The following is a 115,343-nucleotide window of genomic DNA, read 5'->3' as shown; positions in this document are numbered from 1 at the left end:
ATAAGACAATTATTGCAGAACGTTTCTCAAAAGCCATCTCCACCTATCCCCGTGAGGCAAATGTACAACGGCAGATAGCAAATAAAATGATCCGCCTGCTCCAGAAACATATTCCCTCTCCCTGTCCGAAAGTGATTGAGTTCGGATGCGGAACGGGCATTTACTCCCGAATGTTGCTCCACACCCTTCGTCCGGAAGAGTTGCTTCTGAATGACTTATGTCCGGAGATGAGGTATTGCTGCGAAGATTTATTAAGAGAGAAACAAGTCTCTTTTCTTTCCGGAGATGCGGAGACGATTTCTTTTCCGGATAAAAGTACGTTGATTACTTCCTGTTCCGCTTTGCAATGGTTCGACTCGCCGGAGGAGTTCTTCAAAAGGTGTAATACATTGCTTCACAGTCAGGGATACTTTGCTTTCAGTACTTTTGGGAAAAAGAATATGAAGGAGATACGTGAGCTTACCGGAAAGGGACTGCCCTATCGTTCAAAGAAAGAGCTTGAAGCAGCCTTGTCGTTCCACTTTGATATACTGTACTCAGAAGAAGAACTGATCCCCCTTTCTTTCGAAGATCCGATGAAAGTGCTGTATCATCTGAAGCAGACGGGGGTGAATGGTTTGTCAGCGCAATCATCCCTCTATCCGAAGCATGAGAAACAGACTTGGACCCGTCGTGATTTGCAGCATTTTTGCGAACGTTACACACAAGAATTTACACAGGGCACTTCAGTGTCCCTGACATATCACCCTATTTATATCATAGCAAAAAAGAAAAAAGTATGAAACAGAATGTATATTTTGTAAGCGGTATCGATACCGATGCCGGCAAAAGTTACGCGACCGGCTACCTGGCACGCGAATGGAATAAAAACGGCAAAAGAACCATTACGCAGAAGTTTATCCAAACAGGAAATGTGGGGCATTCCGAAGATATAGACCTGCATCGGCGCATTATGGAAATCCCTTTCACCCAAGAAGATCAGGAAGGGCTGACCATGCCGGAGATCTTTTCTTATCCCGCCTCCCCCCATCTGGCTTCCCGACTGGATCATCGTCCCATTGATTTCGACAAGATCAAGCATGCTACCGAAGTATTAAGCGAACGGTATGACTGTGTTCTGCTTGAAGGCGCGGGCGGTCTGATGGTTCCTCTGACTACGGAGCTCCTGACAATTGAATATATCGCACAGGAGAAATATCCGCTTATCTTCGTGACTTCCGGAAAGCTGGGCAGCATCAATCATACTCTCCTGAGTCTTGAAGCCATACAGAAACGAGGCATTGTGCTGGATACAGTACTTTATAATCTCTATCCAACGGTAGAGGATAAAACGATTCAGGATGATACGATGGAGTTTATACGGACATGGCTCGAAAAGTACTTTCCGGAAACAAAGTTCTTATTAGTTCCCGAGATAGGAAAGTGAGTATAATATAATCACTTGTAGTTGCTACCCCGAACACTTCCCCAACGCCTCTTCCAATGCTGCTTTTGAAACCGGCTTCGTGACAAAGTCATTGCAGCCGGCTTCCAAAGCCTGCTCCTTGTCCGCTTCGAAAGCATAGGCGGTCAAGGCTATGACAGGAATCTCCTTCGAATAGGAACGAATGATGCGGGTAGCCTCCAGTCCACCCATACGAGGCATCTTGATATCCATCAGAATCAAATCCGGCTGGAACTGTTTATACATCTCCACCGCCTCAAAGCCATCTTTCGCCCATAGCAGGGTGTAATCTTTGCCGATCATATTCTTGATCAGTACAAAGTTGCTGTCCACATCTTCAGCCACCAGAATCTTCTTGATCTTCTGCATCCTCTTGATGGTGTGGCTGATGTATTTCGTTTCCGAAACCTCGGAAAATGCAATACGGTCATCCGAGCGTTCTTTATAAGGTATCGTAAAGAAGAAAGTCGATCCTTTGCCTACTTCCGAAGTGGCTCCGATCTCCCCTCCTATCTTCTCTATGATCATCCGGCAGATGGCAAGTCCGAGACCTGTCCCCTGCGCAAACGAGTTCAACTTGACAAAACGGTCGAAAATATGTCCCACCTTGTCGGGAGCTATTCCGATGCCTGTATCCTTCACATAAAAACGGATACATTGATTATCGACTTTAAAGCCAAAGCGGATTTCACCGGAAAGCGTGAATTTACCGGCATTGGTGAGGAAGTTGGTGATAACCTGCGCAATGCGATTCCGGTCTTCTTCAATAATCAGGTCATCGTCTTCATTGTCCAAGATAAGGGTCACTCCTTCCTGCACACGATCCTTATGAATCTGATAGATATTCCGGCATACTTCACCCAGGTTCATCGGCTGTCTGACGTATTCCAATGTACCGGCTTCTATCTTCGACAAGTCCAAGATGTCATTAATCAGCTGCAACAGGATCTCTGAGTTCTGATTGATAATGCTCGAATAGAGTTTTTCTTCTTCAAGGGTTTCGGCAGAAGGCAACAGATTGGAAAAACCGACAATCGCATTCAGCGGCGTCCGGATTTCATGGCTCATATTGGCAAGAAAGGCGGTTTTTAATCTGTCGGATTGCTCTGCCTTGATGCGTGCCTTAATCAGTTCCTGTTCGATATTCTGAAAGTTAGTGATATCCCAGGAGATGCCGATCAGAAGCGGTTCGCGCCCTTCCATCGGGACAAGCGCTTTCAGTGTCTGCACAATACGGGTCTCACCGGTGGCCGCCACGTAGGTCTCCTGCATATCGATCCGTTCATGCGTCCGGATCAATTCCAGATCATCCCTGCGGAACCTTTCAGCATCCGCACGCTCCGGAAAGATCTCAAAGTCCGTGCGGCCGATTGCCCGGGAGGCGGGAATCTTGGAATGTTCGGCAAATGCCTTGTTCCAATACAGGTATCTGAAATCGTCTTCGGGATCTTTCACATACAGATAGACGGGGACATTATTCAGAATGCCGTCCAGCAGGAGATTCAATTCACGAAGTTCATCCCGCTTCTTGATCACATCGGTAATGTCCTGCGTAAAAAACCAGATAAGTTCCGTATCATCTTCCTGTGTAAGGTAGGTAGAGACTTGGTGTACTCTGTTTTTCTCCTCACCTTTGCGCACATACGCTGCACGGTATGAAAAGCTGCCGCCATTATCGCGTATATCTTTCAGTTTGGCTTCCCATAACTCCGGTGTGCGCATAGAGACGGGCAGGTCGTATATTTTCTGGGTACCCATCTGCTGGGTGACACCGTACTCTTCCATAAATTGCTTGTTGGCATATACCAGCGTTCCGTCACTGGAAACGGCAAGAATGCTGTCACTGACTTTGTCGAGTACGCTTTTAAATATCTCCAGCTGTTGCTGGGTGGCCACTCTCTCCGTGATGTCACGACACATGATCAGAACGTATTCTTCATCCAACGGAAAAATCCGGTTCTCGTAGTAATGGTGAGAGCCATTGAAATCCATGTCGTGATGCGCTGCCGAAACAGTCCGCGTGGCGATCACTTTCTGCATATTGGCATGGATGTTCTGATAGGCTTCGGGAGGCACCATCTGGCGCATGTGCATTCCTTCAAAATCTTTGTTGGATATCCCGACATGATTGGTTTCTTCATTGGATACGACTTCAATTCCCACTTCGTCGTGGTTGAACACAGTCAGCATATCCGGTAAGGAATTTAATATTTTAACGGCATACCTTTCCTGAAAGCTGGTGGAGCTTTCTTCAGGTTGTTTATTCTGTTCCAGAGATCGAAGTTGTCGCTTCAGTTGCTCATTTTCTTTTCTAAGCAACTCCAATTCCTCTTTCAGTGCTTCTTTTGTTTGTTCGTTGTTCATAAGACATCCGGATATAAATACGTACTTATCTGCCAAAAGTAAAGAAAACTTTTGAGATAAGTACGTAAAACACCTTTATTTTTTCAAGAATCATTCAATCACCATAATCCGGTCGTTCAAACCGACCTTCATACCGTCTTCGACAAAGACTTCTTTCACTACTCCGTCGGTAACAGAACGAATCTCGTTTTCCATTTTCATGGCCACCAATACGCAAAGCGGGTCTCCACGCTTGACTTCATCTCCCTTCTTCACGTATATTTTCAGGATCACCCCCGGCATCGGCGCCTGTACCACCTGACGCCCTACGGCTTCCGTACCGGCACGGGCATTATGTATCTTTTCCATCTCTCCCTGTAGCTCTATCTGATAAAGCTCACCCTTATTCATGATGGTATAAGAATTATTGGAAGAAGGGGAAATCTGCACTCCATGCGAGTGATGATCGATGATGATCGAATGAATGGAGTCGCCTCCCATATTGTAATCGACCTCATATATTTTACCGTTGACCGCTATCTTCTTGATCGGTCCGTCTTCCAGAATCTCTACCTTATATTCACTGTCCGGCATATCCAGAAGCTTGGCATAATAAGTCGCTAACGATGTACCCATATCTTTCTAATTTTAATAAATGACCAACTTAACTTTCAACTCTCAACTTATTCAATAATTATTGGCAGTCATCTGCAACTTGCCATAATACTTCCAGAGAGATTCGCCCACTACAGGGAGCGTGGTGGCACGGGATGCAGCTTCTTTCTCCCGCTCGTAATGCCTGACGGCGGCAGCGATCACGGCAACAGTCGGGTCGGTATTCTGCCGACGCTTCAAGTCTTCCTTGTCAAAACGGGTGTCGATGAAAGTCGTATCATATTTTCCTTCGAGGAAAGCGGCATTCTTCAACACACGCTGATGGAAAGGAATCGTCGTCTTGATGCCCAGAATCTTATACTCACGCAAGGCACGTGCCATGTTGGAGATGGCGGATTCGCGGGTACGCCCCCAGCAGCAGAGCTTGGCAATCATCGGGTCATAGTGCAGGGAAACTTCGAATCCGGCATAGGCGGCACTGTCCAGACGGAGATTACGGCCTTCGGGAGCTTCACGAACGGTTATCACTCCGGGAGATGGCATAAAGTTATTCTCCGGATCTTCGGCATAGATACGGCATTCGATGGCAGCTCCGCTGAATTTTATATCTTCCTGCTTATACGGCAACGGATTGCCCGCAGCCACCGTGATCATGTCACGCACCAGATCGACGCCGGTACATTCCTCCGTCACCGGATGCTCTACCTGCAAACGGGTATTCATTTCAAGGAAATAGAAGTTCTGGTCTTTATCCATCATGAACTCCAGCGTGCCGGCACTGTAATAACCGATCCGCTTGCAAGCCTCTACGGCTACTTTCAGCATCTTCTTACGGGTTTCGTCTTTCACAAACGGTGACGGAGACTCCTCGATCACCTTCTGATTACGTCGCTGAATGGAACATTCACGCTCGCCCAGATGAACCACATTGCCATATTTATCTCCCATAATCTGCACCTCGATATGGTGCGGATTCTCGATATATTTCTCTATATAGACCGCATCATTACCAAAAGAAGTACCCGCCTCGGACTGAGACAAACGAAGAGCCGTTTCCGCTTCTTCTTCGGAACGGACCAGACGCATCCCCTTTCCGCCTCCTCCGGCAAGCGCTTTCAACATAATAGGATAACCTACTTCCTTAGCAACCTTCTTCACTTCTTCGATCCCCTGCACGGGAGTTTCCGTTCCGGGAACGATGGGCAGCCCCGCTTCACGCATGATTTTGCGTGCTTCAGTCTTGATCCCCATCTTAGCAATAATATCGGCACCGGGACCGATAAAGATCACTCCTTCTTCTTCGCAACGACGGGCAAAGTCGGCATTCTCCGACAAGAACCCATATCCCGGATGAATGGCGGCTCCGGTCTTTTTGGCAATGGCCAGTATCAACTCCGGCTTCAAATAAGAAGTATCCTCCGGCGAATTGGAGATGCAATAAGCCTCCTCCGCATAGCGAACGTGCAAAGCCCCCCTGTCTACATGCGTATAAACAGCCACCGTCGAAATATTCATCACCCGGCAAGTACGGAAGATGCGCATGGCTATCTCTCCACGATTAGCAACTAATATTTTCTTTATCATAATCTGTTTCTTTTAATTGATCACTCTCCATTTTCAACTTTCAACTTTCCATTTTCCATTTATTAAAGTGGAATGTTCGAGTGTTTCTTAGGCGGATTGGACTGACGTTTGTTGGCCAGCATTTCGAAACTGCGTATCAAGCGTAGACGGGTAACGGCCGGATCGATCACTTCATCCACATAGCCCAGTTCCGCTGCGCGGTAAGGATTGGCAAACTTTTCACGATAATCGCTCTGAAGTTCCTTTCGCCTTTCTTCGGGAGTCTGTGACTTTTCGATCTCTTTCTTGAACAGGATATTTACGGCCCCGTCCGGTCCCATCACAGCGATTTCGGCAGTGGGAAAAGCCAGATTGACATCGCCACGGATATGCTTGGAACTCATCACATCATAAGCGCCTCCGTAAGCCTTACGGGTGATAACGGTCACTTTCGGCACGGTAGCTTCGCAGTAAGCATAAAGCAGTTTCGCACCATTACGGATGATTCCGCCATATTCCTGATCTACTCCCGGAAGGAATCCCGGAACATCGACCAGAGTCAGCAAAGGTATATTGAAAGCATCGCAGAAGCGAACGAAACGGGCAGCCTTTATAGAAGCATTGATGTCCAGTGTTCCTGCCAGCACCAGTGGCTGATTGGCTACCACCCCAATCGTCTTTCCGTTCAGACGGATATATCCGGTGACGATATTCGCGGCAAATTCTGCCTGAAGTTCAAAGAAGTTATTATCGTCGGCCACCGCTTCTATCATCTCCTTTATATTATAAGGTTGATTCGGATTGGTGGGCACCAAGTCGGACAGTTCGGGTGTCAGGCGGGTCGGCGAGTCGTTGGTGACAACGAAAGGAGGCTCTTCCATATTGTTGCCCGGCAGATAAGAAATAAGTTCGCGGATGTAATTGATACATTCAATATCATTTTCGGCCGACAGATGCGCCACGCCGGACTTTGTCATGTGGATGCCCACTCCACCCAGATCTTCCTTGCTTACTTCTTCCTGTGTCACACTCTTGACTACGTCCGGTCCGGTGATAAACATATAGCCGGAGTTCTTGACCATCAGAATAAAATCGGTCAGTGCAGGAGAATAAACGGCACCACCGGCACACGGGCCCATGATGGCACTGATCTGCGGAATGACTCCCGAAGCCATGGAATTACGAAGGAAAATCTCCGCATATCCTGCCAAAGAACGGACGCCTTCCTGAATGCGCGCACCACCGGAATCGTTGAGTCCGATAATAGGTGCTCCCATCTGCATCGCCATGTCCATCACTTTGCAAATCTTCTTGGCGTGTGTCTCCGAAAGAGCCCCTCCGAATACGGTGAAGTCCTGTGCAAAAACATAGACCAGCCGTTTGCCGATCATTCCGTAACCAGTCACTACCCCGTCACCGGAGAATTTCTGTTTTTCCATACCGAAGTCGGTACATCGGTGGGTCACCAGTTTATCAAGTTCGATAAACGACCCCTTTTCCAGAAGTAAGTCAATGCGTTCACGGGCGGTCAGCTTGCCCACAGAGTGCTGTTTCTCAATACGGGCATCCCCGCCACCTTTTTCTGCTTTCCTGTTCAGTTCTTCCAGATTCTTGATAAGCTCTTTCATAGGCTGTTTGTATTAATGTTATGTGTAAAAATAGTCAGTAATAAATTAATTAGTTGTCATATTGATTACACAAAGGTATTTTTATATAGTAAACGTATCATTTGCCGAATTTGTTAGCATTTATGCCCTTAAACATCTTTATGGCGGATACGGGCTGGGAATCTTTTCTACGGGTTTACACAACAAAGTCACACAATCATGTGTTTATCGCATATCATTTTAATAAAACCTAGACCCTAACAAAAATGAGAACAATTAAACTTTTATTAGCAGCCGGTTTCCTGCTCGTATTGGGTACAAGCGTGTATGCGCAAGTACAACGGAATGAAACCTATCTACCCAAATTCGCCATCAAGACCAATGCCCTCTACTGGGCTACGAGCACTCCCAACCTGGGATTCGAAGTCGGACTGGCAAAGAAAATCACCCTCGATGTATCCGGCAACTACAATCCGTGGAAGTTTGGCGACGACCGCCAGATCAAGCACTGGCTCGTACAACCGGAATTGCGCTACTGGCTCTGCGAACGTTTCAACGGAAGTTTCTTCGGTCTGCACGGACACTACGGAGAAATGAATGTCAGCAACCTGAATATATTCGGAATGGGGCACGACCGCTATGACGGCAGTCTGTACGGAGCCGGCATCTCTTACGGATACCAGTGGATCATCAGCAAACGCTGGAGCATGGAAGCAACCATCGGAGTCGGTTACGCCCGTCTGAAATATGATAAATATGCCCGCGGTGACGGAGGCGAAAAACTCGGGCACAACACCCGCAACTATTTCGGCCCGACCAAAATCGGGCTCAGCTTCATTTATGTCATCAAATAATCGAACTTTCTAAAACTTACAATGATGAAAAGAAAACTTATCTATCTATTTATAGCTCTTGCAGCCACCATACTTCCGGCTCATGCACAGAAATTTCTGAATGATGCGCTCACGCTCTCGAATGTATCCTTATGGCAACAAGGAAACTCGCTTTATATCGGCATGACGGTCGACATGGCAAACCTGACCATCGGCTCGGCACGCAGCCTCAGCCTGATCCCTCTGCTGACGGACGGACAACATAATGTCCCGCTACAGGAGATTATCGTCAACGGCAAAAGACGCGAGAAAGCCTATCTACGTGGACTGGCGATCAGCAAACAGGAACCCACGGCTATCATCGTACCTTATAATAAAAGAGAAACGTTTAATTATACGCAGGTCATTCCTTATCAGCCATGGATGGCAAACGCATCCCTGCAACTGGTAGAGAACCTGTGCGGATGCGGCAACTATCAGGAAATGAACGCGCAGGAACTGATAACGAACGATGTATCTACCGAAGCCAAACGACTGAGTGCCATGTCTCCTATCGTAGCCTACATCCAGCCTACGGTGGAAGTGGTGAAAAACCGCAGTGAGCAATACGAAGCTCATCTGGACTTCCCCGTCAACAAGTCTGTCATCCTTACCGACTTCATGAACAATCACTCCGAACTGGTGAATATTCATTCTATGTTTGATAAAATTCAGAATGACAAAAATCTGACCGTACAAAGCATCAGCATCGAAGGATTCGCTTCTCCCGAAGGGCCGCTGGCTTTCAACGAGCAACTCTCTAAAAAAACGTGCGGAAGCTCTAAAAGATTATCTGGTCAAGAACGAAAAGGCATCTGCCAAACTGTATAAAGTGACTTTCGGTGGAGAGAACTGGGACGGACTGGTGAAAGCTCTCGAATCCTCTTCGATGAAGGATAAGGAAACCTTCCTGAATATCATCAAAAATACAACGAATGACGTGAAACGTAAACAGGAAATCATGAAAGTCGGCGGCGGCGCTCCTTATCGCACTATGCTGAAAGAGATTTATCCGGGACTGCGTAAAGTAAACTGCAAAATCGACTACACAGTGGTCAACTTCGATGTGGAACAAGGACGTATCATCATCCGTGAGAATCCGAAATATCTGAGTCTGAACGAGATGTATCAGGTAGCCAATAGTTATCCGAAAGGCAGCAAGGACTTTGTTGATGTATTTGATATTGCCGTACGTATGTATCCGGCCGATGCCGTAGCCAATCTGAATGCAGCGGCTGTCGCCCTGTCACAGAAGGATATCAATACCGCACTGAAATATATGGAAAAAGCGGATCATACCACTGCCGAATTTCTGAATAATACAGGCGTGTATAACTTCTTAAACGGAGATATTCAACGTGCTACAGCAGCCTTTGAACAAGCTGCCAAATTAGGAAATGAAGCTGCTCAGGCAAACTTGAAACAGTTGCAACAGATCATGAATATGAAAATGAGCAAGTAATAGCAGAAGGGACGGAAGTCACTTAAAACGATTTTTCAGGCACGGATTACACGGATTTCACGGTTTGGGGTTACCTAACTCTTAAAACCGTGTTAATCTGTGAAATCCGTGCCTAAATATATTTTTGACACATTCACAAAAAGAAGTTGGATAAAATTAGAGTCACATATCCATCAAAACTACCTTTTGTTTTGTTATATTAAGTATTCACCAAAAGTTGACTATTTAAAATTTAGAATTATGACACTAATCCTTGCTATTATTCCGGTATTGCTATTAATTGTATTGATGGCGTTTTTCAAGATGTCCGGCGACAAGAGCAGTATTATCTCGTTGATTGTAACCATGCTGATCGCTCTTTTCGGTTTTGCCTTTTCTGTAGACAATCTGTTTTATTCCTTTTTATATGGAGCGCTGAAAGCGGTCTCTCCTATTTTAATCATCATTCTGATGGCTATTTTCAGTTATAACGTATTACTGAAAACGGAAAAGATGGAGATTATCAAACAACAGTTCGCTTCCATCTCTACGGATAAAAGTATTCAGGTATTGCTGCTGACTTGGGGATTCGGAGGATTACTGGAAGCGATGGCAGGATTCGGAACGGCGGTTGCTATTCCGGCGGCGATTCTTATCAGTCTGGGATTCAAGCCGATATTTTCGGCGACTGTCAGTCTGATAGCCAACAGTGTCGCTACGGCTTTCGGTGCTATCGGAACTCCGGTATTGGTATTGGCAAAGGAAACGAATCTGGATGTGCTACAACTCAGCACGAACGTTGTATTGCAATTATCGGTACTCATGTTTCTGATTCCGCTGGTTTTGCTTTTCCTCACCAATCCTAAACTGAAAGCGCTCCCGAAGAATATATTTCTGGCCCTGCTGGTCGGAGGTGTTTCTTTGGTCGGACAATATCTGGCTGCCAGATATATGGGGGCAGAATCGCCTGCCATTATCGGAAGTATTCTTTCTATCATTGTCATCGTTCTCTATGGAAAACTGACCGCATCGAAAGAAGAAAAGGCTCGGAAAAGTACGCTGAAAACCAAAGATATACTGAATGCGTGGAGCATCTATTTACTGATTTTGTTCCTGATCATCCTCACCAGTCCGCTTTTCCCGAGTTTGAGAAGTACATTGGAGAATAACTGGATTACAAGAATCAGTCTGCCCGTCAATGCATCTACTGTGAACTATACGATCTCGTGGCTGACTCATGCAGGTGTACTACTCTTCCTCGGCACTTTTATCGGTGGGTTGATACAAGGTGCCAAAGTCAAAGAGCTGTTTATCGTTCTTTGGAATACGGTGAAGCAATTAAAGAAAACCTTTATTACCGTGATCTGTCTCGTGGGGTTATCTACCATTATGGATACTTCGGGAATGATTGCTGTCATCGCTACGGCACTGGCTACTGCTACCGGAAGCTTGTATCCGCTGTTTGCTCCGGTCATCGGCTGCCTGGGGACATTTATTACAGGAAGTGATACCTCCTCCAACATCCTTTTCGGAAAGTTACAGGCAAGTGTGGCAGGACAGATTCATGTCAGTCCGGATTGGCTGTCAGCAGCAAATACGGTAGGTGCGACAGGCGGTAAGATTATTTCTCCGCAAAGTATCGCCATTGCGACTTCTGCCGGAAACCAGCAGGGAAAGGAAGGGGAAATACTGAAAGCTGCCATCCCGTACGCATTGGCTTATGTGGTGATTACCGGAATTATCGTTTATATTTTCAGTTAATCATCCGAAAAGTATATCTTTGCCGAAACACTTTTATTCCATGAAGAATTTTAAAATCAGACAAGAAACAAAGGAAGACCTTGACGAGGTATACCAACTTATCAAAACCGCTTTTGAAACAGCAAAAGTGAAGGACGGAGACGAACAGGATTTCGCAGTAAAACTGCGGGAAGGGAAGAATTTCATTCCGGAGCTTTCGATGGTTGCCGAAACGGACGGAAAGCTGATCGGTCATATAATGATGACCCAAACTCCGGTTTTACAAAGCAATGGCGAACGATATACAGCATTATTGGTAGCTCCATTATCCGTACTATTAGAGTATAGAGATCTGGGAGTTGGCTCTGCTCTTATGAAAGAAGGGTTGAGACTGGCTGCCGAGATGGGTTATCAAGCTGTTTTCCTTACGGGTGACCCCAATTATTACAGCCGGTTCGGATATCAGTCCAGTAGCAGATTCGGGATTACCTGTCCGGGAATCCCCGACCAGTATGTATTGGCTTATGAATTAGTGCCTCACGCATTAGACAAAGTAGAAGGAACCATCGGCGAATGGTGATAAAACGATGAGGGTGTGTCTTCACTGCAGACACATCCCCATGTTTTTCATCCCTGATACTTAAATCAACGGTTCCCGAATCACCTTCACGGGATTCCCCCGTTGAAGATGATTATGATTACTCCAGTTTTCCTGTGCCTGAATCATCGCTTGTTCCATCGTCCATGACGAAAGTTTCACCAACAGGCGTTCCGTTGCCAGCTTCTTGTTCTGCCATTGCGAACGTTGGTCGGAAGCTACCACACTCATCCCGGACGGGATGTGAACGGCACGGACCGCGGACTCTGTCTTGTTGACATGCTGCCCGCCCGGACCGGAAGCCCGTAAGGTTTCATAGCGGAAATCTCTTTCCGTAGCCTCCTGACTCTCCGACAACACAAACGAATGCACACCGACAAACCAGTTTTTCCGCTTGTGATAAATGCGATACGGGCTTTGGGCAATCCATTGCACCGTTCCCTCCCATTCATCCGCCAGTTCTCCGCTCGCTGTGCCTTGAAGAGCAATGGTAGCCGAAAGCAGTGTCCGGTTGACCGGTCCCACTTCACGTTCTATCATTTCCACTTTCAGTCCGCTTGCCTGCGCCTGTCTTACTATTCTTTCGAGTACCAATGCCACCACCCGGCAACATTCTGCAGGTCCCCTGCCGGAAGTTATCTGTAAATAGACTTTCTCCTTCATCGCCTTATTCTTTATTCATTCGTACGATGCGAGGCATAAATCTACCCTGCACTTCCACCAAAGTCTCCTGCGTGTACATCACGCGGTCGATGTCTTTATATGCCAGAGGCATTTCCTCGATACTTCCGCCTATCAATGTCACGTCTGCCTGCGACAGCATCTTTTTCAAAGCCGACTGAGTGAAACTCTCCTTTGCTTTCTGACGGGACATCGCTCTTCCGGCTCCGTGAGAAGCAGAGCACAAGGATTCTTCCACCCCTTTGCCACAAACCAGATAATCTGCCGTAGCCATACTTCCGGGAATCAGCCCCGCCTGTCCCTTTTGTGCAGGAGTTGCCCCTTTGCGATGCACAATCGCCATACGTCCCGGAGCTATCTCCTCTTTCCACGCAAAGTTGTGATGGTTGTTGACATTCGCAACAGGTTTCAGTCCCAATGCTTTAGACAGATTCAAGTGAATACGCTCGTGACAGGCACGGGCATAGTCTCCTGCCAGATTCATACTCATCCAGTACTCCTGCCCTTCTTCGGAGTCCAGACTCAGCCATGCAAAATGCTGCGCCTCCCGAGGAAGTTTGCAGACTTCACGGGCCAACAGACTGTAATGTTTGGCAATAGCAGCACCCAAGCCACGTGAACCGGAATGTGACAACAAAGCAACATAACTCCCTTCTGGAAGATTCAGCACATTATTCGCCTGCAAAGCAATTTCACCGAACTCCACAAAGTGATTCCCACCTCCGGAGCTTCCGAGTTGCCGCACGGCCTTTCCTTGCAAATCCTTTAATAAAGGAGTCGACCGAAATTCTTCCCGATCCAGCACTTCATGCTCCTGTTCAAAGCCCAGGCCGCCATCCATTCCGAAATGTGTAAAGTCTTTCAAAGCCTCCTTTATCTGATAAGAATATCGTTTCAGGAAGTCTGCTTTCGCATCAAATACCGTCAGACTCATCCGGCAACCGATATCAACCCCGACAGCATACGGTATCACGGCATTATCAGTAGCCAGTACCCCACCGATAGGCAATCCATAACCGGCGTGCGCATCGGGCATCAACGCTCCGCCGACCGTTACAGGCAGGCGCATAGCCAAATTCATCTGTTGTTTGGCAAGAGTCTCGATAAACTTACCTCCATAGGTTTTATACATCAACGGATCTTCCCGTAAGTCGTAAGCTACGAACTCTTTCGCAAGTATAGTAGGCGACAGGCGTTCCGCCAGCTTACTCCATATTTCATTGTTTTTATAAGATTCGGGATGTTCGAGTATATTGCTCAAAGTCATTGCAATCTGTTCCTTCGTGTCATGTTTGCTATATTTGCCTACAATGTCTACTACCAGACTACGGGCTACATTATCCCGATATCCCAGTTTACTTAAATCTTTTAATCGTATTCCCATACTTTTTTTCTGTTCGCATACCACACCCCGTCCGCCTCAACAGCGGAAAGTAAGGTTATACACGGTATGCCAATGCTTCGGATACGGATACAAAACATCCATCCACAGCATTGAAGTGAATAATTTGAAAAATAAAAATGTGATTGCAGGACTAATCAACTATTACCGCCAGCAGCAGAGTTGCGGTAAACGTAAAAAACAAAATGTCGCAAAGCCCCGCCTTCCCGACGAGACAACTTAGTCCTAATTTGAAAATATTATAGCTCCAACATAATTAATACCCTTTCCATCATTTTAAAGGGTGAATACTCATTTTATCGCGACAAAAGTAGCGCATATTTTTATTACTTCCAAAGATAAAAAGACATTTTTTAGCGTTAAAGGAGCAGTGATGGGAAATTTTGCCAAGTGTTTCAGTCAAATCGCTATTTCACGGGAAGCTATTTCGCCTTACCTTTGCAACATAGAAAACAAATAAACCGAAAAGATTTATGAAACTGATTAAAAGCATTATGAGCGCCTTCGCTATCGTACTGGCCACCACAGCCTGTGCGGGAAATGGCGGAGAAAATAAAAAGAGTAATGAACCAACAAAGGAGGACAATAAAATGGAAGTAGTATCATTAAATAAAGCAGAGTTTTTAAAGAAGGTATATGATTTTGAAGCCAATCCGAATGATTGGAAATTTGAAGGCAAACGTCCGGCAATCGTCGATTTCTATGCAACATGGTGCGGACCGTGTAAAGCGCTGCATCCTGTTTTGGAAGAACTGAGCAAAGAATACAGTGGTAAGGTAGACATCTATCAGATTGATGTGGACCAAGAAAAGGAACTGGCTGCCGCCTTCGGTATCCGCAGTATCCCCACCCTGTTACTGATTCCGATGAAAGAAGAACCGAGAATCACGCAAGGGGCTTTGCCCAAAGACCAGTTGAAGAAAGCAATCGACGAATTTCTTTTGAAACAGAATAACGAAGCTAAATAAACTAATTTCGATTTTTTCTTGATATGCAACTACCCTCTATCAGCATTCTAATGACTGACAGAGGGCAGATTCTTTTATAAACTTTCCTTTATCTACCAATATTGCATCAGATTAAAGACTAACGGATATATATGACATAAAAAACATCGCAAGACCTGTCACCATCTTTGTTGTTTCATCACGAATCCTTCAAAGAAGTCATCCCGATAACTATTCCCGATAGCAATCTCATACGACTTGATAAATATATCATTATTGTCGAACGAATCGATATGGGCTGTATTGACTATATACGATTTATTGACCCGTAAAAAAGAGTCCTTCGGCAACAAGTCAAAGACCGCTTTCAGACTCATACGGGTGATGATGCGTTGTTCGCCCAACTGTAGAATTACATAATCTTTCAAGCCTTCTACAAAAAGGATATCAGAGAAGTTGACCTTGAAGTATCTGCGTTCCGCCTTTACAAAGAAATACTCGGCAGCCACAATCGTCTCAATGGCTTCCTTTTCTTCCTGTAATAATAAAGAATGATAAGACTGCGCCTTCTCAACCGCCTTCTGAAAGCGCTCCGCCTCCACCGGCTTTATCAGATAATCAATTGCGTCCACTTCGTAGCTATCCAGTGCATACTCCGTATAGGCAGTGGTAAAGATTACCAATGTCCGTTTGGAAATGGTACGGGCAAACTCAATTCCCGTAATGCCGGGCATTTGAATATCCAGAAAGACAAGGTCTACTACGTGCTGCTCCATAAAGTCGGAAGCCGTGGCGGCACTGTTAAAACTTCCCACCAGCTGAAGACATTCCGCCTCCTCTATCAGCAATTTCATAGCCTCCCGTGCCAATGGTTCATCGTCTACAATAATACAATTCATAACGTTATACATAAAGTTACCATATACCGATTTTCATTCTCTATCTGCTCCAATTCATAACGGTCGGGATATAACAATCCTAATCTACGCTGAATATTCGCAAGTCCGATTCCTCCTACCTTGTTGCTGACAGCAACCGCCGGCATCGTATTTTCACAACGGAACTCCAACCGATTCTCTTCTATCTTAAAAGAAAGATGTACATACGAAGGATGCTCGCTATCAAAACTATGCTTTACCGCATTCTCCACAAACGGGATAAACAATAACGGCTGAATCCAGATGGAGTCAATGTCCCCTTCCTGCTCCATTGTAAACTGAAAATGATCCCGGCGTATCTTTTCCAGATTCAGATAGTCGTTCAGAAAACGGATATCCGAGGCTAAAGCAACCCTTTCGCGCGAACTGTCATTAATCTGATACCGCAGCAAATCTTCCAGTTTGAAAAGAACTTTGGAAGCCTCTTCCGGATTCCGCTTTATCAGTACATTGGCGTTATTCAGCATATTGAACAGAAAGTGCGGGTTAATCTGACTCTTAAGGAACTTCAGTTCCGATTGCAAAGTGGTAGATTCCAGCTGATCAATGCGCAGATTATAACGCAGCCAATGAGTGAACAATGAAATAGCTGCCGAACCTGCGGTGACAAAGCCCATAGTGAGTATCCCCGAAAAGGTGTTGATGAAAGTGGCAAATCCATCGGGATTCCTGACAGGCAAAATAACTTCAAAAAGCATTCCCTGCGTAACTGAAAGGAAGAAAATGACCACTAAGTTGGTAACTATCGCAGCCAGAACATAACCACCCAAACGGTTCTTTAGCAGAAAAGAAGGAACCAGGACATACAGATTGGTATATATCACCGCATTCATAGACAAGAAATAGACCAGACAGCCTCCAAAGCGTTTCAAGAGAGAGACCACCTGCAAAGGCTCGTACCAAAAAACATTGATTGTAATCAGCAGAACAGCCACCTGCAAGAGGATATGTCTGTATATCCTGCAATGAGGACTCAGCAGAAAAGCGGTGACACTGCTGCTGTTCATGGTTCCGTCACCGGGATTCCTGTCGAGCGTATTTTTATCGTTTGTACTTATTCTCATTATTCCCCTCCATTCAGTTCCAGTCTTATACATTCCATGGTAAAAGATAGTCCGTAGCGGTCGCCATACAATAAGTCCAGCCTTTGTCTGATCCGTTCCAGTCCCCTGTTTACGGAGAGATTAAGTTGCGGACACATACAAGTGAATACAATCGTACCCTTCTCCGCTTTCAGATGGATGTCCAAAGAGACAGGAATCGATATCTGCTGTTCGTGCGTCAACTCCATGATATGCTGCACAAAAGGAATGAAGAGCAGAGGAGGAACCAGCACCCTGTTTACCTCCCCTTCCGAAGTAAACTGATAGCGGAATTGCGGAAGGGAGCTTTGCTCCAATGTCAGATAGTTGGTAAGGAAGACGATTTCACTGCTGAGCAATACTTTTTGCCGGCTGCAATCATATAACTGATAGCGCAGCAACTGGCTCAGCTTCATCAACATCTTCGAAGCCTTTTCCGGCTCGGTCAATGTCAGTTCACCCGAATGATGCAACGTTTTGAAAAGAAGTTCGGGGCTGACCTGCTCTTTGAGCTGTTCCACTTCGGACAGTACGTGCGCCTTTTCCATCTGTGAAACACGCTGATTCTCAATCATCCATTCTTTCAGAAGCAAAGTCATCGTTCCTCCTATCATGCAAAGCGTTGACAGCATAAAAGAAGAAATGTAGTCCATCAGCATGGGAACCGAGAAATACGATCCCCGCGCATGAAGCTGCGGCCAATGGGAGTAAGCAAGGTATTCTATGACCATCTGTATCAGCAGTGCAATGACCATTGCCACAGACAGCACCGACAGATAGGTCATATAATGCCTTTTCAACAAATATTTCGGGAATAACCAGAAAAGGTTCAGACAAATAACGCCAACGTATGTGAGCATATATATAAACGTGAACACATAAATCCATACGCCCAGTATATCCCGATAGTCCATAAAAATGATGAATACCTGATTGAAGGAGATAGTACCCAACACCATGACAAGTATCAGATACCGCATCCATCGGAATGCCGGACTTACGAGCAATCTATATAAAAAGGCCGATTCGTTGCCTGCTGCAGTTGTTTCAGTTGCCATATGCTTCATTGGGTACGAAGATAAAACATTTTCCGTTAAGGTCTCTATACCGGATATCTAAAATTCAAGCTTATAACTCACATTAGTCAGAACGGTAGAGCCGTCGGTTGCGTCTATCTTTCCGGTTTTCACGTTATACTCATGTCCGTAGTGCTCTTTCGTGCCCATAAAGTTCAGGCCCTTCACAGCAAATTCATGAGATACTTTTTTCTTGTTGATGCGGTAGCTGACGGTATAATTGCCGATAAACATGGGCGAATACTGTTTGGAGAATGCCTTCCTTTCGTCATACTGCACTTCCTTGTCCGGATGCTTCATGGTTGCTTCCATGTCAATCGGAGAATAGCGGTCGCCGCCCTGCAAGGTCAGTTTCAGGTTGATGCTAAGAATATTCTGTTTGTTGCGTCCCAGCATCCATTCTTTGCCGATCAGTCCGTTGATGACATAGTTGCGGTTGAACTTCGTGTTGTACCATACACCGTCTCCGCCACGGTAACGGGAGTCGAACAACGAACCGGAGATCATGTAATAAAGTCCTTTTTCCAGGAAGCGTTCGAGGGTTATGTCAATCCCGATATTCCGGCCTCTTCCTTTGTTGACAAGCGCATCTTCTACATAAAAGTCGGAGCGGTTGAGTACGGAATAGGAACTATCCGCCATTACCGGTACATCGTGCAGGAACTGTACATAAGGTTCTATTTTCAGATTCATGCGGTCCGAAATCTTGTAGCCGAAAGACAGCATGATGTGCTGCGCCTTGGTGAAGTCGAGGTTCTTGTTGACGGACTGATTTCCCGTACTCTTCGTTTTCACAAAGTAGACGTCCATTTTCTCCATCCGGCTGTATATGCCGTAAGCTAAAGCAAAGGTCGCTTTCGGGGTAGCCTGCCATTTCAGTCCGGCACGGGGTTCGACAGACCATTTATTATTCAGCGTCAGGTATTGTCCGTAGATACCGGCGTTGAGAGTCCAACGGTCGCTCAGTCCGACAGAAGAACTATTGTAAGCAGAAATCAGACTCGTATTACCATCTCCCTTCGATACCGTTTCCAGCGGCTGAGCTTCGTATGGAGCTATGGCAAGGTTCATGTCATAAAACATGGCAGTATAAGTGAATCCTGTCTTATTGGTAAAGCGGTTGCTGAATTTACGGTTGAAGGTGCTGGTCAGTATCAGGTTGGTATGCCTTGATTCAAGGTCCATATAAGGAGTCGATTCCAACGCATGATTGAACATGGAAGCGCCTCCGTCCAACTGCGAGTAGGTAGCGGCAACGGTTGTTTTCAGTGATGCGTCACTATTGAAAAAGTAACGGTGACTGATACCTCCAGCGGCCATATACTGCTTGTCACGTGATTCGCTGCGGTCGCCCAGATATTCCCATTTCTCAGGATTCCTCTCCATGTCACTCTTAAATTTGTCAATCAGGCTGGTTCCCCATACCGAGAAAGTCCCGGCCATCTTTGTGGGAAAGTTTAGTTTGAAGTTCAGGTCCTGATAGTCCATCGTTCCGCCGTCAAGATTCAGTAGTCCTGTGGTAGAGTAACGATAATTGAAGATATACGAGGCTTTATGCTTCTTGCTCAAAGGACCTTCGGAAGCAACGTCAATTCCCATGATTCCCACTTGGATCGTGTTTTCGTTCTTTTGATTGTTACCGTTGCGCAGCTTCATGTCGAACACGCCGGACACTGCATTTCCATATTCAGCCGGAAAAGCTCCGGTGAAGAAATCGGAATTTCCGAGTACCTGTGAGCTAAGGGAAGAAAGGATTCCTCCACCCAATGTGGCAATATCCGCAAAGTGATTCGGGTTCGGGATTTCTACATCCTCCAGCCTCCATTGCAACAGATGGGGTGCATTGCCATGAATCGAAATGCCATTCGAAGAGACGCTGGGCGCCACTCCGGCAAAAGCGGAAACCAGACGTGCAGGGTCGTCGAATCCGCCTGCATAACGGCTCGCTTCCTCCACGCTCAGCATACGTGCTCCGGTAGTTGCCATCTTATTCATCGCTTCTTCTTTGTTCGTCCGCGCACGGACCACTACTTCACTTAGTTCGTTGACGCTTTCTTTCAAAGGTATTTCCAAATAGACTTCTTTGGCGGAAGTCACCAGTATTTCTCTGAAAATGCCGGGTTCATATCCCATGAACGCTGCCTCTACCGTATGTCTCCCGACGGGAACCTGCGGAATGGTGAAACGTCCCAGGCTGTCGGTTGTCGCCCCCATCCCCTCTTTATCTGACAATCTTACTGTCGCATACGGTATAGGATATTTGGAATCTCCGTCAACAACCATCCCACGAATGGTCTGGACCGGACGCCCTTTCCGCTCCGATGTTTGCCCGAAAGCAAAGGCTGATACAAACAAACCGATCAACAGCAATATCCATCCTCCATAACGATACAGTTTCCGTGTGAGTTCTTCGCAAAGGACTCTTTCAAAAGTTTTAAGTACTACTCCGCATTCATCTGCCGGAATCCCCGAACGGTTTGCTACTTCCCCTAACAACATAGTTTTATTCATCTTCATGACTTATTCTGTTTTTTATTTCGACACGAAGATAAGGGATACTGCATTGCCGGTTTTTCAAATGAGACGAACACGCCTCATTTGTAGACAAGATGTGGAATTGGTAAGATAAATGTCCTTTCAGTCTAAATGTTCCAAATTTAATATTATATCAATAGGAATTTGCTCAAAAAGTCATGAACGACAGCATATCCTGCATAAATTAGTGCAATAATATGCAGGAATACGGGTTCATCCTGCATAATACTGCGTGAAATATGCATCTTTTTTTAGTCATTCAGTACTCTTTGGTTTTAAAGGAACGGGTGTTCCTTTAAAACCAACGCTCCGTCCCTTACTAATGAACTTGTTTTTCATCAGTGAGGAAGTTATAAAAAGGCTGTTTTTGCTCGTTTTTGCTCTAGTTCATCATAAATACCGATAAAATAGAAAATGACAGAACGGAGTACCTTCCTTAATTAATCCATCTAAATGATAAGTATTAATAGGAAATGGTTACCATTTTACTCTAAGAACACTTCCAATTACATAAAGATAGAATTTCGTATTTACAAATGACGGAGATATTCTATTCTCCTTGATAAGTGATATGTAATTACGGTCTTTAGTGCCTGTGTAAATATCCTCTTTTTAAGAAAAGGTCATTTTTTCAGTGAATGGCTAATATATACATATTATCACAATGTCTGTCATGTAAATAAAATAAAATGGACGCTAGATTGTTTTTCATTAATAGTTTCATAACTTTGTCAGTAGCATATATCGAATTAGAAAATAGAATTCAGTAACCTCGCCTTATAGTATCGGTTACTGAAATAACCTCTACTCGTCGAGTGTGATTATTTATTCATTAGTAACAACATTGTTATGAGAAAAGAAGTTGAACAATTAGCTTTAATGGGTGCAATGCCCGATGAAGCAGATGAACGAATAACGGCTGCATTAGTTGATGAATATGCAGACTTATTAGGCAAGATAGTTAAACCTGTCACTTTGGATGAAGCACATATTTTAATCAAGCTCTTTCCGCCGACTGCTTTATATGGGATAGAATGGACATTACTACATTTAATAGAGTCTGTGTATTCAGAAATAAAATCTCTTGAATATAGAGAACTTATAAATGAATGTAATTGTACAGAGTTCAAGAAGATGTTAGTTCAACGTCTTAATAATTCACAACAGAAAAAAATTACTAACGAAGCAGGATAACGCTTATAGCGTTCCCCGCTTAGCCATTATCAGTGATCCAAAACAAACAAATGTATGGAAAAGTATGATATAAATAAGGTATACACCCCATAATAATAAATGCTCATCAATCGGGAATGATGAGTGTCTCCAATAAGGTATATATCCTGACTCTTGGAAAACCTGCATTAAAAAAAGATATCGCAACGATATTTGATTATGCAGAGATTCAAGAATTTCCGAATACTCGTGAGCAAGAAGAATTCTCTCAAAAATGGCTCAATTCTTTTTTAAACAGAGAGACTTACTAAATACGTCGAGTAAGTTGTAATATGTAATTCCTATTAATCAATTAAATGAAAAAAGGTACGAATAAAACAGATAATTATTTCGAACGCGTAAAACAAAGATTACATCCTCCCAAATACAGATATTATTTCTTCGATTATCTGTATTTTAAGGGTGAACAATGGAGCAAGAAAGCCTTCAGATGCTCCGGTGCATTCATTTTACTGGAGTATTGGATAATGATCGTAGCTTTTCCGGCATTTGGATTCACGAGTGTAACCCATCACTTTGGAGACAATGCGGTCATATTTTATCAAGTACTGATTCTTTTATTGCCTTACATTTTCATATTTTTCCGTTACCGTAAAGACAGAAAAAAAGCTATTATCAATCATTACCGACACTCGAAAAGTAGTGGAGTGACTATGACCTTCATCATTATCCTCCCATTTATCTTGTTCTTTTTTGAATTATGGCTATTCGATAAACTGGAATGGATAGATTGCAAATTATGGTAATCAGCAATAAACAAAAGGAATATAGTTAGGACAAAATCAAGGAAACTTATGGACGACTTTGCTAAACTCTAGCATTGAAATTACATAAAAGTATTCATCTGACAGTTGTTGAACTTTCGTCTGACAGCTGTTTCTTTTTCGTCTAACAACTGTCAGACGAAAGTTCAACAACTGTCAGACGAATAATCTTTCGCATATTGCGGGACAAAGGATTGTGAAACGATCCTTAAATTTCAGTAAGTAGCGAGCTAGTTCATCCGTAAAACACTAAGGCAGAAAACCGGTCTTGTCTTCATCGGTTATTTCCCGAATAACTTTACAGGGAACACCTGCGGCAATTACATTCTCCGGAATGCTCTTTGTCACCACACTGCCCGCACCGATTACTGAATTTCTCCCGACAGTGACACCACCCATTATATGAACGCCGGCACCTACCCATACATTATCTTCAATGACAATCGGATGGGCATAGCACCCGCCCATAAGACGTTCCTGCGGATCGAGCGCATGATTGGCCGTATATAAACCGACACGGGGCCCTAATAATACATTGTCGCCTATCGTAATGAGATTTCCGTCCAACATGATGCAATCAAAATTGGCGAAGAAATTATTGCCAATACTGATATTGAATCCAAACTCACACCGGAAATTCGGTTCAAAATGAACACTACTGCCAATACACCTCAATAGTTTACGTAACAATGCCTCCCGAACTTCTTTAGGCTTTCCATAAGTGGAATTATAATCATTGGTCAGGAAAACAGCCTGTTCTCTTCTTTGAACCAGTTCTACAGACAAGTCATTATACATTTTTCCCGAAAGCATTCTTTCACGCAATTCTTTATTCTCCATATATATATTATGATGTTATTTAATAAGCAGGACATACTTGCAAATATACAGAATTAGTCAGATAAAACAGGCAACCTATTGGTTTTCAAAAATACTTTTATAACTTTGGCAATATTAAATATAAACAATACAATAAACGTATGAATCTAGTTTCACTCAGAGACTCACCTCAGTATCTGGAAAGAGCTATCGCCTATTTCCAAAGCAAGTGGGGTAACGAAAACACGAAAATGGTGTATGACAATTGTTTCAGACATTCTCTGAATGCCGAAAATCCCATTCCTCAATGGTACCTTTTAATGAATGGTGATGAAATAATAGGATGTGCGGGACTTACCAGCAACGATTTTAACTCTCGCGCGGATTTATATCCTTGGTTAGTTGCCTTATTCATTGAAGAAAAGTATAGGGGAAATCATTACGCCAATCTTTTAATAGAACAAGCCAAGAAGGATACACTGAAATTCGGATTCTCGAAATTATATTTAAGCACCAGTCATACTTCGTATTATGAACGCTTGGGCTTCACATATATCGGAGATTGCTGGCATCCTTGGGGAGAAAGCTCCCGTGTATATGAGATTATTTTAAAATTCTGACTTGTACATTCCCGATAAGTATTTGTCTGGGCAAATGACGATATTGCCGCAACAGAAAGTAACAGAATTAACAAGATTGTTCTCATAATATTCATTCTGGTTTTATGTCCCTCAAATATACGAAAAAAAGGGCATAAAAAAAGGCTATCTATCCCAGACAGCCAATCTTTTGTTAACCTTAAATCTAATACTATGAAAAACACACTACAAAGATACGGACTTTCTGCATATCTCCAAATTTCCGGAGCAAAGCGGAGCATCTTATAACATGGTTTAATAGAAGTAGCAGACTCGTTAACATTTAACATAATTCCTCCGGATATTAACGAATACCCGAAGGAGTGATCTAAAAACTATTCATATCTTAACGAACGAGCAGGTTTGCTCATTATTATTTTCATTGTCTGAAAGGCCACCGTCACGAAGGAAATGAACAACATCAACAATACGGGCACAATAAAGAACCAGGCTTCTAAATCCGTCCGGAAAGCATAATGACTCAACCAGGCGTTCATACTGAACCAGGCTACCGGAAGAGCAATCACAACCGCTATCAGAATCAGCAGGAAAAATCCTTTGACCAACTGATAGAAAAGATTCCAGCGGGAAGCTCCCAAGACTTTACGTATACCCATCTCTTTCGTACGGGTGGAACAGGAAAACATCACCAATACCCAAAGTCCCAGACAGGATATGAATATCGCTAATCCGGTGAAAGAACCTATCATCACCCCGAATACTTCATCCTGACGATACTGATGGTCGAAGAACTGATCGAGGAAAAAATAATCGAAACTGGAATCAGCAAAGTACCGATTCCATATTTCCTGTACCTGCGATACCAGTTCGCGGGGATTGCCGGAAGTCATTACGATAGAAATATAGCGTTGTGGCAACCAGTCTATCTTATCTTTATGAATCAGCATAATAGGAGTATAATTCTTACTCAACGCCTGCTGATGATAATCTTTGACCACTCCGATAATCTGCATCGGAGCATCGGTACATTCTACTGTTACCAACTCTCCTATCGCCTCATCATTGGAAGCAAAGCCCAGATTGCGTACGGCCGTCTCATTAATCACCAGTTTATCTACATCGTCTCCGTACTCTTCTGAAAACGCCCCGTCCGGCTATCACTTGCAAACCATATGCCTCTATATAATCCGGATCGCAGGCCAGCATCTCATAAAGCCGGTTCTGCTTCAAAGCGTCATTGGTACGGCGATTGGAAAGGAAAGTAGCCACCTCCTCGCCCGGCACAGCACCGGAAGCTGCGACACTATGCACCAGTGGCAACCGCATTATCGCTTTCTTCATCGCTTCCAGTTTCACATTCAGACCGTCTGTACGTCCGGGAAATTTAATGACTAATGTCTGGTCGGTTTTCACCCCTAATGATTGGCTGCGCATAAAATTCAGCTGTGCAAACACGATCAATGTTCCACAAAGCAGTATCATAGAGGCCGTATATTGAATGATAACCAACACCTGACGAGTCCGTTCTCCGGACTTGCTATGCAAAAACTTTCCTTTCAACAGGGTAATCGGTTTACGGTTCAGCAAAGCCAATGCCGGATAATATCCGGAAAGGAATATCCCTGCGATAAAAACAAGAACCAGCAGCACCCACCAATAATCCATCAGCCAAACGGAGAAAGTGACCGTACGTCCCACCAGTTGATTAAAGTACGGAAGAATCAGCTCTATCAGCCCTACCGCCAATATAAAAGCAATCAGATTCATAACCAGCGCTTCGAACAGGAACTGATGAATCAACTGCTTGCGGAAAGCACCCACTACCCGACGCACTCCGACTTCCCTGGCACGCTCCATCGAACGGGCTACTGTCAGATTGATATAGTTTATCCAGGCAATAGCCAGAATGGCAATGGCTGCAAAGACAAGTGCAATCATAGCAGAACGATTTCCTTTTGTCTCCATTTCATAACCCAATTGCGGAGTGAGATGTATATCTGCCAGAGGAACCAAATCGACTCCCCATGTTTTGTTTTTCAACGCTTCCTCCGTCTTGTACTTTTCCGCCATGACGGGAAACTCTCTTTCTATTTCCGCTTCCCTCTCCGGCGAATCGAGCAGAACATACGTATATGCTTCGTGCTTATACCAGTATTCATGTATAAACTTGGGCAAAGATGTATACGAAATCAGGAAGTTATAATGTATGTGGGAATTGGAAGGCATTTCCTCCATGACTCCGGTCACTTCACACGATATCTTATAATAGGGACCGGTAAAGATAAGAATCTTTCCGATAGGGTCTTCCTCTTTGAAATATTTGCGAGCAATGCGCTCGGTGATTACAACTTGTCCCGGCATCGAAAGGCTGGTCTTTTTATCACCTTTCAGAAGCTCGAAATCGAAAAGACGGAAAAAGCCCGGATCGGCATAAGCTATCTGGTTTTCCCGCAGTGTCAACTCACCATACTTCACAATCTGTTCAGGTTGGAGCAGAGAGCCGATTCGGGTATAATCTTCAATTCCCGCAAGATTCTCTTTCATTGCCGAACCGTATCCGAAGGAGCTGCTTGCCCAGTTATCGGTCAGCACCTCCCCTTCGCGGAATGTACTTTGCACACGGTAAATATGGGGATATTTCGTGTGCATCTTGTCAAAACTGAACTCAAAAGTTACATACGTCAGAATCAGTAACGCCGATGCCATGCCGATCGCCAGTCCAAACACATTAATGAAGCTGAACTTCTTCCGCTTCATCAGATTCCGATAGGCACTATTCCAATAATTTCCTATCATACAGCTTCGTTTTTAGAGGACGTACTTTTTTCTAACGGACGGTTGATGTTTTCGGATACAATCTGTCCGTCCAACAACCGGATAATCCGATGCGCATACGTCGCATCCCTTTGAGAGTGGGTGACAATGATAATCGTAGTCCCCTGGCGGTTCAGTTCGCTCAACAGCTCCATCACTTCCACGCCATTCACCGAATCCAGATTTCCGGTCGGTTCGTCAGCCAGCAACAACTTACAGTCCGTCACTACCGCACGGGCGATGGCCACACGTTGCTGTTGTCCGCCCGACAACTGTTGAGGATAATGGTTGGCACGATGTAGCAGATTTACTTTCTCCAGCACTTTGTTCACTTTCTCTTTGCGTTGGGCAGTCTTAATCCCCATATAGACAAGCGGGAGTTCCACATTTTCGTATACCGTCAGTTCGTCAATCAGGTTGAAACTCTGGAAGATAAAGCCCAGATTATTCTTCCGAAGGGCAGTCAGCTGGTTCTCGTTCATTTTATCCACCTGTTTCCCTTCAAAGAAATAAGAGCCGGAAGTGGGAGAATCCAACGTGCCCAGAATATTCAGCAACGTTGACTTGCCGCATCCGGAAGGTCCCATTATAGCGACAAATTCTCCTTGTTCTACGTGTAAGGTGACTTCGTTCAATGCTTTCGTCTGCACCTCTTCCGTAGTGAAAAGCATAGACAGTTTTTCTGTTTTAATCATGGTGATTCTTTTTATTTATTTTAGTATTAGTTTCTCATTGTCTCCGAACAACTCATAACCGGATATGATTACTTTCTCACCCGAAGACAAACCTTCCGTCACCTCATAATACTGTGGATTCTGGCGCCCGATCTTCACAGGACGCCGCGTGGCAAATTTACCACTTTCATCGACAATATACATCCACCGCCCTCCGGTAATTTGAAAGAATCCGCCACGGGGAACAAGGATCGCTTGTGCCGGGTCTCCTAACTGAAGGTTGATATGATAAGTTTGTCCGGCACGTATATTCTCCGGCCGCTCCGAAATGAAAGCCAGGTCAGTACGGAACTGCCCTTCTTTCACTTCCGGATAAGGTTTGGTTACTTCCAGTTTATAGGTTCCTCCGTCACGGGTAAAGTCGGCAGGAAGTCCGGGAAGTACACGCTCCACATAATGCTCGTCTATCTGTGCCTGTACTTTGAGGTCCGGAGTAATAATCTGGCCGATATGTTCTCCTGCGGAAATGGACTGCCCGACCTGCGCGTTCAAGTTTCCTACCTGTCCGTCAATCGGAGCTTTAATCTTCAGGTTTTCCAAGCGCTCACGGACCAACGTAAGACTGCGTTTCATGTTACGTATGTTCTCGTCCAGACTGCTGATCTGGCTTTCACGGAAAATATTGTCCTGACGGATACGTTCGTCAATGACCGCCAGTTGTTCTTTGGCAGCTTCATACTCCTCCTCTGCCTGACGGAAGTCCTCGCGGGCAATCAGTTGCTCCTCCACCAAACGTCTGTATTGTTCATAACGGCGTTTTTTCAATGTCAGTTCTTTATTCAAGCCTATGCGTTCCTGTTTCAGTTGCAGACGCTCCTGCTCCATACTGATGCGGGTATTGCGCAATTCATTTTCCTGATAGGCAAGGTCTGCCTCACTCTGCATGATTCCGATATTCAGCAACGGGTTGCTGAGACGCAGAATCACATCGCCCGCTTTCACCATAGCTCCTTCTTCTTTCAGACGTTCTTCCACACGACCGCCTTCTATGGCATCCATATAGATAATCCGGCTGGGCATCACTTGCCCGATCACACGGATATAATCATTGAACTCCGCTTGCTTGACGGTAGCAATCGTGAGACGATCTTTCTCAACTGTCATGGAGGAAGCCGTATCTCTAAAAATAAAATATAAAATGACAGCGATTCCCAGCGCCACACCACCGATCGTATAAAGGTGTTTGCGATTTATGCCGGGTTTGCGTTCAACAGGTGTATCCATAAAGGTATATTCAAAATAGGGTTGTTATTAAATGATTGATCCGATGGCACAGACTCCGTTTTACAGGAAAGTCCCCTCCCGATAGTATTTCTCCAGTTTCCTCATCATTTCCACTTGCAGGCGTACACGAACCAGTTCTGCCTTGGCGGAGATAAAACGGTTACGGGCTTCCATCAGCTGAAAGACGGAAATGAGCCCTTCCTCCCATTTACGTTCAGACTCTTTCAGTACGAGAGCTTCTGCTTCAAGCTGTTGCAATGCCTGTTGATGTTCACTAAATCCGGCATGTAGGGAAAGAAGTGTTTGCTCTATATCGGTATATAGCTGCTGCTTTTCCAGTTCTTCTTCATTCTTCAAGCGATACAGGTTTAGTTTCTGCTTCCGTTGATGAGTCAGACGTTCCAATCCGCTCAGCAAAGGAAACGAAATACCGATGCCGACATATTTTCCTATATTGTCCCGCAACTGTCTGGCAGAAAAAACTGTATTGTAAAAATTGGAACCAACCGTAAAGCGGGCATAGACAGAAGGAGAAAAAGTTCCGCCAGCCATCGCATACTCTTTACGGGCAGCCTTTCGTTTCAAATCAATCATACGCATGACGGGAAGTATTTCCAGTGATTGGGTATAAAGTGTTTCCGTAGACGGAACAGAAAGCAAGGGCAACTGATTCGCTTCCACAATAGTATCCTGAATAACGAGTGTATCACCGGGTTGGAAATTCATTAGCTGTTCCAGATGCAATAAGGCCAACCGGCAAGTATTCTCACGAGATTTATAACGATAGATATCCCCTTCTCTGCGGGCCTTGACTTCCTGCAAATCGGAAGCGGATTTCAATCCCAACTCAACAAAGGCTTCGGTTTGTTTCAGATACCGCTCACTCAACCGGCTTTGTTCTAAAGCAAGATTCAGCAGTTTTCTCTCCAGAATCAGTTTATAATAAGCATCCGTCACTTGATATGCCAGTTCATTCTGCTTATTTTCAATGCCCATTCGCTACGCTCCTTATTCATCTTCCGGAAGCGTACCTGATGAATGCGTGAAAAGCCCTCAAAAAGAGAAAGAGTCATATCAAGCCCCACAGTCCCTTCTTCAAAAGTTTCGTTGGTATATCCGTTCGTATCCGGATCGATAGAACGCCCAAAGCGTTTTCCTGTTTCTGCATTAACCGCTGCACGGGGAAGAAAAGCACCGACAGCAGCCATATAATCTGCCCGTGCCTCCTTTATATCTATCACACTGTTCCGCACAGAAGGATTCTGCTTCCATGCCAGACGAATGCACTCATCCAAAGTCATGCCGGACTGGGCCTGCACAAAATGCGGTAATAAGAATAAGGACAAAAAGAAAAGGTTTTTCATTCTTTATAATATATGCGATTGTGTGTTACGATGATTAGAAGGCAAATAGGATGCCACAATTTTTAAGTAATTGATTATTAGTCAAATGACCAATACGTTTGCATTGCATCCGTCCAATTATTACACACCGCAACGTCCAACTTTTGGACGTTATCCATTATTTCATATTCTTCGGGAGCAATTTTCGGGCATTTAAGTAAGCCTTGCAGTAAATATGCCCGAAAACGTCTAATTATTGGACACTCGCTTGCAGAGGAAAGCAAAAACGAATATCTTTACCCCCAAACTTAAAGCATGGTTCAACCTGATAGATACCCCCAATCTTAGATATGGAAAACGGAACTATTTTAATAGTAGATGATAATAAAAGCGTGTTAGCTTCACTGGAGTTACTGCTCGAAAATGAGTTCGGTACAGTTCGCACCGCCGCCAATCCCAATCAAATCACCACGTTACTGACTACCACCTCTATCGACGTCGTTATCCTTGACATGAATTTCTCTGCCGGCATAAACAATGGCAATGAAGGACTGTACTGGTTAAAACAAATCCACGAAATCCGCCCATCTTTACCGGTGGTTATGCTGACTGCTTACGGAGACGTTGAATTGGCGGTAAAAGCACTAAAAAACGGGGCTACTGATTTTTTACTCAAACCTTGGGATAATCAGATTCTGATTCGGAAGATAAAGGAGGCTTATAAAAGTAACAACAGCAAAGCCAAAAGCGCTTCAAAGGCAACCGGCAAACAGGGGGATACCGAGAAACCGAGCAAACCGGAAATGTTGATCGGCCACTCTCCCGCAATGCTCCAGTTGATTAAAGTGGTCACGAAAGTAGCCAAAACCGACGCCAACATCCTGATCACAGGAGAGAACGGAACAGGAAAAGAGATGTTAGCCAAAGAGATACATCGTTTATCTCCCCGAAATTCCCGTCAAATGCTTGGCATTGATATGGGCGCTATCAGTGAATCACTCTTCGAAAGTGAACTGTTCGGACACGAACGCGGAGCGTTTACCGACGCATACGAAAGTCGTCCGGGAAAATTCGAAGCGGCCAACGGCAGTTCCCTCTTTATGGACGAAATCGGAAACCTTTCCATTGCACTGCAAGCCAAACTATTGACTGTACTACAGAACCGGAATGTCACCCGAATCGGAAGTAACAAAGTGATTCCCGTTGATATCCGGCTGATCTCTGCTACCAATAAAGATATTCCGGAAATGGTAAAGCAAGGACTGTTTCGGGAAGATTTGTTCTACCGTATCAACACCATTCATCTGGAAATCCCTCCTTTAAGGGAACGGGGAGACGATATCCTATTATTCATAGATACTTTCCTCCGTCGTTTTACTTCCAAATATCAACGGCCGGACATACGGATGCACGAGCAAACGATTGAGAAACTACGCTCCTATCACTGGCCGGGCAATATCCGCGAACTGCAACACGCCATCGAAAAAGCGGTGATCTTATGCGAAGGCAACGTGATACGCCCCAAAGATATTCTGGTAAAGCAAAGCTGGAAACCTCAGACGGCAAGCGTCGTCCCCAATCTGGAGGAAGTAGAACGGCAAGCCATCGAAACAGCAATCCTCCAAAACAATGGAAATCTGACAGCCGCCGCCGAACAATTAGGCATCAGCCGACAAACTCTCTATAATAAACTGAAACGATTCAAACCCTGAACAAGATGATATTCAGTCGACATATCTATTGGACCATATTGCTTCGTATCCTGCTCATCCTTGCAACTTCGGGAACAGGGCTGTGGCTCATCATCTCCCAACGTGGCATCATCATCGGTACGTTACTAATCATCTGCTCCTTGTTTCAAATCGGCGGAATAGTCACTTATCTCAATAACATCAACCGGAAACTCCGGCTTTTCTTTGATGCCATCGAGGACAGAGATAATACATTCAGCTACCCCGAGCAAGGAATAAGCGAAGAGCAACAACAGCTGAACCGTTCACTGAACCGGATCAACGCCCTATTGGCGCAAACAAAAATGGACTACCAGAAACAGGAACATTTCTACCGGTCTCTGCTGGAGAAAGTACCCAACGGAATCATAGCCTGGAACAACTCCAAGAAAATAATCTTCGTCAACAACACAGCGTTGACCTTACTAAACATCGAATCACTGACTCTATATTCCCAACTGGAAAATATCCTGCAGAATGAGAAGAACAGAAAAAGACTCAGCCTCTCCCAAAGTCAGATGAAACTACAAGACGAAACAATCACCTTGCTTTCCATACAAGACATTGACGACCGGCTCAACGAAAACGAAAGTGAATCATGGAGCAAACTCAGTCATGTCCTGACTCATGAGATCATGAACACGATCGCTCCCATTATCTCACTGTCTCAGACACTGGCTTCCTATCCGGAAATCAGCGAGAAAGGAATCCGCGGGCTTCACATTATTCAGGCGCAAAGCGAACGGCTGATGGAATTTACCGAATCTTTCCGGCATCTGTCCTATCTTCCGCAGCCCGAAAAGCGTCTCTTTTCCCTATCCGACTTATTACACAATCTGGAGGAACTGCTTCAAACCAATTTTCAAGAAAACAATATCTCCTTTACACTCCGGTGCTCCCCCGAACCGATGATGACCGAAGGAGACGAAAAGCAACTGTCACAAGTGTTTCTCAATCTGTTGAAAAACGCCATGCAGGCATTGGAGGGGCATCCGCATGGAGAGCTTTCCCTGCAAGCAGAACAAGACGAACATATAGTCATAGACATCACCGACAATGGTCCCGGTATTCCTCCCGAAATTATGGACAAAGTATTCATCCCCTTTTTTACGACTAAATCAGAAGGTACAGGCATCGGACTGAGCCTGTGCAAAGAAATTATCCGCCGCCACGAAGGGCATTTGGCTATCAAAGAAAGCAGAGCCGGAAAAACGGTTTTTCATATTGAGCTCCCTTAAAAACAACATACGTAAACCTCATACCGGACATTCAAACTTTTTCCACTGTTCTTTTGTTTATAAAGCAGAATATCTAAATACATAATATGAGCATCAAAGAACAATACTGGAAATATTCCCTCATCGTCATCATACTATTTATGGGAATCATCATCTTCCGTCAGATCACTCCTTTTTTGGGAGGATTGCTGGGAGCACTCACTATTTATATTTTGGTACGCACACAAATGACGCACCTGACAGAAAAGTGGAAACTGAAACGCAGTGTTGCCGCATTGCTGATTACGGCAGAGACGGTTATGGTATTTTTGGTTCCGCTCGGACTGACAATCTGGCTACTGGTAAACCAACTTCAGGACATCAATCTGGACCCGCAAACATTCATTGCCCCGATGCAGCAGGTGGCAGAGTTTATCAAAGAAAAACGGGTTATGATGTGCTGGGAAAAGATACCTTGTCATTCATTGTCTCCATCCTACCCCGCATCGGACAAATCATAATGGAAAGCATCAGCAGCCTTGCCATCAATCTGTTTGTCATGGTATTCGTACTATACTTTATGCTGATAGGAGGAAAAAGATGGAAGCTTATGTGAATGACATTCTCCCGTTCAATGAAGCGAATACACAGGAAGTAATTCACGAAATCAATATGATTGTACGTTCCAATGCCATCGGCATACCTCTGTTAGCCATTATTCAAGGAGGGGTCGCCATGATAGGGTATCTTATCTTCGGAGCACCCAATGTCCTGGTATTGGGATTCCTGACCTGCTTCGCCACCATCATTCCAATGGTAGGAACTGCCTTGATATGGTTTCCCGTAGCTGCCTATCTTGCCGTAACCGGAGACTGGTTCAACGCTATCGGACTCGCCGCATACGGTGGAATAGTCATATCTCAGTCGGACAACCTGATCCGATTCATCCTGCAGAAGAAAATGGCGGATACCCATCCGCTGATTACGATATTCGGAGTCGTTATCGGTTTGCCGTTGTTCGGATTTATGGGAGTCATCTTCGGTCCGTTGCTGCTTTCATTATTCTTTCTATTCGTCGACATGTTCAAGAAAGAATATCTGGATTTACGAAATAACCTTCCTGCGAGATGACGGAGCTACCAAAAAAATGCGTACTTTTGCAGTCGTAAAAACGACACTTATATCCAATGGAAGCATTTACATTCAATACTGTCGAACTGATTCTTTTATCGGCGGCAGGTATTCTTTTTATCATTCAGCTCATTTATTATTTCGGCTTGTACAATCGGATACATGCCCACAATAAGGCTGTACGCAAAGAAGCAGTGCACTTCACACAAGAGATGCCTCCGCTTTCCGTGATTCTTTGTGCACGCAACGAAGCTGATAACCTACGTAAAATCTTACCTGCCATTCTCGAACAAGACTATCCGCAGTTCGAAGTGATTGTTATCAACGATGCTTCTACGGATGAGACAGAGGATGTACTGGGATTTATGGAAGAGAAATATCCTCACCTCTACCACAGCTTCACTCCCGACAGCGCACGCTACATCAGTCATAAGAAACTTGCCCTGACATTGGGCATCAAGGCCAGCAAACACGACTGGCTGGTATTTACAGAAACAAACTGTATGCCTGCAAGCAAAGACTGGCTCAGACTAATGGCACGTAACTTCACTTCACAGACTCAGATAGTACTGGGATACAGCGGTTACGACCGGACCAAAGGATGGCTGCATAAACGGGTAGCCTTTGACACGTTATTCCAGTCTCTGCGTTATTTATGCTTTGCATTGGCAGGAAAGCCATACATGGGCATCGGCCGCAATATGGCTTACCGGAAAGAATTATTCTTCCAGAGAAAAGGCTATTCCACTTATCTGAACCTGCAACGCGGGGAAGATGATTTATTCATCAACCAGATAGCCACCCCATCCAACACACGTGTAGAAACGGATATCAATGCAACTATGCGGATACAACCGGTATACAGCTACAAAGAATGGAAAGAAGAAAAGATAAGCTATATGGCAACCGCACGCTTTTATCACGGTGCACAGCGCTATTTGTTAGGATTCGAGACTTTCTCCCGTCTGCTGTTTTACGCTGCCTGCATCGCGGGTCTTGTATTCGGCATCCTCAACAACCATTGGCTGGCTGCCGGAATTGCATTACTGATCTGGCTGTTCCGCTATACCATACAGGCAATCATCATTAATCGGACAGCCAAAGAAATGGGCGGAGACAGGAAATATTATTTCTCCCTGCCGGTTTTCGATATCCTCCAGCCCATCCAGTCGCTCAAATTCAAACTTTACCGCTCCTTACGCAGGAAAGGGGACTTTATGAGAAGATAGGCAACTGCTGATTACATGTGCCGCTGCATATAAATCGCATCCGAACCATCATGATAATAGTTTGGCTTTACTCCCACGGGAATAAAGCCATTTTTCATATATAGCTTGATGGCAGGCGTATTCGACTCTTTTACTTCGAGCGTAATCTTTACCGCCCTACAGTCAAGAGCTGTCTCAATCGTCCGCTCCATGAGCAACTGTCCCAGCTTCCTTCCTCTGCAGTCCGGATGGACGGCTATCGAATATATCCGCAGATAACGGGTTCCCGCATGAAACAATAATGAGACATAGGCGATTATCCGCTCCTGTTCCACCACCACATAAAAGGTGCCCTTTGAACGGCAGATCAGATAAACAAACTGTTCTCTCGAAAAACTATCTTCCTGAAAACATTCCTGCTCTATCTCCAGAATGGCAGGAATGTCTCCCACTTTTGCCTGACGGAGGTGTATCGTTGGTTCCATCATTAATAATGTTTCATTTCCAGCGCCTGCTCAAAGTGATTCAACAGACGGTAATACATTTCGTCACCGATAATCGCATCTTCCAGTTCATGGTCGATACTCGGATTATCGTTGATTTCGATCACGTAAGCCTTATCATCGACCATTTTCAAATCCACTCCATACAAGCCTTTCCCGATGAGATTGGCAGCCTTTATCGCCGTATCCAGTACCACACGCGGCACCTGATAGATAGGAATCGTATCCACCAATCCGCAGCGGCTCCTGCCCGAATCATAATGGCAGTAAATCTGCCAATGACCTTTTGCCATATAATACTTGCAGGCATACAAAGGTACTCCGTTCAGCAGACCGACACGCCAGTCAAACTCCGTAGGCGTAAATGCCTGCGCCAACAAGATAGCCGACTTCTCGAAAAGAAGTTCAAGACTTGTTTTCAGTTCTTCTTCATTGGACACCTTTTTCATGCCAATGGAATAGGAACCGTCCGGTATCTTCAGGATGAAAGGAGCACCAACCTGCTCACTGATCTGCTCGAACGAGTTCTCATTGGACTGAAAAATCAACGTAGACTTCGGTGCCGGAATCCTTTCTTTCTCAAAAAGTTCTTTCAGATAAACCTTATTGGTACACCGAATGATAGACAACGGATCATCAATGACGACCATCCCATTCTGGGCGGCCAACTGTGACAAATGGAATGTATAATGATTCAGCGATGTCGTTGTCCGGATAAACAGCGCATCAAATTCCAACAGACGCATGGCATCATCCTCTGTAATCATTTCGACGTGGATATTCATCTTCTTGGCCACTTCGGAGAGTTTATGCAAAGCGCCTTTGTTGCTGGGCGGAAATTTCTCTTTCGGATCAATCAGTACCGCCAAGCTATATCTGGGAGCTTTTGCCGACTTAGGCGCACGCCATATTTTCTTATTAAAGTTATCCAGCGTATTAGCAAAGAAGTCCTGTTCCTCATCATCCAACCGGTTCAAAGGCAAGAACTGAATACTTTCAATCTGATTCTTGGGATGAGTGTTCAGAGCGACTCTCAACAAAGGGCAGGGATAGTTCTCGAAAATGAAGCGGGCCACTCTTTCCAGCCCTTTCTCACGGCATTTCCCGAAATAGATATTCAGATACCAGATATCACTTTTGACCCCGTTCTTCTGAATCCATTGATAACACAACGCCTGCAGACTTCGGTCCATGCGGATTCCTGTCCCCGTCTCCAGTTTGTTGATGATGTCAACATCGGGAATCACCCGTTGTCCTCTCGTCTGGGCAAGCAACGAACAGTAATACCCTTCGGAGTTATAGCTGTAATCATTGCTAAGATTAATAACTAACTTCCGGTCTTTTTCAACCGGCTTGTTCTTCAGATAGTCGGAAACAGTCAGGATACTTTTCGTCTCACAATACGGCTTCCAGTCATCCGGATTATCCAACAGAATTAACACATTATTCATAATGGTTAAAAATTAAACCTACAAGAGGATATTAAGTAAATCGGGCGCAAATATAGACATATTATTCACTCTACATCACGCTACGGTCTAAATTATTTTTGCAGCAAAAAAAGAAAAGAAAAAGAGAAGATTACTCGTACCGCATGGAGCTTGCAGGATTGATCTTCGTTATCAAGTAAGAAGGTCCGATCAGCATCAGAACCGATGCTAGCAACGTACCTGCATTGATCAAAAGGAAGAACCAGACATTGAAAGAAACCGATACCGTATCAACATAATAATTCTCCGGATCGAGCTTAAATATTCCGAATTGGGACTGGATAAAACAGAATGCCAGTCCAATCGCATTGCCCCAAAGCATCCCCTTGCCGATGAGAAAGACGGCAAACCAAAGGAAAGTCTTGCGAATCGTAAAATTATCGGCTCCCAGCGCTTTCAGTATTCCGATCATATTGGTGCGTTCTATGATAATAATCAGCAAACCGGAAATCATGGTAAAGCCGGCAACTCCTATCATCAGGAAAAGGATTACCCATACATTCAGATCAAGCAGATTGAGCCATTCAAATATCTGGGGATTCAGTTGCTCTATATTGCGTACATAATACACGCCTCCAAACTTATCGCGCTGGCTATCCGTATCAACAGCTATCTCGTAAGTGATATCTTCCAGTTTATCATAGTCGCGCACCTGCAGCTCCACTCCGCTCACCTGCTCCGGTTCCCAGCCATTCAGACGGTTCACCAAATAAAGGTCAGTCAGCAGAAACAGATTATCATACTCCGAGAAATTGGTCTGATAAATGCCTGCAATCGTCAAGCGCCGGGCACGGATATTATCCTGAATATAATAGGTATATATCTTATCTCCCAGCTTCAGCTTCATTTTGGTAGCCAGCGCCTTGGAGATAAGTACCTGATTACTCGAAGCCGAATCGCTGAACGCAGGAATCTCCCCTTCCACCAGATACTCCTGCATAAAACTCGGATCAAACTCCGGTCCGACACCTTTCAGTACCATTCCCTGAAAAGCATCATCCGTTTTTATCATCCCCGGCTTGGTAGAATAACGTTGCACATGGCTTACTTGGGGATAACCGGAAAGAGCAGTCATCATACTGTCCCCCACCGCAATCGGATGAGTCTCATAAGAATTGACTGCATCCAGATTCGCTATCTGAATGTGCGACCCGAACCCGATGACTTTATTCCTTACCTCACTTTTAAACCCTATGACTACCGCCACCGCAATAATCATAACAGCCAACCCTATGGCAATACCAGCCATAGCAATGAGGACCGCAGGACGTGAAACCTGTTTTCCACCATCGCTCTCGCGATAAATACGACGGGCTATAAAAAGAGATAACGACAATTCTTTAATAGGTATTAAGTATTAGGTAATAAGTAATAGCCGTAGCTTATTTAGAGATCAGGGATTAGGGATTAAGTATTATATTAAGCATTAAGACATCACCTTATGATATAATTATCAACCTTATAATACATCATACGCCAATCAGCGTCTACGGTTATTACCTATTACTTAATACTTATTACTTAATACCTATTCCGTTCTTCCCGGATACGCCTCCAACGCCTTTTGCAGGATGAAAAGCGCACGGGTCAAATCTTCTTTCTTCAATACGTAGGCGATACGCACTTCATTGATGCCGGAGCCCGGAGTAGTATAGAAACCGGAAGCCGGTGCCATAAATACGGTCTGGCCTTCGTATTCAAAGTCAGAAAGACACCATGCACAGAACTTGTCCGAGTCGTCTACGGGGAGTTTGGCTACGGTATAGAAAGCCCCCATCGGAATCGGAGAATAAACGCCCGGAATACGGTTCAATCCATCAATTAAGCATTTACGCCGTTCTACGTATTCATCATACGTCTCACGCGAATATTCCTCCGGAGCATCCAAAGAAGCCTCGGCGGCAATCTGTCCGATCAAAGGAGGACTCAGACGAGCCTGACAGAATTTCATAACAGCGTCACGTATCTCTTTGTTCTTGGTAATCAATGCACCGATACGGATTCCGCACTCCGAATAACGCTTGGAAACTGAATCGATCAGCACTACATTATTCTCGATACCTTCCAGATGACAGGCAGAGATATAAGGAGAGCCGGTATAAATAAATTCACGATATACTTCGTCAGAGAAGAGGAAGAGGTCGTACTTCTTCACCAGGTCACGGATCTGATTCATTTCCCGACGTGTATACAGATAACCGGTCGGGTTGTTCGGATTACAAATCAGGATAGCCTTGGTACGTTCATTGATCAGTTCTTCGAATTTCTCTACTTTCGGCAGGGAGAAACCTTCTTCAATGGTCGTTGCAATCGTACGGATCTTTGCTCCGGCAGAGATGGCAAATGCCATGTAGTTGGCGTATGCAGGTTCCGGAACAATGATTTCATCTCCCGGATTCAGGCAGGAAAGGAAGGAAAAAAGTACCGCTTCCGAACCTCCCGATGTAATGATTATATCGTCAGCCGTCAGATTGATGTTGAACTTTGCATAATATCCCACAAGTTTCTCGCGATAGCTTCTGTTTCCGGCACTGGGGCTATATTCCAGCACTTTACGGTCGATGTTGCGTATCGCGTCAATCGCGGCCTGAGGAGTGGGCAGGTCAGGCTGTCCGATATTCAGGTGAAACACATGGACTCCCCGTTGCTTGGCAGCGTCTGCCAAAGGAGCCAGTTTTCTGATAGGAGATGCAGGCATCTCGTTTCCGCGAATGGATATGGTTGGCATAATTTTAACTACAAATTACTAATTACTATTTACTTTTTTAATTTGGAACTGCAAATGTACGCAATAATTTGAATACAGAGACATAAAAACTTTAAAATCCTTATCAAGGGTAAAAACGTAGTGGAAAAATGAAAAGAAAGCTATACATTTGTAATACGGAAAACTTAAAACAATATCATAATGACCATACACCTTATCTCATTTGCTTCAATACTTCACAAACAAGCCTCGCTGCGCAATTCGCACGAAGCAATTCTGAGTGAACTTGAAAAATATTACACTGTCAAACTCATCGATTATCAAGATATGGATAAGTTGGGCAGTGATGATTTCAAAATCATTTTTATCGCTACCGGAGGTGTGGAAAGACTGGTCATCCAGCACTTCGAACGTCTTCCCCGCCCCGCCATTTTATTGGCCGATGGCATGCAGAACTCACTTGCTGCGGCATTGGAAATATCTACATGGCTCCGTGGAAGGGGAATGAAGAGTGAAATTCTTCATGGAGAATTACCGTCTATTATTCAACGTGTACATATACTATATAATAATTTCCGCGCGCAGCGTTCTTTGTTCGGCAAGCGTATCGGAGTCATCGGTACTCCTTCTTCGTGGCTGGTTGCCAGCAATGTGGATTATCTTCTGGCAAAACGCCGTTGGGGAATCGAATATATAGATATTCCGCTGGAAAGGGTTTATGAACATTTTAAACAAATCACAGATGATCAGGTAGGCGCGTCCTGCGCCGCCGTTGCTTCGCAGGCGCTTGCCTGCCGCGAGGGAACTCCCGAGGATTTAATCAAAGCAATGCGATTATACAGGGCCATCAAGAGAATTTGCGAAGAAGAGAAGCTGGAAGCGCTGACATTAAGCTGCTTCAAACTGATCGATCAAATTGATACGACCGGCTGTCTGGCATTGTCATTGCTGAATGATGACGGTATCATGGCAGGCTGTGAGGGAGATCTCCAGTCTATCTTCACTCTTCTGGCAGTTAAGGCGCTGACAGGAAAAGAAGGATTCATGGCAAATCCATCCACCATCAATACGCGAACCAATGAATTAATACTGGCACATTGCACTATAGGACTCAAACAGACGGAAAGATATATTATCCGCAATCATTTTGAGACAGAGAAAGGTATCGCCATTCAAGGACTGCTCCCGACTGGTGACGTGACTATCGTAAAATGCGGAGGCGAATGTCTGGATGAGTATTACCTGTCTACCGGAACTCTAACCGAGAATACGAATTATATCAATATGTGCCGCACGCAGGTGCGTATCCGCATGAATACTCCGGCGGATTATTTCCTGAAAAACCCGCTAGGCAATCATCATATTATGATTCATGGGAATTATGAAGAAGCTTTGAATGAGTTCCTGTTATCGAATGCCTGCAAAAGGACGGAATAGGGGATCGAAACAGAGGCTCTGTTATAGATAAATGCAGGCTCTGTCAGCAGTTGACGGAGCCTGCATTTATTATAAACAGAAGCTCTGTTTTATTGTAACAGAGGCATATCTTTCCACTGTCCGCCGTGCCACTCCACTACTGTGTCAAAGCCGACTTTCTTCAAGGCTGCCAATGCTTCGGCACGACTGTTATTAATCCGTTCCGGATAATGGGCATCACTATTCACCTGTACCCGAATACCCAATTCTTTCAATAAAGGGAAATAGCGTTCGTTCGGATAGAAAGTTCCCAAATCATGATAAGACTTGGTATTAATTTCAACGATATATCCATGACGGGCTATTTCTGCAAAATAATCGCGAACCAACGCATCATACCACGGTTCGTCCAATAATCCCGGACGATAGCAAGAGGCATTATAGTGCATCTTATCTGCATGACCAAGGATATCAAAACCTCCCAGCTCGACCATACGGAGCAGATTCTTATAATAAAGGTGGACAACGTAATCGAGATCACCTTCAAAATGCGCATCTATCAATTGACGGAATATATCGGCAGGGGTATCGATATCCACGACTTTGCCCTGCGGAGAATAGAGCATATGCACAGAACCAATCCGATAATCGAGCGGCAATTCCTGAAAACGAGGGATAGCGGGATGGCTCTCTTCATTCAGATAGTCTATTTCGAGTCCGATGGCAAGCTCTATTTTATCGGCATATTTCTCCTTCAGATGAGAAAATTCGGAAAGGTAATCATCCATCCGGTCCCACTCCATCGTCCATGCTGTAGAAAATGGCAGAGGAGCGTGAGAAGAAATACCATAAGAAGAAAAGCCTTCACTAATGGCAAAACGGATAAAATCTTCCATATTAGCTCGTCCGTCACAATATAAGCAGTGACTATGGTAATTGGTCAGGTTTGTCATATCGGTCTATGTTATTTCGGTTATTATCAGGTTGTTTCAGTTATTACAGTTTCTTTCCGTTCAGATTCATGTCAGCCTTCTATCTCGCTCAGTTCCAGCCAGCGCATGGTCTTTTCGTCAATCAGATCATTCACTTCGGGCAGACGTTTCGACTTTTCAGTCAGTTCGTCTACAGAAAGCGTTCCGCTGCAAAGCAGTTCTTCAATCTGTGCCTTCTCCGCTTCCAGTTCCGCTATTTCTTTTTCCAGTTGTTCGAACTCACGCTTTTCCTTGAAGCTCATTTTCCGCTTATCGTTCAGACGGACACGGGCGGTCTTCTCTTCCTGCGGCTTTTCCGCTTCCTTTTCTTTCTGTGCCTTGGCTTCTTTCCAGTCACGGTAATCGCTATAGTTTCCGGGGAAGTCACGGATATCTCCCTGTCCGTTGAATACCATCAGATGGTCTACTACCTTATCCATAAAGTAGCGGTCGTGGGAAACGACTATGACACAGCCCTTGAAGTTCTGCAGATACTCTTCGAGCACATTCAGAGTGATGATGTCCAGGTCGTTGGTAGGCTCATCGAGCACGAGGAAGTTGGGATTACGCATCAGCACCGTGCACAGGTAAAGGCGGCGGCGCTCTCCCCCACTCAGTTTATAGACATAGCTATGCTGCGTTTCGGGAGTAAACAGGAAATGCTGCAGGAATTGCGAAGCCGTCAGCTTCTTTCCATTCCCCAGTTCGATCACTTCGGCTATATCCTGCACGACATCAATCACCTTCATTTGTTCGTCGAACTGGAGACCGTCCTGCGAGTAGTAGCCGAAACGGACAGTTTCGCCCACATCCACCGTTCCGCTGTCGGGTTTGACCTGTCCCATCAATATTTTGATAAAAGTAGATTTACCCGTTCCGTTATTTCCTACAATTCCCATCTTCTCGTAACGGGCAAAGATATAGGAAAAATCATCCAAAATCTTCAGGTCGCCGTAGCTCTTGAACAGATGATCGGCTTCAAATATCTTGCTTCCGATATAAGAGGCCTTTACTTCCAGTTTTACGTTGTCATTGTTGAAACGTTGCTTGGCAACCTTCTCCAGTTCATAGAAGGCATCTTCACGGTATCGGGCTTTGTGTCCGCGTGCCTGCGGCATCCGGCGCATCCAGTCGAGTTCCGTACGATAGAGGTTATTGGCACGTTCTATTTCCACGCTTTTAGCCTCGATGCGTTCCTGACGTTTCTCCAGATAATAGCTGTAGTTACCTTTATATTGATAAATCTGCTGATTGTCAATTTCGATAATCTCCGAGCAGACACGGTCGAGGAAATAACGGTCGTGCGTCACCATCAGCAGGCTCAGGTTGGTGCGACGCAGGTAGTCTTCCAACCATTCGGTCATGTCCAGGTCCAGATGGTTGGTAGGCTCATCGAGGATCAGCAAATCCGGTTCGGTGATCAGGGCGTTGGCTAAGGCAACACGTTTCAGCTGTCCGCCGGAAAGCTGCTTCACCCGCTGGTCAAAGTTACGGATTTTCAGTTGGGACAGAATTTGCTTGGCTTTCTGCTCATATTCCCATGCTTTCTCCTGGTCCATGCGTGCCAAGAGGTCTTCCAGTCCCGGATGCCCTTCGGTTTCCATACATCGTTCGTACTCTTTAATCAGTTCGACGGTGCTGTTGCCGTGATGGAAACAGGCTTCGAGAACGGTCAGTTCTTCGGGATACTGCGGGTCTTGTTCCAGATAATCCACACGAAGGTCACGGCGGAAGACGATGTTTCCGCTGTCATACCCTTCTTTTCCGGCGATGATATTCAGTAAGGTTGTTTTTCCGCTGCCGTTCTTGGCGATTAATCCGACGCGTTGCCCCTCGGCAATGCCAAAAGATATATTTTCAAAAAGAACCAAGTCGCCGAAGGACTTGGTCAGGTTGTCTACTTGTAAATAAGGTACTGCCACGTAATTTAGTGATTAGCTGGTTCGTGATTTAGTGATGATCGATTGCCGATTGATATGCTTCGGCAATGTTGCAGGGTTGGCCGGCCTTAACTTTGCTCCATGCGATTTTCATCGGGTCGATGGTCCGGCCTTGGTATTCGAGTACGGGGACTTCCCGATTGCCGTCAATCAAGGTTTTCCACTCCATGCCTTCCACTTCGTTAGTCAGAATCGCGCATACCGTTATACCGATGGCGAGCCATTCATCTTTCTTCTTGGGGCTGATCTTACCGCTGTCTATCACTTGCTGAATCTTCTCCAAGTCCTCTTCCACTCCCTGAAAGTCTTTTTTGAGTTCCTGTTTGACGGTAGATACTACCCACTCGTAGCCTTCATTGATCTGATAGATTTCCGATAGGCGGACAGGAATCAGTTCTGCGGGATATTTCTCGCCTTCCTTGCGGGCTTCCAGTGTAGCGATGATCTCTTCCGCTTCCTTGGTGCTTCCGCCTTTGGGTACGGTGAAAGAACATTCAAAAGCGATATTGCCGGTTCCTGTTATCCACAGGTGAGAAGTATAATAAGTGCCCTCTTCCTGAAACATTTCTTTACTGTAGGCACAGTCCCATGTACCGATTTTCACCAATGAAGCCGAATCGTTTTCTTTCAGTTCCTGACGGATGGCATCTTTACCGTATGAGGCGTTGCCTTTAAAAGCTGATATACGAAAGTTGCCCGTCCATACATCGGGGTTATAGAAAAGAAAAGAGCCTTCGCCATCTTCAAACTCGTTCCAGTCCGACGGATAATTCATCGAAAACCACGCTCCGGGGGAGATAAATTTCTTGCCTTGCATCCTTTTTCATTAAATGATTACTTGGGCAAAAATACGAATTAAAAATGAATTTCACTTTCCTATCGGCTGTATTTTCCTCCGTACTTCTTTGGAAATCTCCAGAAACATATAGTTCAGCTTTCCGGAATGGATGCCTGCTTCATTGTCTTTGTACTTTTTGTTGGCGTACTGTTTGGATTTCTCGAAAGTGAGCAGTGACATTTCGTTCTGCGATTTGCCGACCATGGTAGAGTCCAGTTGTTCATCCGGGAAGAAGTCGTCGAGGTCTACATCACCAATCATCGTCGTTTCGAGGAAGTTCATGTCCTTATGGGAGTTGTCGGTGTAATATCCTACGAACATATGCCCCGGTGTACGTACCAGTATCGGTTCGATATTGATAGCCCGAAGGAGCGAAGCGAACAGTACGCTGCCGTCCACACAGTTGATCTGCGACGATTCCAGCGCATCGTCAAAGGTGCGGACGCGTTGCGAGAAAACGACATTGCTCGAAAGGCTCGTATTGGATACGGAACTGTAGCGGAACTTACGTTTCTGTAAGATGTTCCAAAGTGCGTACACCTGCTTGTCTACCGCACCTTTGGCCGTGCTCTGGTAGCCCAGGAAACGATTCACGATGCGGGTATTCAGCGCTTCACGAAGCAGCTGGTCGATCATCGGATTCTCTTCGTTGACGTATGCGGCAAAAAAGATACTGGTATCGTAAAACTTCGTCCCGTTCGCCACATAACCCAACAGGCATTCATTGACGCTACGCACCGAAAACGTACGTACCCGTTGTCCCAAGTCTTTCCCGTTCATCTCCACTTTTACGGCTACGCTCACCGGTTCCGCCTGTGCGTTATTCTTCAGTGCCTCGTAATTCCAGATGATATCGGGATAAATAGTATATTCCGTCCTCGGCTTGTTCAGCACAAATTCCGACACGGAACGGGAAAAGAAAGGGGTCTCGGCAACCTCTATCCGCACCCGGCTGTAAGCAGTCCTTGACTTCACCCGAACGGCGATGCACGATTTCGGATTTCCGAGACAGGTAGAATCTGAAGGAGTAATCACCTGCGCGTCCGTAGTGGCTACCGACAGGATGGCCGACGGAAAGATATTTCCTCCCAGATCGTCTACGATCTCAAAGCCGGAATTAAAAGAAGTATATTTAAAGACGGAGATTCCCCCGATGAGAAGAAGCAGTACAATCACCCCTCCTACCACTTCGCGTCTATATCGTTTCAAGTCTATTTTTATCATGATCTGCAAACTGTGTATTTATTATCCTATCGCTACACAAAGATAACAAATAACAGACGGTTTTTCCTCGCATATCCCATAAAAACTTTCAAATATCATCCCGATGCCCGCATTCAGCGGAATGTAATACGATTGTAATATTTGTTTCATCCGCCCGTAACAAAGTCTTCTCATCTTTGTCCCGAAATAAAAAAAAGCTTAACTTTGTCATATCACATTAATACATATATCATATGAACGATTACCGTATTTTAGTTGTCGACGATGAAGAAGACCTCTGTGAGATTCTGAAATTCAATCTTGAAAACGAAGGTTATGAAGTGGATACCGCCAACTCCGCCGAAGAGGCTCTGAAGATGGATATCAGCAGTTACCACCTGATTCTTCTGGACGTGATGATGGGGGAAATCTCCGGTTTCAAGATGGCAAACATGCTGAAGAAAGACAAGAAAACAGCCAGAGTGCCCATCATCTTCATCACAGCCAAAGATACCGAAAACGATACCGTAACAGGCTTCAATCTGGGAGCGGACGATTATATCTCCAAGCCTTTCTCCCTGCGCGAAGTGATCGCCCGTGTGAAAGCCGTACTGAGGCGTACCGCCACGATGGAGACGGAAAAGGCGCCCGAACGCCTGACTTACCAGTCACTCGTGATCGACATCACCAAGAAGAAGGTAAGCATAGACGACGAAGAAGTGCAGCTGACGAAGAAAGAATTTGAAATACTGCTTCTGCTGGTGCAGAACAAAGGACGCGTCTTCTCCCGTGAAGACATTCTGGCGCGCATCTGGAGCGACGAAGTATACGTACTCGATCGTACCATTGATGTGAATATCACCCGTTTACGGAAGAAAATTGGCGAATATGGCAAGTGCATCGTTACCCGCCTGGGATACGGATACTGCTTTGAAGCCGAATAATCAAGAAGTATGAATCTACCTGTCAAGCAAAAACATTTCCTCTCTTTCAGCCGGAAGTTATTCCTTTCGGTGATCTCGCTGTTTCTGGTATTTGCCTTTTGTTTCATCGCCTACCAGTATCAACGCGAAAGAGAATATAAAGTCGAGTTACTCAACACACAGCTCCAGAACTATAACAGCCGCTTGTACGAACGGCTGAACAGTAATCCCGCCATCGAAGAAACGACTGAAAAGTATATCCGCGACCACGCATTGGAGGACTTGCGCGTCACACTGATCGACTTGCAGGGAAATGTGATCTATGACAGTTATCAGACTACCGACCAGCAACTGGAGAACCATCTCAACCGCCCCGAAGTGCAGAAAGCCTTGAAAGACGGAACCGGTTTTGACGTACGCCGCACCTCGGAGACCACCGGGCTACCGTATTTCTATTCGGCAACCCGCTACGGAGATTATATCATCCGCTCGGCACTGCCATATAATGTAAGCCTCATCAATAATCTGCAGGCAGACCCGCATTACTTATGGTTTACGGTCATTGTGTCGCTGTTGCTCATGGTGATCTTCTATAAATTCACCAACAAACTGGGAACCTCTATCAGCCAGCTCCGCGAGTTTGCCATGCGTGCAGACCGTAACGAACCGATAGAGATGGCGATGCAGTCCGCTTTTCCGCATAATGAGCTGGGAGAGATTTCGCAGCACATCATCCAGATATACAAGCGTCTGCACGAAACGAAAGAGGCACTCTACATCGAACGCGAGAAACTGATTACCCATCTTCAGATTTCGCATGAAGGGCTGGGCATATTCACCAAAGACAAAAAAGAGATTCTGGTCAACAACCTCTTTACTCAATACAGTAACCTGATTTCGGACTCTAACCTGGAAACGACAGAGGAAGTATTCGCCATCAGCGAACTGAAAGACATCATTCATTTCATCAACAAGAACCAGCAGCAACGCTCGCGGGGAAAAGACGAAAAGCGTATGTCCGTCACAATCAACAAAAACGGACGCACCTTTATCGTGGAATGTATCATCTTTCAGGACGCCAGCTTCGAGATTTCGATCAATGACGTCACGCAGGAAGAAGAGCAGGTACGTCTGAAGCGCCAATTAACCCAGAACATTGCCCATGAACTGAAAACTCCCGTAAGCAGTATCCAAGGTTATCTGGAAACGATTGTCAATAACGAGAATATCTCACGTGACAAGATAAATACGTTCCTCGAACGGTGCTACGCACAAAGCAATCGCCTCAGCCGGCTGCTACGCGACATATCCGTACTGACCCGCATGGACGAAGCCGCCAACATGATAGACATGGAACGGGTAGACATCAGCGTACTGGTAGGGAACATCATCAATGAAGTTTCTCTGGAACTGGAAGAAAAGCACATTAGCATCGTGGATTCACTAAAGAAGGGTATCCAGATCAAAGGCAATTACTCTCTGCTCTACTCCATCTTCCGTAACCTGATGGACAATGCCATCGCATACGCCGGAACCAATATTCAGATAAACATCAACTGTTTCCGTGAAGATGAGAATTACTATTATTTCAGCTTCGCAGACACGGGTATCGGTGTCTCTCCGGAACATCTGAACCGCCTTTTCGAACGTTTCTACCGGGTGGACAAAGGGCGTTCACGCAAACTCGGCGGAACCGGTTTAGGGCTTGCCATCGTAAAGAATGCTGTGATCATACACGGAGGAAACATTTCTGCCAAGAATAATCAAGGCGGCGGACTGGAATTTGTCTTCACGCTGGCGAAAGAAAAATAAACAGCTTGTTTTTTCTTTATTCACAGTGCAGTCAAACAATCAGCCACTCTCCCAGATTCCGCTTCGCGGCATCAAAAGACACACCGACTTTCACCAGTCGCCTGCCATCCACGGTGTAGGGCAAAAGGTAACCTTTTTCATCAATCTGCTTCAGAGCGTCTTCGGCGGTGCCGGTGAGTTTAAATTCGAACACATAGATGTAGTCCGCAGTCTTTACTACCGCATCGGCACGACCGATAGCGGTACGGACTTCCGCTTGCGTGAATTGCCCCATGAGTTTGAAGACGAGATAGAATACAACTTGATAATGACGTTCCGTTTTCTCGTTCAGTTCGTAAGGAAAATCGGCGAAGAAACAGGACAGACGAGTGAGGAAAGCTTCCGTTTCGCCCGTTTCCAGTTCATGCACAAATTTCCCGATATAAAAGGTGGTATCGGTGGATGCGACAGGAGTATAGAAAGGGGCGACAAAATTGAGGAAACCATATTTCACCTCTTCGTTAGGAAACCCTAGTGTATATGTACGAAAGCGTTGGTCGAACGACTTTATAGTCAGGTATCCGCTTTGATAAATCATCGGAACGGGATTGGAGATATTCGCCCTGTCGTCGCTCAATGAAGCAGAAGAGACTTCAATACCGTCCAATTCGCGAAGGTCAAAATTTGTCTTCTTTAGGATCTCTACCAGAAAAGTAGGCGTTCCGCTGGCAAACCAATAGTCACCGAAACGCGACTTAGCAAGGGCATTGAGCACACTGAAAGGATTGAACATGGGAGTAAATCCTTTCTCAGGAGTGAAGCGGTAACCGTCATACTGGCGGGTGAGTTGCTCTACGGCTTCGCCATAATTGGTTTCAGCCTGGAGAGCTAGTTCTTGCAATTCAGGTACAAAAACGGTTTCAATTTCCGTACGTGTCATGCCGCAAAGGGTGTTGTACTCAAGGTCAAAGCTGATATCATTCAACTGGTTAAGCGTGCTGAAAATGCCCATCTGCGCAAACTTCGTTACTCCGGTGATAAAGACAAACTGAAGATAAGGGTCAGCATCTTTGAGTACAGTATAGAAAGCGGTCAGCGTTTTACGGAAGTCTTCTTGCAAATCAGGTTTATCGAATGTCTGAAGCATGGGTTTGTCATATTCGTCTACGAGTACGACCACACGGCGTCCGGTCTGTTCGTATGCACGTCGGATAATGGTAATGAAGCGTCCGGAGTAGGTCATTGTGCCTTTATCTACTCCATACATCTCTTCCCAACTTTCCAGTTGCAGTTCAAGCATTCTTTCCAATCGTTCCTTACTGTCATATTTCTCAGCATTCAAGCTTAAGTGCAACACCGGGTATTCGAACCAGTTCTGCTCCAATTTCTCGATAGCGAGTCCTTCGAAAAGTTCTTTCTTCCCCTTGAAATAAGCTTCAAGCGTGGAAAGCAACAGGCTCTTCCCGAAACGCCGGGGACGACTGAGGAAATAAGGCTTCCCTTTCGTTACGAGACGATAGACCAGTTCTGTTTTATCGACATAAAGATATCCTTCCGAGCGAAGAAATTCGAAACTTTGTATCCCTATCGGGAGCTTACGGAGCGTTTTAACAGGTGCGTTCATATCAGCTTTTATTAAAAAATAACCAATGCTACGGGCAAAGATAACAAATTCGATGCAGATTCCATCCGAAGGGAAGAGATTATTTAGCCCTATTCACACAAAGTCGGCTGTATCGATAAAAAATACGAAGCCGCATATCCAGTTTTCAAAACTTACCGGAATATCGGTATGTTTTTTCACATAGTTTTCATACCTTTGCTTCCGAAAGTAAGTTTAAACCAACCAATTGTCATGAAAACAAACATAAGCCTTATACTCATTCTGTGCCTTCTTCTTGGCGCCTGTAAAAACGGGAATGCTTCAAGTCAAAGCAAAAGCGAAACACCGCAAGATACCATTAAGGCTATTAAGATGCCCGCCATCCCGCAAATGATGACAGCACCGGAACAACGGGCCGACTTTCTGGCCAAGCATTATTGGGACAATGTAAACTTTGCCGACACCAACTATATCCACCATCCGGAAGTAACGGAGCAGGCGTGGGCAGATTATTGCGACTTGCTGAACCACGTACCGCTTGAAACAGCCCAACAAGCCATGCGCAATGTAATCGACCGGACCAATGTGGACAAGAAGGTGTTTACATATATCACCGACCTGGCGGACAAGTATCTGTATGATCCCAACTCCCCCATGCGTAACGAAGAATTTTATATACCGGTATTGGAAGCAATGATAGCCTCTCCTGTATTGAACGAAACAGAGAAGATACGTCCCCAGGCCCGTCTTAAGCTGGCTCAGAAAAACCGTATCGGAACCAAAGCGCTCAACTTTACTTATACCCTGGCCTCCGGAGCACAAGGTTCATTATATCAGTTGAAAGCGGAATATCTTCTGTTATTTATCAATAACCCCGGCTGTCAGGCATGCACAGAAACCATAGAAGGTCTGAAAAACGCTCCCATCATCAACCAGCTTTTACAGGAAAAGAAGTTGGTACTTCTCTCCATCTACCCCGATGAGGAACTGGACGAGTGGAAAAAGCATCTGAGCGAATTTCCCAACGAATGGATTAACGGATATGACAAGAAGTTCACTATCAAAGAAGAACAGGTCTATGACTTAAAGGCTATCCCGACTCTATATCTGTTGGATAAAGACAAGACTGTATTGCTTAAAGATGCCACCGCACCAGCCATTGAAGCATATCTAATGCAGCATCAATAGTTAACATGTAGTTCCAATATCAGTTCCAACCGTTGAAACAAAATGTTTCTGCCGCTCGGAACTAAAGTTTCATCGGCTTGAAACCAAAGTTTCTTCAGTTTGAAACTAAAGTTTCATCTGCTTGAAACTAGAGTTTCATCCGCTTGAAACCGTTGGTTTCAACGCTTTGGAACTTTCTAAAGCAACTATCAATTAGAGTAACTTGACTGCATGACCGGAGTAACCCAATCGTATCAGTTATTCCAATTCACCCGTTCTTTCAAGAAGCATTAACTCATTTATTGGCTACTAATAGATGAGTTATCAGCCTTTAATACCTGATTTTTCAATTATTAATAGTTGATATGTCAATCTTTAATAGTTGACGTATCAGACGTTAACATCCTACAAATCAACCTATAACACTACAAAACGTCACGTCATCCGATGCACCGGAGTGAGAGCAACCGTTTGCTCTCATACCTGCCACCACACTTGCTACCACGCCTGAAACAGCGATGAATAAAGGGATACGCAGGAATTGTTAGAGCATGAGAGCAAAACTGCTGTTATTTTCTTTTTGGTAGAAACAAATAAACTATATATCTTTGTCCCCGCATTGGTTTGCGACTCTCATCACGAGGGAAGCGATTAAAAGGGAATCAGGTGTAAATCCTGAACAGTCCCGCTGCTGTAAGTTCCATAGATATGTTGCGAGCAATCTACTCAAAGCCACTGGAAAGAAAATTCCGGGAAGGCGCCCGCAACAGGAATAAGTCAGAAGACCTGCCATGTAAAATCCGTTTCACTGCTTTCGAGGAAAAAGCGTTGAATCTAATGACCCGGACATCCGTCTATCATTTCATTCATCACTCTGATTCAGAGAAAGTATGTACAAACTAATAGACTCTGCCAAGTTTATTATGTGTGTCCGGTCGAAGCGATTTCGCCCGGACACTTTGATGGACATATTTTATTTACTTAATATACAAAACATGAATTGTAAAAAGCTATTCAAAACGTTATTATTTATAATAACAGCGTTCGTTATTGTGTCTTGCTCGAAAGACGATTGTGACCTGGACCACATTGACAAACTACAAGGATTGCCAGCTCTGAAAGCCGGCACTTTCCCCGAAGAGGATTTGACACTCAATGTCGGAGAACAATATGTATATGCCCCTAAGGCAAGTAGTCCGCTGGATATATACTATCAATGGTATCAGAATGGAGAAGATATGTCGACAGACCCGTCATTCACATTCAACGCCGAACATCCCGGCCGTTCCAAAGTTATTTTAGAACTCAGCAATGACTTGGGAAAAGTGACATTAGAAAATAAAGTGATGGTTCCGGGAGCGGATTACTCCAAAGGATGTCTGATTATCAATGAGGGATGGTTCGGACACGGATCCGGAAGTATTTCATTCTATAATTATGAGAAGAACAGCATTGAACACTGGTGCTATAAGAATCAGAATTTCGGAGATGTGCTGGGAGTTACCTCACAATCGGCTACTTTGTGGAATGGGAAGTTGTATGTCTGTTCAAAAGAAGATAATCAGTTGGTGGTGATGGACCCTAAAACTCTGTATGCTGAAAATAGCTGTGGCAAACTAGCTAATTATCAAGCTTATGAGTTTATCGGTTTGAATGACGATTATGGAATAATTACTCATGGAGGATATTTCAGCCGTATCAATTTAAAAACGTTTGAAACAATTACACTGGTGTCGGTAGGAAATACGTATACCGGAACAGGTAGCGGAATCGCTTATAACGGAAAACTCATATTAAATGTGAACTCCTCCGGGTGGGGAAGTCCTAAAGTGTATACCATAGACATTGCAGAATTATGTTCACCCGATCTCAAGCCTACAGACAAAGTCGCATTCCAGGAATTAGATATTGCAACCTATGGTGGTACTCGCTTTGTACAATGTAAAGATGGAAATATCTATACTGTAGAAACGACCAAAGACGGTAAAAACAATCTGGTAAGAATCAATGCTGATTTTTCTCTGAAAAAGGTTGCAATGCGTGACGATTATTCTCCCTCCTCGTTCGGTGCTTACAGAGAAGCCAGTTTCTGCGGCACTCCTGAAGGAATATTCTACTACATCGCAGGAGGAAAGATATACAAAGCCACTTTTGACAATCCCGCCCCTGAGGAGACACTGACCGAATACACCAAAGAAGGTTACGGATTCTATGGCGCAGGCATCCGCGTCAATCCAAAGAGCAACGAATTACTGGCCATGTACCTGACCGGAGACTATCAGAAAAATCTTCTGGTAAGATTCAACGCCGCCACAGGAGAAAAGATATCGGAAATAGCATACGATGGCTATTATTTCCCGGCTACATTCATTTTTAACTAATAACAAGACTCTGAAACAAGATGAATAAACTACATACCACTTTATTAATAGCCTGCCTTGCAGCAGGTTTTACCGCCTGTAACGACGACGATTGCGAAGATTTGCACCTCGGCAATCTGGCACATTATCCGAACGTACTGAAAGGAACTTTCCCGACAGAAAGCCAAGTGTTGGAATTAGGAGAAACGTTGGAGATTACTCCGGAACTGCTTAATCCGGAAGGAGCCACCTATTCATGGCTGGTCAATGGAAAAGATTATTCTACCGAACCGACCTTTAGTTACAAAATAGACAATCCATGTCGCGCGGACCTGACATGTATCATCAAGAATAAATACGGAAAAGTAGAAATGAGCACAAGTTTCAGCTCTAACCACAACTTTTCCAAAGGATTCTTCTACGTAGCAGACGGAACATTCAATTTCTATGATACCGAAAAGAAAACTGCTTATCAAGATTGTTATGCTTCTTTAAATGCAGGAAAAACTTTGGGAATTGGTAACTACGACTCTGCAAATATCATTCACAGCAACGGAAAGTTCTATCTGCTTGTGGGCACCAGCACATCGAACCGAGATCATTTCTACATTGTCGACGCCAAGACTCTTTATTACGAAAACTCCGCTGTAGTAGGCGCAAACCTAAGCGGTCTGACCATTCTGAACGAACAATATGGATTAGTGACAGGAGATGGCATACGTCGTATTGACCTAAAATCACTTAACAATGTCAGGATCGAGAATGAGCGTCTGCTTTGTTTCTATAATAGCATAATCTACAATGGCAAAGTGCTGAGCAATGACACTTATAAAGATGAGTCCAAAGTGAAGTATTACGATGTAAACGAGCTAATCGCAGCTAAAGAAGGAGAAGCTCCTGCCGTTACAGAGCTAGATATCATTCAAAAACAGAAAATCAATTTTGTACTGGCTAAAGACGGTAATGTTTATACTCTTGAATCGGCTGATAACGGATGTAATATCGTAAAAATAAAGAATGACTTTACTTTAGAAAAAGTCTTTGCAAACTTCCAGCCGGCCAAGGGACCGTATCATTCAAGTCCGACCATAGGCATGGTAGCATCCGAAACAGAGAATATTATTTATCTGGTATCGACCGACGGAGCTATATATAAATATATATTAGGCGATTCAGACTCTCTCAAAGCACCTTTCATTGCCGCAGAATCAGGAGTTTCAATTACTGCTCCATTGCAGCTGAACCAACAAAGCGGAGAACTCTATGTAACTTATACCGAAGAACGGAAAGACGAATCTAAAATCGTCGTTTACAGCAAAGACGGAAAAGTTCTCCACACAGTAGACTGTGGTGAGAGCGTTCCTTCACAAATATTATTCAATAACTAAACTAACATAGAAAAATGAAAAGATATTGGTATCTGATGGCTATAGCAGCCACTCTTTTGGCTTCCTGCAACAAAGATGAGGAAGAAACGGAAATTCAAGGATTCAAAGTGCTGGAATATCGTCCGGCACCAGGGCAGTTTATCAATGAAGGCTTCGACTGCCAGACAATGGAAGAAGCAAACGCTTATGCAGAAGAGCGCTTCAACAAGAAACTCTACGTCTCACTGGGATCTTTCGGCGGATACATCACCGTTAAAATGCCGAAAGAAATAAAGAACCGCAAAGGATACGACTTCGGTATTATCGGCAATCCCTTCTCCGGAAGTTCCGAACCGGGCATCGTATGGGTATCCGAAGACGCTAATGGCAACGGAAAAGCAGACGACGTATGGTACGAGCTGAAAGGAAGTGACGAACCGGAACGCGACTATTCCGTCACTTACCACAGACCGGATGCAGCCGGAGATATCCCCTGGGAAGACAACAAAGGAGAAAGCGGAATCATCAAGTATCTCCCTCAATATCACGATCAGATGTATTATCCGAACTGGATTAAAGAGGACTCCTATACATTGAAAGGAAGTATGCTCGAAGCACGGACAGAGCAAGAAGGCGGAATATGGAAAAACAAGGATTTCGGAAAAGGATATGCCGACAACTGGGGAAGCGACATGGCAAAGGATGACAACGGCAACTACCGATATAATCAGTTTGACCTGGATGACGCCGTTGACCAGAATGGCAATCCTGTAACGCTGGAACGTATTCATTTTGTGAAAGTACAGAGTGCCATTTTGAAGAATGTCGAGTCGATAGGTGAAGTGTCAACCGAGGTGGTTGGATTCAAAGCTTTTTAAAAAGCTGTTCAAAGTCATGGATTTACCTTCTCTCCTCTCTTGCAAAAGACAAATAAACTATCTATCTTTGTCGCGCATTGGTTTGCAACTCTCATGCACGAGGGAAGCAATTAAAAGGGAATCAGGTGAAAGTCCTGAACAGTCCCGCTGCTGTAAGTTCATTTTTTGGTTGCGAGCAATCGACTTTATAGCCACTGGAAAGCAAATTCCGGGAAGGCGTTCGCAACAGGAACAAGTCAGAAGACCTACCATGCAAACTCGTTTCACTGCTTTCGAGGAAAAAGCGATGAGTCTAATGAACCGGACAATCCGTCCATCATTTCATTCACCATTCTGATTCAGAGAAAGTGTGTACTAATTAATAAACTCTGCCAAGTTTATTATGATGTCCGGTCGAAGTGAGTTCGCCCGGACATCTTTTTACATTATGAACAGACTGAAAGAAACAATGAGAAGGAATACTTTTATTAAAAAGATGAGCGTACTACTCTGCTGTCAGGCTTTGTCCTTATCCCTTTTTGCCCAACAACAAAAAGTGGATACAGCACATATCTACTCCATCCCCGAAATCATGGTATCCGACCCTTATCAGACGCGTGAAGTCCGTTCAGCCTCTCCTCTGCAGGTTTTCAATAAGGAAGAATTAAAGAATCTGCAGGCACTGCAGGTATCGGATGCGGTAAAACATTTCGCAGGAGTTACCGTGAAGGACTATGGAGGTATCGGAGGATTAAAAACCGTCTCCATCCGAAGTCTCGGGGCACAGCACACCGCTGTTTCCTATGACGGCATCACCGTCAGCGACTGCCAGACCGGACAAGTAGACATAGGACGTTTCTCCTTAAACAACGTAGACCGCCTTTCGCTCAACAACGGACAAAGCGACAACATCTTCCAGCCTGCCCGTTTTTTTGCTTCTGCCGGTATACTGAACATACAGACACTGACTCCGCATTTCAAAGAAGACAAGCCGACTAATATAGCCGCCGAATTTAAGACCGGTTCATGGGGATTAGTAAACCCTTCCCTTTTTCTGGAACAACAACTCAACAAAAAATGGAGCATGACCGCCAACGGTGAATGGATGTCTTCGGACGGGCATTATCCATTTACCCTGCGTTACGGGAATGATGCCGATGTTCAGGTCAGTAAAGAGAAGCGCCAGAATACGGATGTAGAAAACCTTCGGGCTGAGATAAGCGCTTTCGCCAATCTCTCCGACAAAGAGCAATGGAGACTGAAAGCCTATTATTACCAGTCCTCACGGGGGCTGCCCAATGCCACTACCTTATATTATGACTTCTCCCGACAAAATCTGCAGGATAAGAACACCTTTATCCAAAGCCAGTACAAGAAAGAGTTTAGCAGAAAATGGGTATTCCAGACCTCTGCCAAGTGGAACTGGAGTTATCAGAACTATCAGGACCCGGATGCTCTTACCTCCGTCGGAGGAACTGACAACAGCTATTACCAGCAAGAATATTACCTGTCCGCTTCCGCTCTATACCGGATATGGAACAATCTTTCTTTCTCCTTGTCCACCGACGGAAGCATCAATACGATGAATGCCAATTTGCAGAACTTCGTCTCCCCCACCCGCTATTCATGGCTGACAGCCTTTGCCGGGAAATACGTCAATGATTGGATGACGCTGTCCGCTTCTGCTCTGGCAACTGTCATCAACGAGAAAGCTAAAAACGGAGGTAGTGCCGGCAACCACCGGAAGCTGTCTCCCAATGCCAGCATCTCGCTAAAGCCGTTTCATAATGAAGAACTGCGGTTCCGTTTCTTCTACAAAGATATCTTCCGTCTGCCCAGCTTCAATGATTTATATTACGACAAGGCCGGAAACATCAATCTGAAGCCGGAAAGTGCTACTCAATATAATATAGGTATTACTTATAGTAAAGCCATCAACAACTTTATACCTTATCTTTCGGCCACCGTAGACGCCTACCATAATAAAGTGACCGACAAGATTGTAGCCACTCCTACCAAGAACTTATTCATCTGGAGTATGGTCAATCTGGGCAAAGTGGATATCAAGGGGATAGATGCAACTGCCAGCCTCAGCCTCCAGCCTCTGGATAAACTACGGATCAACCTTTCCGGAAACTATACTTACCAACGGGCACTGGACGTTACCAACTCCAATCCCAACTCACCGGAAGGTAAAGTGTACAAGCATCAGATAGCCTATACCCCGCGCGTCTCCGCTTCCGGACAAGCCGGAATAGAAACTCCATGGCTCAATCTTTCCTATTCATTCCTTTTCTCCGGAAAACGGTATATGTTAGGACAAAACATCAGCGACAACCGCCTAGACAGCTACAGTGATCACAGCATCTCTGCCTACAGAGATTTCAAAATACAGAAAGTTACAGCATCACTCAACCTGGAAGTGCTGAATCTGATGAACAGGAATTATGAGATCGTTAAGAATTTCCCCATGCCGGGAAGATCGGTAAGAGTGACGATAGGAGTCAGGTATTAGGTAATAGGTATTAAGTAATAAGTATTAGGTATGCAGAAAGGTCTTTTATATAATATGTTGCTACGGTTGGGGAAGTGTTTTTTTCTTTTCCCACTCTTCTTTATCGCTTGCGATGATCTGGAAGATAAGCCAAGTATTGTACCCGAAAGCAATGGGGATGTATTCGAAACCGGAACAGCGGAGATGTACATATTAAGCGAAGGACTGTTCAATCAGAATAATAGTTCGCTCGCTCGTTATTCTTTCAATCGGCAAAGATGTACGAACAACTACTTTAGTGCAAACAATCAGCGGAGACTGGGAGATACAGCCAATGACATAGCGATCTATGGAAATAAGATTTATGTAGTAGTCAATGTGTCGAGCACCGTAGAGGTGATTGACTTCCCTACGGGCAAATCCATCCGGCAGATCAGTATGTTGCGCGACAATGGCAGTTCACGTCAGCCCCGCGCGATAGCGTTTGATAAGGATAAGGCATATATATGTTCCTATGACGGCACAGTCGCAAGGATTGACACCACTTCTCTGGAAATCGAAGAGATTGTCACAGTCGGAAGAAATGCGGAAGATATCTGCGTACAAAACGGGAAATTGTATGTATCCAATTCCGGCGGACTGGATTATTCGGGACCGGGCGTAGACACTACAGTATCAGTGATTGACATAACGACTTTCAAGGAGACCAAGAAAATAGAAGTCGGACCGAATCCGGGAAAAATACTTCCGGGGCTGGAAGAAGCCGTGTATGTAGTCACACGGGGAACTGACATTGAAGCCGGAGACTATCATCTGGTCAAAATCGACAGCCGGACGGATGCGGTCGCCACTACGTCTGATGAAAAAGTACTGAGCTTTGCCATCGACGGCCCCATCGCTTATCTATATACTTACGACTATCAGACTAAAGATTCCGCCATCAAAGTATTTGACCTGAATGCAGGAACCGTCATACGGGATAACTTTATCACAGACGGAACGGCTATCCAAACGCCTTTCAGCATTCAGCTGAATCCTTTCAGCGGGAATGTGTATATCACGGAGGCTTACAATTATACAGTCAAAGGAGATGTCCTTTGCTTCAACCAACAAGGGCAACTTCAATATCGGCTAAATGATATCGGCTTAAATCCTAATACAGTAGTATTTAGCGACAAGGCTTCACAGAACGAGGCAGGCGATACACCGGAAGATCCGAATGCGCCTTCCGCCTTTGCCAACAAAGTATTCGAATACATCCCTGCCCCCGGACAGTTCATTAATACAACAACCTCCGCCTACGAAGACGGCTTCTCTGCCGGACAGGTTCTGGAACGTGCAACAGAGAAATTAAAGAAGAAGTCTGTTATTTCTTTAGGTGGATTCGGGGGAACGATTACAGTCGGATTCCATCAGTCAATCCGTAATAGTAAAGGCGAATATGACTTCAGAATTTTAGGCAATGCCTCATACAATCAGAATACCGGTACGGGAGCTTTGGGAGGAAGTGCCGAACCGGGCATTGTCTTAGTCTCAAAAGATGAAAATGGCAATGGATTGCCGGACGATGAATGGTATGAACTGGCAGGAAGCGAATATGGGAAAGATACGGAAACCCGTAATTACGAAATAACCTATTATCGTCCTCAACCTGCCAATGGTGATGTCCGCTGGACCGACAATCAAGGAGGAGAAGGGTTCGTCTATCGCAACAGTTACCATCAACAGGATTCCTACTATCCCAATTGGATAGAAGAAGATGAAATTACTTTTCGCGGAACACGCTTGAAAGACAATGCAATAAATGAAGGAGGTACTTGGGTAGGGTACTGTTATCCTTGGGGATATGCGGATAATCATCCCAACAGATCGGAGTTCAGCCAATTCAAAATAGACTGGGCTGTTGATCAAAACGGGAATCACGTAGAATTAGACAAAATTGATTTTGTGAAAATATATACAGCTGTCAATCAAAACGTAGGTTGGATGGGAGAAATTTCCACGGAAGTAATGACAGTAGAGGATTTACATTTCGAGAACTAATCAATAAAACAATTAATAATTTAAATGAAAGCAAAAATGAAAAAGTTATCTTTATTCTTACTGGTATCAGTATTCGCTTTTTGTGGATGTAGTGATGAGAATGATGAAGTAAAAGGTGGTGATGATAATAAAGGAGGAGAAAATGAGAAAAAAGAAGTGGTTGTCAGCTTCGAAAACCAATTAACGGAATCGGAGAGTGAATTTACTTCAACTAGTACCGAAGTTTCAGGATACTATTTTAAAGACACATTCACTGATCCTGAAAGTTATGTAACCTTCGATCATTATTACTCGGACTGGGGACAAGGGTATAGCTTCGCAGGCTTCACTTACACCAACAAAACTAGCCACTTCCAAAATTGTCAACCCAACTGTGGAAATATAAAAACCGGGGAAGTATATTTAGGTGTCTACAGTGATGAAAATACCACAGCCTCTATGACAATTATAGACTCTCAATATTCCATTAAAGGTCTATGGATAACCACTAGTAAAAATGCCTACATCGGTATGACGGAAGGTGACAGTTACGCAAGACCTTTCAAAAAAGGAGATTGGTATGAGGTTACTGCGACAGGATACGACAATAAAGGGAAAAAAATTGCTGAAACAAAAATTAAACTTGCCGATTACAAAACTGATACTGATAAACCAGTAAATACATGGATATGGTTTGATTTAACCCCTCTTAAAGATGCTTCTAAAATCACACTTATTCCTAGTTCTTCAGACTCGGGCGAGTTTGGAATGAATACTGGTAAATATTTCTGCATTGATGACCTTACTCTCATCGAAAAATAAAAATCAGGTATTTATTGTTTGACTCAAACAGAGGCTCTAATTACCACAAACAGACCCTCCGTTTGAGCCAAACAGACCGTTGGTTTATCCTCAATCAACCTCTCGATTACAAACGATCGACCGCATAAGTCCACTCAATCAACCGCATGACTTGAAAGAAGGTGCATAGAAACTCTAATAAGCATATCACTCCACTTTGGATAACAGTACTAAATGATAGCAAACTTGACTTTTAAACCTCATCTCTTAGATTCTACACATTCCCTTCTAGATTTTCTCTCCGTCCCATCTACTCTTTCCATGTCCCTTCAAAAACAATTACGCATCCCTATCCTTACAAAAAGTCATCAAAAACTTGTCCATCTCATACATATTCAGTATTTTAGTCGGATAAAAATCTAAAATCGAGGACAATGAAATTACCTTTTGCTGAATCATGGAAAATCAAGATGGTAGAACCCATCAGAAAAAGTACCCGCGAAGAACGCGAGCAATGGATTAAAGAAGCACATTATAACGTCTTTCAACTCAAATCAGAGCAAGTTTATATTGATCTTATCACCGACTCCGGAACGGGAGCCATGAGCGACCGCCAATGGGCAGGCATGATGCTGGGTGATGAAAGTTATGCCGGTGCCACCTCCTTCTTCAAACTAAAAGATACCATTACAAGAATAACAGGATTCGAATACATCATTCCTACCCATCAAGGACGGGCAGCAGAAAATGTTCTTTTCTCTTATCTGGTACATGAAGGCAATATAGTACCCGGCAACTCGCATTTCGACACCACCAAAGGACATATCGAAGGACGGCACGCCATCGCACTGGACTGTACGATTGACGAAGCAAAGAATACTCAACTGGAAATTCCCTTCAAAGGAAATGTAGACCCTGCCAAATTAGAGAAAGCACTAAGCGAATATGCCGACTGCATTCCTTTTATCATTGTTACCATTACCAACAATACCGCAGGAGGTCAACCTGTATCCATGCAAAACCTGCGTGAAGTACGTGCTATCGCCGATAAATACAACAAACCTGTACTTTTCGACTCCGCCCGCTTTGCTGAGAATGCCTACTTCATCAAGATGCGTGAAAAAGGTTATCAAGACAAATCAATCAAAGAAATCACCCGTGAAATGTTCGATCTTGCCGACGGTATGACAATGAGTGCCAAGAAAGACGGCATAGTCAACATGGGCGGTTTCATTGCCACCCGACGCAAAGAATGGTATGAAGGTGCCAAAGGTTTCTGCGTGCAATACGAAGGGTACTTAACCTACGGCGGCATGAACGGACGGGACATGAACGCCCTCGCTATCGGTCTTGACGAAAACACAGAATTTGATAATCTGGAAACACGTATCAAACAGGTAGAATACCTCGCCCAGAAACTGGACGAATACGAAATCCCCTATCAACGTCCTGCCGGCGGCCATGCTATTTTCGTCGATGCTTCCAAAGTGCTGACACATGTCCCGAAAGAAGAATTTCCCGCACAGACATTAACCGTCGAACTTTATCTGGAGGCAGGCATACGCGGCTGCGAGATTGGTTACATCCTTGCCGACCGTGACCCTATCACTCACGAAAATCGCTTTAACGGCCTTGATTTACTTCGCCTTGCCATCCCTCGCAGGGTATATACGGACAATCACATGAACGTAATAGCTGCCGCCCTCAGAAACGTATTCGAACGGAGAGAAACGATCACCCGTGGTGTGCGCATCGCTTGGGAAGCCCCCTTGATGCGGCATTTTACCGTTCAGTTAGAACGATTGTCTGTATAGCAGGTAGATAAGACAAATGGCAATGACCTTGTAAACAAGCAGAAAATTCTTTATAAACAAAATCAATCCTCAAGTGTTTATATTATAATCAAACTTAATACGTAAAGTTATGGCAGAAGATTATAAATTAATCGATAATGAGGAGAAACATCGGTATGAATTTCAGATCGATGACAAGATAGCCCAGATAGACTATATCAAATCAAATAATGGAGAAATCTATCTTGTACATACCGAAGTCCCCGCTTCCCTTGGAGGAAGAGGAGTCGGTTCACAGCTTGCAGAAAAGACATTGGCGGATATCGAACGACAAGGTTTACGCTTAGTTCCACTTTGTCCGTTTGTAGCCGGATACATTCATAAACATCCGGAATGGAAGAGAATTGTAATGCGTGGCATTCATATTAAATAAGTATAGATATGGGAAAAAAAAGTTGAATATACCAATGGCGAACTAACCATTGTATGGCAGCCGGAAATGTGCCAGCATGCAGGAATCTGCGTAAAAATGTTACCCAATGTTTACCACCCGAAAGAGAGGCCGTGGGTACAAATCGAGAATGCTACAACGGAAGAGCTAATTGCACAAATCAGTAAATGTCCATCGGGAGCATTAAGTTACAGACTGAACAAGAAAGATAAGTAACCAAAGATAAGCGGTGAATAATTGGTGGACTATTCCACTCATTATTCACCGCTTATCAATATGCAGATATGCTTCAAATAGTGACAATCCACGTCAAAACAAAGTCCGGACAAATACGATAACCGACGGTGAACAATTGCTGCCGTTCCGTTGCATACTCCCGCACCTGGAATCCCCCTTCGCTCTGAGGAATGAAATGTGATAAACAAAGTTTCCGAAGATCAGCATCAGCATTTTCCATTGATTTGAAGATTGTCTCCTTTGCCGACCAATGCAACAGCATACTCCAAGTCTCATCTCCCTGATAAGGTTCTACTCGCTCGTCGGAACGGATAAAACGATCGTACACTCTTTTCACACGCTGTCCATATTGCTCAATATCAATGCCTACAGGAGCTACGGAACTAAGTATCACAGCTACATACCCCTTTGTATGAGAAATACTGATAAAAGAAGAATTGTCTGTCAAATGCGGCTTTCCTTCCGATGAATATCCTATCTCTTTATCTTCCTGCAACATGGAATATAGCAGCACACGGACAGACAACCATTCCAGTTTCCTTCGGTCCGAAGTAAAACGCTGCATTTCCTGCTCACAAGAAACTCTTCTGGCATCGGGCAGAAGACTAAACAGTGTATCCAAAGATTCCTCCATCTTCCAGACAGCCCACTGCATATCAACCGTCTTATGTTGCAGAAATAATCCCATCGTTTTTGGTTTATAATTTCTTCTCCGATTATAGTTTCTCCGCCCGAACAGGCCTTATCTACTCATCACTCCTTACTCTCCGACTCATCCATCTCCTTCGGAAGAATCGTGAACTTAACCTTCAGAATACGGCGGCTATCCATCTCCAGCACCTCAAACTCATAATTGTGATAAGTCACCTTCTCATGCAATGCCGGAAACTCACCTTTTATTTCGAGCAGCATGCCTGCCAGCGTATCAGCGTCACCTACTACCTTTTCAAATTCATCTTCATCGACTTTCGCAATCTTATAGAAGTCAGTCAACTGTGTCTTTGCTTCAAATATCCATGTATGATCGTTCAGCACAACATATGTGCGCTCTTCATCGTCATATTCATCATGAATCTCGCCTACGATTTCTTCGATAATATCCTCCATTGTCACCAGTCCGGAAGTACCTCCAAACTCATCCACCACAATGGCAATATGTATCTTATTCGCTTGAAAATCACGAAGCAGATCATCAATCATCTTCGTCTCCGGCACAAAATAAGCAGGGCGGATCAATGATTGCCAACGGAAATTATCTCCCTTATTGACATGTGGCAGAAGGTCCTTGATATATAGCACACCCTTGATATTATCCCGCGAACCGGAATAAATAGGGATACGTGAATAAGCATTTTCAATGATACACTGCATCACTTCTTTGAAAGGGGTACGGACATCCAGATCGACCATATCAAGACGAGATGTCATCACCTCTTTCACAGTCTCACCACCGAAGCGGATAATTCCTTCCAAAATATTATTTTCCTCAGAAATTTCAGCTTTGTCCGTCAATTCCAATGCATGAGAAAGTTCATCCACAGAAATATTATGATTCTTCTTGGCAAAGTGCTTATTCAGAAAAGTGGTAGAACGCACCAGCATAGAAGCAACCGGATGAAACAGTTTTTCCAGAAAATAGATGCCCGGAGCGGAGAAACGGCAAAATGCCAATGTCTTTTGTGCTGAATAAATCTTCGGCATGATCTCTCCAAACAACAATAACAGGAAAGTCAGGATTACAGTCAGTATAATGAACTCCGCCAAGGGAGAATGAAACACGAATACATTCATGAAGAAGAAGTTGCAGAGCATGATAATGGTCACATTCACAAAATTGTTAGTGATCAGTATCGTAGCCAGAAGCCGTTCGGAATCTCCAAGGAGTGCGCTGATCTTTTCGTCAGCAGGATGATTGTGTTCGTCAATATCATTCAAGTCCGAAGGAGAGAGTGAGAAAAAAGCTATTTCAGAAGCCGAAGCAAAGCCGGAAGCAAGCAGGAGCACACCTGCCAGTACTATGGCGATAATAGCAGAGATTGAAGGAGTGTTTACGGTAATACCGTTGAAAATTTCAGCCAATTGGCTTAAATAACCATCTGAGTCCAAAGAGTATGTATTTTAGTTAAACAAAAGATAATGTGCCAATCAGCCATCAGCCTATTGACACATTATCACAGTATCTAAAACGGCAAGTCATCTGCCGGATTATCTTGTATCGGCTGTGCCTGTGACGGCTGCGCCTGTTGTTGCGGCTGTTGCATCTGCTGCGGCTGCTGAGCCTGTGTTGCAGATGGTTGAGGAGCTCCCGCACCTGTATTAGCCCCTTTCGGAGACAACATTTCCATATTGTCCACAAAAATCTCAGTGATATAACGCATAGCGCCCGACTGATCACTATATGAACGGGTTCTTATTTTCCCCTCTAGATACAGTTTGTCACCTTTGTGCACATATTTGTCCACAATCTCAGCCAAACGGTTGGATGCAACAATATTATGCCATTCCGTTCTTTCGGGAATCTGGGTTCCATTGGCCAATGTATAGCCACGATCAGTAGTAGCCAAAGGGAAAGTTGCCACTGCCGAACCTGTATCGAAATATTTCACCCTAGGATCTTGTCCTACGTTTCCTATCAATATCACTTTATTTACTGACATACATGTATCAAGTTTATGATTCTATTATTTAAATCTGCTGCCAAAATTAAACAGAATAACAATAGTATGCAAGTATTTTAAGTAATAAGTAGGTAATAAGTAATAGGTAATAGGTATTAACCATTCGGTTTATAGCGCAGCTTATTACCTATTACTTATTACCTGAATTAAGGTCTGCACCAACTTGGAAATCGCATACTTGTCCAATTCCTCCAATCGTATTCTCTGAAAGTTAGCGAAGGACTTCGTGTCTTCGGGCAAAGCCACTTCATACAGGTTGGCATAGATGACCCGATGTGACAACACGTGCTTCACACCCCGGCAGACTAAGCGTATCACCGGATTCTCACCCGATGCTATTAATGACCTAAATTCCGGCAATGCAAGAAACTCCTCTTCGGACAAAGCAACCGGAGTTTCTATCAGTGGCAGTTCAAACAAGTTCTTCCATATATCGTTTGCCGTCCGCTTATTTATATAGGTATGCGCGCCCGCACGTACATAGATATAATTAAAGTAACGGTTCGTCGTCTTTGTCTTGTGTTGTTTCACCGGAAGCTGAGTCACCCTTCCTGTTGAAAGTGCCGAACAACTATCCGCCAACGGGCAAAACAAACAATCGGGTGACTGTGGAGTACACTGTATCGCTCCGAAGTCCATAATACCCTGATTATAAAGAGCCGGCTGTTTCTTATCCAGCATTTCATCCGCCAGAGCAGCAAACAGTTTCTTTCCTTCCGTCGAGTCAATCGGAGTATCAATGCCGAAATAACGGGAAAGTACCCGATACACATTTCCGTCTACCACCGCATAAGGCATACCGTAGGCAAAAGAACAGATAGCTGCCGCCGTATACTCCCCTACTCCTTTCAGCGCCAGCACTTCGGGGTATGTTTCCGGAAAAACTCCATTCATACTTTTGGCCGCAGCATGCAGGTTGCGGGCACGAGAATAATATCCCAGTCCCTGCCAGTATTTCATCACCTCATCCTCGTCAGCGTCTGCCAATGCCTTCACATCAGGAAAACGTTTGATAAACCGGAGAAAGTAATCATATCCCTGCGCCACCCGTGTCTGCTGGAGAATAATCTCCGATATCCAGATCCGATACGGGTCCGACGATTCTCTCCAAGGCAAATCACGCTTGTATTCTTTATACCATTCAACTATAGCCTCACTAAAAATATTCATTCCTGATTTCGATCTATCATCTAACATTTATCTCGTATATACTATCCAAAAGCAGTACAAAAGTAACTCTTTTGTCTCTAAGAAAACTTAATGCCTCCACTTTTTTAGAAAAATGTGCAGAATATATTTTTTTAGGAGACCAAAAAGCTATATATTTGCAGTCCAAAAAATTAGCAAGAACCTAGTAATAATATTTTTTTTAAGGAAAAATGACTAAAGCAGATATTGTAAACGAGATTACAAAGAAAACCGGTATTGATAAGACAACAGTTCTTACAACAGTTGAAGCATTTATGGAAGCTGTTAAAGACTCATTGTCTAACGATGAGAATGTATACCTTCGCGGGTTTGGTAGCTTCGTAGTTAAGAAAAGAGCTCAAAAGACAGCTCGTAATATTTCTAAGAATACTACTATCATCATTCCAGAGCACAACATTCCGGCCTTCAAACCGGCTAAGACATTTACAATTTCAGTAAAGAAATAATAAACAAGAGTATTAACCCATAAAATGTGAAGCTATGCCAAGCGGAAAAAAGAAAAAAGACATAAAATGTCTACGCACAAGCGTAAAAAAAGACTAAGAAAGAACAGACATAAAAGCAAAAAATAATTTTTAAGTCTGATCAAACAGAATAAAGAACAAACTTGCGAAGCTACATGTCTTTCAAGTTTGTTCTTTGTTTAAGTAGCTAACCCTAAATGAACATTTTGTCAAAAAAGTTGTTCATATAAATGAGATTCAATCAATAATAAGAAAGCAAAACAGTGACAAGTGAAATTGTAATAGACGTACAGCCCAAAGAGGTCTCCATCGCCCTTCTCGAAGACAAGAGTCTGGTGGAACTTCAAAGCGAAGGAAGAAACATTTCTTTCTCAGTGGGCAATATGTATTTGGGACGTATCAAGAAATTGATGCCCGGACTGAATGCATGCTTTGTAGACGTCGGTTACGAGAAAGACGCTTTTCTTCATTATCTTGACCTGGGTCCTCAATTTAACTCACTCGAAAAGTTTGTAAAGCAGACTTTAAGCGACAAAAAGAAGCTGAACTCCATCAGTAAAGCAACCCTACTTCCTGACCTGGACAAGGATGGCACAGTGGCCAATACATTAAAGGTCGGACAAGAAGTGGTGGTGCAAATCGTTAAGGAGCCTATCTCTACCAAGGGACCACGACTGACATCCGAAATTTCGTTTGCCGGACGCTATCTGGTACTGATCCCTTTTAATGATAAGGTTTCCGTTTCGCAAAAGATTAAATCGAGCGAAGAACGTGCCCGCCTGAAACAACTGTTGATGAGCATCAAACCGAAAAACTTCGGTGTGATTGTCCGCACAGTGGCCGAAGGCAAACGCGTGGCCGAACTCGACGGAGAGCTTAAAGTCCTGATCAAGCATTGGGAAGATGCAATGGCGAAAGTACAGAAAGCCACCAAGTATCCGACGTTGATTTATGAAGAGACCAGCCGCGCCGTAGGTTTGTTGCGCGACCTCTTCAACCCTTCTTTTGAGAATATTCACGTCAACGACGAGGCTGTGTACAATGAAATCAAAGACTACGTGACACTGATCGCACCCGACCGGGCAAACATCGTGAAACTGTACAAAGGCCAGCTTCCCATTTACGACAATTTCGGTATCACCAAGCAGATTAAATCATCGTTTGGTAAAACAGTCTCTTACAAGAGTGGTGCCTATCTGATTATTGAGCACACTGAGGCGCTTCACGTAGTAGACGTGAACAGCGGTAACCGCACCAAGAATGCCAACGGGCAGGAAGGTAACGCACTCGAAGTAAATCTGGGAGCCGCCGACGAACTGGCTCGCCAACTACGATTAAGAGATATGGGTGGTATCATCGTCGTGGACTTCATCGATATGAATGAAGCCGAAAACCGTCAGAAGCTTTATGAACGAATGTGTGCCAACATGCAGAAAGACAGGGCACGGCATAATATTCTGCCGCTCAGCAAATTCGGGCTGATGCAGATTACACGCCAACGCGTGCGTCCGGCAATGGACGTCAACACGACCGAAATCTGCCCTACCTGCTTCGGAAAAGGTACTATCAAATCGTCCATTCTCTTTACGGACACTTTAGAGAGTAAAATTGATTATCTGGTCAACAAACTGAAGGTAAAGAAATTCTCGTTACACGTCCATCCGTATGTCGCCGCCTTCATCAATCAGGGACTCGTTTCCCTCAGACGGAAGTGGCAGATGAAATACGGATTCGGTATCAAGATCATTCCAAGTCAGAAACTCGCTTTCCTGCAATATGTGTTCTACGATACACATGGAGAGGAAATCGATATGAAGGAGGAAATCGAGATTAAATAACAGAAAAGGCGGCCCATTCAGTATGAGTCGCCTTTTTGTATAAAAGAGGATGTCCGTGGGAAAAAGGGAGACATCCTCCAACAGGAAATAGGTAAGAGAAAGGAGTACTTTCGCAAGCACCACCTTTCCAACTATTCCCCAATGTAATCTTCACATTTAAGTGAAGAAAGGGTTATTATTGCAGAAGTACGGACTTTCACAAGTACGGACCTCTTAAGATTCTCAGAGAGAACGCCTTATATAAATGATATATATAAAGAAGTGGGGAAAACTCTCTCATGAGAAATAGGGAAATTTTAAATTCTTAATAGCCTTTGTGTGCCATATTTACTCAGCAATACAGATACTTACCCGATTTTCTTCAGGAGTATTATATGGCTGAACAGTATCACCTTTATAAGCAACTGTAATTCTATCGGCAGCAATACCTTTTGCTTTCAAAGCTTCCACTACATTATTCGCACGTTTTTCCGATAATTTGCTGTTGATTCTGGCATTACCAGTTCCTTTGTCTGCATATCCTGTCACGCTCACTTTAGCAGTAGCATTCTTCTCTAAATATTCTACCAGAGAAGCAATCTTGGCTTGCTGATCGTCCTGAATCTTTGCAGAGTTTATGGCAAAGAAAATATTCTGCTTCATCGGTTCAATCACCACTTCCTTTTTGGGTTGCGGCTTTTCTGCTACAGGAGTCGGTTTGGGTTGTTCCGTCACTACCGGTTCCGGTTCGTAATAGACCGGAGCGGTTTTAGTGTAGCTTTTACCCAGTCTGATACTTACACCGACAAGGGCATTCAGTTGCCAGTCACAGTTACCGGCCTTCTTGGAGTTGAACTTATCAGACAAGGCGTTGGCATTCGCTTCGATGTTAATAGACAAGCGGTCATTCAAACGAAGGTCGCAACCAAGACCGAAACGTCCGGCAACGAGAAACTTACCTTCCTGCCAGAGATATTCCATCTCATAAGTACGAGTATCGAGCGCATTTGCTTCGTCATTGTCAAAACCACGGTTCAGCCCTGCTCCGGCAAAAAGATAGCCATTGAACACACGCTTCGGATTGAAACCACAGAACAAAGTACTGATATCCGCCATGATGTCTACATTTCCTTGCAGATATTTATATTGGTAGGTCTGTTGCGGATTCACCCATCCCCCCTTTGCCTGCCAGCCACTTACACCAACACGTGCGCCGAATGCGGGAGCAAACTTATAACCGACATTAAGAGCTGCTGCCGGAGAAATAAGATCAGTGAATTTTGCTTCACCTACGGTATGGGCTGCTCCTATTTGTGCTTGAATGAACCAATGAGGTTTGAAAGAAATCTTTTCAGGTTCCTTGATACGCTGTTCCTGGGCGGAAATTGGCAATACACTGATAGCCATTATACCTATCAACAGTTTTCTTCTAATGCTCATAATTGATTAATTTACATTAAACATAAAGCGCCTCTCATTAGAGAGAAGCGCTTCATTATATTTAAGTTCAAAAAGAATTAGTTACCTAATGTCTTTTCAACCGGGATAATCACATAAGACTTAACTGTACCCCACTTGTAAGTGACAGTAACAGGTAATCTCAAGTTGAATGCACCGACAGCGTTACCATTGTTTGTATATGTAACGGTACCATAAGTATCCTTAGCAGGAGCTGCAGGAATAGGATTAACCGTAGTACCAGTTTGAGTAATTACCAGTTGTGAAGTAACCTCAGACAACTTCTTAGAATTGATATCGTTACCATTCAAGTCAGTAGTAATATTAGGTATATCAACTGTAATTAGCTCGATTCCATAATAACCGAAGTAGTTAGCTTTTACTGTTGTGCTGAATGCTTGGTTTCTCCAATCAGAGAAGCTCAACAGGTCGAGCATATTAACTGTAGAACCATTATCAACAGCATCTTGGAACTTACCTTCACCGGCAATTACATCAATCGGACGCAAGAAGTAAGCCATATATTCACCGTTAGTGATAGGCAACTCTAATGCACATTCACCGGTAGTTGCTTTAATGTTAATCCAAGCATAGAATCCGGCAGATGGAACTGAGTTGTGACTTGCAATATTCAACAGGTCTTTTGCAAAGTCTGTATTTTGATAAGTGACTACACCATCAGCATCAATCACTGCTACATTTTGAGTCGCAGCACCGGCAGTAGCTTTCAATGTCAAGCCATCATCACTAACTGATAATGTATATTCAGTACCGCTCAAACCTTTCTCTTTACGATTTACGTTCTTAGATGCAAAAATATACTTGTAAGCAGTAGCACCTGTGATAATAGGTTTGTTTCCTTCAAATGTGTTATCCAAATCAACTGCAAATGCACAGTCATCAGTCAGAGTACCCGGAACAACTACATTCAGACGAACGTAAGTCTTATTAGCATCCCAGTATTCAGCGATCTTATTAGAAGCAGGAATTGTAACAGCGGCAATTGCATTAACCTTAGTAGACAATGTGATAGTTACATCGCTGTAAGAATCTTCATAACCAGCTTTCGGTTTGTAAGTTACAACAGCCTTCAATGAGCCAACATCAGAAGTCTTCGCCAAAGCTAACTTCATATCGGCCTGAGAAATAGTCCACTTCAACAAGTCAGTTTGTGTAACTTCTCCAGCATCGGCAACCTCAGTAACCACACCATCGCCGGTATACAACGGATTGGCAGCTTCATAGATAGTCTTGAACATCTTATAGTCCATACCCAACTTGTTATAAACCTTCACATTCATTTGTTCAACTGTCAATGCGAATACTTTATCATCACATTGGTTAGTGAATGGATCAAATGTGAACGGAGCGTCAATAGCAGGAGCCTTATCTTTAGTGATCATCACTTTAATCCAACCTGTGCTGACCACTTTATTATTAGCTTTCGTATCCAACAGCTGAACACGTACCAATGGCTGACGACCTACGGCAGCATACGGAGTAGCTGTTTCATTAAACAATTTCGGATACAAAACCGAACCTGTCAATCTAGCGAAATCACTTTGGTTAGTCTGATTAGTACCATCAATATAAGCACACAAATGGAAATCATACTTCAAGCCTAATTTTGCCAGTTCCGCAGCAGACATAGTCAAATCTGTTTTATTAGCAGCCACGTCATCATAACAAGTAATAACTTTGTCAGCAAGATCGATACCGGTAGTTGAGTTATAAGCAACTTCATAGTCTGCGTCAGCCTTGATAGCATCATCTGCCTTACCAGAGGTTGTTCCATACAAGTGATGTTGTGCAGCAGCTGCAGCTTTTTTAGCCTTGTCACCCAAAATCACGTTTTCATAATCTGTTGCGTAGATAGCTCTATACTCATCAGTAATTGTATTACCAGCTTCTGTTTCTACACGGATAGCCAAAACAGTAATCTTAGAACTTGAGATAGCTTCAATCAACTCAGTAGTAGCCTTGAAGTAAACAGTCAAAACACCGTCTTTTACTTCATAGCTTTCAACTTCCGGATTAGAAGCAGCTGCTCTAGTTTTATTAATATACTCTTTATCTGCAGAAAGTACAGTGATCTTCTTAATCTGTTCTTTAGTTGCACTTGACGGATTCAGATAATAAGTACCCGCAATAACCGGACGAACATAAGAATTTGTAGTAGCTTTTTCCCATACTTCACCAGTAGCAGTAGCCGGATTACAGCTAGTGGTTTCACCCCAAGCTTTGTAAACGACTTTCAAAGCCTTCATTGAAGGAACGCCTCCCAGATAAGCATCCGGTTCGAAGCCAAAGCTTGTAATAGGCAACACATCACAGATCATCAAATTAACAGGTTCTGCATTACCATATTTAATAGCCCAGCCATAAGTTACGCCATCTGTAGTCATTTCTGTGATAGTCAGCGTACCTTGCTTAGGTATTGTAACCCCGGTAGCAACACCGTCATATTTTACAACGCCATCTTCACCAACAGTCAATTTGGTAGCATCAAACTTGGTATCAGTGTCAGTATCTGTAAAAGTAATAGTCTTAGTCTGTTTATTACCTTTGTCATCGGTCAAAGTAATAGTAGCTTTATTACCATCCTGAGATACATCCAAAGTGTACGTAGTATTCGTATCGTTATCAGGGATCGTATAAGTAGTAGGAGTCCCCGATTGATCTGTTACTGTCAATACACCATTAGCAAAGGATACCGATTTCACATAAGCCAATGCTCCGAACTTGGTATTCAAGTCAGCTAATGTTTTTTCGACTGCATCCACACGTTCGCTCAGACCATTGATGTCGTCATCGTAGTCTTTACAAGATGTAAATGTGCCCGTCGAAGACGCTAATAACGCTCCAAACAGGACTGCATTTAAAAACTTTTTGTTCATAATAAAAAACTTTTAATTTATAAATTAAATAATAAAAATATAATCTCTCGATGTCGATTCAATAATCCCATGTGTTGTCCCCATTCATTTTTAGTGTAACCTCCTTTCTTTTTTGTTTTACCTGTGTCCATGCTCCATAGAGGATGAACAAGAAACTTACTCCCAATACTTTTTGCCCGTTACTTCATAGGTAACGGGCAAACCTTTGTCCTGGCTCTCATGAAGCCTTCTTTATGAAAAACTGTATGATTTAGTAATGAAACTTATTTACCCCTGCTTCAAAGAGGAGGCAGAGGGGAGGGAAATCTTTGAATATAATTAGAAGGTTATAAAGGTCTAATAAAAAGAAATCCGCCGTTTTATCGTGTTATTTCTCTTTTTTTAGTAGTTTATCAGAAAAAATATCTTTTTTGTTTGCATGTTTTCCAAAATATCTCCATCTTTGCAACGCTGTTTAGCTCCGTTACCTATGAAGTAACAGGCTTAAATTCAACACATTGCTATTGGAATTGAGCGCTTTATAAAATCCACCACCTTTTTATTGGCTTCATCTATTTTCTTATTCCGGAAAGGTTTGAGATACGTCTCGGTCACTGTGATCGAAGAGTGTCCCATAGCTTCAGAAATAACGCCCGGGTGAATTTCACAATAGTAAGCTGTCGTTGCCCATGTATGGCGGGCAGTATACGAACTAAGTTTATCCCCCAGTCCTAACATTTCACCTAGCAACATCAGTTGTCTATTGAAATTGCGGAGTGCCAACTGGTATTCATGATAAGCCTCCTTCGTCCCTTCCCGACTATTTAATAACGGAAATAAATAAGGAGATGACGTATCACGATTCATATACCTCTTTAATATAGCCATCGCTTCCGGAGTTAAAGTCACTGACAAAGGGCGCCCGGTCTTCCGCCTGCGGTAAGTAATCACATTGTCGTGCAAATCACTTTTACGCAAATAAGCAAGATCGACAAAAGGCAGACCACGGAGCAGAAACATCAAAACGAACAGTTCCTGCGTACGACGCATGTCAGATGTCACAGCGGACGACTGCGGCAATTTGGTGAATACTTTCTGTATGTCTTCGGTATCCAATGCACGCTTACGGTCCGCACGGGTGCCGGTATATACAGAACGAAACAAATGCGGTACATAAACAGCCCCACGACAATCTACCGCACGATTATAGACCGCACGAAATGTGCGTAAATAGGTGGAAACAGTGTTCCAGCTACATCCCCGGCCACGAAGGTGAATCTCGAAGCCTTTTATCCACTCTGGGGTTACTTCATTGAACGTAAAATCCCCTTTCCCACGATAAGCAATGATGGCATTGAGACTGCTACGATAAACGTGCGCAGTACCAAAGTTCCCCCCCATCTGTAGTCCCTTGGCTACTTGCTTCATAAATGCTACTACTTTTAACATTTTAATCACTATTAAATAAATTACGCGATAAATATAAGAGTATTTTCGTAACCGAAGCCACCCAATACACATATATTCATTGATTTTAGAGCTGTATGGACAGTATGTTAATCAATGTTCGATCTGTATAATAACAAAAAGAAGGTGTGTCAAAAGTAACTAAATTTCCCTCCTTCAGAAAGGAGGGGTGGCTGAAAGCCGGGGTGGTAGGTGTACTTCACAGCTGAAGATCAATAGCTTATATATTCACCTACCACCTCCCCCTACGGGTACTCCTCCTTCCTGAAGGAGGAGAGTTTAGTTACTTTTAACTTTTGATACACGTACCTTCAGATACAAAAAAAACAAAAGAGGATGCCTCCAGGGAAAAAAGGGCAGGCATCCTCCTTGGGGCAGAATAAGGTACACTTTCACAAGTATAATCTTATACTGTTACCCCCTGATACAATTTCCTCACATTCAAGTGAAGAAAGGGGTCTATTGTGGAAACACAGACTTTCACAAGCCCGCACTTCCTATTCATCTCATGTGAGGATTCTCGTACGAATACGAAAAATGTGGGAAAAAACACCTCACATGAGAATAGGGAATATCTTTTTTAAGAAAAGAGAGTTATAATCACAAATATTATTCCGCTATACAGATACATACACGGTTTTCTTCAGGTTTCTGATAAGGCTGCACCGTATCTCCCTTATAACCAATAACAATTCTATCAGCTGCCACTCCTTTAGCTTTCAACATCTCAATCACATTCTTTGCACGTTTTTCCGACAAAGTCATATTGATATTCGGGTTACCGGTTTCCTTATCAGCATATCCTGTCACACTTACCTTGGCGGCAGAATGTTTCTCCAGATATTCTACTAAAGAACTAATCTTGGCTTGCTGATCGTCCTGAATCTTTGCAGAGTTTAAGGCAAAGAAGATATTCTGCTTCAACGGTTCAATCACCACTTCCTTTTTGGGTTGCGGTTGTTCTACTACAGGAGCCGGTTTGGGTTGTTCCGTCACTACCGGTTCCGGTTCGTAATAGACCGGGGCGGTTTTAGTGTAGCTTTTACCCAGTCTGATACTTACACCGACAAGGGCATTCAGTTGCCAGTCACAGTTACCGGCCTTCTTGGAGTTGAACTTATCAGACAAGGCGTTGGCATTCGCTTCGATATTGATAGACAGGCGGTCGTTTAGGCGAAGGTCGCAACCAAGGCCGAAACGTCCGGCAACGAGGAACTTACCTTCCTGCCAGAGATATTCCATCTCATAAGTACGGGTATCGAGCGCATTTGCTTCGTCATTGTCAAAACCACGGTTCAGTCCTACTCCACCAAAAAGATAGCCGTTGAACACACGCTTCGGATGGAAGCCACAGAACAAAGTACTGAGATCCGCCATGATGTCTACATTCCCTTGCAGGTATTTATACTGATAGTTCTGACGTGGATTGACCCATCCCCCCTTTGCCTGCCAGCCACTTACACCGACACGTGCGCCGAATGCGGGAGCAAACTTGTAACCGACATTAAGAGCAGCTGCCGGAGAAATAAGATCAGTAAATTCTCCTTCACCTACAGTATGTGCAGCTCCTATTTGTGCTTGAATAAACCAATGAGGTTTAAATATCGTTTTACTTTCTTCTTTGATACGTTGCTCCTGCGCAAATGCTATTGTAGTACTCAACGCAAATACAGCAACTAATATTTTTTTTATATTCATAATCAAAACCTGTTTAAAAGTCTAAAAACCAATGACAACAGTACTCGTCACCATTCATCTACTACTTATCAGTAGCTTCCTTGGTAGCCTCTTTAACGGCAAGATACCAAACTCCGTCTATTTTCACCGGATTAAACATAAATCCAATTGTATTTGGCGTATGATCATCCGGACTAGTGTGCTTGAAAAACTCTATCTGAAACTTCACATCGTTATTATCCGTACTTGAAAAAGAATAATAATCCAATTTATAATCTACAACAGGAAAATACTTGAATTTTTTCCTCAGTTGTTGTTCCTTCTCAGCGGGAAGAGGTATCGCTTTTCCATCGCGCAAGATAAAAAGCATCTTCAGCGCTTCATCTATATTTCCGGCTTTCAATGTATCCATGCAACTGCGTGATATGGTAAGTACTTGCACCGTATCTTCAGCTGTCAACCCCATTAAGAATTCTTCTTTGGGAGTGAGCTGCTTCTTTTTTTCTCCGCATGAGAACAAGAAACAAGAAACGGCAACCAACACACATATATATAACAGATCTTTCTTTTTCATTCCGCCTTCAATTCTTATTGTGAAGGAGGGTGCACCAATGATCGGCGCACCCTCCTTATCAGTGTTTAGTAATGAAACCTTTACTATTAGTTACCCATTGTACTCTTAACTGTACAATCTACTGTAGTCTTCACAGTACCCCAAGTATAGGTGAACTCAACCGGGATGCGCAGTTCAAATGTTTGAACGTTGTTACCGTTGTTTACATACTTGATCTTACCCATAGCTGCAACAATTGCATCATATGTAGCTTGAGTACCCTTTGACTCTTGATTATAAGAAGAAAGATCTAAAGTAGCAGAAGTAACAGCATTACCATTTTGATCTGTCTGAGTCAATACGATTTTCTCTGTTTTGCTTGACAATAAAGTCTCTCCTAACTTGCCACCACTTAATGTAGTTGTAGCATCTGCTATTTTCACTTCTACCTTATTCAATCCGTAGAATGCATACAACCAGCTGTTTGAATAGTCAGTTCCATCTACGAACTTAACATTACGCCAATCCTGGAAGTTGAACAACTTAGCGATATCCAGAGTAGAACCATTAGCATGAGCATCAACGAATTCTCCACCATCTGTACCTACTGCGTCGATAGGACGGAGGAAGTATGCATTGTATGTATTGTTCGTCAAAGACATTGCAATGTTGCAAGGACTGTATGCACAAATACCGATCTTAGCAAAATGCTTAGCAGCACTATGGCTATATGCATTCAACAACTTCTTAGAAGTATCATTGTTTTCATAAGTAATCTTACCGGTGTTCTGATCGATTGTTGCAATAACAGTTCCATTAGCATACAACTTCGTATTAGTGAATACACCTGCATCTACTTTCAAAGCATGATCGATCATGTTCTGAGCTGTAGCTTTATATGAACCGCCTGTAATACAAGGTGCTGTAGCATTATCTACTGACAATGTATACTTAGTTCCATCAACAGTCAATACATTCTGATCAGCGTCGAAGTAATACTTATAACCTCCGGCAGCGCCGTTTTGATTTGCAAATATTACATCAGTATAAGAAGCAAAGTTTGCAGGAGGAGTAAATGTAGGCATACCCTTTTCCCATACCTGGTTCAAGTCAACTACATAATTCAATGTATTGCCGTTATCTTGCGGATAAGGAACATTCAGACGAGTATTCTGACCATCCTTAGCAACGTCACCGTCACTGTACCAGTAGTTAGTCAACTTAGTAACAACAGTTCCCTGAGGTTTAGCGACAGCTATCTGCAAAGGCATGTAGATAGGAGCATGAGATGTAGTATTCAGCTTGCTGACATATCTTACATAAATAGTAGCTGTATGACCTGCCATTTCATAAATACCAGACTGTTCTGCAGTAGTCAAAGTCCAGTGAAGAACTGTATTTGTTGTACCAGTTTCATCCACCTTTTCTTTCACTGTTCCAATAACCTGTGCAATCGCAGCCGGAACGAATGACTTACCATCGGCTGATTTAGCAAACTGTTTGGCTACACCACTATCATCTACATCGAATTCATATAAAGCATCGAATTCATCCTTAGACTGAACAGCTGCTTTTTCAAGCAATTGATAAGAAATCTCAGACCATGTCAAGATAGCATCAGCCTCATCACATCCAAAGTTGTGAGTGCCTTTGTCGAATACACTTGTAACGATATCATCAACCTGTTTTGCAATTTCAATCTTAATGAATCCAGCCAAGACAACGCGGCCATCCGCATCTGTCACACGTACTCTAACCAACGGGCGTTTTCCTACAGAAGATACACCTTGCTCGTTAAGAGTCTCACCGGCAGAGTTTACAATACGCGGAGTAAGTACACCTTCTTTAATAGTGTTTGCATCTGCATATTTACTGTCAGAAGTTACATTTTGACCTGATGTATATTGAATGAACGCGAAGTCATACTTCAAACCATACTTAGCTTCATCTCCATAAGCCCAAACTTTATGAGTACCATCATTTTTTGTTGCTTCAGGCTGACCTTCACGATTATAGTGAATTGTCAACAGATTCTTCAAATCAATAAAGCTATTATAAGCAACTGTCAAAGTAGGAGCATGTGTGATAGCACCTTCTACAGTCTTGAACAACTCGTCCGGATTAGCAGATTCCCGGCAATCTTCAGCAGCTAAAGTAGCATCATTAAATGCAATAGCCTGAGGAGTAACCTTAGAAGCATAAAGCAATGCGTAATCAGATGTTACAGTTGTATCTGCCTGAGCATCACTTTTTGCTTTAACAATTGCCTGCAAAGCCAAGATAGAACCTTCGCCTCCTTGTTTGATGTCTTTTCCTATTGCTCTGAGTCCTACCGGAAGGATACCTTCATCAGCAGGTTTCATGTCAGCAACTTCAGGAAGAGCCACTGAAGCACGAGAAGAAATCACTTCAACATCTCTGGATACAAAAGACAAATCTTCCTTACTTACTTTTGCACTAGACGGATTCAAGTGATAATTAATATATTCAATCGGATTATATTGAGCTCCGGTACCACCTGTATAGTTCCATTCTTTCGAATCAGTAATTACTTTACACAGAACTTTCTCTGCTTGCTCATCTTCCCATTGAGTAGTAGCTGCAGTGCTTCCTGCCTTATATGTATAATCCAAATAAGGATATTCGATAGCTTCGATACCGTCTACAAACAAATCAGATTTGAAAACAAGACCTTTCAGAGTCAATACGTCATTCAAAGCAAATGTAACAGCCTGATCTTTGTACTTAATCGTATAGCCGATAACAACGCCCTCAGCGTTTTTCTTATCTTCAATACTAAGAACTCCGTCACCAGGTATAGTTACACCAGTTTCCTTACCATCATACATTACTTTGCCTGTCGTAGGATCCACTGTCAATTTAGAAGGATCAAAAGCATCAGGAATGGTTGGAGTTGTAGGAGCATCCGGGAATGTAATAGTACCGGACGAAACAACTTCACCGTCTTTCAACAGCGAAATTTTACCTTCCTTATCCACACTAATTGAATAAGTCGGCAAATTCTGTCCGATAGTATAAGACACACTGTTGTTCTCTCCATCTACCACAGTCAATTTTCCCGTAGCCGGATCATAAGTAACAGACTTTACAAAAGACCCAACTTTGGCCTGTAAGTCTGAAAGACTTTTTGCGAGTTCATCGATTCTGCCGTTTACTGCATCGATGTCGTCGTCATAGTCTTTACAAGACGTAAATGTACCTGCAGAAGACGCCAACAGCGCCCCAAACACGACTACACTTAAAAACTTTTTGTTCATAATAAAAAAACTTTTAATTTATAAATTAAATAATAAAAATATAGTCTCGCATTGTTGATTTAAAACTCTCATGTGTTGTCCCCATTCATTTTCAGTATAACCTCCTTTTCTTTTTTGTTTTACTTGTGTTCATACTCCACAGGGGGATGAACAAGAAACTTACTCCCAATACTTTTTACCCGTTACTTTGTAGGTAACGGGAAAACCTTTGTACCTGCCCTGAGAGGGTAGATAATACTGAAAAATCATTTGTTGAATGCTGAAACATCTTTACCCCTGCTTCTAAGAGGCGGCAGAGGGGAGGGAAATCTATTATCTAAAATTAAAAGCTACAAAAGTTTAATGCTAAGAAATCCGCTGTTTTATCGTGTTATTTGTCTTTTTTTAGTTGTTTATCAGAAAAAATATCATTTTTGTTTGCATGTTTTCCAAAATATATCCATCTTTGCAACGCTATTCAGCTCCGTTACCTACAAAGTAACATCACTAATAATCAAGCTATTAATCCAGTAACTGTCCGTTTCACAAAATCCGTTACCAGTTGATTGGCTTCATCAATTTTCTTATTTCTAAAAGGTTTCAAATACGTCTCCGTTACCGTAATGGACGAATGCCCCATTGCTTCAGAAATAATACCCGGATGAATTTCGCAATAATAAGCTGTTGTTGCCCACGTATGGCGTGCCGTGTATGAGCTCAGCCTGTCGCCCAGCCCTAATAATTGCCCCAGCAACAACAGTTGCTGATTGAAGCTGCGCAATGCCAACTGGTATTCACGATACGCCTCCTTCGTCCCTTCACGGCTCTCCAAAAGAGAGAACAGATAAGGAGAAGAACTGTCACGGTTCATATACCTCTTTAATAAGACCATCGCTTCCCGAGTCAACGTTACTGACAGGGGACGACCGGTCTTCCGCCTGCGATAAGTGATCACATTGTCGTGCAAATCACTTTTACGCAAATAAGCAAGATCGACAAAAGGCAGACCACGGAGAAGAAACATCAGGACAAATAGTTCCTGCGTACGACGCATAGCAGGAGTCACGGCAGGAGACGAAGGTAATTTGGCAAAAACCTTCTGCATATCCTCATCACACAACGCCCGCTTACGGTCCGCACGCGTGCCGGTATATACAGAACGAAACAGATGCGGTACATAAACAGCCCCACGACAATCTACCGCACGATTATAGACCGCACGAAATGTGCGTAAATAAGTAGATACAGTATTCCAACTGCATCCACGGCCACGAAGGTGAATCTCGAAGCCTTTTAACCACTCAGGGGTTACCTCATGAAATGTAAAATCCCCTTTCCCACGATAAGCAATGATGGCATTGAGACTGCTACGGTAGACGTGCGCAGTACCAAAGTTTCCCTCCATCTGTAGTCCCTTGGCTACTTGCTTCATAAATGCTACTACTTTTAACATTTTAATCACTATTAAATAAATTACGCGATAAATATAAGGGTATTTTAGCATCTCTCCAAAATACCCTTCAGACATATACTCATTCATCAGCAGAATGATCCGACCAACAAATTTCGCCATGCGTCTGAGAGTAAAACAACAAAAAAAGAAACCGCTATGTTTTTTTTCATAAAATTTCCGCCACAAATAAATAGTTATTATAATCAACAAATATCCCTAATTACAAATTTAATTAAGCAGGTACATACATATAAATTTACAGATGTAAAAACAAAAATAAAACTAAATTATTTTATACTATTCAATCAATTTATTTTTCATAACTTTGCAGAAAATAAACCACAAACAATGGTTTATACAAACTAAATATAATAATATGATAAAAGTAGAAAAAGAAGTATCCAAAGATTACATCATCAAGGGATTTAAACATTTTACCCAATTAGCTACGGAATACTTTCAAGGACATTCGGACTGCAATGCAGCTAGAAAAAGGATGCGCGACACGATAGACGCCAACTTGCAGCTCAAAGCAGAGCTCACCGCAGCAAGCTACACCGAACATACGACTTTGCTAAGTCCGAAAATGCAGCAAATCATCTGGGCGCACTGGGGACCACCCATCATTTCACTGTCGGAAAACCACGCAAACGAGTCGGACAACAAACGAGTTTGAACGCCCAAAAAGCGAAAATCGAACTATATATTTTTAAATATATAATTTATTAGTTATCCCTTATTATGGTTCCGCCCTGCGTTTCAAAAGATTTTTCTCAACAGACATATTCCATTAAATGTCAGAAGATTACCTCACTCTCCAGAGTGTTCCGCTGTGCGTTCCACAAAAATGCCCTTTTTCCACCCTCCAAACAGAGGCTCCAAAATGACCGAACAGAGGCTTCGTTTACTATAAACAGAAGCTCTGTTCGCATCAAACGAAGCCTCTGTTTCACGATCTTCCTCCAACGTGTACCACACAAAAACAACACATGTCAAAAACAGCAATTTACGTCCACACAAGGAATATTACATCCCAACACGTCCAAACACGCACATCCGTTTAGGATTCCGGCAACGATCAACCTACTTTTGGACAAAATTTAAAAACAGAATATCATATGCAAAAAATGGATTGTCAAGCCATCGGATATGGCTACATCATTATCCCAAAAGCTCTGCTGAAAGAGCAACTTATAGACTGCAGCCCACATGAAGGAGAAATAGAAGCTTTTCTGAAGCTTCTTATAAAAGTCAACTACTCGGAAACAAAGCTCACCGACCATCAAAGACGCACCATCGTGTGCAAAAGAGGTGAAAGCCTGCACAGCTACCGCAGTTGGAGCGCCATTTTCCACTGGCCAACGAGCAGAACCTACCGCTTCATACAACAACTGAAAACAAACGGAATCATCGAAATCATTCCTCACAACGACACCACCGCCCTGCATATCCGAGTAGTCGACTACGAAAACTGGACAAATATCTCGACACTCCTCGGCGAGAAAAAAGAAAACACACAAAAAGCCAGCAACGAAAAGTTCCGCCTCTTCTGGGACGACTACCACAACATCCTGCAGCTCCCCAAAGAGAACATCGCCAAGGCGCAGCGTATCTGGAAAAAGCTGAGCGAAAAAGAACAGCAGCTCGCCATCGACCATATCGAAGAATATTATTATCATCAGACAAACATGAAATTCACGTTACATGCCTGCAGTTATTTATCCAATAAAGCCTTTCTGAATGAATATGAATACTGACAACAGAGTTTCTCCGCAGGCTCCGGAGATAGAAGAAGCCATACTGGGCGCCTGCCTGATAGAACAGGAAGCCATGCCGCTCGTAGCCGACACGCTGCGTCCGGAAATGTTCTACAGCATGCGTCACCAAGTGATCTACGCCGCCCTGCTGGCCATGTACCAGGCAGGAATGAAGATCGACATCCTCACCGTAAAAGAAGAGCTTGCCCACCGGGGCAAGCTCGAAGAAGCCGGCGGAGCATTCGGTATCACGCAACTGAGCAGCAAAGTAGCCACCTCGGCACACATCGAATATCACATGCAGATCGTACACGAGAAATACCTGCGGCGGGAAATGATACTGGGACTCAACAAACTCCTCGCCTGCTCCCTGGACGAAACAATGGACATAGCCGATACGCTGATAGATGCGCACAACCTGCTCGACCGCCTGGAAGGTGAATTCGGCCACAACGACCACATGCGCGACATGGACGCACTGATGACCGACACAATGGAAGAAGCCGAAAAGCGTATCGCCAAAAGCGTAAACGGAATCACCGGCATCCCCACCGGCCTGACGGACCTGAACCGCATGACGTCCGGACTGCAAAACGGAGAACTCATTGCCATCGCCGCACGCCCCTCGGTCGGAAAGACCGCCTTCGCCCTCCATCTGGCGCGGCAGGCTGCCATGCAGGGACATGCCGTCGCCGTCTACAGCCTTGAGATGCAAGGAGAACGACTTGCCGACCGCTGGCTGTTGTCCGCCAGCGACATCAACCCTTACCGCTGGCGCACAGGCATCCCTAACCCGCACGAAGTAGCGGAAGCGCACACCACTGCCGCAGAACTGGCACGGCTACCGATACACGTAGACGACAGCACATCGATCAGTATGGACCATGTACGTTCCAGTGCACGGCTCCTTAAAAGCAAGGATGCATGCGACCTGATCATCATCGACTACCTGCAACTTTGCGACATGAGCACCGGACAGAAGAACCGCAACCGTGAACAGGAAGTGGCACAAGCCAGCCGTAAGGCTAAATTGCTCGCCAAGGAACTGAACGTTCCCGTCGTATTGCTTTGCCAGCTAAACCGCGAATCGGAAGGCCGTCCCGGTGGTCGGCCGGAACTGTTCCATCTACGCGAAAGCGGCGCCATCGAGCAAGACGCGGATGTAGTAATGCTGCTCTACCGCCCTGCACTGGCACGGCTCACTACCGACCGGGAAAGCGGTTATCCGACCGAAGGACTGGGGGTAGTCATCGTAGCCAAACAACGCAATGGAGAGACAGGGAACGCATACTTCAGCCACAATCCTTCTCTAACGAAAATTACGGACTATACACCACCATTGGAAGTATTACTGAAACAAGCAAAATAAAAACAGAATCAAAACAATATTATATTACATAATATTATTTCTAATATTTTCCGATTTTATTTCATATTTACAATGAAATAAATGGCATAATGCTTGACTTCGCCTCTTATATTTCGTATATTTGTAATGTCATATAGAAACAAAATAATTATTACTTAAACCTTAACTTTTTAAATTTATGAATGTTTCAGTAGAACGCTATCAGCGAAGAAAGTACGTAAGTCAGGAGAATTCCCCGATGCTGTATTACGTACGTCAGAAATCGGGTACAGTAAGAGTGATGGACGTCGAAAAACTGGCAGATGCCATCGAAGCCAACTCTTCACTCACAGCAGGAGATGTAAAACATGCCATCGAAGCTTTTGTAGAGCAACTCCGCCTGTCACTCACCCAAGGTGACAAAGTGAAGATCGACGGTCTGGGTACGTTTCACATCACACTGTGCAGCGAGGGGACAGAGAAGGAAAAAGATTGCACGGTCCGAAGCATCCGCAAGGTGAATGTCCGGTTTGTAGCGGATAAAGCACTGCATCTGGTGAACGCAAGTCACACCAGCACACGAAGCGAAAACAACGTGGAATTCGTACTGGCAAGCAAAGGTGACACGGAAGGCGGAAATGCCGGCGGAGGAAACACCGGAGGCGGAGGAAATAGCGAAGGCGATGAAGAAGCTCCGGACCCGACAGTTTAACAGGACTTTTTTGGGAAAGAGCAGTACAAAACACTGGAGCAGCCCTCCCAATTGAAACTGACTAAAAAGTCAATAGTATCTCAATTCCCCTCCCTTTGGGAAGGAGGAGAAGTAAGATACTACCGACTTTTAGTCAGTCTCAGGTTTGTCGCTTCGCTCAGAATGAGAGATACTATATCGAACTAACCTTAATGTACAACTCCCCCCATTATCAATTATCCATTATCAATTATCCATTAAAAAAAATGCTAGATAAAATTATCGAGATTATTATGACTATCCTCCCTTTCCTGGGTAATCGTAAAAAGCGTAAAGCGATAGCGCAAGACGTCAAAGAATTCAGCGAACTGGTGAAAGACCAGTATACCTTCCTGATGGAACAGCTGGAAAAGGTACTGAAAGATTATTTCGACCTGAGCGCGAGAGTGAAAGAAATGCACACCGAAATCTTTTCGTTGAGAGAACAACTTGCACAAGCTGCCACATTACAGTGCGTAAACAAAGAGTGCCTACAGCGTACACAAAGCGAGGCATCCATCTCTGAAGCTTAATGCCGGACAGATTATGAGAACGATCAACTTAATCGTAATTCACTGCTCCGCCACACGCGAAGACAAGGATTTCACGGAATATGACCTGGACGTCTGCCATCGCCGACGCGGATTCAACGGAGCGGGTTATCATTTTTATATCCGCAAAAACGGGGATATAAAGTCTACCCGACCGATAGAAAAGGTCGGTGCCCACGCCAAAGGTTTCATACTATTTACCCCTATTTATGTATCTTGTTACTATAACCAATAAAAAAGCTAATTACCATTTCTGATAATCAGCTTTATTATAATAATACTGCTTATAAAAACATAGTAGATTCTATCTCACTATTCATAAAACTTAAATGATAATTTCTTTTTCGATTTAAAGAATTGCCCTATGCTTAGCTTTTTACCATGTAGAGTTTTATACGGTTCTGCCAACTCTTTTAGTAATTCATATAGTATTTGATTTACCAATAGCATATCTTTATATATATCCTTTATCTGTTCCCCGTCTTCATAATAGTGCTTGTCTTTATAGCCTATAAAAAACATATCAGATTTATTAGGTTCACATTGGGGAGCTGTATATCTAAATATAACTTTATTGGGGTGAATCCACCTGCAACCCTCTTTGTATATTTCTGATATTCCGGAATACCTCTTATTTAATTCTCCACAAAGATAACCGGCAGTAAGATATTGTTTACCGATATAAAGTTTATTAGTAGGCTTACCGTCCATGAAATATTTAAAGAAGCGTTCCTTATCTCTATATAAAAGACAAGCATAAACTTCCAAACAGCAATCTACCTGCATCCTAATAAAGTGTATGGCAGATAGTTTATTTTTATTCTTTAGTAAAGTATTAAAAGCCGCATTATTTTCTAAAGCATACGTAATAATAATATACATAAATAAATATACAGAATAGTGCTTATCAGTACAAACACTACCTAACACTTTACAATACCGTTTTGAAAATTTAATAGGTCTACTCATAGCATAAGTAAAATAAAAAAGGCTAGCCGAAGCTAGCCTAAATTTAATGTACTAGTCCAACATAGTTTTTACGGCTTCTCGTTCACTCGGATTGAGAGAAGAAATTAGGCGTCTAACCCTAGCCTTTCTCATTTCAGAATTAAGTTTCTCTCCCGAGTTAATGACTATCTTCAAGTGATTTATATAAGTCTCAAATCTTTCAATATAAGACTCACACTTAGTTATAACCTCTTCGGGAGTATCTGTTTCTGAAACAAACATACCGACACCAAAAGTTTTACTCAATTTGCTACGGTTGTTAGATACTAATGCTTCAAGTACATCATTTGAATCTGCTATTATTGCCATAATTATAAAAAGTTTAATTATGCCAGCACTATTACTGGCTATTCAGAAGATAGTGCCACAGCAAATTCCACACAAAAGTAGTATATTATTATAATAACACAAACAATTTCCAACAAAATCCGAATACTCTATGTAAAAAAAGCTATGATAGTATAGCTTTTCAAGAAAAAGCCCTCTATATTAATACCCAACATTATTATACTAATCCTATTAATACTAGAACTAGTATATCTATTATTATAGTATAAAATATAACTGTAATAATAGCCAACTTATTAGTGACTATATTAATACTGATTGATGTATTAGTATTGAATTTCTGTAAAAATAAAAACAGCAAATGAATTTCTTCAAATGGTGATAACCATGTTAGTTTCCACCATACCAAAGAGATATTTAATTCAAAATGTTAAAGTTACATTTATAGGGTAATTACCAATCATCATCACTTGTTTGCAATGGCTTCTTTAGAACTGTATCAATTTTGTCTACAAGGATTTTATAACATGATAGTGAATAAACAAAAGCTCGTGATGAGGTCACTTTAGGATGTTGTCTGTTTTCTGCAAATGGAAAGCAATCAGAAAGTGCCCATATTTGGGTATCTTTAGTAACGCCATTACCTGTTACCCCAAAACCACCACCAAACATTATGACATATCCACTATCGTCATTTATCTTCAATACCTCATAATTCTGTAAGGTATATGTCATTCGAATACGTTCTTCTTTAAAATCAAATTTAATAAGTGGTCGAATGCTTACTCTATATGAGTTATCTCCCATAGTCCGTTTGGCAATATTAGGCAAATAACAACGTGCTATGATTGTTCCTTCTTCCTCATTTGAAACTTGTATAGCTGACTTTGCATCAGAAGACATAGATATGACCCAATCTATAATTTTGCGATATAATTGAGATTTGGACTGACCTTTATACTCTTTTATAACCGATAATGATAGTTCACCCAATTCATTCAACTTATATTCATTGGATAGCTCCTTAGCTTTAGCTGACCAAGACATATCCCCTATATTAGTATATTCTTCTAATTCTTGTTTAGTTACAATTTGGGCATTAATTGTATTACAGACTAATCCTAATAACATTATAAAAATAATCTTTTTCATGTTGACTTGAAGCTTACTATTAGTATGATGTATTTTTGTGTTCAAATGTACAAAAAACAAATTAATTAATCAGATTTTATTATATATATTCTCTAACAAGCCTTGTTGTAAAAGATGTGTTGTAATAATTAATAGAACAATAAAAAACAGCAAATGAATTTCTTCAAATGCTGTTTTCCAATATGCTTTTTATTATTCCATAGTTATTAAAGCTGCTAAATCGTAAAATTCACCAAGATTCTTCGCATAATATTCTCCCTTTACAGTAGCCATTTTATTGGGATATGGTATTATACCAACTCGTTCTAAGTCTAATCTGTCTGCATCAAAGCAAGTATCAATAGTTGAGTTACCTGTTCGCAATGTTGTAGTATGAAGTTCACAAGCCTTAGACAATAACTCTAATTCATTATCGGTTAGTTCTTTTAGTAATGTATGCCTAATCCCATTAATCATAATAGCTGCTCTTTTTCCATGTTCAACGTCATAACCATTATCTATTCTGCATTTATCATGCAGATAAGCAAACAACCTAACAACCGTAATATTTACTTCTGATGTGGCAAGTATTATTCCATTACGTTCCACTCTTTGCCAATGTGGTAAACCATGAGTTTCCCCAAGTTCCCAATCTTTTAAAGCAAATTGTTTGATTGCTTCTATATCTAAAGAAGCTAACTCTTGCATAACCAACCTTTCTTTAAACTCTGAAAGATGCTTACTATAATTATCCTTTCTTCTATGAAACCACTTAAACATACAAAGATTGATTTAGTTGTGATAAAGATAAGAATTATTCTACTATCATACAATAACCCTTTTTCTATGATTATGAACTATTCTTCTTCCATTAACTTATTTATGATATTGCTAAGACGGTTTATTAGCTTCTCCTTTTTAGAGGGAACGATAACTTCTTCTTTTTCTTCAAATGAGATAGCTTCTTGTTTTTCTTTTAATACTTCTGTTACATTATTATTTATTGGCTCTTTAACAATAAATTGAGTTTGTTTACTCATAGGTTTAGAACTAGATTTGTAGTATTTCTCTATTTGACCTTTAAGCCTTGCTTCTTCGCTTGTATCAGTTATAGTGTTTTTTCTGTTGTTAAAGCCAGTAGCAATCAGAGTAATTTTTACCTCTTCTCCTAAACTATCATCATCATACAATCCCCAAATAACTTCTATATCAGTGTCTAGTTCTGCCATAAATGAATCTAATTCTGATAGTTCATCTATCAAGATTGGATTATCTTTACTTGCGTATAAAATATATAATAATTTTTGTGCTTGTTCTATTTCATTGTCATTAAGTAATGGAGAATTTAAGGCATTCAATATCGCATTTTGGATTCTATATTTCCCTTTAGCTTTTCCTGTTGCCATAATAGCACTACCACCGTTCTTCATAATAGTTTCAACATCACGAAAATCTCGGTTTATCGTACCTTCAACGGTAATTATCTCTGCAATGCTTTTAGTTGCAGTGGTTAGAATATCATCTGCTTTACTAAAAGCATCTTTAGCAGTGGTTATTCCATCCGTATATATTTCTCGTAAACGTTCATTATTTATTACTAAAAGTGCATCAACGTTCTTTTTCATTTCTTCAACCCCTTTTAATGCTTGCATTATCTTAGGCTTCTTCTCAAAAAGAAAAGGTATGGTGACTATTCCAACGGTCAATATTCCCATTTCTTTGGCAACATTAGCTATTACAGGTGCAGCACCAGTTCCTGTCCCACCGCCCATTCCAGCAGTTACAAATACCATTTTAGTAGTATCATTGAATAGCTCCTTAATGCTATCAATACTTTCCTCTGCCGCTTCTTTACCTTTCATTGGGTTATTACCTGCACCCAGTCCTGTTTTACCTAACTGGATTTTTACGGGAATATCAGAACGATATAAAGCTTGACTATCAGTATTGCATAGAACAAAAGAAACATCATGAATCCCTTGCTTATACATATTCTTTACAGCATTTCCACCGCCACCACCTACACCTATCACTTTTATTATATTAGAAACTTGATTTGTTGGAAAATCAAATTCAATTATATTATCCATAATTATTTCTCCATTATATTATTAATTATCTTTTTAAACACAATGCTTATTACTAAACTACCAATAATTATACAAATAATAATCTTATCCTCATTATTTCAGCAAATTAGATAGAAAACTATTAATATCTTTATTGATTATATATTCCACTTGTTCTTTTGCAGAATCTGTATACTCCAACTTCACTGTTACAATAATATCACGTTCATAAGTTTTTTTACAAGTAGCTTTGCTGTAAAAACATCTATCACTCTTAGTATTGCCTTCAATAGTATAACTATGGTCTGTAATATCTTTTTTGACAATTCTATTACCTTGTTCCACTTCTGTATCAATCATTATATCAAACCATTCATGAAGCGAATAATCATCTTTAAAAACATCGAAGTAAGTAGCATACACATTCAAACAGATTGTACTATCTTCATTTACGAAATGATTGCCATTGCCTAAATCTGATTCTTCTCCATGCGTAAAGCTAGAGGGATATACCAAGAAAGAATCAAAAGCCCTATTCCAATAAAACCTTGTATCATCATATTCGTATATCCCATTTCTGTAATCAATCAGTTTCACATCTTTTACTCCTAATACAGAATCTACCCATTGCAAATGCTTTGCTTCCGATATTTCTAAAATAGGATGATTGTCATATATAGATAGGCTGTCAATAGTAGCTTGTGTATTACTATCCTTTTTACTAGTACAAGATAGTAATAACATAAATATTAGTATGTAGATAGTTACTAACTTCATAATCATGAGCTTCTCGATTCTTGTTACTTGATAAGAATAAGGCATTTGATATATTTTATTTATGAATCTTATTTATATCAATAGTATCATATTCAGCAACGTCATCATACTTACCTTCTCCTATTTTCTGCAATCTATCTTTTATCCTTTTATACTGTCTAAATGAACAAGTTGAAGTATTTCTATCATAATCTATGATTTTAGCCTCTATCAGTTCTAATTCATTACATTTACTAAGCCTGTCATAACTATTCAAATCCACTCTTTTAACTAAGCCATATTTATAGTAACCACCATAGTAAGCACTTCCTGTTCTTTTGTGTATCGTTATAGTTTTATTTACAGAATCAAAATCTGAATTATAATTGCTGATTTTTCCTGTTGGATTAACAAATGGCGCTTCTGTCAGTTGCTTCACTTCATTATTGGTTATCTTATAAACATCATAGGTATTGCAATGTCTTATACCACATTTCCAGTTATTGATAATTAATTCTTCTTCTCCGTCAAAATCCACATCAGAGAAAAAGAATGGTGAGTTATGACTCAAATATTCATTTTTTGATTTAGGCAAATAGTCCAATTCTAATATCATGTTATCTCTAACTTCTTGTTCGTTTACATAATAAAGAACACTGTCAGAAAAGCTTTCATTGTAAATATAGAATCTGCTATCTTCCTTTTCAAAGTAAAGTAAGGCATTACCCCAAATTTCTGTACTTCTTTCTTTATCATAAGTATAGTTATACGGCAAACACATAACAGTTACATCATAGCCATTTACAGGTTGCTTATACTTTATAAAAATACGTGGTTTAAAGCATTTAAGCTCATCATCGAACAAAGTATTATACAAAAACTTTGCACATTTCATAAAGTTAGCTGCTGCTAACGAATCTTTCATATCCTGTTCACTTGATTGTCTTTTCCTATCACAAGATAAAACAGAACATAAGAAGATTGGTAATATGCAATATAAAATTTTCCTCATGGACTTCTTTCTAATTATTACATATAAGATAAATCGCCAAAACCACAACAGGAACGATGATATACAATGCTATTGCTCCTTCTTCAAAACTCCCATTTTCTTTACGTGGACAGGTAATATATGCTATTATCGCATAAAAGATTATTCCTATTACTACTCCCATAAGATTTAATTAGTATTTACTAGTATAGAAAGTGTCTTTTGTGCAAACATACTGTCTATCTTTAGTTTCTTTATATTGAATCCAAAGTTTCTTAACAATGTCACTACAAGGGTCTACAACTTCAAACCAAACATTATACTTCACATCAACGGAAACCGAAGTTGCATAATTTACAATTTTATACTTCTTTTTCTGAATCGTTCCATTGACATAGCAAGCAACTTCTTTCTGTTTAACTCTTTCTAATGCAAGGTTAATAACTTGCTGTGGCACTTTAGGAGTAAAATCTAAAACAGTTTTCTTTTGTGAAGATTGTGCCATAATTTCACCATTTGTAAATGATAAAATACAAATCAATAAATAAAATATATTTTTTACCATAATCTTTTCTATTATAAATCCAGAGCTTTACTTTTAATGTTTATAAAAGAATAGTCCATTAAATCAATATGTTCATCCTTTGAAATAAATAGAATCTCCCTCCTTTCGCCACTTTTGATATACCTTTCTGTTATATCTTTTGTTTCCTTAACCCATCCATTGTTAATATATTTATTTAAATGCAATTGTATTTCAACAACATCAATAGTATATTCTGTTGTATTTTTAATGTAATACGCCTTGCCTTCAAATATCAAATGACCATTAGAAGGATTCATCTCTTTTTCAAATATTACGTAACTAGCTATATCATTTCGATACATTTCTTTTTTATCTTCAACTGTTGTAGAGGAAGAATTTTGTGTTTTTTGATTACACGAAGTTAAAAGAACAAATATAATTAATAGGCAAATTTTCATATTCTGTAAATAATCTTTTCGTTAATAATTCAATTTGTAATATAAGCTGCTCAAAAATTGAGTTGGCTACTTAAAAGATAGTAGCAAAAGTTGTTTCTTAATGTCTGATTCGTAGTTATATATCGTTTTATGTACCCTGTTTCCTTCAGATACTATTAAAAATTAAAAGGCGTGGAAACTATTGAATATTATCATATTGAGGCTCTGGACTGCCCAAGGTTGAATAATAAACAATAGCCCACGCCAAACGATATATAGACTATCTTAACAAGATAGGTATATAACATTGACGTGAGCGTTCTTGCCTATTATCTTCAACCTTCGAAATTGTCCAGATTCCAATATGAGATAATATCTTAAACGCTCTTCGTTAACTAATATGTCCTTTCAGCCCCAACACATTAGGTATCTGAAATTGGTACAAAGTTACGAAAAGCGTTTGTAATAGCAAGAACTATTGTTTATTAAAAGTTGAGGGCTATTTCTGCTTTATAAATTTATGGTAGTGGAAAAATTCAAGACCACCCATATAAAAACTAAATCTCTGAATTTTTCCACCCCACCGATATTTTATGATTATGGCTTTATAAACTGATTTTTTATCCGTTGAACGGTGGAAATACCAATACTTTGTAGCTTAGCTATATTTCTGATTGAATAGCCTTTTCTTAGTAAAGCAATGACTTCTTTATATTCCTCTTTTTTCTTATCATCCGTTTTGGTTGAACCTGTCTTTCTGCCAAGTTTACCACCCTTAGCAATATAATTCGCTCTACCACTATTCAAACGGTATTGGATATTGCTTCTTTCGATATTTGCCATTTCTGCAAGTACTGTCACCATGATAGACGCTATTGGGTTAACTTCCCCATTTGGTTGCAAAGTATATAAGCCCAAGTTCTGTATGTAAACCGATACTTTCGATTCATGCAATATATCCAAAGAGCGAAGAACCTGTAATGTACTTCTTCCTAGTCTTGACAATTCAGACAAAAGTAGAATATTCACAGATTCACGTTTACAGTATTCCAAACATTCCCCTAAAATCTGTCTTTCCTCTATTTTCTTTGCACCTGAAATATGCTCCTGGAATATGTTTACTATTTCTATATCCTGTGAAATAGCATATTTCTTTAAATCCTCTATTTGTCTGCTCGTATCCTGTCTGTCATTACTTGAAGAAACACGGGCATATATTACGGCTGTTTTCATTTTATTCTTTGATTAAATTGATAACATGAAAGAATGTGTTCAAACCACCTTTGCAGATTTATTTGAACACATTCCTGTTTTGAACACACAAGTAGTTAGTGACGTTTATCCGCTTCTTCCACTTCCCATAAGCCAACTAAAAGAATAAGCAGGATTAACGGAACACAACCTGTTATAAAAGACAATACCACCCAAAAGAGCCAAACAAGTATCTTATAATAAAACATGATTCTTTATTTTAAATAGATTAATAATTGAACGGTTTATTTCCATATTGATAGTCTGTTATTGATAAACAGATTCTATCAAAGAAAGAATGTCCCTTATCTGAATTGAAATACTTCCTATAAATCTCATCATTGGAATTATCCAATAAGACATCTAATTTCAGCAACCAATATTTCAATGCTTGCAACCTCTTTATATATTGGAGATTATTCTCACAATGGCAAATTGTTTCTTTCAGATATTCAATCTTTCTAACCATAGTTTCCTTCTTTCTATCCATTGCAATAAAATTAATAAAATAGGAGAATACCCATTTCTGAATATTCCCCTGTTTAATCAATCAATAAACCACTTATATTTAGTGTCTCCATGCAAAGCGGCATTTATTCCCGTTGCTATTTCGGTTGCATTTACCGCTCTATCCAAAAATGAATCGATATATGAATGAGTTTTACACGCCCCAGTTAACAAATTAAAGAATTCCCACATAGACAAGTCACTTCCTAAGCTACCAAAGTTCTCATCATTGATATAAGCTCTAGCCACATTGTTAACCTGTGTATCAGTAAATAACATACGTGGAATATCTTTTTGATAGCCATTGGGTAAACACTGATAAAGCCTCATTTTGCCCAATATTTGGCAGAATTGATGTTGGCTCATTGAAGTATTGCCCAACTGTTGCATCAAATGCAGATGTTTGGCAGGATTGTAGTTGTTGAACAGTTCCAAGGCAGAACGGTAAAGTTCACTTGTATTGCTCACCCTTAAATCATCCTTGTAACCATCTGTAAAGATGCACATGTTGCAACATACTTGGTTCTTAAAGCCTATTGCCAACCTAAACAACTCTGGAACTTTCTTGCTGTATAAGTTCATTTGATTATAGGCTCTGACCCCTACTATTGAAAGGTTCAACTTGTTTCCCTCAACCGTTTCATAGATTGTAGGAATGTCAATACTAAAAGCTGCCCTCTCATAGTAGATTGTTTTGTCTGATTCCAACAACTGATTGGCAGGTTTGTGGATAGCTTCGGGAATGCGACCCTTAATCACATGACTAACACGAATATTGGGTGTTCCAATAGTCTCACCATTGTAGTAGGAGTTTGCAGCTTCCCAAACAGTTTCAATAAATGCAGCATGGTTTACTGTAAGCTCATTGTCTTTGGCAAAAACTGGAGTAATGCAGTCATTTTTCAAATGGCTTAAAGAAACTTCTTGGGTGTTTGCCTCTATAAAGTGATTTACCCTTTTGGGCTTTACTGGCTCTTCGATTATTACCGCTTCTTCTGCATACTCACCAAGGTTACTTTCCCTTCTTACCTGTGGCACATTGCCAATAATTTGTAGATTTCTCATAACGAATAAAATTTTAAATGATTTATAAATTGATTACGTGGATTGAAATATATTTCGTTTCTCTCCAACTACCCTCGGGGGGCGTAAAAGGGTACTATTCATGCGCTCATGTAACTTTCAATTCAGTAAATCATAGGAGAAATAAGCTGATATATATTTAAGCTCTTATTTTTATAGGTAGGGGGTATTATATATAAAGTACCTATACTATATTGCGTGCCTATGTATTACTATACACTATAATAGAAAGGAGAGTATTATACTGCCATATAAAGATATGCTAAATAGTAATATTAAAAAATGAGTATTGTTTATTTTTTTACCTTGTTTATAATGAGTAACTTTGAGTATTCTTAAAAATCAAGAACTACCTGTTTGTCAATGGTTCAACTCCTTGAATTATATGTAAATCAAACAGGTCATATTTGCATTTTCCCACACTTCCATTGGGAAAATTAACTCCCATATTTAAAATTGCGAACTGCTATATCCCTTGTATTAGACAAGAATTTAGAAGTTCCACAAAAAAAGCCGCAGTTGAGCACATTTGTAAGTGTACTCGCTTGCGGCTATTTTTGTTTTCAGTTGGGTAGTAGACTGCTTTATTCGTCAAAGTCTCTATAATGAGCTTATTTGTGGGCATTGACATATTTTTCAGTGTCTCATACTTCAAGTGCAGGATTAGCCTATATAACTCTTAATCTTTAAAAATCAGAACAGATACTCTGTCACACTAAAAAATGAAGTTCATGCGCACATCAAGTTTAAATTCTTTAGTAGTAGGGGAAAATGTGTGTTATAATATATAATTAATATTAGATACTTTTTCCCCACTACTTTACCTATGTAAAGCTAAGGATAACTTATAGTACTAATAATCACATTTCTCTTTGTCTTACACAGAAAAAAATCACTTTTATTGCATCCTATTCTGTAAAATAGTTAGGTACAAGGGAAAAAATACTGTATATTAATATATTATTAATAAAGAACACTTTTTCCCCTTACTTGGGAATTATGATATTCCCATTATCATCCATCTCTACTATTTTATTTACTTTCTTTTTAGGTAGTTTTTTCTGCTTGGAAAAGTCGTTTGCCAATAGAATATTTTCAGTATATAAAGTTAAGGGAGTAGTAATTGATACTAAATCAGCGCCAGCAAGTTCTATTATATACTTATCATAAGTCTTTTTATCTATTTTGATTGCTTTGATTATATTTTTCTTAATCAGTTCTATATTGCCATATTGGGATAATAGAAGTAATTGGATAAAGAAGCCCTTTATCGCTGCATCCAGTTCGATTAATGCAAACTTATTGGAGATAGTGATACATTGTTCTTCCATTGCAGGAATATGATAAATATTCCGTCTAGTTGGATAATAAAAACCATTATCCACAAAATAAGGCTTTATATCCAAGTACTCCTCAAATTTCTTATTAAAACTGCTTACTGATTTACCTCCACTTGTTCTTTTCAATTCATCTAAAGTAATTCTCACATTATACCAATCATCTCTTGAAAGAGACAAACAGAAAAATCTATAAATATTGGCAGGTTTGAATCTATTTAGAATGGAATAGTTGACGGTTGCATTGCTTTTGCAGAATTTGGGTAGAATATTCATTAGTAGCGGATTGAATATTGTTTATAAATAGTAAATCTTTCTTCTCTTTTTCTATCTTGTAGTAATAAGCACTACCAAAGTAAATCTTTGCTTCTTTTCGATTATTAAATCGCTTTCCTGTGGGAATGTGGATAATCATAAATAAAAATATATCTATTAATTAAAAGAATAATAGTTATAAGTCAGGAGTACTGAAAAGCATACAATATTTCAAATAAGCATGTCAAAATACCCTAATATATAGTAAGGAGATAAACTAATATTTATTATTTTTGTAAAAAAATAAATTTATCAGCTATGAAATATACAAGAAACCAAATCAATAAAGCCGGTGAAGTAATCATGACCTCTAAAGATTCTCAAGAAGTCACTTTAGCCATAGAAATGCTAAATGATTGGCGTACTAACCATTTAGTTCCCCTAAACTTATTAGGGAATGAAGTTATACAGATTTTGTTTGAGAATAATATTACTCCAATCCTTACATCTCAAAGACTTAAGCGTCTTACATCTATTCAATATAAGTTAGATTTAAATCCAACAATGAAATTAGGTGGTATGCAAGACATAGGTGGGTTTAGAATAATTCTAAAGGATGTATCTAGTTTACAGAAAACATTAACTTTATTATCTAACAAAATAATAACAAATTTTACTTTAGAAAAAATCAACAATTACATACAAGAGCCTAAATCAAGTGGTTATAGAAGTATTCATTTTATTTACAAATATCATTCGGATAATAATGCACATGACGGGTTAAGAGTTGAATTACAAATAAGAACTAAATTGCAACATAATTGGGCAACCGCTGTAGAAACTGCTAGTCTGCACACTAAAACCTCCTTAAAGTCTAGCCAAGGAGAAGATAAATGGTTGATATTCTTCAAAGTCGTAAGTTCTTTATTTGCGATAAAAGAAAAGCTACCAGTAATGACTGAACATCAAAATAATACAATGCGAGAACTTATGGTAAAATGCCACACATTAAATACTAAGTTTAAGTTTTGTGATATACTTAGAGCTTTAAGAGTTACTGTTCATTTTATCGAACAGAACAGTTTGGACAAAGAGTATTATATAATTGCTATAAACTTTGAAACAATGAGAGTAAATATACATACTTATGATAAAGAAGATGAGAATGAGGCATCTGAGCAATATTCTGAACTAGAAAAGGATATGGAAGATAATAAAAATGCAGTTGTTCTTGTTTCTGTATCTTCTATAAAGGATTTAAGAAATGCCTATCCTAGTTATTTCTTAGATACATCAGAGTTTATTAGAGCACTTGAAAAAATTAGTCAAAACTGTAGATTGCTTAAATGGGTAAAAGAATGACCACTGGTCATTCTTTAGTTTTCATTACGATATATGAGGATTAGGATTTTCTGATATTTTAGGAATAAGATAAATTGTGAGAACCTTTCCTTGTATCTTTCTTTTGCTTTTAATATAGCCATTTGAGCTAGCCCATAAGCCAACTCTAAGCCTGTTATCTGTAATTCCTTGTTTTAGTGCTTTTTCTCTGATTTCTTCATAGGTGAATGTTTGCATGATACTGTTTAAAATAAAAAATGGTGATAAAATAGTGTATCTTTTGTGCCTGTGTTATCTTATATACTATTTGTAATATATTGATACAAAGGTACTAAGTTTTTAGGGAGTGACCTAATACTAGTACCACAAACTGGAAAAATCAACTAGAAGCATTAATAAAGTGTGATTATAGATTGATACTTTATTTCACTTGATTGTTTTCCGCTTCTAAAGCCTTTTTCCTAGCTCTGTATTCCCTTTGTCTTCTAGCATTATCTTCTTTATGTTCTCTGCAATATTTTACATTATAATAACGGTTTTTCTCTTTGTTCCTTACTGCCTTAAACCTTTCTTCGTAGCATTTAATCTCTTCTGATACTGGCAAAACTTCTATGTCGTCTATAAAAGAATGTTTTTTCCCTATTAAGTGTTGGTGAATATCTTCTGTGACATCTGTAAAGACAGTATTTTTCTTCGTATTCAAAGTGTACTGAAGTGGATGATTCCACAGCTTCGGATATATCGAAATAGTATATTTATACTGTTCAATTCTATCTATAAAAGCACAATCAAAAACTTCGTGAATAATATCATACCTTGTTTTGTCATCCTTTATTTCTGCTACTTTATCTAAGTTTACTACCTTGTCATCTCTACTCACCTCAATTAACAGACCTTGAATAGTAGCCCTATCATTCATCCACTTATTCAATTCTTTTCTTTCTCTATCTATTTTATTATTGAGTTCATTAATAAAAGAATCAGCTTTCGTTATTGATAAAGTGCCCTCCACATAAGCTTTATATTCTATTACTTCCGCTCTTTCCTGCATTGCTTTAATTTGCGATTCAGAAGTTTTAATTTTGCTGTCACATATTGTTAGTTGACAATAATATTGTTTTCTGTTTTCATCATTTCTGTGCATTAGTTTAGTTGCATAAAGCGCAATAGAACTATACCAAAGTATGCTGTCAACTAAATTTATCTGTATCCAAAATCCTTTAGTACATTCTTGACAATGATATGTATTGTTATTTTTCTTTGCAACCATTATTCCACCACAGTAAGGACATCTTAATAATCCTTTACCGAAATAATAGTTATTATACTGTTTTTTAGGTTTGTTTGTATTACTCTCAGCTATCTCTTTACATTTGTTTATCATTTCCAATGTTACTAACTGAGGATATATATTTCCTTCCGTCTTGACATTATTACGTTTATTGGTAGAAGAAGGCAAACCTGCATAAGCAAAATTGTTTAAAGTTAATGATATAAATTTTCTAGCAGTAAGCAAAGTATAACCGACTAATAGTCCTGTTTGCATTAGTTCTTTGGCTAGACTACCATAACTATATTTCCCTGTTAAATATAAAGCAAATATAGTCTTTACTATATTTGCCTGTTTCTCGTCTATTATTAGTTTTTTCGTTGTCTCATCTACCGTATATCCATATAAAATCCAGCCACCAGTGTATATGGATTCTTTGCGTTTAGCATCTTTAGTACGTTTCCACCTGGCTAGTTTAGTACGCATTTCTGATTCTGCCATTTGGGAGAATAAAGTGAATACCATTTCTGCACCTTCATCTATATCTCCATTATCTTTAAATAGCCGTATAGACGGATTCTTGACTACTAGCTGTATTTTATGAGTTGTGAGATAGTCCAATACAGAGAAGTTTATTTTCTTTCTTCTAGCAATTCTTGATACTTCCCAACAGTACACACAATTTATATCGTTATCTTCTTCAATCAATTCTTTCATTTTGTTTAATCCTGCACGCTCTTCTTCTGCCAACTTTATACCGGATTCCTTTTCACATACAGGAATTATGCACTCCGGTAAGTAGCCGTCTTTGATAGCCATATTGTAAATTTCTCGTTCCTGTTCGTCGAAATCCTGTGCTTTTGTAGAAACTCTTACTAATAGTATTGCCTTCATATTCAGATTATTCTAATAATAATGATGCAAATATAACTATTTTAGTAACAGGATATATAAATTATACTATATAATACAACAGAGAAAGTATCGGTATCTGCTATGAAGGCGGGCTCGACAGCAAAGGTCGCCCCAAAGATACCCGGACCGAATGGCAGAAACATTCACTGCGGGTACTGGTTCTTACTTTACTGAAAGATTATCCGGAATGCCGCGTATGCGGTCACCGTGACCTTAGTCCCGACCGGAATGAGAACGGAGAGATAGAACCGGAAGAATGGGTGAAAGCGTGCCCTTGCTTCGATGCGGAAAATAACTGGAAAGCATGAGGCAGAAATCAAGAAAAGTTTTAATTGAATAGCCTATAAACAAGAAAACTCCAATTGCCCGACCAAACTAAGTCGGAGCAGTTGGAGTTTCTACCTTTATAAAATAGATCATCAGGATGTCTCCTCTGAAGGAAATCAATCAACAAGCCTATTATAATGCAATAAACCGAAGTACTGATGCCGTAAATAGTGGTATCTTCATTGACTTCATGCTACAAGAAATATACGAAACACTAAAGAAACGGCAAGGCGATCCTATAGTAACAATGAAAGCGACAAAGGATGTCGGTATAAATGTCGGTATAAATGTCGGTATAAACGAACAAAAAGTTCTGGAACTTTTGAGAAAAAACAATCAAATTACCGCCAAAGAAATCACCGGACTTCTAGGTATCAGCCTAAGGCATAGCGAACGCCTGATCACATCATTAAAGCAAAAAGGTATGATTCAGCGAGTTGGATCAAACAAAAACGAATACTGGGAAATTATAGTAAAATAAAGCTACTTTTTATTTCCAACCTTCATCAAAGCAAGCCCTATCACAATCCAAACCATCTCACGCACGCGAGTGATCAATGCCGCATAGACTCCATAAGCTCCGGAAAGGGAAAGCCCGCCTACCGCAAGGGCAAATCCTCCCTCACGGCCACCCAACTGCATAGGCAAGAAGAACAAAAGATTGGCTAGTAAAGAAGAGAAGGCAGCAATCAGGCAGCAATCTGCAAAACTGACACTCCTTGTCAGCACATTGAGGATCAGCCAGATTTCCAGACAACTGACTACACGTGCCGTATATTCCAAAAACAAAGCGGCATAAAAAGCTCCCTTCTTCTGTTGATGAAGCAGGGCTATCTGTTTATCTATGTTCTCCAACTGTTCCCGATGGGAGTCGGCAAAACGGATTACTTTCTTTTTCAGAAAAGGAAGATGACTGCCCAGACGAACGAAAGCAACTGCCATCCCATGCTGATAGCCTTTTACAAACAACATAGCTACCAGCAGGCAGAAGACGGTGATCGTACCCAAAATGGTTCCCATCACCCACCCTACCGGATAAAGGCAAAGGTATAGCAAGACAGAACTCAGCCAAAAACAGAAATGAGAAAAGATGTGCATCATCACGTAGAGAATCACCGAAGAAGTGGCTCTCTCCACTCCTATATACGGTTTCAGTTCCATGATGCGATACGGTTCACCACCCATCAGTCCGACGGGAGTTACGTAATTCAGTGCAAAGCCCGTAACAGTGAACTTATAAAGCCGGGCAAATGAGAAGTCCGGTTTACCTCCGCTACGTATAATGATGTACCACGATGTAGTATTAATCAGATAAACGAACAGCCACAGCAATAATACCAAAGGCAAATATACTCCTGCCCTTTTCAAATTTGCCCAAAGTTCCTGATAATCCATATCGAAAGTGAATATCATGATCAGGACGGCGACAATGCCAAAAGCCAGGAATATATTACGGTATTTGTTCTTCACTATTTAATATACTGATAATATCGGTCAAAGAAGTTTCTGAATCCGCGAATCTTCATCAGTCCGTACTCAAAGAGCAGCCAGCCGAGCAGTGCACAGGAGATTCCAAGGAGTACATCTATAATATAGTGATGACAAGAGTAGATCGCTGTTCCCCAGATGCCTGCCATGATAACAGAGAAAAGGGCAATCACATACCATCTGCATTTGCCGATAATGGCATACACCAATGCCACAACCATATATGCCGCATGAAGGGAAGGAACGGCAGCAAAGACGTTTGCGTTTCTTCCATAAATGGAGTCGAAGATAGTCACGCCAAAAATTTCGTCGAAGCGACCGAGACCCGCCACATTACCCGGAGTATTCAGTATCGGTTCGAAACCGTAGTTGATAGCATACCAGGGGGGAGCAGCCGGATGGATATAATAGCCGGCAAAGCCGATTAAGTTGACAAACAAAAAGACTAATGCAAAGCGAAGATAAGTTTTTCTCTCTTTCTTAAAGTACAGGCAGAGCCCGAACAGGATAGGCACAGGGACCCAGCAAAGATAGAAGATGCCGGCGAAGACATCTGCCACCGCCCAATGATGCACGGCAAAGTATTCACAAGGAGTAACCAGCACACCATTATCCATCACTCCGAACAACGACTTTTCGAGATTATAAAGTCCGGCCACATCAATCGGATTTACTTCGTAATTGGGGCAGATACGCATCCAGTCATACGAGATCCCGAAAATGGCGAAAGGCAGTAAGGCCACTGCCAGCTTCCGGGTAGGTAGTCCGGCAAAAAATAAAACCAGATAGAGTGCCGCCATCAGCAGATGTTCGGAACGGAGTCCGATACAAGCAGCTGTCAGCAGAAGAAAAAGAGCCATGATGACAATAACGGTCAGGGTTTCTTTCTTCGACGGCATTTGAATTGTTTTATCATTAAGGATGTTATTTAATTAGTCATTCTTCTTTTCGTTCGCTGTCATCACCTTATAGCAATGTCTCACGCGTGCGAAAGCTGTGATATTGGCGAACACAGCGACGATTGTCAAAGGCACCATCAATATCAGCATCGGATCAAAAGCGGTAATATCCTTGAATACACCGCAGAACAAGGCTCCGAGACTTGTCAGAACCACACGCTCCGGGCGTTGCATAAATCCAACCTTGCACTCAATGCCCAGACCTTCGGCGCGGGCACGCACATAGCTCACCATCAGCGAACCGATCAGGGCAACAAACGCAATGATAGCGTAAATGAAATAGTCTTTGACTGACAAATAGTAACATATACCGAAGAAAGTCATCAACTCACTATAACGATCAAGCACAGAATCGTAGAGGGCACCGAATTTGGAACTCATGTTTCCCAGACGTGCCACACGCCCGTCCATCATATCGAACAATCCGGCAAAAAGGATCACACCTCCTGCCCATCCAAGAATGGACAAATCATTCTGTCCGCCACAGATACCGGCATAGACAAACATACCTGCCGCTACCACATTCAGAATAAATCCGGTAGTAGTGATAAAATTAGGGGTGATGCCTATTTTAATCATTCCATGTATCAAAGGATTGATAATCTTATAAATCAGTTGCTGTAAGTAATCTCTGTAATTCATATACCTAAATCTGTTTTTATCTAAATCTTCTGTTTTCTTTCAATTTCTTTTAAACAAGCTTCTTATATCTATATTCCGGTAAACAAAGAAACGCTGCATATTATAATTCCAGAACAACGCTACAATGACTGCCACCACCACTTTAGGGATGATGAAGAAGTCACCGAAATATTGGCTGAGTGTATCACGTACCCACGGAATTTTCGCTAACGATTCCGTCAGAGTGTACGTCCCCCACGTATTCAGCCAAATACTGCAAACCCACACTATTATGAATTTTACAGCAACATGCGTTTTTTTCCCTTTCGATTTAAAAGTCCATTTATAATTGATAATGCAATTGATAATTCCTCCATAGATAGCGCCCGCCAAGGTAGCATATACATAGTAGACATCAAATAGCCTTACCAGAAGGATAGTCACCAGAAAGTCTGCAATAGTCGCCATTTGAGCCGAAAGCTGCGCCCTTAAAAACATAAAGACTCCACCCTTCTGCGAGATCATCCGTGCAACTCTTTTCAGCCAATCACCCATCGTGCCACCGCTATCAAGATAAAACTATATACACCCGCCAGTACATCATCCATCATTACCCCTACTCCACCTTTAAAGTTCTCCATCTTGCGTACTCCCAATGGCTTTACGATATCAAAAATACGGAACAGAGCAAAAGCCGCTATCACGTACCAATACCACCGGTCATTATCGGGAACTGCCAGTAACGGAATCCACACACCTACCATTTCATCGACCACCACACGTGACGGGTCTTCACCCCAACAAGACTCCAACTTATTGGCAGCCCAAATACCTGCAAAGGTAAAAAGAACCACCAAAGCAGCAGTCGTCCATAATAAAGCAGTGAAAGGAAGCAGGAAGTAAAGTGCAATCCAGATGATAGAAGCCAGCAATGCCCCGGCCGTACCGGGAGCAAAAGGAGAAAAACCAGAGCCAAAGCCCGTGCCTATTAAAACAGGTAGAAAGGAAGGTCTCTTCATTAATAGTTGAGAGTTGAGAGTTGAAAATTGAGAGTGGAGGATGATTGGATGTGCTCCAAAAATAAAAGTTGAAAGTTAAAAGTTGTCTAATGCTGCAATTACATTGCAACAACTTTCAACTCTCAACTTTCAACTCTCCACTTATTTAATTAAGCTAAATAATCAGGTTCTTTTTCACCAATCATGTTACGCAATGTCTGTTTTACCATTCTCCATTGTGTGAACAGGTCGTGTTCCGGCTGATGTTCGAAATCGTGCATCGGGCTCTTGCAGAAGAATGACAACCAAGTCTGGATGCCACACATACCTGCACGCATAGCCAAGTCACTGAACAATACCAGGTCAAGTGCAATAGGAGCAGCCAGGATAGAGTCACGGCAAAGGAAGTTCACCTTGATTTCCATCGGATAGCCCATCCATCCGAAGATGTCGATGTTATCCCACGCTTCTTTGTTGTCCTTACGGGGAGGATAGTAGTTGATGCGTACTTTGTGGTAAACGTCTCCATAGAGATCCGGATATTTTTCCGGTTCGAAGATGGTGTCGATTACAGACAGCTTACTAACTTCTTTTGTCTTAAAGTTGTCCGGATCATCCAGCACTTCACCGTCACGGTTACCGAGGATGTTGGTAGAGAACCAACCGTTCACACCCAGCATACGAGTCTTGAACATCGGAGCCAATACGGTTTTCATCAGTGTCTGACCGCTCTTGAAGTCTTTACCGGAGATAGGAACATTCTTCTGTTTAGAGAATTCCCACATGGCCGGAGTATCTACACACAAGTTAGGAGCACCCATCACAAACGGAGCATCTTCTGCGATAGCAGCGTATGCATAACACATACTCGGAGAGATAACTTCTGTGTTGTTATCTTTCATTGCTTTCTCCAAAGCAGCGAGTGACATGTGTTCGTCTGATAACGGAATGTAGATTTCGGTACTTGCAGCCCACAGTACAACAACGCGTTCGCAGTTGTTGGCAGCCTTAAAGTCGCGGATGTCCTGACGGAGTTGTTCTACCATTTCCCAACGGGTAGCAGCCTTCTTGATATGTGTACCATTCAGACGTTTTGCCCAATTGTGATCGAAAGCTGCAGGCATCGGCTTGATAGCTTCCAGTTCATCTTTCACACCGTTCAGGTCTTTTTCTTTCAAAACCTCGGCATACATAGCAGCTTCATATGCGTTGTCCGGGAAGATATCCCATCCACCGAAAACAATGTCGTTCAAATCAGTCAAGGGCACAACGTCCTTGATGAGTTTTTCTTCGTTGTTTTCCATGCGCATTGTGGCTAACTGTGTAATAGATCCTATCGGTTTTGCCAGTCCCTTGCGAGAGGCTAGTGTACCTACAATCATTGTGGTGGCAACCGCACCACCTACTCCAACTACCAACACGCCAAGACGTCCAGTAGCGGGTTTAATTTCTTGTTTCATTTCTATTCTATTAAAATTAAACTAAAATTGATGCAAAAATAAGATTAATTAATTACTAAAGCGACCTTTGTTTGCTATATAAACATTGCAATTAGCAGGATTTAACTTTTAGAAGGTCATGTGAAGACTTATCCTCAGGCCGGACTTGTCAATATCGGGCGAATCCCTATATGTGAGCCGCCAGACGTAGTCTAAACGTAATACCTTGAAAATGTTTTCAATACCCACACCCGCCTCCACGTAAGGTGTTTTTCCCATTGTACGGGTACTTGCTATCGGAAAAGCGAACAAACCGTCTGTCATATCCGGATTATTCTTATCACTCAAATGCCCATAAAGTCCACGAAAGGAAACTATTTCCCTCCATTTCAGTTTTTTCAACAATGGGATACGATTGAACAACCACCCGTTGAGGAAATAGGTGACGTCCCACGAAAAGTATTCATCATTCATAAACTCCATAGCATTCATTAACGAATAGGATTCCGGCTGAATGGTGTAGGAAAGGTTCGCATTCGGCATAATGAGCAACGGAAAGGGAACTTTATCCCATACCTTCCCTGCTTTCAGGATAATATCCGTATAGCCGAAAGCAGAAAACCAGAAACGTTTCTGTATACCCGCTTCGGTATGATTATAGGTGTAATCACTTCCCAGTACTCCTTTTCCGGCAATGGTGTGCGACAGTGTAAACACCGGAGCATCCAGCGATACAGGGAAGCGGTTCCATTGTGTCTGAAAGAATTTCTCGTTCGGGGCATAGCGCAGCTTCAACTCCGCCGCACTGGTAGAGAAGTCTTTAACCGGAGAGTAAACCTCACCGTCTTTCCGCAGAAAAGGAATCAGGTAGCTCGATTCATCCGTTCGCCTGCGTGCCGTTAGCTGGAAGGAGAAACCGGAATAAAACTCATTGGTATAGGTCATTTCCGCTTGCCGGTAATAGCCGATACGATCATCTTTCTCACGCTTCAAGGCAAGGAAGACATTGTCTTTGCTTGTGTACAGATAGTTTTGTCCGTATTGGTTTACGTCCGATTCATAACGTACTTTCAGTGAATGGATGGGAAATTCATTGGCATATTCCTTTTTCTTTTTAAAGGAGTATTCTACTTCCGCCAGTCCTTTCAGCCTTTCGTCTTTGAAGCCATAAGCGATATAGCCTTTGCCGAACAGATGAGGGTTGAGCCATGCAGTCGTCATTCCACCGGCACGGATACGCGGTCCTTCCAGCGTATTCCCGCTGATGGTGGCATTCATGGGACCGATATAGAAAAGAGGGGCTTCTTTAGAGGTCGGGATGTATCCGGTGAAGAGAATGGATAGCACCTTTTCCGTCCAATAATAGACCGGATAGCCACGCAGTTGCGCCATCAGGCGGTCTACGGAGTTCTCCTGTTGCGAGATGGCTGCTTGCGGACGGTTCTCCGCCCAGAAAGTTTCGGGTCGGGACAGCGCTTCGGTTTCTTCGATGATACGTTCCGGTTTGGTGAAGGCTTTATCGGCTTCCTCGGTCGGAAGGAAAGAATAACGACTGTAATCCGCCACCCGACGGGCAAAGATACCATCCTGTCCTTCGGTCAGTTTGAATTCTACGGTGATACTTTCATGGTCGAGCAGACGAGTACCGTCTTCTGCCCGCTTAAATTCCTGTTCAAGCAGCATATAATCGACAAAGTTCAGATTGATCTTCTTCGGGAAGTTAAGTACGGCACGTTTGACAAAGTAGGTAGAGTCGAGCGTGACATACAAGTGCCCGTTAAAACCGAAAGATTCGGAATTAAAGGGGGTGAAAGCAAGGTCCGCACAGGTTTCACCGCCGATCTGCAAGGTATCCATCAGATAATATTTGTAGAATCCTGTCCCGATGCGGGATAAGGGGCTGACGAACTTATTGGTGAACAGGGAGATGTTGTTCTCGTAAATGTCCACGTCTTTAAAGACTTCATTAATAGCAGCCTGCATACCTTGTTTGGAAAGGAACTCATCGACTCCTGCCTGCTTGCGTCCCTTCACCCACTGCTTTTCGGAATGAGGAGATTTGCGGTAGTAGTCCGTAGCAAGAAGTTCACGGGCAGATACGGTCAGTATCGGTTTTCCGGTGACGGCAGAGGTGTCTACATATTCTGTCAGGAAATCAAATTTGCGGTATAGCCATTTCTTCTGTTTCTCTTCGTCGAAGTTGTTCAGCGCAAAGGTAGTCTTCTCATAACGGTCGCGCTGCCAGAAGTCTTTCTCATTAGGAGAATGGTCGTCACGATGTTCTATCATCCGACGGACAAACTCCACAGCGGGATTGTCTTTCTTACGGTAATGCTCGCGTTTAGGCTTCACCAATACTTCGTTGAGCGCATATGTAGCGGGAGAAAGTGCTACTTTATACGAAAGATTACGTGCCGGATGGATCAGCCGGCTATATTCATTATAGCCTACGGTTGAGATCACAAGCACTCCTTCGGAGCGATGAGTTTTGAAATAAAAGCGTCCGTCACTTCCGGTAGTCGTTCCTTCGGTCGTGTTTTTCAGACGTACAGATACATAAGATAAGGGTTCTCTGGTCAGAGAATCAGTCACCACACCCTGCACTATGTATTGGGCACTTAGCGGAATACTGATAGCCAATAAAAGAAAGAGCGCTACTGCACCTTTAATTATTAATCTCATATCTTATACCTTAACATCCTATTGAATTGAGCGGGGCAAAGGTAGGAGGGATTTCAGAACAAAAAAAGGTCTATATAGCGGAAGAACTGTTCTCGTTTGACATTTGATCAGGGAAAAAGAATACGGAATCTGGTCAATCCGTCGGCATAAGTCCGCAGAGAGAAGGTACAGCCGTGACGCATCAGAACCTCCCGGATAAAGATCAGTCCGATTCCCTGACCATTGGGCTTGGTGGAGAAGAACGGGCTGAACAGCTTCGCTTCCACCTCTTTGCTGATTCCCTTGCCGTTGTCCACCACTTCGACAATGGCAGGAGAAAGGGTGCGGACGATAATCTCTCCATCCTTCTCGATGCTTTCCGCAGCATTCTTGATGATGTTTACCAATACCTGTTCGAAGAGGGAGGCATCCATTTTTACCTCTTTCAGCGTTTCGTCTATCTCCAGACGAAGTTTTATGTTCCGGTCGGTACACATACCTTCCATAAAACGTTTGCATGTAAATGCGAGGTCATTCAGGTCGACAAGCGTGAGCGTCGGTTCGGGAATCTTCACTACATCGGCAAAACGGGTGATGAAACGGCTCATAGAGAAACAGCGTTCGGTACATACACGCATGACATCGCAAATATCATCCATGCCTTCTTCGGTAGAAAGCGCCTGTTCTACCGTATCCAGTGTGGAGGTTATTCCGGCAGTAGTGTTGTTCACTTCGTGGGCAATCATGCGGATTACTTTCTCGTAGGCTTTCTTCTCTGCCTTCATCACTTCGTCCGTCAGACTTTCTATCAGGAAGAAGGGGTGCTGAAATCCACGGTCAATAAAAGAGGAATGCGTACACCTATAAATATTCGAATCATTCAGACGGACGGTAGCCGTTTCTCCTTTCGGTACGTTTGCCAACTCGGCGGCAAGCGGAGAATCTATCTCGTTCATCTTTTTACCCAGAACATCTTCCTGACGGACACCCAGCATTTTCTGCGCCATCGGGTTCAGCTCGGAAAGGTCCTCGTCCAATGTGGTGAGGATGACTCCCATCGGAGAGGCTTTAATCAGCAGGTCAAGGAAGTTATTCTGTTCGCGGAGACGGAGACGTTCATTCTTTAGTTGCTCCATCATCCGGTTGAAGACGTTCACGATACGGTCAGCTTCATATTGCCCCACGGGACTTAACCGGCTGCTGAAATCCTGTTCGCGCAACAGTTCCATACCGCTTCCGATAGAGTTCAGCGGTTTCACAATCTTACGATAGAAAAACGGGAGATAACACAGGATAAAAAGGACCAACCCCTCTCCTATATAGAAATAGATCATATTCAACCGGCTTGAAAGGAAAAGCAATCCACCCCCCAAGACCAGAAGCAGGAAAACGAGTATACCAAAGAATCCTTTTATACGCATAATAATAGTAACATCTATCTGCTAAACACTGATTCCAAACTTCTCCAGACGACGGTAAAGGGCGGCACGACTGATGCCAAGCGCTGTAGCTACCTGACTCAGATTTCCCTTATGACGCTCCAAAGCCTGCAAAATCGTCTGCCGTTCTATTTCATCCAGAGTCATACCAGCAAAGGATGCGCCTTCGGCGACTTTCTGATCTTCGTGACGGATATACTGAGCATCAAAGTCGGCGGCATCAAGCGTCGGCTTTCCATTGACCAAAATCGTACGTTCTACCAGATTCTTCAATTCACGAATATTTCCCGGATAAGGTAAGCGACTCAGAAACTGCAAGGCATCCGCCGAAAATTCGGTGCGAGGAAAACCGTTGGCCTCCGCCTGACGATCGGCAAAGTGACGTGCCAGCAAGGGAATATCCTCCCGACGCTCACGCAAAGCCGGCAGTCTGACGGTAATCAGATTAATACGATAAAACAAATCTTCGCGGAAAGTACGTTCGCCCACCATCTTACGCAAATCGGCATTGGTAGCAGAGACGACACGAATATCCGTCTTACGGGGACGGCTGTCTCCCAATACTTCAAACGTCTGATCTTGTAACACCCGCAAGAGCTTCACTTGACAGGAAGGGTCGAGATCACCGATCTCGTCCAGAAAGATGGTTCCTTTATTCGCCATCTCAAAGCGTCCGATACGGTCGGAGGAAGCATCCGTAAAAGCTCCTTTCTTATGGCCGAACATTTCACTTTCGAACAGACTTTGGGAGATTCCTCCCAAGTTCACCTTGACAAAAGGCTGTTTGGCACGCTGGCTGTTGATGTGTATCGCCTCGGCTATCAGTTCCTTGCCCGTCCCACTTTCTCCGGTGATCAGTACGGAAGCATTCGTCTTTGCTATACGGGCAATGGTGTTCAGTACTTCCGTCAGTCCCTGACTACGGCCGATGATATGACGACGGTCGAAAGCGTCATTCTGTTCCTGCGTTGTCTCTTTGGGAGAGCCTGCCAGTTCCAAAGCCGTCTCGATACGCTGCAACAATGCCGCATTATTCCAAGGTTTGGTGATAAAATCGAAGGCTCCTGCCTGCATACCTTGCACGGCAAGCTGTATGCTTCCCCAGGCGGTCATCAGTATCACCGGAGTTTCCGGACGGAATATTTTCACTTGCCTGAGCAAAGTCAGCCCTTCTTCACCTGTAGTAGAAAGGGTGAAGTTCATATCCATTAAGATTAAATCCGGTGCTACGGAACGCACCACCTCCATAGCTTCCCGGGGACCGGAAACCGTTTGTGCTTCATATCCAGCCCGCTTCAACATAAAACTGAGTGAAGAGCGTACCGCACTGTCGTCGTCTATTATTAAAATCATAGTTTAAATTACTTGTGACAAAGATATTGTAAATACTCAATACAAGCAACAAATAGCCCGATTAATCCCTATTGTCGCACTATTTCATCAAAATCTGCTTCCAACTCCGTGTTAGCCTGGAAATCCCAGAGAGTCAGACTACGGATCTGATAAAAGTAATACCAGTAATAATAAAGTTCGGAGATGTGTTTCCGGCGTGCCTCGTCTTTGGCGTTCTGGGCATCATTCAAATCCAGTGTATTGATTTTACCAATCAGGAAGGTTTCAATACTGGTTTTGTAACGTTGCTGAGCTATGCCATCCGCCTCTTTGGCTATCTCCAATTGCTGTGCCTGATTATTGAAATGCTCTACCAGCAAGAATATGTCCTGATTGAAGTTGATCTGTTCCTGCCGGATCTTCGAAAGCACTACATCGCGGTTGCTTTTCGCTACCCGTACCTTTCCGCGTCTCTTTCCCCAGTCCAGAATCGGAATCTGAACGCCTACCTGCACAATCTGATTATCCTGCAAGTTCCTGTAGACACTGGAAAGTTCACGACTCTCTCCCGTATATCCTACACTGGCAAACAAATTAATGCTACGCAGATTACCACGTGCCGTAGCTACCGCATAATCGGCCTCCAACTGACGGCGACGAATATTCTGGGCAAAAGAATTACGTTCCAGCGCTTTATTCAAAACCATATTATATTCCATTTTACCACAATCTACCGACTCGGGAACGACAGGACCGAGGATTTCATCCTCTCCCACTCCCAGAAAGGCACGAAGCTGGAACATCTTGGCATTCAGATCACTTTCGGCTTCGGTCAACGCAGCCTTTGCATTCAATGCCGAAAGTTTTAACTGGAGAAGTTCATTTTCCGAAATCTGTCCCATCTTGCGTTTAGCTATAGCCACTTCGTAAAGCTGATTGGCATTCGTCAAGTTCTGACGGGCGGTTCCAAGAGTCTCCTTCGCCA

The 115,343-nt window shown here is 42.4% G+C and carries 94 protein-coding genes, 6 pseudogenes and 2 riboswitches (2 of these 102 cut by a window edge); of the genes and pseudogenes, 38 read left to right on the top strand and 62 right to left on the bottom strand.

The window, feature by feature from the left end:
* Positions 1-782, top strand: partial view of a malonyl-ACP O-methyltransferase BioC gene (gene bioC, locus HMPREF9007_RS08825; RefSeq protein WP_008762331.1) — the 3' portion only. It extends 4 nt beyond the left edge of the window; 782 of the gene's 786 nt are visible here — the last part of the coding sequence; its start codon lies off the left edge, out of view; the stop codon is at positions 780-782.
* The gene (gene bioD / locus HMPREF9007_RS08830) at positions 779-1,426 is read left to right on the top strand and encodes a dethiobiotin synthase (RefSeq protein ID WP_008762330.1); all 648 of its coding nucleotides are present in this window, start codon (positions 779-781) and stop codon (positions 1,424-1,426) included. Before bioC ends, bioD begins: the two co-directional genes overlap by 4 nt.
* 24 nt (positions 1,427-1,450) lie before the next feature.
* Here the strand turns inward: bioD and HMPREF9007_RS08835 are convergent, their stop codons facing one another.
* From HMPREF9007_RS08835 to HMPREF9007_RS08850, 4 genes are all read right to left on the bottom strand, one after another.
* A complete protein-coding gene (locus tag HMPREF9007_RS08835) occupies positions 1,451-3,808 on the bottom strand; it encodes a PAS domain-containing protein (protein ID WP_008762329.1) in 2,358 nt (785 codons plus the stop codon).
* A 90-nt stretch (positions 3,809-3,898) separates the two neighbouring features.
* Positions 3,899-4,423 carry a biotin/lipoyl-containing protein gene (locus tag HMPREF9007_RS08840; RefSeq protein ID WP_008762328.1) on the bottom strand — a complete coding sequence of 175 codons (525 nt, stop codon included), beginning with the start codon at positions 4,421-4,423 and terminating at the stop codon, positions 3,899-3,901.
* 51 nt (positions 4,424-4,474) lie between these two features.
* Positions 4,475-5,986 carry an acetyl-CoA carboxylase biotin carboxylase subunit gene (gene accC, locus HMPREF9007_RS08845; protein ID WP_008762327.1) on the bottom strand — a complete coding sequence of 504 codons (1,512 nt, stop codon included), beginning with the start codon at positions 5,984-5,986 and terminating at the stop codon, positions 4,475-4,477.
* 62 nt (positions 5,987-6,048) lie between these two features.
* Positions 6,049-7,593, bottom strand: a complete 1,545-nt coding sequence (locus tag HMPREF9007_RS08850) for an acyl-CoA carboxylase subunit beta (RefSeq protein WP_008762326.1) — start codon at positions 7,591-7,593, stop codon at positions 6,049-6,051.
* A gap of 245 nt (positions 7,594-7,838) precedes the next feature.
* Here HMPREF9007_RS08850 and HMPREF9007_RS08855 point away from each other — a divergent pair, with 245 nt between their 5' ends.
* The 4 genes and pseudogenes from HMPREF9007_RS08855 to HMPREF9007_RS08870 all read left to right on the top strand — a co-directional run bounded on the left by HMPREF9007_RS08855 (position 7,839) and on the right by HMPREF9007_RS08870 (position 12,205).
* Positions 7,839-8,426: a DUF3575 domain-containing protein gene (locus tag HMPREF9007_RS08855; RefSeq protein ID WP_008762325.1), complete on the top strand. Its 588-nt coding sequence runs from the start codon at positions 7,839-7,841 to the stop codon at positions 8,424-8,426.
* A gap of 24 nt (positions 8,427-8,450) precedes the next feature.
* Positions 8,451-9,906 (top strand): annotated as a pseudogene (locus tag HMPREF9007_RS08860) (DUF3868 domain-containing protein).
* Positions 9,907-10,146: 240 nt separating this feature from the next.
* Positions 10,147-11,646 (top strand): L-lactate permease, encoded by a 1,500-nt coding sequence (locus HMPREF9007_RS08865; RefSeq protein WP_008762324.1) that lies wholly within the window; start codon positions 10,147-10,149, stop codon positions 11,644-11,646.
* Positions 11,647-11,686: 40 nt separating this feature from the next.
* Positions 11,687-12,205: an N-acetyltransferase gene (locus HMPREF9007_RS08870; RefSeq protein WP_008762323.1), complete on the top strand. Its 519-nt coding sequence runs from the start codon at positions 11,687-11,689 to the stop codon at positions 12,203-12,205.
* A gap of 60 nt (positions 12,206-12,265) precedes the next feature.
* Here HMPREF9007_RS08870 and prfH read toward each other — a convergent pair whose 3' ends face one another.
* On the bottom strand, positions 12,266-12,886 hold the full coding sequence (gene prfH / locus HMPREF9007_RS08875; protein ID WP_008762322.1) for a peptide chain release factor H: 621 nt from the start codon (positions 12,884-12,886) through the stop codon (positions 12,266-12,268).
* A gap of 4 nt (positions 12,887-12,890) precedes the next feature.
* Positions 12,891-14,288: an RtcB family protein gene (locus HMPREF9007_RS08880; RefSeq protein WP_008762321.1), complete on the bottom strand. Its 1,398-nt coding sequence runs from the start codon at positions 14,286-14,288 to the stop codon at positions 12,891-12,893.
* 491 nt (positions 14,289-14,779) lie between these two features.
* Between HMPREF9007_RS08880 and trxA the strand changes: the two genes are divergently transcribed.
* Positions 14,780-15,274, top strand: a complete 495-nt coding sequence (gene trxA, locus HMPREF9007_RS08885) for a thioredoxin (protein ID WP_008762320.1) — start codon at positions 14,780-14,782, stop codon at positions 15,272-15,274.
* Between the two features lie 158 nt (positions 15,275-15,432).
* Here trxA and HMPREF9007_RS08890 read toward each other — a convergent pair whose 3' ends face one another.
* The 4 genes from HMPREF9007_RS08890 to HMPREF9007_RS08905 are packed head-to-tail and all read right to left on the bottom strand — an operon-like array spanning position 15,433 to position 20,866.
* Entirely contained in the window at positions 15,433-16,152 is a 720-nt protein-coding gene (locus HMPREF9007_RS08890) for a LytTR family DNA-binding domain-containing protein (RefSeq protein ID WP_008762319.1), read from the bottom strand.
* Positions 16,149-17,255, bottom strand: a complete 1,107-nt coding sequence (locus HMPREF9007_RS08895; RefSeq protein WP_008762318.1) for a histidine kinase — start codon at positions 17,253-17,255, stop codon at positions 16,149-16,151. The genes HMPREF9007_RS08890 and HMPREF9007_RS08895 overlap by 4 nt, the downstream gene beginning before the upstream one ends.
* On the bottom strand, positions 17,255-18,331 hold the full coding sequence (locus HMPREF9007_RS08900) for a sensor histidine kinase (RefSeq protein WP_008762317.1): 1,077 nt from the start codon (positions 18,329-18,331) through the stop codon (positions 17,255-17,257). Before HMPREF9007_RS08900 ends, HMPREF9007_RS08895 begins: the two co-directional genes overlap by 1 nt.
* A 57-nt stretch (positions 18,332-18,388) precedes the next feature.
* A complete protein-coding gene (locus tag HMPREF9007_RS08905) occupies positions 18,389-20,866 on the bottom strand; it encodes a TonB-dependent receptor (protein ID WP_032850534.1) in 2,478 nt (825 codons plus the stop codon).
* An 867-nt stretch (positions 20,867-21,733) separates the two neighbouring features.
* On the opposite strand from HMPREF9007_RS08905, the gene HMPREF9007_RS08910 reads away from it, so the two are divergent.
* Together HMPREF9007_RS08910 and HMPREF9007_RS08920 are read left to right on the top strand one after the other, a co-directional pair.
* Positions 21,734-22,078 carry a hypothetical protein gene (locus tag HMPREF9007_RS08910; protein ID WP_008762315.1) on the top strand — a complete coding sequence of 115 codons (345 nt, stop codon included), beginning with the start codon at positions 21,734-21,736 and terminating at the stop codon, positions 22,076-22,078.
* A gap of 335 nt (positions 22,079-22,413) precedes the next feature.
* A complete protein-coding gene (locus HMPREF9007_RS08920) occupies positions 22,414-22,863 on the top strand; it encodes a hypothetical protein (protein WP_008762313.1) in 450 nt (149 codons plus the stop codon).
* Positions 22,864-23,130: 267 nt separating this feature from the next.
* Here the strand turns inward: HMPREF9007_RS08920 and HMPREF9007_RS08925 are convergent, their stop codons facing one another.
* Entirely contained in the window at positions 23,131-23,721 is a 591-nt protein-coding gene (locus HMPREF9007_RS08925) for a sugar O-acetyltransferase (protein WP_008762312.1), read from the bottom strand.
* A 140-nt stretch (positions 23,722-23,861) separates the two neighbouring features.
* Between HMPREF9007_RS08925 and HMPREF9007_RS08930 the strand changes: the two genes are divergently transcribed.
* Positions 23,862-24,320, top strand: a complete 459-nt coding sequence (locus tag HMPREF9007_RS08930) for a GNAT family N-acetyltransferase (protein WP_008762311.1) — start codon at positions 23,862-23,864, stop codon at positions 24,318-24,320.
* Positions 24,321-24,673: 353 nt separating this feature from the next.
* Here HMPREF9007_RS08930 and HMPREF9007_RS0125240 read toward each other — a convergent pair.
* From HMPREF9007_RS0125240 to HMPREF9007_RS08945, 4 genes and pseudogenes are all read right to left on the bottom strand, one after another.
* A pseudogene (locus HMPREF9007_RS0125240) lies at positions 24,674-27,095 on the bottom strand (ABC transporter permease).
* A complete protein-coding gene (locus tag HMPREF9007_RS08935) occupies positions 27,092-27,808 on the bottom strand; it encodes an ABC transporter ATP-binding protein (RefSeq protein WP_008762308.1) in 717 nt (238 codons plus the stop codon). Before HMPREF9007_RS08935 ends, HMPREF9007_RS0125240 begins: the two are co-directional and overlap by 4 nt.
* Positions 27,809-27,823: 15 nt before the next feature.
* A complete protein-coding gene (locus HMPREF9007_RS08940; protein WP_008762307.1) occupies positions 27,824-29,071 on the bottom strand; it encodes an efflux RND transporter periplasmic adaptor subunit in 1,248 nt (415 codons plus the stop codon).
* A gap of 60 nt (positions 29,072-29,131) precedes the next feature.
* Positions 29,132-30,435, bottom strand: a pseudogene (locus HMPREF9007_RS08945) (TolC family protein).
* A 329-nt stretch (positions 30,436-30,764) separates the two neighbouring features.
* Between HMPREF9007_RS08945 and HMPREF9007_RS08950 the strand changes: the two are divergent.
* The 4 genes and pseudogenes from HMPREF9007_RS08950 to HMPREF9007_RS08965 all read left to right on the top strand — a co-directional run bounded on the left by HMPREF9007_RS08950 (position 30,765) and on the right by HMPREF9007_RS08965 (position 35,721).
* A complete protein-coding gene (locus HMPREF9007_RS08950; protein ID WP_008762306.1) occupies positions 30,765-32,126 on the top strand; it encodes a sigma-54 dependent transcriptional regulator in 1,362 nt (453 codons plus the stop codon).
* A gap of 5 nt (positions 32,127-32,131) precedes the next feature.
* Positions 32,132-33,382 (top strand): ATP-binding protein, encoded by a 1,251-nt coding sequence (locus HMPREF9007_RS08955; RefSeq protein ID WP_008762305.1) that lies wholly within the window; start codon positions 32,132-32,134, stop codon positions 33,380-33,382.
* A gap of 86 nt (positions 33,383-33,468) precedes the next feature.
* Positions 33,469-34,492: pseudogene (locus HMPREF9007_RS08960) on the top strand (AI-2E family transporter).
* A gap of 56 nt (positions 34,493-34,548) precedes the next feature.
* Positions 34,549-35,721, top strand: a complete 1,173-nt coding sequence (locus HMPREF9007_RS08965; protein WP_008762304.1) for a glycosyltransferase — start codon at positions 34,549-34,551, stop codon at positions 35,719-35,721.
* Positions 35,722-35,732: 11 nt separating this feature from the next.
* On the opposite strand, the gene rimI is transcribed toward HMPREF9007_RS08965, so the two are convergent.
* From rimI to HMPREF9007_RS08985, 4 genes are all read right to left on the bottom strand, one after another.
* Complete coding sequence (gene rimI, locus HMPREF9007_RS08970) at positions 35,733-36,188, bottom strand: ribosomal protein S18-alanine N-acetyltransferase (protein ID WP_008762303.1); 456 nt, start codon at positions 36,186-36,188, stop codon at positions 35,733-35,735.
* The gene (locus HMPREF9007_RS08975; protein WP_008762302.1) at positions 36,188-37,654 is read right to left on the bottom strand and encodes a RimK family protein; all 1,467 of its coding nucleotides are present in this window, start codon (positions 37,652-37,654) and stop codon (positions 36,188-36,190) included. The genes rimI and HMPREF9007_RS08975 overlap by 1 nt, the downstream gene beginning before the upstream one ends.
* A 130-nt stretch (positions 37,655-37,784) precedes the next feature.
* The gene (locus HMPREF9007_RS08980; RefSeq protein ID WP_008762301.1) at positions 37,785-39,029 is read right to left on the bottom strand and encodes an ABC transporter permease; all 1,245 of its coding nucleotides are present in this window, start codon (positions 39,027-39,029) and stop codon (positions 37,785-37,787) included.
* A gap of 192 nt (positions 39,030-39,221) precedes the next feature.
* Complete coding sequence (locus tag HMPREF9007_RS08985) at positions 39,222-40,421, bottom strand: pyridoxal phosphate-dependent aminotransferase (protein WP_008762300.1); 1,200 nt, start codon at positions 40,419-40,421, stop codon at positions 39,222-39,224.
* A gap of 180 nt (positions 40,422-40,601) precedes the next feature.
* Between HMPREF9007_RS08985 and HMPREF9007_RS08990 the strand changes: the two genes are divergently transcribed.
* On the top strand, positions 40,602-41,837 hold the full coding sequence (locus HMPREF9007_RS08990) for a fucose isomerase (protein WP_008762299.1): 1,236 nt from the start codon (positions 40,602-40,604) through the stop codon (positions 41,835-41,837).
* 89 nt (positions 41,838-41,926) lie between these two features.
* Here the strand turns inward: HMPREF9007_RS08990 and HMPREF9007_RS08995 are convergent, their stop codons facing one another.
* The 4 genes from HMPREF9007_RS08995 to HMPREF9007_RS09010 all read right to left on the bottom strand — a co-directional run bounded on the left by HMPREF9007_RS08995 (position 41,927) and on the right by HMPREF9007_RS09010 (position 46,789).
* A complete protein-coding gene (locus HMPREF9007_RS08995; protein ID WP_032850532.1) occupies positions 41,927-42,769 on the bottom strand; it encodes a histidinol-phosphatase in 843 nt (280 codons plus the stop codon).
* Between the two features lie 71 nt (positions 42,770-42,840).
* Positions 42,841-44,709: an ABC-F family ATP-binding cassette domain-containing protein gene (locus tag HMPREF9007_RS09000; RefSeq protein WP_008762297.1), complete on the bottom strand. Its 1,869-nt coding sequence runs from the start codon at positions 44,707-44,709 to the stop codon at positions 42,841-42,843.
* Positions 44,710-44,737: 28 nt separating this feature from the next.
* Positions 44,738-45,544: a DUF3805 domain-containing protein gene (locus HMPREF9007_RS09005; RefSeq protein WP_008762296.1), complete on the bottom strand. Its 807-nt coding sequence runs from the start codon at positions 45,542-45,544 to the stop codon at positions 44,738-44,740.
* Positions 45,545-45,595: 51 nt separating this feature from the next.
* Positions 45,596-46,789: a hypothetical protein gene (locus HMPREF9007_RS09010; protein ID WP_008762295.1), complete on the bottom strand. Its 1,194-nt coding sequence runs from the start codon at positions 46,787-46,789 to the stop codon at positions 45,596-45,598.
* A 233-nt stretch (positions 46,790-47,022) separates the two neighbouring features.
* Here HMPREF9007_RS09010 and HMPREF9007_RS09015 point away from each other — a divergent pair, with 233 nt between their 5' ends.
* Together HMPREF9007_RS09015 and HMPREF9007_RS09020 are read left to right on the top strand one after the other, a co-directional pair.
* The gene (locus HMPREF9007_RS09015) at positions 47,023-47,712 is read left to right on the top strand and encodes a response regulator transcription factor (RefSeq protein ID WP_008762294.1); all 690 of its coding nucleotides are present in this window, start codon (positions 47,023-47,025) and stop codon (positions 47,710-47,712) included.
* A gap of 9 nt (positions 47,713-47,721) precedes the next feature.
* Entirely contained in the window at positions 47,722-49,503 is a 1,782-nt protein-coding gene (locus HMPREF9007_RS09020) for an ATP-binding protein (protein WP_008762293.1), read from the top strand.
* Positions 49,504-49,534: 31 nt separating this feature from the next.
* Here HMPREF9007_RS09020 and HMPREF9007_RS09025 read toward each other — a convergent pair whose 3' ends face one another.
* Positions 49,535-51,106, bottom strand: coding sequence for an ATP-binding protein (locus HMPREF9007_RS09025; RefSeq protein ID WP_008762292.1), 1,572 nt, complete (start codon positions 51,104-51,106; stop codon positions 49,535-49,537).
* A gap of 231 nt (positions 51,107-51,337) precedes the next feature.
* Between HMPREF9007_RS09025 and HMPREF9007_RS09030 the strand changes: the two genes are divergently transcribed.
* The 10 genes from HMPREF9007_RS09030 to HMPREF9007_RS0125235 all read left to right on the top strand — a co-directional run bounded on the left by HMPREF9007_RS09030 (position 51,338) and on the right by HMPREF9007_RS0125235 (position 64,613).
* Entirely contained in the window at positions 51,338-52,273 is a 936-nt protein-coding gene (locus HMPREF9007_RS09030; protein ID WP_008762291.1) for a DUF5106 domain-containing protein, read from the top strand.
* Between the two features lie 582 nt (positions 52,274-52,855).
* A riboswitch (cobalamin riboswitch) is annotated at positions 52,856-53,061 on the top strand.
* A gap of 186 nt (positions 53,062-53,247) precedes the next feature.
* Entirely contained in the window at positions 53,248-54,633 is a 1,386-nt protein-coding gene (locus HMPREF9007_RS09035) for a DUF5074 domain-containing protein (protein ID WP_225651487.1), read from the top strand.
* A gap of 20 nt (positions 54,634-54,653) precedes the next feature.
* Entirely contained in the window at positions 54,654-56,000 is a 1,347-nt protein-coding gene (locus tag HMPREF9007_RS09040) for a DUF5074 domain-containing protein (protein WP_008762289.1), read from the top strand.
* A 14-nt stretch (positions 56,001-56,014) separates the two neighbouring features.
* Entirely contained in the window at positions 56,015-56,857 is an 843-nt protein-coding gene (locus HMPREF9007_RS09045) for a hypothetical protein (RefSeq protein ID WP_008762288.1), read from the top strand.
* A gap of 61 nt (positions 56,858-56,918) precedes the next feature.
* A riboswitch (cobalamin riboswitch) is annotated at positions 56,919-57,125 on the top strand.
* A gap of 180 nt (positions 57,126-57,305) precedes the next feature.
* The gene (locus HMPREF9007_RS09050; protein WP_008762287.1) at positions 57,306-59,351 is read left to right on the top strand and encodes a TonB-dependent receptor; all 2,046 of its coding nucleotides are present in this window, start codon (positions 57,306-57,308) and stop codon (positions 59,349-59,351) included.
* Between the two features lie 30 nt (positions 59,352-59,381).
* Entirely contained in the window at positions 59,382-61,373 is a 1,992-nt protein-coding gene (locus HMPREF9007_RS09055; RefSeq protein ID WP_032850530.1) for a YncE family protein, read from the top strand.
* Between the two features lie 36 nt (positions 61,374-61,409).
* Complete coding sequence (locus tag HMPREF9007_RS09060; RefSeq protein WP_008762285.1) at positions 61,410-62,174, top strand: DUF4465 domain-containing protein; 765 nt, start codon at positions 61,410-61,412, stop codon at positions 62,172-62,174.
* Positions 62,175-62,587: 413 nt separating this feature from the next.
* The gene (locus HMPREF9007_RS09065; protein ID WP_008762284.1) at positions 62,588-63,967 is read left to right on the top strand and encodes a tryptophanase; all 1,380 of its coding nucleotides are present in this window, start codon (positions 62,588-62,590) and stop codon (positions 63,965-63,967) included.
* A 109-nt stretch (positions 63,968-64,076) separates the two neighbouring features.
* Positions 64,077-64,379 (top strand): GNAT family N-acetyltransferase, encoded by a 303-nt coding sequence (locus tag HMPREF9007_RS09070; RefSeq protein WP_008762283.1) that lies wholly within the window; start codon positions 64,077-64,079, stop codon positions 64,377-64,379.
* A gap of 66 nt (positions 64,380-64,445) precedes the next feature.
* On the top strand, positions 64,446-64,613 hold the full coding sequence (locus HMPREF9007_RS0125235; protein WP_008762282.1) for a (4Fe-4S)-binding protein: 168 nt from the start codon (positions 64,446-64,448) through the stop codon (positions 64,611-64,613).
* 73 nt (positions 64,614-64,686) lie between these two features.
* On the opposite strand, the gene HMPREF9007_RS09075 is transcribed toward HMPREF9007_RS0125235, so the two are convergent.
* The 4 genes from HMPREF9007_RS09075 to mutY form a co-directional block, all read right to left on the bottom strand.
* Positions 64,687-65,322: a 4'-phosphopantetheinyl transferase superfamily protein gene (locus tag HMPREF9007_RS09075; protein ID WP_008762281.1), complete on the bottom strand. Its 636-nt coding sequence runs from the start codon at positions 65,320-65,322 to the stop codon at positions 64,687-64,689.
* 65 nt (positions 65,323-65,387) lie between these two features.
* A complete protein-coding gene (locus tag HMPREF9007_RS09080) occupies positions 65,388-66,740 on the bottom strand; it encodes a gliding motility-associated protein GldE (RefSeq protein ID WP_008762280.1) in 1,353 nt (450 codons plus the stop codon).
* Between the two features lie 74 nt (positions 66,741-66,814).
* Positions 66,815-67,291, bottom strand: a complete 477-nt coding sequence (ssb, locus tag HMPREF9007_RS09085) for a single-stranded DNA-binding protein (RefSeq protein WP_008762279.1) — start codon at positions 67,289-67,291, stop codon at positions 66,815-66,817.
* A 144-nt stretch (positions 67,292-67,435) separates the two neighbouring features.
* The gene (mutY, locus tag HMPREF9007_RS09090) at positions 67,436-68,482 is read right to left on the bottom strand and encodes an A/G-specific adenine glycosylase (RefSeq protein ID WP_008764802.1); all 1,047 of its coding nucleotides are present in this window, start codon (positions 68,480-68,482) and stop codon (positions 67,436-67,438) included.
* A gap of 209 nt (positions 68,483-68,691) precedes the next feature.
* On the opposite strand from mutY, the gene HMPREF9007_RS09095 reads away from it, so the two are divergent.
* Together HMPREF9007_RS09095 and HMPREF9007_RS09100 are read left to right on the top strand one after the other, a co-directional pair.
* Positions 68,692-68,967 (top strand): HU family DNA-binding protein, encoded by a 276-nt coding sequence (locus HMPREF9007_RS09095; protein WP_008762277.1) that lies wholly within the window; start codon positions 68,692-68,694, stop codon positions 68,965-68,967.
* 281 nt (positions 68,968-69,248) lie between these two features.
* Positions 69,249-70,823 (top strand): Rne/Rng family ribonuclease, encoded by a 1,575-nt coding sequence (locus tag HMPREF9007_RS09100; protein ID WP_008762276.1) that lies wholly within the window; start codon positions 69,249-69,251, stop codon positions 70,821-70,823.
* 327 nt (positions 70,824-71,150) lie between these two features.
* Here HMPREF9007_RS09100 and HMPREF9007_RS09105 read toward each other — a convergent pair whose 3' ends face one another.
* From HMPREF9007_RS09105 to HMPREF9007_RS09145, 7 genes are all read right to left on the bottom strand, one after another.
* On the bottom strand, positions 71,151-72,242 hold the full coding sequence (locus HMPREF9007_RS09105) for an OmpA family protein (protein WP_008762275.1): 1,092 nt from the start codon (positions 72,240-72,242) through the stop codon (positions 71,151-71,153).
* Between the two features lie 77 nt (positions 72,243-72,319).
* Entirely contained in the window at positions 72,320-75,157 is a 2,838-nt protein-coding gene (locus tag HMPREF9007_RS09110) for a hypothetical protein (protein ID WP_008762274.1), read from the bottom strand.
* 489 nt (positions 75,158-75,646) lie between these two features.
* Positions 75,647-76,585 carry a site-specific integrase gene (locus tag HMPREF9007_RS09115; RefSeq protein ID WP_050547408.1) on the bottom strand — a complete coding sequence of 313 codons (939 nt, stop codon included), beginning with the start codon at positions 76,583-76,585 and terminating at the stop codon, positions 75,647-75,649.
* 627 nt (positions 76,586-77,212) lie between these two features.
* On the bottom strand, positions 77,213-78,301 hold the full coding sequence (locus HMPREF9007_RS09125; RefSeq protein ID WP_016267124.1) for an OmpA family protein: 1,089 nt from the start codon (positions 78,299-78,301) through the stop codon (positions 77,213-77,215).
* Between the two features lie 61 nt (positions 78,302-78,362).
* Positions 78,363-78,854, bottom strand: coding sequence for a hypothetical protein (locus HMPREF9007_RS09130; RefSeq protein ID WP_008762270.1), 492 nt, complete (start codon positions 78,852-78,854; stop codon positions 78,363-78,365).
* A gap of 86 nt (positions 78,855-78,940) precedes the next feature.
* Positions 78,941-82,111: a hypothetical protein gene (locus HMPREF9007_RS09135; RefSeq protein ID WP_008762269.1), complete on the bottom strand. Its 3,171-nt coding sequence runs from the start codon at positions 82,109-82,111 to the stop codon at positions 78,941-78,943.
* 493 nt (positions 82,112-82,604) lie between these two features.
* Positions 82,605-83,543, bottom strand: coding sequence for a site-specific integrase (locus tag HMPREF9007_RS09145; RefSeq protein WP_032813730.1), 939 nt, complete (start codon positions 83,541-83,543; stop codon positions 82,605-82,607).
* A 376-nt stretch (positions 83,544-83,919) separates the two neighbouring features.
* On the opposite strand from HMPREF9007_RS09145, the gene HMPREF9007_RS09150 reads away from it, so the two are divergent.
* From HMPREF9007_RS09150 to HMPREF9007_RS09175, 6 genes and pseudogenes are all read left to right on the top strand, one after another.
* Positions 83,920-84,219, top strand: a complete 300-nt coding sequence (locus HMPREF9007_RS09150; protein ID WP_008762266.1) for a DUF4248 domain-containing protein — start codon at positions 83,920-83,922, stop codon at positions 84,217-84,219.
* Positions 84,220-84,661: 442 nt separating this feature from the next.
* Positions 84,662-85,300 carry a hypothetical protein gene (locus HMPREF9007_RS09155; protein WP_008762265.1) on the top strand — a complete coding sequence of 213 codons (639 nt, stop codon included), beginning with the start codon at positions 84,662-84,664 and terminating at the stop codon, positions 85,298-85,300.
* Complete coding sequence (dnaB, locus tag HMPREF9007_RS09160) at positions 85,290-86,669, top strand: replicative DNA helicase (protein WP_032850566.1); 1,380 nt, start codon at positions 85,290-85,292, stop codon at positions 86,667-86,669. The genes HMPREF9007_RS09155 and dnaB overlap by 11 nt, the downstream gene beginning before the upstream one ends.
* A 178-nt stretch (positions 86,670-86,847) precedes the next feature.
* Positions 86,848-87,360, top strand: a complete 513-nt coding sequence (locus HMPREF9007_RS09165; RefSeq protein ID WP_008762263.1) for an HU family DNA-binding protein — start codon at positions 86,848-86,850, stop codon at positions 87,358-87,360.
* A 245-nt stretch (positions 87,361-87,605) separates the two neighbouring features.
* Entirely contained in the window at positions 87,606-87,911 is a 306-nt protein-coding gene (locus HMPREF9007_RS09170; protein ID WP_008762262.1) for a hypothetical protein, read from the top strand.
* Positions 87,912-87,924: 13 nt separating this feature from the next.
* Positions 87,925-88,119, top strand: a pseudogene (locus HMPREF9007_RS09175) (N-acetylmuramoyl-L-alanine amidase); the annotation flags it as partial.
* A 122-nt stretch (positions 88,120-88,241) separates the two neighbouring features.
* Here the strand turns inward: HMPREF9007_RS09175 and HMPREF9007_RS09180 are convergent.
* The 15 genes from HMPREF9007_RS09180 to HMPREF9007_RS26380 all read right to left on the bottom strand — a co-directional run bounded on the left by HMPREF9007_RS09180 (position 88,242) and on the right by HMPREF9007_RS26380 (position 99,728).
* On the bottom strand, positions 88,242-88,898 hold the full coding sequence (locus HMPREF9007_RS09180) for a hypothetical protein (protein WP_032850527.1): 657 nt from the start codon (positions 88,896-88,898) through the stop codon (positions 88,242-88,244).
* A 51-nt stretch (positions 88,899-88,949) separates the two neighbouring features.
* Positions 88,950-89,246: a hypothetical protein gene (locus tag HMPREF9007_RS09185; protein ID WP_008762259.1), complete on the bottom strand. Its 297-nt coding sequence runs from the start codon at positions 89,244-89,246 to the stop codon at positions 88,950-88,952.
* A 432-nt stretch (positions 89,247-89,678) separates the two neighbouring features.
* Positions 89,679-90,377 (bottom strand): DUF4468 domain-containing protein, encoded by a 699-nt coding sequence (locus tag HMPREF9007_RS09190; RefSeq protein WP_229037622.1) that lies wholly within the window; start codon positions 90,375-90,377, stop codon positions 89,679-89,681.
* Positions 90,378-90,569: 192 nt separating this feature from the next.
* The gene (locus HMPREF9007_RS09195; protein WP_277754686.1) at positions 90,570-91,136 is read right to left on the bottom strand and encodes a hypothetical protein; all 567 of its coding nucleotides are present in this window, start codon (positions 91,134-91,136) and stop codon (positions 90,570-90,572) included.
* 77 nt (positions 91,137-91,213) lie between these two features.
* Positions 91,214-92,446: a cell division protein FtsZ gene (gene ftsZ, locus HMPREF9007_RS09200; RefSeq protein ID WP_008762256.1), complete on the bottom strand. Its 1,233-nt coding sequence runs from the start codon at positions 92,444-92,446 to the stop codon at positions 91,214-91,216.
* 93 nt (positions 92,447-92,539) lie between these two features.
* Positions 92,540-93,208, bottom strand: coding sequence for a hypothetical protein (locus HMPREF9007_RS09205; protein WP_032850562.1), 669 nt, complete (start codon positions 93,206-93,208; stop codon positions 92,540-92,542).
* 49 nt (positions 93,209-93,257) lie between these two features.
* The gene (locus tag HMPREF9007_RS09210; RefSeq protein WP_254706053.1) at positions 93,258-94,106 is read right to left on the bottom strand and encodes a hypothetical protein; all 849 of its coding nucleotides are present in this window, start codon (positions 94,104-94,106) and stop codon (positions 93,258-93,260) included.
* 97 nt (positions 94,107-94,203) lie between these two features.
* Positions 94,204-94,356 carry a hypothetical protein gene (locus HMPREF9007_RS27255; RefSeq protein WP_165000533.1) on the bottom strand — a complete coding sequence of 51 codons (153 nt, stop codon included), beginning with the start codon at positions 94,354-94,356 and terminating at the stop codon, positions 94,204-94,206.
* Positions 94,357-94,365: 9 nt separating this feature from the next.
* Complete coding sequence (locus HMPREF9007_RS09215) at positions 94,366-94,737, bottom strand: hypothetical protein (RefSeq protein ID WP_008762253.1); 372 nt, start codon at positions 94,735-94,737, stop codon at positions 94,366-94,368.
* Positions 94,738-94,748: 11 nt separating this feature from the next.
* Positions 94,749-95,156 carry a hypothetical protein gene (locus HMPREF9007_RS09220; protein ID WP_008762252.1) on the bottom strand — a complete coding sequence of 136 codons (408 nt, stop codon included), beginning with the start codon at positions 95,154-95,156 and terminating at the stop codon, positions 94,749-94,751.
* Between the two features lie 576 nt (positions 95,157-95,732).
* Positions 95,733-96,368, bottom strand: a complete 636-nt coding sequence (locus HMPREF9007_RS09225; RefSeq protein WP_007754395.1) for a recombinase family protein — start codon at positions 96,366-96,368, stop codon at positions 95,733-95,735.
* A 247-nt stretch (positions 96,369-96,615) separates the two neighbouring features.
* The gene (locus HMPREF9007_RS09230) at positions 96,616-96,876 is read right to left on the bottom strand and encodes a hypothetical protein (RefSeq protein ID WP_005678230.1); all 261 of its coding nucleotides are present in this window, start codon (positions 96,874-96,876) and stop codon (positions 96,616-96,618) included.
* Positions 96,877-96,932: 56 nt separating this feature from the next.
* On the bottom strand, positions 96,933-97,958 hold the full coding sequence (locus HMPREF9007_RS09235; RefSeq protein WP_008762251.1) for a DUF3871 family protein: 1,026 nt from the start codon (positions 97,956-97,958) through the stop codon (positions 96,933-96,935).
* 1,004 nt (positions 97,959-98,962) lie between these two features.
* Entirely contained in the window at positions 98,963-99,463 is a 501-nt protein-coding gene (locus tag HMPREF9007_RS09240) for a hypothetical protein (protein ID WP_277754684.1), read from the bottom strand.
* Between the two features lie 64 nt (positions 99,464-99,527).
* Complete coding sequence (locus tag HMPREF9007_RS26380) at positions 99,528-99,728, bottom strand: hypothetical protein (RefSeq protein WP_002559006.1); 201 nt, start codon at positions 99,726-99,728, stop codon at positions 99,528-99,530.
* A 158-nt stretch (positions 99,729-99,886) separates the two neighbouring features.
* On the opposite strand from HMPREF9007_RS26380, the gene HMPREF9007_RS09245 reads away from it, so the two are divergent.
* Entirely contained in the window at positions 99,887-100,930 is a 1,044-nt protein-coding gene (locus HMPREF9007_RS09245; RefSeq protein ID WP_008762249.1) for a RelA/SpoT domain-containing protein, read from the top strand.
* Between the two features lie 24 nt (positions 100,931-100,954).
* Here HMPREF9007_RS09245 and HMPREF9007_RS09250 read toward each other — a convergent pair whose 3' ends face one another.
* Both HMPREF9007_RS09250 and HMPREF9007_RS09255 read right to left on the bottom strand, forming a co-directional pair.
* A complete protein-coding gene (locus tag HMPREF9007_RS09250) occupies positions 100,955-101,146 on the bottom strand; it encodes a hypothetical protein (RefSeq protein ID WP_008762248.1) in 192 nt (63 codons plus the stop codon).
* Positions 101,147-101,330: 184 nt separating this feature from the next.
* Positions 101,331-103,073: a recombinase family protein gene (locus HMPREF9007_RS09255; protein WP_008762247.1), complete on the bottom strand. Its 1,743-nt coding sequence runs from the start codon at positions 103,071-103,073 to the stop codon at positions 101,331-101,333.
* A 74-nt stretch (positions 103,074-103,147) separates the two neighbouring features.
* Here HMPREF9007_RS09255 and HMPREF9007_RS0125225 point away from each other — a divergent pair.
* Both HMPREF9007_RS0125225 and HMPREF9007_RS09260 read left to right on the top strand, forming a co-directional pair.
* Positions 103,148-103,402 (top strand): annotated as a pseudogene (locus HMPREF9007_RS0125225) (N-acetylmuramoyl-L-alanine amidase); the annotation flags it as partial.
* Between the two features lie 116 nt (positions 103,403-103,518).
* A complete protein-coding gene (locus HMPREF9007_RS09260; RefSeq protein ID WP_165000532.1) occupies positions 103,519-103,902 on the top strand; it encodes a transcriptional regulator in 384 nt (127 codons plus the stop codon).
* Positions 103,903-103,904: 2 nt separating this feature from the next.
* On the opposite strand, the gene HMPREF9007_RS09265 is transcribed toward HMPREF9007_RS09260, so the two are convergent.
* The 10 genes from HMPREF9007_RS09265 to HMPREF9007_RS09310 all read right to left on the bottom strand — a co-directional run.
* The gene (locus HMPREF9007_RS09265) at positions 103,905-104,891 is read right to left on the bottom strand and encodes a lysylphosphatidylglycerol synthase transmembrane domain-containing protein (RefSeq protein ID WP_032850525.1); all 987 of its coding nucleotides are present in this window, start codon (positions 104,889-104,891) and stop codon (positions 103,905-103,907) included.
* The gene (locus HMPREF9007_RS09270; protein WP_008762244.1) at positions 104,891-105,808 is read right to left on the bottom strand and encodes a phosphatase PAP2 family protein; all 918 of its coding nucleotides are present in this window, start codon (positions 105,806-105,808) and stop codon (positions 104,891-104,893) included. Before HMPREF9007_RS09270 ends, HMPREF9007_RS09265 begins: the two co-directional genes overlap by 1 nt.
* A gap of 33 nt (positions 105,809-105,841) precedes the next feature.
* Positions 105,842-106,510, bottom strand: a complete 669-nt coding sequence (locus tag HMPREF9007_RS09275; RefSeq protein ID WP_008762243.1) for a CDP-alcohol phosphatidyltransferase family protein — start codon at positions 106,508-106,510, stop codon at positions 105,842-105,844.
* Positions 106,511-106,549: 39 nt separating this feature from the next.
* Complete coding sequence (locus HMPREF9007_RS09280; RefSeq protein ID WP_008764781.1) at positions 106,550-107,014, bottom strand: GtrA family protein; 465 nt, start codon at positions 107,012-107,014, stop codon at positions 106,550-106,552.
* 14 nt (positions 107,015-107,028) lie between these two features.
* On the bottom strand, positions 107,029-107,508 hold the full coding sequence (locus tag HMPREF9007_RS09285) for a phosphatidylglycerophosphatase A (protein ID WP_008762241.1): 480 nt from the start codon (positions 107,506-107,508) through the stop codon (positions 107,029-107,031).
* 149 nt (positions 107,509-107,657) lie between these two features.
* A complete protein-coding gene (locus HMPREF9007_RS09290) occupies positions 107,658-108,947 on the bottom strand; it encodes an inositol-3-phosphate synthase (RefSeq protein WP_008762240.1) in 1,290 nt (429 codons plus the stop codon).
* 108 nt (positions 108,948-109,055) lie between these two features.
* Positions 109,056-111,608: a DUF5686 and carboxypeptidase-like regulatory domain-containing protein gene (locus tag HMPREF9007_RS09295; protein WP_008762239.1), complete on the bottom strand. Its 2,553-nt coding sequence runs from the start codon at positions 111,606-111,608 to the stop codon at positions 109,056-109,058.
* A 107-nt stretch (positions 111,609-111,715) separates the two neighbouring features.
* Positions 111,716-113,008, bottom strand: a complete 1,293-nt coding sequence (locus tag HMPREF9007_RS09300; protein ID WP_008762238.1) for an ATP-binding protein — start codon at positions 113,006-113,008, stop codon at positions 111,716-111,718.
* A 21-nt stretch (positions 113,009-113,029) separates the two neighbouring features.
* Positions 113,030-114,379: a sigma-54 dependent transcriptional regulator gene (locus HMPREF9007_RS09305; protein ID WP_008762237.1), complete on the bottom strand. Its 1,350-nt coding sequence runs from the start codon at positions 114,377-114,379 to the stop codon at positions 113,030-113,032.
* Positions 114,380-114,447: 68 nt separating this feature from the next.
* Positions 114,448-115,343, bottom strand: the 3' portion of a protein-coding gene (locus tag HMPREF9007_RS09310; protein ID WP_008762236.1) for a TolC family protein. 583 nt of this gene lie beyond the right edge of the window; 896 of the gene's 1,479 nt are visible here — the last part of the coding sequence; its start codon lies beyond the right edge, outside the window; its stop codon occupies positions 114,448-114,450.

Origin of the sequence: Bacteroides sp. 1_1_14 (assembly GCF_000162515.1) — a bacterium.
In the GTDB taxonomy this organism is placed as follows: domain Bacteria; phylum Bacteroidota; class Bacteroidia; order Bacteroidales; family Bacteroidaceae; genus Bacteroides; species Bacteroides thetaiotaomicron.
The sequence above is the reverse complement of the archived record's forward strand: the minus strand, read 5'-3'. Positions and strand labels throughout refer to the sequence as shown.

What these genes read in the sequence shown, in the direction of transcription:
- HMPREF9007_RS08895 (WP_008762318.1), bottom strand. Translation starts at nt 17,255, where the DNA reads ATGAGAATAAGTACAAACGATAAAAATACGCTCGACAGGAATCCCGGT.
- rimI (WP_008762303.1), bottom strand. Translation starts at nt 36,188, where the DNA reads ATGATGGAACCAACGATACACCTCCGTCAGGCAAAAGTGGGAGACATT.
- HMPREF9007_RS08935 (WP_008762308.1), bottom strand. Translation starts at nt 27,808, where the DNA reads ATGATTAAAACAGAAAAACTGTCTATGCTTTTCACTACGGAAGAGGTG.
- HMPREF9007_RS09115 (WP_050547408.1), bottom strand. Translation starts at nt 76,585, where the DNA reads ATGTTAAAAGTAGTAGCATTTATGAAGCAAGTAGCCAAGGGACTACAG.
- HMPREF9007_RS08920 (WP_008762313.1), top strand. Translation starts at nt 22,414, where the DNA reads ATGAAAAAAGGTACGAATAAAACAGATAATTATTTCGAACGCGTAAAA.
- HMPREF9007_RS09170 (WP_008762262.1), top strand. Translation starts at nt 87,606, where the DNA reads ATGCTAGATAAAATTATCGAGATTATTATGACTATCCTCCCTTTCCTG.
- HMPREF9007_RS09075 (WP_008762281.1), bottom strand. Translation starts at nt 65,322, where the DNA reads ATGGGATTATTTCTGCAACATAAGACGGTTGATATGCAGTGGGCTGTC.
- bioD (WP_008762330.1), top strand. Translation starts at nt 779, where the DNA reads ATGAAACAGAATGTATATTTTGTAAGCGGTATCGATACCGATGCCGGC.
- HMPREF9007_RS26380 (WP_002559006.1), bottom strand. Translation starts at nt 99,728, where the DNA reads ATGATTATCCACATTCCCACAGGAAAGCGATTTAATAATCGAAAAGAA.
- HMPREF9007_RS09230 (WP_005678230.1), bottom strand. Translation starts at nt 96,876, where the DNA reads ATGGATAGAAAGAAGGAAACTATGGTTAGAAAGATTGAATATCTGAAA.
- HMPREF9007_RS09135 (WP_008762269.1), bottom strand. Translation starts at nt 82,111, where the DNA reads ATGAACAAAAAGTTTTTAAGTGTAGTCGTGTTTGGGGCGCTGTTGGCG.
- HMPREF9007_RS09255 (WP_008762247.1), bottom strand. Translation starts at nt 103,073, where the DNA reads ATGAAGGCAATACTATTAGTAAGAGTTTCTACAAAAGCACAGGATTTC.
- HMPREF9007_RS09295 (WP_008762239.1), bottom strand. Translation starts at nt 111,608, where the DNA reads ATGAGATTAATAATTAAAGGTGCAGTAGCGCTCTTTCTTTTATTGGCT.
- HMPREF9007_RS09145 (WP_032813730.1), bottom strand. Translation starts at nt 83,543, where the DNA reads ATGTTAAAAGTAGTAGCATTTATGAAGCAAGTAGCCAAGGGACTACAG.
- HMPREF9007_RS09110 (WP_008762274.1), bottom strand. Translation starts at nt 75,157, where the DNA reads ATGAACAAAAAGTTTTTAAATGCAGTCCTGTTTGGAGCGTTATTAGCG.
- ssb (WP_008762279.1), bottom strand. Translation starts at nt 67,291, where the DNA reads ATGTCAGTAAATAAAGTGATATTGATAGGAAACGTAGGACAAGATCCT.
- HMPREF9007_RS09280 (WP_008764781.1), bottom strand. Translation starts at nt 107,014, where the DNA reads ATGATCTCGCAGAAGGGTGGAGTCTTTATGTTTTTAAGGGCGCAGCTT.
- HMPREF9007_RS09050 (WP_008762287.1), top strand. Translation starts at nt 57,306, where the DNA reads ATGAGAAGGAATACTTTTATTAAAAAGATGAGCGTACTACTCTGCTGT.
- HMPREF9007_RS09105 (WP_008762275.1), bottom strand. Translation starts at nt 72,242, where the DNA reads ATGAGCATTAGAAGAAAACTGTTGATAGGTATAATGGCTATCAGTGTA.
- HMPREF9007_RS09150 (WP_008762266.1), top strand. Translation starts at nt 83,920, where the DNA reads ATGATAAAAGTAGAAAAAGAAGTATCCAAAGATTACATCATCAAGGGA.
- HMPREF9007_RS08905 (WP_032850534.1), bottom strand. Translation starts at nt 20,866, where the DNA reads ATGAAGATGAATAAAACTATGTTGTTAGGGGAAGTAGCAAACCGTTCG.
- HMPREF9007_RS09305 (WP_008762237.1), bottom strand. Translation starts at nt 114,379, where the DNA reads ATGATTTTAATAATAGACGACGACAGTGCGGTACGCTCTTCACTCAGT.
- HMPREF9007_RS09215 (WP_008762253.1), bottom strand. Translation starts at nt 94,737, where the DNA reads ATGGTAAAAAATATATTTTATTTATTGATTTGTATTTTATCATTTACA.
- HMPREF9007_RS09210 (WP_254706053.1), bottom strand. Translation starts at nt 94,106, where the DNA reads ATGAAAGATTCGTTAGCAGCAGCTAACTTTATGAAATGTGCAAAGTTT.
- HMPREF9007_RS09260 (WP_165000532.1), top strand. Translation starts at nt 103,519, where the DNA reads ATGTCTCCTCTGAAGGAAATCAATCAACAAGCCTATTATAATGCAATA.
- HMPREF9007_RS09290 (WP_008762240.1), bottom strand. Translation starts at nt 108,947, where the DNA reads ATGAAACAAGAAATTAAACCCGCTACTGGACGTCTTGGCGTGTTGGTA.
- HMPREF9007_RS08910 (WP_008762315.1), top strand. Translation starts at nt 21,734, where the DNA reads ATGAGAAAAGAAGTTGAACAATTAGCTTTAATGGGTGCAATGCCCGAT.
- HMPREF9007_RS09065 (WP_008762284.1), top strand. Translation starts at nt 62,588, where the DNA reads ATGAAATTACCTTTTGCTGAATCATGGAAAATCAAGATGGTAGAACCC.
- HMPREF9007_RS08890 (WP_008762319.1), bottom strand. Translation starts at nt 16,152, where the DNA reads ATGAATTGTATTATTGTAGACGATGAACCATTGGCACGGGAGGCTATG.
- HMPREF9007_RS09070 (WP_008762283.1), top strand. Translation starts at nt 64,077, where the DNA reads ATGGCAGAAGATTATAAATTAATCGATAATGAGGAGAAACATCGGTAT.
- HMPREF9007_RS09005 (WP_008762296.1), bottom strand. Translation starts at nt 45,544, where the DNA reads ATGCAAGGCAAGAAATTTATCTCCCCCGGAGCGTGGTTTTCGATGAAT.
- HMPREF9007_RS09045 (WP_008762288.1), top strand. Translation starts at nt 56,015, where the DNA reads ATGAAAAGATATTGGTATCTGATGGCTATAGCAGCCACTCTTTTGGCT.
- HMPREF9007_RS09195 (WP_277754686.1), bottom strand. Translation starts at nt 91,136, where the DNA reads ATGTTTAAGTGGTTTCATAGAAGAAAGGATAATTATAGTAAGCATCTT.
- HMPREF9007_RS09015 (WP_008762294.1), top strand. Translation starts at nt 47,023, where the DNA reads ATGAACGATTACCGTATTTTAGTTGTCGACGATGAAGAAGACCTCTGT.
- HMPREF9007_RS09225 (WP_007754395.1), bottom strand. Translation starts at nt 96,368, where the DNA reads ATGAAAACAGCCGTAATATATGCCCGTGTTTCTTCAAGTAATGACAGA.
- dnaB (WP_032850566.1), top strand. Translation starts at nt 85,290, where the DNA reads ATGAATACTGACAACAGAGTTTCTCCGCAGGCTCCGGAGATAGAAGAA.
- HMPREF9007_RS09245 (WP_008762249.1), top strand. Translation starts at nt 99,887, where the DNA reads ATGAAATATACAAGAAACCAAATCAATAAAGCCGGTGAAGTAATCATG.
- prfH (WP_008762322.1), bottom strand. Translation starts at nt 12,886, where the DNA reads ATGAAGGAGAAAGTCTATTTACAGATAACTTCCGGCAGGGGACCTGCA.
- HMPREF9007_RS09250 (WP_008762248.1), bottom strand. Translation starts at nt 101,146, where the DNA reads ATGCAAACATTCACCTATGAAGAAATCAGAGAAAAAGCACTAAAACAA.
- HMPREF9007_RS08835 (WP_008762329.1), bottom strand. Translation starts at nt 3,808, where the DNA reads ATGAACAACGAACAAACAAAAGAAGCACTGAAAGAGGAATTGGAGTTG.
- HMPREF9007_RS08925 (WP_008762312.1), bottom strand. Translation starts at nt 23,721, where the DNA reads ATGGAGAATAAAGAATTGCGTGAAAGAATGCTTTCGGGAAAAATGTAT.
- HMPREF9007_RS09190 (WP_229037622.1), bottom strand. Translation starts at nt 90,377, where the DNA reads ATGAAAAAGATTATTTTTATAATGTTATTAGGATTAGTCTGTAATACA.
- HMPREF9007_RS09165 (WP_008762263.1), top strand. Translation starts at nt 86,848, where the DNA reads ATGAATGTTTCAGTAGAACGCTATCAGCGAAGAAAGTACGTAAGTCAG.
- HMPREF9007_RS08850 (WP_008762326.1), bottom strand. Translation starts at nt 7,593, where the DNA reads ATGAAAGAGCTTATCAAGAATCTGGAAGAACTGAACAGGAAAGCAGAA.
- HMPREF9007_RS09155 (WP_008762265.1), top strand. Translation starts at nt 84,662, where the DNA reads ATGCAAAAAATGGATTGTCAAGCCATCGGATATGGCTACATCATTATC.
- HMPREF9007_RS09275 (WP_008762243.1), bottom strand. Translation starts at nt 106,510, where the DNA reads ATGAATTACAGAGATTACTTACAGCAACTGATTTATAAGATTATCAAT.
- HMPREF9007_RS09060 (WP_008762285.1), top strand. Translation starts at nt 61,410, where the DNA reads ATGAAAAAGTTATCTTTATTCTTACTGGTATCAGTATTCGCTTTTTGT.
- HMPREF9007_RS08955 (WP_008762305.1), top strand. Translation starts at nt 32,132, where the DNA reads ATGATATTCAGTCGACATATCTATTGGACCATATTGCTTCGTATCCTG.
- HMPREF9007_RS08865 (WP_008762324.1), top strand. Translation starts at nt 10,147, where the DNA reads ATGACACTAATCCTTGCTATTATTCCGGTATTGCTATTAATTGTATTG.
- HMPREF9007_RS27255 (WP_165000533.1), bottom strand. Translation starts at nt 94,356, where the DNA reads ATGGGAGTAGTAATAGGAATAATCTTTTATGCGATAATAGCATATATT.
- HMPREF9007_RS09030 (WP_008762291.1), top strand. Translation starts at nt 51,338, where the DNA reads ATGAAAACAAACATAAGCCTTATACTCATTCTGTGCCTTCTTCTTGGC.
- HMPREF9007_RS08975 (WP_008762302.1), bottom strand. Translation starts at nt 37,654, where the DNA reads ATGAATAATGTGTTAATTCTGTTGGATAATCCGGATGACTGGAAGCCG.
- ftsZ (WP_008762256.1), bottom strand. Translation starts at nt 92,446, where the DNA reads ATGGATAATATAATTGAATTTGATTTTCCAACAAATCAAGTTTCTAAT.
- HMPREF9007_RS08990 (WP_008762299.1), top strand. Translation starts at nt 40,602, where the DNA reads ATGACCATACACCTTATCTCATTTGCTTCAATACTTCACAAACAAGCC.
- HMPREF9007_RS08965 (WP_008762304.1), top strand. Translation starts at nt 34,549, where the DNA reads ATGGAAGCATTTACATTCAATACTGTCGAACTGATTCTTTTATCGGCG.
- HMPREF9007_RS09055 (WP_032850530.1), top strand. Translation starts at nt 59,382, where the DNA reads ATGCAGAAAGGTCTTTTATATAATATGTTGCTACGGTTGGGGAAGTGT.
- HMPREF9007_RS09035 (WP_225651487.1), top strand. Translation starts at nt 53,248, where the DNA reads ATGAATTGTAAAAAGCTATTCAAAACGTTATTATTTATAATAACAGCG.
- HMPREF9007_RS08940 (WP_008762307.1), bottom strand. Translation starts at nt 29,071, where the DNA reads ATGGATACACCTGTTGAACGCAAACCCGGCATAAATCGCAAACACCTT.
- HMPREF9007_RS09285 (WP_008762241.1), bottom strand. Translation starts at nt 107,508, where the DNA reads ATGAAGAGACCTTCCTTTCTACCTGTTTTAATAGGCACGGGCTTTGGC.
- HMPREF9007_RS09095 (WP_008762277.1), top strand. Translation starts at nt 68,692, where the DNA reads ATGACTAAAGCAGATATTGTAAACGAGATTACAAAGAAAACCGGTATT.
- HMPREF9007_RS08900 (WP_008762317.1), bottom strand. Translation starts at nt 18,331, where the DNA reads ATGGCAACTGAAACAACTGCAGCAGGCAACGAATCGGCCTTTTTATAT.
- mutY (WP_008764802.1), bottom strand. Translation starts at nt 68,482, where the DNA reads ATGAATATTTTTAGTGAGGCTATAGTTGAATGGTATAAAGAATACAAG.
- HMPREF9007_RS09205 (WP_032850562.1), bottom strand. Translation starts at nt 93,208, where the DNA reads ATGATTATGAAGTTAGTAACTATCTACATACTAATATTTATGTTATTA.
- HMPREF9007_RS09220 (WP_008762252.1), bottom strand. Translation starts at nt 95,156, where the DNA reads ATGAAAATTTGCCTATTAATTATATTTGTTCTTTTAACTTCGTGTAAT.
- HMPREF9007_RS08950 (WP_008762306.1), top strand. Translation starts at nt 30,765, where the DNA reads ATGGAAAACGGAACTATTTTAATAGTAGATGATAATAAAAGCGTGTTA.
- HMPREF9007_RS08985 (WP_008762300.1), bottom strand. Translation starts at nt 40,421, where the DNA reads ATGCCAACCATATCCATTCGCGGAAACGAGATGCCTGCATCTCCTATC.
- accC (WP_008762327.1), bottom strand. Translation starts at nt 5,986, where the DNA reads ATGATAAAGAAAATATTAGTTGCTAATCGTGGAGAGATAGCCATGCGC.
- HMPREF9007_RS08870 (WP_008762323.1), top strand. Translation starts at nt 11,687, where the DNA reads ATGAAGAATTTTAAAATCAGACAAGAAACAAAGGAAGACCTTGACGAG.
- HMPREF9007_RS08880 (WP_008762321.1), bottom strand. Translation starts at nt 14,288, where the DNA reads ATGGGAATACGATTAAAAGATTTAAGTAAACTGGGATATCGGGATAAT.
- HMPREF9007_RS09300 (WP_008762238.1), bottom strand. Translation starts at nt 113,008, where the DNA reads ATGCGTATAAAAGGATTCTTTGGTATACTCGTTTTCCTGCTTCTGGTC.
- HMPREF9007_RS09025 (WP_008762292.1), bottom strand. Translation starts at nt 51,106, where the DNA reads ATGAACGCACCTGTTAAAACGCTCCGTAAGCTCCCGATAGGGATACAA.
- HMPREF9007_RS0125235 (WP_008762282.1), top strand. Translation starts at nt 64,446, where the DNA reads ATGTGCCAGCATGCAGGAATCTGCGTAAAAATGTTACCCAATGTTTAC.
- HMPREF9007_RS09125 (WP_016267124.1), bottom strand. Translation starts at nt 78,301, where the DNA reads ATGAATATAAAAAAAATATTAGTTGCTGTATTTGCGTTGAGTACTACA.
- HMPREF9007_RS09270 (WP_008762244.1), bottom strand. Translation starts at nt 105,808, where the DNA reads ATGCCGTCGAAGAAAGAAACCCTGACCGTTATTGTCATCATGGCTCTT.
- HMPREF9007_RS08855 (WP_008762325.1), top strand. Translation starts at nt 7,839, where the DNA reads ATGAGAACAATTAAACTTTTATTAGCAGCCGGTTTCCTGCTCGTATTG.
- HMPREF9007_RS09040 (WP_008762289.1), top strand. Translation starts at nt 54,654, where the DNA reads ATGAATAAACTACATACCACTTTATTAATAGCCTGCCTTGCAGCAGGT.
- HMPREF9007_RS09010 (WP_008762295.1), bottom strand. Translation starts at nt 46,789, where the DNA reads ATGATAAAAATAGACTTGAAACGATATAGACGCGAAGTGGTAGGAGGG.
- HMPREF9007_RS09235 (WP_008762251.1), bottom strand. Translation starts at nt 97,958, where the DNA reads ATGAGAAATCTACAAATTATTGGCAATGTGCCACAGGTAAGAAGGGAA.
- HMPREF9007_RS09020 (WP_008762293.1), top strand. Translation starts at nt 47,722, where the DNA reads ATGAATCTACCTGTCAAGCAAAAACATTTCCTCTCTTTCAGCCGGAAG.
- HMPREF9007_RS09185 (WP_008762259.1), bottom strand. Translation starts at nt 89,246, where the DNA reads ATGGCAATAATAGCAGATTCAAATGATGTACTTGAAGCATTAGTATCT.
- HMPREF9007_RS08930 (WP_008762311.1), top strand. Translation starts at nt 23,862, where the DNA reads ATGAATCTAGTTTCACTCAGAGACTCACCTCAGTATCTGGAAAGAGCT.
- trxA (WP_008762320.1), top strand. Translation starts at nt 14,780, where the DNA reads ATGAAACTGATTAAAAGCATTATGAGCGCCTTCGCTATCGTACTGGCC.
- HMPREF9007_RS08840 (WP_008762328.1), bottom strand. Translation starts at nt 4,423, where the DNA reads ATGGGTACATCGTTAGCGACTTATTATGCCAAGCTTCTGGATATGCCG.
- HMPREF9007_RS09130 (WP_008762270.1), bottom strand. Translation starts at nt 78,854, where the DNA reads ATGAAAAAGAAAGATCTGTTATATATATGTGTGTTGGTTGCCGTTTCT.
- HMPREF9007_RS08995 (WP_032850532.1), bottom strand. Translation starts at nt 42,769, where the DNA reads ATGACAAACCTGACCAATTACCATAGTCACTGCTTATATTGTGACGGA.
- HMPREF9007_RS09180 (WP_032850527.1), bottom strand. Translation starts at nt 88,898, where the DNA reads ATGAGTAGACCTATTAAATTTTCAAAACGGTATTGTAAAGTGTTAGGT.